Raw genomic sequence first — 115,343 nt, 5'->3', positions numbered from 1 at the left:
AACCTCAGCGATGCAGGCAATATCTACAGCAGGCTGACCAATCCCACCCTGGATGTGTTCGAGGCAAGAATGGCAGCCCTGGAAGGCGGCGTGGCGGCTCTGGCAACCGCCTCAGGCGCGGCAGCCCTGGCTTACACCTTCCAGAACCTGACAAGGGCCGGGGACCATCTTGTGGCATCCAGCCATATCTATGGGGGTACATATAATTACCTGGCCCACACCTTTCCTGAATACGGGGTCGGCACCACCTTTGTGGACCCGGCTGACTTAAAAGGGCTGGAACTTGCCATAAGGGATAACACTAAGGCCGTGTTTATAGAGACCCTGGGCAATCCCAACTCGGATATTGCAGATATAGAGGCAATCGCAGACATTGCCCACCGCCATCAGATCCCCCTTGTTATTGATAATACCTTTGCCACTCCTTACCTTGTGCGTCCCATTGAATACGGCGCGGATATCGTTGTCCACTCCGCTACCAAATTCATCGGCGGCCACGGGACCACTGTGGGCGGAGTGATCGTGGACGGAGGGAAATTTGACTGGGTCGGCTCCGGCAAATTTCCGGGACTTACGGATGCCAATGCAAGCTACCACGGAATCCGCTTTGCCCAGGACGTGGGAGCTGCTGCATTTGTAACCAGGATCAGAGCCATCCTTTTAAGGGATACGGGCGCCACCCTGTCCCCCTTCCACGGGTTCCTGTTCCTGCAGGGGCTGGAATCTCTGTCCCTGCGCGTGGAGCGCCATGTGGTAAATGCGCTGAAAGTCGTGGACTACCTGAATTCCCATCCTCAGGTGGAGGCCGTCCACCATCCTGCAGTCAGCAATGACCCGGTCCAGCAGGCGCTGTATAAAAAATATTTCCCCAATGGCGGCGGCTCTATTTTCACATTTGAAATCAGAGGCGGCGCCCAAAAAGCCAGAGAGTTTATTGATAACCTGGAGCTTTTCTCCCTTCTGGCCAATGTCGCGGATGTGAAATCCCTTGTCATCCATCCTGCATCCACCACCCACTCCCAGTTAAACGAGGAGGAACTGCTGGAACAGGGTATCTGCCCGGGAACCATTCGCCTCTCCATTGGTACGGAACACATTGATGATATTCTGGAAGACCTGGAGGAAGCCTTTCAGGCAGTGGAGCAGCATCCATAACAAATAAAAAACCGCCCCCTACCAACAGATATGTGTATGGGGCGGTTTTTATCATCTCATCTTAGGCATAGCATGTGTATGGCACCATTCGGCCAGGACATACTTGAAACTTCTAAGTTATCCACAATCGAGCCACCACCAGATATAGATAAACACATAATATATGGTGAAACATCTTGTATTCCCGGTGGATAATGTGGATAACTCTGTGTATATCTTGGGGAAACCATGTGGACAGGTCTATTCTCACAAATTCCCCTCCACCGCAATGCCCTCCGCCAGTTCCAAAGCCGCGGTGATCCAGCCTGCAAATCTGGTATAGAAGTCAAAGACCGTATCATCAAACTGTATCTTCCCCATATCCTGCTCCATGGCCTGGATCACATGATTCCACTGCTCTCTGCCAAGCCTGTTATCCCAGCACACATCAAACTCCGGCAGGACCGACTTCAGATACGGAAGAAGCAATTGGGTATAATCTGTCTTAAATACGGTCAGCGTATCCATACAGGTATCACAATGATCTCCCGGTCCCATGTCAGAACTGCATGGATAAAATGTCAGCTTAATCTTTTCGTCCGGCTGTGAGAAACATCTTAGATCCATGCTGCACCCCCTCTTATAGGGCATCCCGCTTGCACATTCTATAAATGCCCCCCTGTGTCTTTTATTATACTCCTTCTCCCACCGCCGGACAATACTTCTAGTCTATTTTCTCAGGATCCGATCTCCTGCCCATCAAAGGAAACCTCATAGCTCCCTTCTCATCTGTCTCAAGGCATACGCAGCCCTCAAACATGCTGCCGTCATCCTTCAGGCGGTAAAGTTCATTCTTCCAGATCACCCACTGGTCCCTGGCCATGGCCCCTGTTTCCTGGAGATAGTACCATTTCCCGTCAGAGCCGGTTTTCCAGTCATTGTGTATCATCATTCCCGCACCGTCAAACCAGTACCAGTTGTCGCCGTCCTTATACCAGTCATTTGCCACATACCTGCCTGTATCGCCCAGGTAGAATCTCCATCCTCCGTTCTCCTCCACCCATCCGGACTTGTTAAGGGGATCCGTGATGCCGTAATACAGGGCAATGGTATCTGCCTGTGCACTGGCAAGTCGTTCCAGATTGGCATCATTCAGCAGCCATCTGACGATCTCCTCATTTGTATGAAAGGAATTCTCCAGGATCAGGCCCGGGGTCCCCACCGCAGTGGCTCCCCTGAGCACGCCGTAATAATCCCCGTTCTGCCCTCTGCGGTGTTCGATACGGGCCGGCTGGTCCGTGTTCAGAACGGTTTCCACACACTGGGCCAGGGCCATGCCGATCCCATCTGCACTTCCGTTGATCGCGCAGTAGGTAGCAGGATAGTCCACTGAATTGTTCACCTTGTCCCCCACTGCATTAGAATGGTCTGACAAGAACAGGTCACATCCCCCGGAGGCAGCCCCCCTCTCATAGAGCCCTCTGTCCGTATCCCTTTCCTCCCTGGTTGTGATCACCTCTATGCCATAGGCTTCCAGATACTTCTTTTGAAGGAGATGAAGCTTCCATACCATTTCCGACTCATAATAACGCTTGTCTGCCGGGCTCTGATTGTATTTGCCATAGTGGCCTGCATCTAAGCATATCTTCATATTATAATCACCTCGTCTTTCTATGGTACTATAATATGCGGGACAGAACAGGTTTGTCCCGGACTGAGAACACCGCAAAAGGCGGCCATGCCCCGGACTGGTATCAATCCGGAATATGCCGCCTTTTCTCAATTCATCTCAATCCAGATGTTTTCCCGTATCACCGGGAAGGAAATCCTACGCCTTCCACAGTCCGTGGAGATTACAGTAGGCATACACAGCCTCCACCTCATCATCCGGACAGACCATAAACTCTGCCTGAGGCTTCTGGCCTGGCTTCAGTTCCTTTCTCTGATTGCCCTGCTTGGTCGCAAGAGCAATCCACTCTATGTAATGCTCGGGAAGCATGGGGTGCTCCGTGGAACCAACGGTGACCGTTACCTTCTGACCATCCACCTGGACAACCGGGACATGCTTTTCAACCGCTGCATCCGTGGTATTAGGCTCCAGTTCCTGCATCTTTTCACCGCAGCAAACAACCGGGACCCCGCTGCTCTTTACAAATGCGATTATATTGCCGCAATGGCTGCAAACATAAAATTTCATAGTGTTACCCCTTTCTCTGTTGTATTTAACTTATATTTCAAGTCTACCACAAACATTACTATTTACAAGGTAGAATTGGTATAATTAACAAATATGTAACAATTGGCGGGCATCCATATCTATTTCCCAGCAATAGGAAGGCTCCTGATATCCCTCATGCCCTGCCATCCTGCATCTCTGCCTGTTTGCTTCCATACAGTGCACCTGCTGAAAAAGCCGGGTTTCATCCACCAGCACCGGAACACTCCAAAGGCAGTCATCCATCCTGTTCAGCCCAGCCACGGAACGGCGTCCATGGGTCCTGGTAAGTTTTAACGGGCCTGCCTGCGAAAGGTATGCTTCTATCTGACAGGATCTGTATCCCTCCGCTCCCAGGACCTGCCGCAGCCCCTGGGTAAATACTAAGGGAAAATCCCTCCAGGCCGCCCCGTCCATGCCGCTCATCACCACGGCCAGGCGGTTGCTGGAATTTACTGCTACAAGGGTATCCCTGCTTTGAAGCTGGATACGGTGCAGTTCCCAGCAGAAAAACAAGTCCTTCTGTGTCCTGTCCTCCAGCTGTTTTATCTTAAGGTATGTTTGCAGTGGTATTGTAAGGCCAAGCTCCATGGCTCCTTTTCCTCCTAATGCTATTCCGAGGCTTAGAGACTTATGTTCCTGCGGATTCTTTTATTGCATTATTATTGCATTATATTTATTACATTATATACATTATAATATCATGGATCAAAGGTTCCTGCCACCCTCTCATGCGCTCCCCCACGCTCACCCTCACGCTCTTAACGTCCATTCGCAACTCACCCTTCGCGTTCATTCACAAACTTCTCACATTCTGTTCATAAATTTGTTACAGAATGATAAAACTTTACTCATATTTTTCCAATATACTAAATATTGTAAAGAGTTAATGCTAATAAAACTTTTTTTCATAATACTCGGCCGGTGAAGATAACTTCACCGGCCTCCTCCTTTTATCCCATCTTTTCCTTTTTCAGGATAACTTTTATCCCTTTCCGGCATATGATAAATAAAAAAGGATATTTTCCATGAATTACGAAAATCTCATTTCTGTTACAGGCGTCATAACCGATATCACAAATTACAACAATGACTGCTGCAGCCAGTTCATCACCATTACCGTGGACGGCCAGCAGATCAACATCATCATGACCCAGGATACGTTTGTGGTAGACACCATGCGTATCATGCCCGGAATGCGCATCGCGGCTTTCTATGACTCCACCCGCCCCGTTCCCCTGATCTATCCGCCCCAGTACCGGGCAGACATGATCGCCGTACTGAGACCTGAGGAGGATATCACCCTGGCTTACTTTGACAGCAGCCTTACGGCAATTGACAATTCCCTTCAGCTGAATCTGTACCAGTCCACCATCATCTCCACCCTGAACGGCCAGGCTTACCTTTGCCCTCCCGGAGACCATTACCTGATGGTCTATTATGCGGCAACCACCAAAAGCATTCCGCCGCAGACAGCTCCCAACCGGATCATTGTGCTGTGCCAGACCACAACCCCCTGATACTCAAAGGAGCACAATAAAATGTCGAAAACCGCGGTCACGGTTCGTCAGTTTTTCCTTCCCATGTGAAAATGCATAGATTAATTTTTCATACAGGGAAAACTTTGTGCACACTTTTTATGCGTCATATGCTATTATAATTAGCGTAAACCCCCCCAATACATTATATAGTTTTTGCTACACCCCATAAGAAACGAAATACCTTCTCCTGAAAAGACCAGTTCCCCGACTGGTCTTTTCGCTGTCCAAAAACAGGTGCACAAAGCAGGTATCCCTCCCCTGTTGCCGGTCCAAATACACTTCCCAGAAAATTCCAGAAAGAAATAAAATTTTTTCAAAAAGTACTGGACAAACTAAAAACAATATGGTATTATAAACAAGCTGTCGGTGATGAGTACAGCAAACAAGCAAAACAAACATCATAAGGCCTGATGGTCAAGCGGCTAAGACGACGCCCTCTCACGGCGTAAACCCGGGTTCGATTCCCGGTCAGGTCATACGAAAACAAGCAGATAACTGCTTGTTTTTTTGTTTTATTCCCTTCATTGTTTAGCAGGCCGCTGCTGCTCTGTTGAGCATGCACACCGGACAAGTGTCTCCCCGCAAAAAGGAATGATGCCCACGGAAGCCTCCGCCCCCAAATACCCAAATGCCTGGTCCAATGCAGCCTCAACCGTATTGCAGGCTCCTGTGCTGTGCTTCGCTGGTCTCTTCATCCATCAGCGTTCTAAGTTCCTTTAGTTTTTCATTTTCCTGAAAATATTCCATTCCATAGGAAAGATTAAACTCATAGTCAAAATCAGGCGGATTCGCGCCCTGGCTGTGTTGTATAATCGTCTCAGCCTTATCCATGGCTTTAACAAATCTGGCTTCCGGTGTCTGACCCTGGTTATATTCCTCACACAATGCCATGATCTCTTTTGCACATGGACCGGAAATGGCCTTGGTCGCCCTGGACACATCCAGCTGCTCCTGCCTGTGCTTTTCCCCTTCATCCGGCCTCAGGGCCGCTGATACATCGCCTGTGTACAGTTCTCCCAGATCATGGACAAGGCACATAAGCATCACCTTTTCCCGGTCCAGCTCAGGAAATTCACAGCAGAGGACAGCTGCCCCAAGGGCAAGACGCCAGGAGTGCTCTGCCGTACTCTCCTGGCGTCCTGTGGCTGTCCATGCGGTCCGCAAAGTGGATTTAAGCCCTTCCACTTCCTTTATAAATTCCAGATATCTTCTCATATCAACATCACATGGAACCTTCCGTTTTCCCTAATACAGGTTCTTGACCTTAAAGTCTTTTTCCAGTTCCCTTCTCTGATCCTTCTTGGCAATATCCGCCCGCTTGTCATAGTTCTTCTTACCACGCGCCAGCCCGATCTCTACCTTCACCAGGCTTCCCTTAAAGTACACCCGCAGCGGAACCAAAGTATAGCCCTTTTCCTTGATCTTGCCGCCTATTTTTAATATCTCATACTTGTGAAGCAGAAGCTTGCGCACGCGAAGCGGATCTTTATTGAAAATGTTGCCTTTTTCATAAGGGCTGACATGCATGCCGCAGATGTACATCTCACCCCGGTCCACCTTGACAAATGATTCCTTAACGCTGCATTTGCCCATACGGATCGACTTTACCTCGGTGCCAAACAGTTCAATCCCGGCTTCATATTTTTCATCTATAAAATAATCAAAATACGCCTTCTTATTGTTGGCAACCAGCTTAATACTTTCCTTCCCCATTAGTTCTATTCCCCTTTCTCGTCCATTTAATTCCCGTCCCAGTTCCTGGCCAGGACAAAATCAACGGTCCTGAGAAGCCGGTCCGTGCCGGATACCGTTACCCGCACAGGCTGTCCCAGTTTATATGTTTTCTTAGTCATCTCTCCCGTAAGTTCATAGTGCTGTTCGTCAAATATATAATAATCATCGCTCAGGTCACTCATGCGCACCAGGCCCTCCACGGTGTTTGGAAGCTCCACATAAAGCCCCCAGCTGGTAACGCCTGATATGACGCCGTCAAATTCCTGGCCGATGAACTGTGACATATATTCACATTTCTTCAGTTTATCAGTCTCCCGCTCCGCTTCGTCCGCCCTGCGCTCCAGCGCGGATGTCTGCACAGCCACCTCTGGCAGGATACGCTCATAATGGCCGGTCCGCTTATCCCCAAGCCCCCCTTTCAGGTTCTCCTTGATGATCCTGTGGATCTGCAGGTCCGGGTATCTTCTGATGGGGGAGGTAAAATGAGTGTAATACCTGGTAGCCAGTCCAAAATGGCCGGAACACAGAGTAGTGTACTTGGCCTGCTTCATGGAGCGCAGGGTCAGCCTTGAAAGCAGGGCCTCCTCCGGCGTCCCTTCTATCTTATCCAGCAGCTTCTGAAGTTCCTTAGGATGGATCTCCCCGTGCTGCATTTTTATAAAGTAACCAAAGTTATTGATAAATGTGCCCAGCTGCTTCATCTTTTCAGGATCCGGATTGTCATGGCTTCTGTAAAGGAAGGGGATGGATTGCCAGTAATGGTCCTCCGCCACTGTCTCGTTGGCCAGCAGCATAAAATCCTCGATTATCTTGGTGGCCGCGTTTCGCACATAGGGCTTAATCTCCAATGGCTTTCCCTTGGGATCCAGCAGGATCTTGCTTTCCGGGAAATCAAAGTCAATAGCCCCCCGTTTGCGCCTTTCCTCCCTGAGGATAAGGGACAATTCCTTCATACAGTCAAACATAGGGACAAACCCCTCATACTCTGCCATCACCGCCTCGTCCCGGTCAGTGACAATGGCATTGACCGCAGTATAGGTCATGCGCCGGTCCACATGGATCACGGTTTCCGCAACCTTATGGTCCGTCACAGTGCCCTGTGCATCCACCTCCATGATACAACTCAATGCCAGGCGGTCCGTACCTGCATTCAGGGAACAGATGCCGTTGGACAGCTTGTGGGGCAGCATGGGAATCACCCGGTCCACCAGATAAACACTGGTGCTTCTTTTAAGGGCCTCCTTGTCAAGAGGGCTTCCTTCCTTCACATAATGGCTTACATCCGCAATGTGGACACCCAGGATATACGTTCCCTTTCCAGTTTTACAAATGGTCACCGCATCATCCAGGTCCTTGGCATCCTCACCGTCTATGGTTACGGTCTGAAGCCCTCTCAGATCCAGACGGCCGGCCAGCTCCCCGGTCCAGTCCTCATGTGTCTTCAGATCATTGATCCCGTACTCTCCTAATACTTGCTCCTGATTTCCCGGAACCTCCAACGAATCCTCAATGTCCTGGATCTCATCCATGACCGCCTGAGGAAACTCCTCCGGCAGCCCGTATGCTCTGACAATGGACAGGATATCTGTCCCGGGATCATTGACATGGCCCAGGATCTCCGTGATACATCCCTCGGGTTTATGCTTTTCATCCCCATAGTCCTTGATCTTTGCCACTACCTTGTGCCCGGTGACAGCCCCCATATCACAGCCCTGGGGTATAAAAACATCCTTTGCCAGCTTCTGGTTATCCGGTATCACAAAACCAAAACTCTTATTCTTTTGGTAATAGCCCACCACTTCCTTGTTGGCATGCTCCAGCACCTTGATCACAGTACCCTCTGCCCTGCGCCCCGATGCCCCCATGCCGGATTTTGAATGACCGGATCTGACTGCCTCTGATTCCACCACGATCTGCACCCTGTCACCATGCATGGCTGCACCGGTGCGGTCCTCGGGTATGAATATATCCTGTTCCATGCCGTCTACTGTCACAAAGCCAAAGCCCTTGGGATGCCCGAAAAAAATGCCGTTAATGGAAAATGTCTCAGGCTTTCCGTATTTTCCCTTTTTCGACACACCGATCTTTCCTTCGGCCACCAGGGCGTCCAGCACCTCTGTCAGCTCATCCCGCTGTGATTTTGGGATATTCAGGAGAATGGCCAGTTCCTTTGCCTTCATAGGCACATAGGCCTTATCATCCATAAGTTCCGTAAGTATCTGTTTGCGCTGTTCCAATATTTCCTTTTCCATATAACCTCTCTTACCTGCCGCTTATGGCATGCCAGCCATCAAGCGCATAAAATGCTGTCAGCAATCCCAGCCTGTCCACATGTTCGATACAGCATAAAGCAATAAAACACCCTTATATGAATACAAGGGTGTTTTGGTCACGTTCGCTTCTGTTCTCTTATTATCCCTGAATCTTTAACAGGATATTCAGGATAATGGTAATTACCATAAATACAATGGCTCCGTACCTGGTAAAATGCTCCAGGGCACCTTCCATAGAACGGCCTCTGTTCTTGCTCCAGTAACTGTCAGTAGAGATACCGCCGATCGCACTTCCAAGACCATTGGACTTGCCCTCCTGCATCAGGATAACCACTGATATCGCAACACCAAGAATTACATATATGATTGATAAAATAATCTGAATAACTGACATTCGTGTGCACCTCTCCATTTTCTTATAGTCAAACAAAGATATCTTATCATACTTTGTCCAAAAACACAACCTGTTTTCCCATTTTTGTGACCATTTCCTATACGGCCTGGGATGAGATGAATGTTATCCTGCCCTTAAATTCCACGGTCCCATATCCTGCAGGTACAATAAAATGGCTTCCCTTTGCAACCGCGATGCCGTCCACCGTGCCCTCTCCCTCCAGGATGCTCACATTGGCGAAGCTGCTGCCAAAATCCTCCTCCCAGTGTCCTGTCACCTCCACCTTGTCCACTGTATAATAAGCGCAGGTGACCAGGTGATATTTCTTACCGTTGTCTGTGTCAGCCGTAAGCACAGGCTGCTGGTCCCTGTTCTCCACAAACGGGGCCCGGATCACATCAATGCTCTGCTTTACATGGAGCTGTCTGGGCTTTCCATTGGAAAGTCTGTCATAATCATAGACACGGTATGTAATATCACTGCTCTGCTGGGTCTCCAGTATCAGCGTTCCGCCCTTGATGGCATGGACGCATCCCGGATCGATCTGGAAGAAATCCCCCTTCTTAACAGGCACCTGGCGGATGAACTCATTCCATCTCCCTTCCCCGATCATCTGTGCCAGTTCCTCCCTGTCCTTTGCGTGGTGGCCTATGACAATGGTTCCATCCTCATCACAGTCCAGGATATACCAGCACTCCATCTTGCCAAGGGAGCCGTTCTCATGCTCTGCCGCATATGTATTATCCGGATGGACCTGGATGCTTAGGTCCTCCCTGGCATCTATGATCTTTACAAGAAGAGGAAATTCCTCACAGGAATCAGCTGCTTTGCCAAACAGTTCCCTTTGTTCCTTCCAAAGTGAGCTCAATGTACGTCCTGCATAGGTACCGGATGCCACTTTACAGTCACCGCTTCTGTGGGCACTGATCGCCCAGCACTCTCCCGTATGGTCGCTGGGGATATCATAGTTATACACTTCCTTAAGACGGCTTCCGCCCCAGATGGCTTCCTTAAATACCGGTTCAATGAATAACAGTTCTCTCATGCTTTATCTCCTTAACCCATGCTGTATTTTTTCTTATTTCATCATACCCCAGATTTCTCCTTTGTCAAGATTTACATGGGTAAAACAACCGGTTTTACATTATCGTGTACTCCCCTTCTGGCACTTAAATCTGCGAGATGATCTCTTGTCAGCTGTGCACAAATTTGTGAGGCACACAGGTTGTGTACATTGATCCAATCTGTGTAGGGCCGGCAAAAGATCATCTGCAAAAACATGCGCTGGTCAGACTTCGAGGGTAAGGTTTTCCTCAATGCGCAGCAGCTGGTTGTACTTGGCCACACGGTCGGAGCGGCATGGCGCTCCTGTCTTGATCTGTCCCGCATTCACTGCCACCGCGATATCTGCAATAATAGAATCCTCCGTCTCACCGGAGCGGTGGGAAATAATGGTGCCAAATCCGGCCCGTTTTGCCATCTCAATAGCCTCAAAACTCTCCGTCAGGGTACCAATCTGATTCACTTTCACCAGAATGGCATTTCCGGCTTCCATCTCTATCCCTTTAGCCAGTCGTTTTGTGTTGGTAACAAACAGATCGTCACCCACCAGCTGAATACGGTTTCCAAGCTCCCTGGTCAGCATTTTCCAGCCCTCCCAGTCCTCTTCCTCCAAGCCGTCCTCAATGGAGCAGATAGGGAAACGTTCCACAAGGCCTCTGTAGTACTCCACCATCTCACTTGCACTGCGGCGTATCTGCCTGCCTGCCATCCGGCTCTCTCCCGGGAACAGATACATTCCCGATGCCTCATCATAGAGTTCACTGGAGGCTGCGTCAATGGCGATCTTCATGTCCGTGCCCGGCTTTAACCCGTTCTTTTCCATGGCCTTGACCAGGTATTCCAGAACTTCCTCAGAGTTCTTAAGATCGGGTGCAAATCCGCCCTCATCGCCCACGCCGGTACTGTAGCCATCTTCCTTTAAGAGTTTTTTCAGGGTATGATAGACCTCTGCACACATCCTCAGTCTCTCTGAAAAGCAGCAGGCTCCATATGGCATGATCATAAATTCCTGAAGATCCACTGTATTATCGGCATGTTTTCCTCCATTCAGGATATTCATCATGGGAATAGGAAGCTGGGATGCATGTATTCCTCCCAGATAGCGGTAGAGAGGCATATGAAGGCCATTGGCAGCCGCTCTGGCCACTGCCATGGATACGCCCAGTATGGCGTTCGCCCCTAATTTTCCTTTATTCTCCGTGCCGTCTGCATCTAAAAGCATTTGGTCCAGCCTTCTCTGGTCCAGTGCACTCTCAAAAAGCACTACCTCGCTCAGCACTGAATTCACATGCTCCACTGCCTTTTTTACACCCTGGCCGTTATACCGTTCCCCGCCATCACGCAGTTCCACTGCCTCAAATTTTCCTGTAGATGCGCCGGAGGGAACTGCAGCCCGTCCTGTGGCTCCGCCCGCCAGGCATACCTCCACCTCTACTGTAGGATTCCCCCTGGAATCCAGTATCTCGCGGCCTGTAACCGCCTCTATCTCCAGCTCGTTCAACATAAAAAATGACCTCCTCATATCAATCTTATCATTGATATAAGGATAGCCATTTTTTAGCATTTTATGTATGGTTTATGGGCTTTATGGCGGAGTTTTACCTGACTGCCCTGTCAGTTGGCCCTGGCTCCGTTAGTTGGTCCCGGCTCCGTTAGTTGGCCCTGGCTCCGTCTGCACCAACCGTAAATCCGTCCGGTGTGACCGTGCTGGAGAGCATGGCTCCGTTTTCATCACAGTAATACTGCTTATCTCCCCAGGAGATCCATCCGGTCCTCATATAACCTTCCTCGTCAAAAAAGTACCATTTGGAATGGATATACTGCCAGTTGTTCTTTGTATAACTTCCGTCCGTATTTACATACCACCAGCCTCTGTCATCCCTCATCCACTGTCCATTCAGCCTTACCAGGTCCTGGTCGGTTATCTCAATATAAGATGACTCCTCCCAGTCCCCTGCATGATTCCTTGCGTCAATGGCTCTTACCTTAAAGTAATAGGTGCCTGTTCTGGGAAACTTACCCGAGAAATCAAAGCTGTTCTCCTTCACTGTGTAGACAGTTCCGATCCCATCATCAGAGCTGCTGTTCCCTCTGCGGCACAGACGTACCTTATATGTCTTTGCCAGATCCAGGTGATCCCAGTGGGCGATTCCGTTGTCCTCATCCCAGATCAGTCCGTCCACATCCAGATCCTCATCATCCTCATCCAGCTTTTCCAGGGTAACGGTGAGCACCATCTCGGATTTGTCGCTCTTAACAGAACTGGACACATACTTTACCTTATCCCCGTCAAATTTAAATGCATTCTTGCCTGATTTGGAAAAGTAGTAATCAGAATCCGCCGACAGCCATATCTCCACCTTTGGCTTGTCACCACCGATCCAGTAATCTCCTTCATTTACAATATCCACGCTTTCAATGGAGCATTCCCCACTGTCCAGCGTAACATCCACCGTTCCGCCTGATTCCCCTGCCTGTATGTCGGAAGCGAACGTAAGCCCAATGGTCCCCACTTTTGTCCGTTCTTCTTTCGCGAAACTGACCAGGGACATGGACATTGCAACCACCAGAGCCAGACCGGCGACAGCGGCCCCTTCCCATCTCCTTCTCATAAGAAATTCCTCCTTTGTCCTTGTTCTCACTCTATCATACCACAAAACACCGATGATTGAAATCTCCTTTCCGATCCTCAGTTCAGGGAATTTACTGTCCATTTTCCCATACACCAAACTTGTTCCATTTTCATATAGTATTACTAGTACTGAGTTGCGTAAATAACCGTAAATAAAGCGCCTGAACCGCCCAAGGCATATCCGAAGCCAATCCCATGTCCGTCTCACGGACCGGGCCAAAAGCCGGGGAATATCCCATCAGGGGCAATAGACGCCGCACTTCGGTTATTGATGCAGATCAGTATCGGGCCGGAAGACCATCAATCCAAGATCCACCCATATTCCAAAGCCCGGTCAGATAAACAGTTTAGTACAGGGGGATTATTTCTTGATTACCTTAAGTCTTTGTATGATTGTTAAAAATGAAGAGGCAGTGCTGGAGCGAATTCTAAAGCCCATGTCCCTGGCAGCAGACCAGATCATCATTATGGATACCGGATCCACTGACAGGACAAAAGAGATTGCACGCCGTTATACCCAGGAAGTCTATGATTTTCCCTGGAAAGATGATTTTGCCGCAGCCAGAAATGCGGCCTGCGAAAAGGCATCCATGGATTACTGGATGTGGCTGGATGCCGATGATACGGTAAGTCCGGAGACTGTAAAACAACTTATTAAGTTAAAAGAAAGTCTGGATCCGTCCACTGATGTGGTGATGATGAGATACGCCACAGGTTTTGACTCCAAAGGCAGGACTACATTTTCCTACTATAGAGAGCGGATCCTTAAGAACCACCGGGGATTTCTGTGGCAGGGAAGGGTCCATGAGGCCGTGACTCCGGGAGGTAATATCCTGTATTCCGATATAGAAATACAGCATAAAAAGGAGGGCACCGGCGACAGGGACCGCAATCTGAGGATTTACGAGACCATGCTAAAGGAAGGAGAAAAACTGGAACCCAGACACCAGTTTTATTACGCCCGGGAGCTGTATTACCATGAACGTTTTTCCGATGCCATCCAAGTACTTGAGAACTTTCTCAGGGAACCGGACGGATGGATTGAAAATAAGATCGATGCATGCCTTCACCTGTCCTATTGTTATGACAGGACGGGGCAGCGGGAACATGCCATGATGGCTCTTACTAAAAGCTTCGTCTATGACATTCCCCGGGCGGAAGCGTGCTGCGAAATGGGACGTCTTAAACTGGAAAACGGAACCTTACGGGAAGCCGTCTACTGGTACAGCCAAGCCCTGGCATGCAGTCCGGATGAACGCTCAGGAGCTTTTGTCCAAAAAGATTGTTATGGCTTTCTTCCTGCCATTCAGCTATGTGTCTGCTATGACAAGCTGGGTGATCCCAAACGGGCCTACTACTATCACAAAAAAGCCCGGAATCTAAAACCGGATCATGAGGCCGTAAAGCAGAATCAGGCATATTTTGAACGCATCTTAAAACATTGAACGGAAGCAGATGCTTCCAGATAATAAAGCAAGGAGAGGTTGTTATGTATTATGATTTTCCACAAGGAATGAACCCATATCCAGACTATCATATGGACAGCCGCAGCGATTCCATGAACATGGAACAGCGCCGTCCAGGCTGCGGCACCACTGAGGGCAGCCGTTTGGCAGGCTCAGGCTGTGGATGCGGCTGTGATTGTGACTGTTGCGACTGCTGCTGTAATGGCAGGGGTCCTACTGGACCAACCGGGCCTCAAGGCCCCAGAGGCTGCCCCGGAATCCAGGGACCCACAGGCGCTACCGGTGCCATGGGACCACAGGGTTATGTAGGGCCCACCGGACCAACCGGGCCTATGGGGCCGCGAGGATTTAACGGCGCCACTGGCCCCGCAGGACCACAGGGGCCACAGGGAATACAGGGACCGGCCGGTCTTACCGGCGCTACCGGACCAACCGGGCTTCAGGGGCCGCAGGGCATCCAGGGGCCCACAGGTGTAACAGGCATTCAGGGGATTCAGGGACCGCAGGGCATCCAGGGACCAGCCGGCGCTACGGGTGCTGCCGGTGCCACAGGTGCTACCGGAGCCACAGGTGCCACCGGCGCTCAGGGAGTTCAGGGCATACAGGGGCCTGTCGGACCCACCGGTGCAACAGGGGCTCAGGGTATCCAGGGGACCCAGGGGCCTGCCGGACCCACCGGCGCTACCGGCGCTCAGGGAGTTCAGGGCATACAGGGGCCTGCTGGGGCTACCGGACCTGCTGGGGCCACAGGCGCCACTGGGGCTACCGGGGCTCAAGGGATTCAAGGACCGGCTGGGACTACCGGGGCCACAGGTTCTCAAGGTAACCAGGGTCCGATTGGTCCTACCGGACCTACAGGGGCCACTGGGGCTACCGGCGCTACTGGGGCCACGGGGGCTGCTGGAGCTACGGGGGCCACGGGCGCTACGGGAGCCACAGGCGCCACGGGGGCTACTGGGGCCACGGGGGCTGCTGGAGCCACGGGGGCTGCTGGAGCTACGGGAGCCACGGGGGCTACGGGGGCTGCCGGCAATGCTGTAGAATGCTTCTGCGTTGAACAGATGAGAAATCTGATCCGGCAGATCATCAGCCTTTACCCCAATGATACGATTATTGTTGCCATGGAAAGCGGCAACAATGTCAGCGGACGTCCGGGTTCACTTTTACCCGCCCCCAATACCAATCCCAACGCCGGTCTGTTCCAATTGGTGAATAGCCAGGGGGTTCCCCAGGAAGCGGTGTCAATCTGCCGGATTACAGCTATACGAATCACCAGTTCAACTTACAACAACAGCATCACTTATCTTCCTGCTCCAGAACCTCTACCAATTGGATGTGGTGCAGATTGTCAAAATGCAATACGGGCATATCTGCCAGTCGGAACCAGCGGTGTAGATATCAAAGCCGGCGGTCAGACCGTTGCACAGGGGACTGTTTTAATAAATGAATTCGGTATGTTAGTTCTCGTTGGTCCCAATAACAATGATCCAACCTTTGTTTCTGCCTGCAAAGCCGAAATCATATCAAAATAAACCAAAACCATCCGAAATCGGATGAAAACAATATTATACACAGATGAAATACGGCTCTTTCTGGTTCCATTGGATCAGTTCACCAACAGAGCCGGAGGTATTCCATTTATGGATATGAAATTTAAGTGTTTAAAATACAAAAGATACATTACAATCCAGACTTTATCATGGCCCTTTTTCACACACGTGTTGCCAACAGAAATGAAATTCCGGTTCAGCAGGTTCGATTCTCCTGCAGTTCCGGAACCGTGCTGATACAGGTATTACCTGCTCATAGAAAGCAGAGGAGCCGCCACCACTTCTCCTCCCACATTATCCGAGGCCAAACCAGAGGTCTTTTAGATAAAAAACCGGTAACAAACATCACTCCATAAAAGCTTATCCATTAACTTGCCTTGCAACATTCCTATTACCCAAAAGGAGGGGGAGAAATGTATTATAATTATCCCGATAATATAAATATGCATGATAATACGAACCGTCAACCATTTGAAAATGACTTTAATACTTCATCCGGATGTATGGGAGAATCCAGGTGTCCCGGGGATTGCAAATGCTCTGGAAACTGTAAATGCCCTGATAACTGCAAATGCTCCGATAGATGCAAATGCCCCGATAACTGCAAATGCCCTGACAGATGCAAATGCCCTGACAGATGCAAATGTCCCGATAACTGTAGATGTCCTGACAGCTGTGATTGTCCTGACAACTGCAGATGTAACTGCGATTGCAGATGCTGCAATCCATGCCCGAATCCAGGATGCTGTCCAAATAGAGGACCAACAGGTCCAAGGGGACCTATGGGACCAGAGGGACCAAGAGGACCCATGGGAGCAACTGGGCCAAGAGGACCTATGGGACCCGTTGGGCCGAGAGGATGCCCCGGAATCCAGGGACCAGTAGGGCCCACAGGAGCCATGGGACCACAAGGTTATGTGGGGCCAACAGGACCGGTCGGACCAACAGGTGCACAGGGTGTAAATGGAAATACAGGTTCTACCGGAGCTACCGGACCTACCGGACCTCAGGGACCTAGAGGAATAACCGGCACAGCCGGTGCCACTGGCGCTACCGGAGCCACTGGTACCAGTGAAACTATCACCATCCGTAATACAATCACCGGAGATCCAGGTGAACCGGCCGAAGTGATCGATATAACCGGCGGACCTGACCATGTCCTGGACTTTATTATTCCTCGTGGGGCTACCGGGCCTGCCGGGCCTACCGGTAATACTGGAGCCATGGGACCTGCCGGTGCTACCGGAGCCACAGGTGCTCAGGGTATACAGGGTGTTGCCGGACCTACCGGGGCTACCGGGCCTCAGGGTATTCAGGGGGCTACCGGTTCTGCTGGTGCCACGGGCGCTACAGGTGCTACCGGCGCTACCGGTGCCACTGGCGCTCAGGGTATACAGGGTGTTGCCGGACCTACCGGGGCTACCGGGCCTCAGGGACCGCAGGGCATCCAGGGAGCTACAGGTGCTGCCGGTGCCACGGGTGCTGCCGGTGCTACGGGCGCTCAGGGTATACAGGGTGTTGCCGGACCTACCGGGGCCACCGGGCCTCAGGGACCGCAGGGCATCCAGGGAGCTACAGGTGCTGCCGGTGCCACTGGCGCTGCCGGCGCTACGGGCGCCACGGGTGCTACCGGCGCTACCGGCGCTCAGGGTATACAGGGTATCGCCGGACCTACCGGGGCTACCGGGCCTCAGGGCATCCAGGGTGTTGCCGGACCTACCGGTGCCACCGGGCCTCAGGGCATCCAGGGACCTACCGGTGCTGCCGGTGCTACTGGCGCTACGGGTGCTCAGGGTATACAGGGCGTTGCCGGACCTACCGGACCTCAGGGTATTCAGGGCGTTGCCGGGCCTACCGGTGCCACCGGGCCTCAGGGCATCCAAGGGGCTACTGGAGCCACTGGCGCTACGGGCGCTCAGGGTATACAGGGTGTTGCCGGACCTACCGGTCCCCAAGGACCTCAGGGCATCCAGGGTGCAACCGGTGCTACCGGCGCCACAGGTGCTACCGGCACCACAGGTGCTACCGGCGCCACTGGCGCTACCGGTGCCACAGGTGCTACCGGTGCCACAGGTGCTACCGGTGCGGATGCAACTCTTGACGTACTTGCAACTGTTGACCCCACTTACCAGGATTCAACACCTGGCGGTGCATTGACGTTTCATGATGCACCTCTCCTGTCCGGCGAGTCCATTAGCCAGCAGGCCGGTTCTACCGATATCATTATCAGTGAGGCTGGAGTTTATCAGGCAGCCTTCCATTCCACAGTAACAGTGGGCGCCTGCATAACCATTCCCACCACGGTAACAGTCAGGCTGGAAGCTGACGGTGTATCTGTTCCCGGAGCCATAGCAAGACATACCTTTACTTTTTCAAATGAAACAGCCACCCTTGCATTTACAGTACCATTCACGGTTACCGCACCGCCTGTAACCCTTCGCGTAGTGGTAGATGAAGCAGGATTTATTTTCAGCAATGTTTCCCTTATTGTTATGCGGTTGGGCAACGTAGCTCCGTAATCTGGATGCAATTATCTTCTATGGCTACAGTTATCTTCCATGGCTGCTGTCATCCATGAATGGTAAGTTTCTGCTGATCGGCTGATCGATCGCCATGGTGAACAACCGGGTTATCCATAAAAAGATAACCCGGCTGTATCCTGTACATCCATCGCTCTAAGATAACGCTGACAGCGTACTTCCCCCTATATCGGCCTTTCCGGCATGACAAACCCATCCAGTGCCCTGTTCAGAAAATCATTAAATGGCTTTATCAGCAGGTACATTTCCCCTGCAATCTTTACAAACCTTTCTAAATCATCAAACACGCCGTCCTTCAGGTGATATTCAACAAACCAGCTTTTATATTTTAGATATTCTGCAGCCGGACAATCAGAAGGATATCCTTTGGGTACATTTTTCAACGATGTTCCCATAATCCTGAAATGTGCAGTAAATTCCGGTGATTCCACTATGCCCAAAAACTCCTCCTCATGCCCGTGTATGTATTCCCTGATGCGGTATGTGACGTCCTTGAACATATCTGCAAACAGCCCTCCTCCCAAAAATGACTTTCTCCGGCGATATGTAAAGAAAATAACCTACCGGAACAGGCAATTTACCTGCAGCCGCAATATGGCACCGGAACACAGGATGATAAGGCTGCTTATCCGCGCTGAACCTGGTATCCCTGTTCAGTTTAAATATCAAATTTCGTGGTTCATTGTGAAGTGCGGTTCTATCCCATGTTCCGATTTCAAGTATAAGGGCCTGAATCAGATCCTCAAACTCCTTGACAGCTGCCCGTTTCTCCTCTTTGTGGCCATGATACCATTGGCGATCATTATTCTGCTCCAAATCTGAAAGATAGGAAATCATACTGTTTTTCATTGCAGCTCCCCCTAAAGTTCCTGAATCTTTTTAAATGAGGCTGACTGCAAAATCTTACAGACCACATCCTGCGCCCGCACCGGCGACTGATAGCTGGGCAGCATTTCAAAGGTAAGGGCTAATGCATCCAGTTTTTCCATCTCATCCATAAACTCTTTTGAAACTTCCTGGTCCATTGTCTGAAGCTTAAGATAATCTAATTTTTCCGGGTTGATCCGCCTCTGAGAAATGGCATAATTGACCCGCCTGCTGCAGGAACAGATACCTTTTTCCGTTAGACCACAGTGAACATCCAGAAAAGCCGCTACCTTTTTCCGTATTCTTGAAAGCTTTTTGCGGTAATTCTCCGGAGTCAGATCTAAGATTTCTCCAGCCGTATGGCTGTCAAGCTTAAACATCGTTCCAAAAATAAAAATACATCTGCTTTCCGGGTCCAGGCACTGGAGCATTACATTGGTACAGCACATTTTTAACTCTTCAGCAAGTGTTTCTCTGCTGATATCATCCACCAGGTCATCAATACTTCCCATATCCGCATAACGGATGTCATTTCCATAATACTCAAAATCCAGCGGCTGACCGGCAAACATAGACCTCTTATAATTTTTCAGATAATTGACCGCCAGCCTGTACACCCATGTACGAAAGGAACTCTCCCTGCGAAAGGAAGACAAATGGGTCATGATTCGGATCAATATCTCCTGGGCCGCATCCTCTGCATCCTGGACCGTGCCCAGCATGCGCAGCGACAAATTAAACACAATATCCTGCACACTATCCAGCAATTTCTCAAGAGATCGATTGTTTCCAGCGATTGCCTCATCAATTAATACACGAATTTCATTTTCATCTCTTCTCATATTCTTGTCCTTTCCTGCTCTCTGCTGTTTATACTGTTTTACAGCTGAATAAAATTCAACACCCACCTCTCTATTATTAGACAGCAGTTTTCCACATCTGTGACAGAAAAAGACCTCATAAATCGTTCAGATAGTATGTTCCTTCTAAAAATACAGCTTCAAGTCCTAGTTTTTGGAAATATTCCGCCATGGCAATACATGCAAATCTCTCAGTTGAATAATGGGTAGCACCAATCACACTGATCCCGTTTGTTTTTGCAATCCTGTGAAACTCCAATGTGGGTTCAAAATGCATGTCCACGGCTTTTCTTATTACCTATTATTATCATATATAATAATCGATTTCATAAAATGCCGGACTTTTCCATAGCAAAAAAGCTGCCGGCTGTTATCATTATTCAGCCGGCAGCTTTCGATCATTTAGTAAAATAACTGTGATATAGTTGGAAAAAGCTGTCTGTCACACAACCCTGTCCACCGGAAAAATCCACCACCTCACGCAGGTCATCCTTAAGCTTTACTGCATGTTCCCGTACAAACGGTTCATAGATGGCCAGAAATGCCCTGGTCTTTTTATCCTGGGCCAGCATACTCTTCCTAGCAGCAGTCGCTTCCTCATCATATGCATTGGTACACTTGAAAATATAATACTTTCCGTCCTGCTCCACAATGCCGCTGATCTCATCCTGCTCCAGAGCAAATGCTGCCTCCTGCCTGCTGTCCAGATGGTCATTCCATTCCATGGTATATAAAATCTGAGCATCCTTGGAGCTTCGTGTAGCAATGGAAAAAAAGTCCGCATTTTCCTGCCGGACCTGAGACAGGATATCCTCCGCCCTCTCCCTGGTATCCAGTTCAATCTGCTGAACCTGGATCACCTTTGCCTCCGCGTCACTGACCTCCAGATTTTCATTCCTGGTCAGTTCCCCAACCAGCTTATCTGCTCTGTAATATTCACAATATAAGTCATATATTTCACTCTCTGATACATCTATATAGTCCTTATCCTGGTCTGACAGACTGCGGTAGTATTCCTTTGACAAGGTCTTGAGGGAATCCTTTTCCTGACCTGTCAATTCCACTCCCTGTTCGTCCGCCATCATATTCGTGGTAGCCAGTTCAATGAGGAACTGCTCAATCTGATCGATCAGCTTGTCCTCAAAGGTGACACCACTGTCGTCCGCTTTTACGGACCACAGTTCACTGGTATATATGTTTTGATAACGGTTCCGCTCAGTGGCTGCTATGACCATGATCTGTCCTTTGGTATAATCCTTTTCCACGGTCTTAACACCGTTGGAAGACGCAGCCTTTTTGGAGCAGCCTGCGGCAGGCAGCATAACCGCCATACAGACTGCAATCATTACAGCAACAGCTTTTCCTCTCATCCCCCGTATTCTGTTGATCTTACTTCCGTCCAATAAAGAACTCCTTTCACAGCAGATGTCTTAAAATCTTGAGGACACCGTCATTCTCATTGCTGTCAGCCTGGAACCTGGCTGCTTTCCTCACTTCTTCCCTTGCATTTGCCACAGCAAAACTGTAATATGCCCGGCCCAGCATCTCAATATCATTCAGCTGGTCACCAAATGCCATAGTTTCCTCAGGTTTGATCCCCAAACTATCCTGGATCGTCTCAATGGCCTTTCCTTTGTTCACACCCTTAGCCATGCAGTCCATCCACATATCGCCTGCACATGCTACCTTTAACTCATCCTTAAACTCTTCGTAAATATCTTTGGTGGCTGCTTCGATTCCCTCCGGCTTATAAATAGAAACCTTCACACAGGGCTCATCCAGCTCCAGAAGGTCATCTACCCTGGTCAGGTTGAATTTATAGCTCTCGGTAAGCCACCTGAACAACTCCTCATTGGGGGATTCTATATAATCTCCATTGGCACCTGCATAAACCACTTCCAGATCCGGATACCGGCGCACCTTCCTGATAATACGGTGAACGATCTCCGGCTCTATGGAATATACATAAAGGCTTCTTCCACAGCATCCCACATATGCCCCATTATTAGCAACATAAAAAATCTTTTTTTTCACAGGTTCAAAAGCATGCTCCACACTGGCCCATGGTCTTCCGCTGGCAATGACAAACTGGATTCCCTTTTCACGCAGCTTAAGAATGGTATCAAATACCTGAGGGTTTACACTGGGCGAGCCGTCCTGTACAAGTGTTCCATCCACATCTGATACAATGAGCTTAATCATCTTCCCTATCCTCCAAAAGTCCTTTAATCTCCTGGTTAAGCCTACCAAGAGGTAGGCCCACCACATTGGCGTAGTCCCCGTCAATTCCTTTTATATAAGCTGCAAACCGGCCCTGTATGCCATATGCTCCGGCTTTGTCTAGCGGTTCCGGACATCCTGCATATTCACTGATCTCCATGGGCGTCATGGGATATACATGGACATCCGTCTTTTCCGCAAAGGTAATACCATGGGTCATCCCCCCGCCCTGGCACAGCAGCACCGTTACACCGGTATATACCTGATGGGTCCGGCCCTGGAGTTTCTCAATCATCTCATAGGCCTTCATGGGGGTCCCGGGCTTACCAAGGATCTCACTTCCCACAGCCACCACGGTATCCGCACCAATGACCATGGTTCCTGCCCCGTATTCTGCAGCTATGTCTTCTGCCTTTTGTCTGGACAGTTCCATCACCACCCGGTCCGGCTTTCGTTCACCGGTTTCCTCCGCCATATGGCTCGGCCTTATCTCAGGTTCGATCCCAATCTGGTTCAGAAGTTCTTTTCTCCTGGGAGAGGCGGACGCCAGTATAACCCGGTATCCGCCCCAGTTCTCATTTCCATTCATGTCATTCTCCTTTAAATGTCCGCCAGATATAAAATACGCAGAAAACCAAAATGCTAATAGAGCTTTAGTACTATTTAGTGCAAATATATCTTTAATACTAATATATCTTCAGGCGGCCGATCGCCCTTTCCTCTTCTTCAATACCGCCCATGCGCAGACGCAGGCAATGGATAAAATCCACCAGGTAAAACACAGTCAGGCCAACCGCTAACATACTGCCCAAATTTCCAGGTATGCTAAACACCAGGGAACGTACCCAGTGATCCAGAAAATAGAAGAAAAACAGCCCCAATAACCCCCAGGCCAGGCTGCTCTCCAGGCAAACCATGCCCCTGTAATTAAATGCCTTGTGGCTGTAATCCCACCAGAACGCACCGAACAGGCGTACCATGATATTGGCTGTCACCAATTCCATCGTGGTGGCCATGGCCATGGATGCCGTATAAAGTTCTACGGGCCTTCCTGACACAGGCTTTAACAGCATACATGCCCCAAGAGCACCAAAACCGTATATGATGCAAAAGGGGCCATGGCCAAAGCCACGGTCCACCACAGGCCGCTTATATTCAACACTGAGGACAACGCATTCCAGCAGATATCCAAGAAAACTATATAGAAAAAACCAGTTAATGAAGCTGTAAATATTCATGCTATCTTCTGTCCTTCCTGTCTAATGTGACGTCTCCCCCAACACATTAAAAGTAAGGATCCATTGCAAGTGCAAGCAGAATTCCCAATATCGCACCTGCCATAACCTGCAGCGGGGTATGTCCCACATACTCCTTAAGTTTTTCCTGAAGCACCTCCGCATTCAGCTTCAGCGGATTTTCCATCAGGATGGAATTGAGAAGTTTGGCCTGCTTACCAGTCTCCCGGCGCACCCCGATGGCGTCATACATAACAACCATAGATACCACAAATGACACGGCAAACTCAAAGGAACCAACCCCATATCTCAGCATGGCCGCGGTCGTCATACCGCAAACCGTGGCGGAATGGGAACTTGGCATACCGCCTGATCCCACCAGCCGCTCCGCATTAAAGCTTTTATTCAGCAAAAAGTCGATCAGTGTCTTAAGGAACTGGGCAACCACCCATCCCATTACTGCGCTGACAAGAATCTGGTTGCCCAGCATTTGTGTCCAAACATTCATATCGTTCTTCTCTTTCCCCTTTCGTTAACGTCTGGCCGGCTGTGCAAAAAAGCACATCATGAGCCAGCGCTTAAACCGGGCCGTTGTCTCCAGCGTACTGCATAGTTTATCCGCACAGGTAATTGCATACCCGGCCTTTGTTACCGGAGGTACCGGTGTCAGGGGCCACATATGACGGAGAATGATCGTCTCCTCCTCCCATGACAGATTAAAATATCTGTCCGCATTGCGGAGTGCTTCTCTGGGATGGGTGAATCCATGAAAATGCTTCCCCGTCTCCCTGGCATGGGTATGCCAGTCGTATAAAAACAAATCATGGAGAAGCCCTGCTCTCGCAGCGCTTCTCCAATTTCCTCCAAACCTTTTACAGAACTTATATCCAAGATATGAAACCTGTATACAATGGGTCTTGCAGGTCGTTGTCCCATGCTGTATATACTGGTCCATAGACTGGAATACAGGATGTTCCAAAATATCCTTCACACACTCCATATATTCCTGATCACTTGTGTATTCATATAACCCTGATGGCTCCATGGGCATCACACCTTTCTTCCTTTATCAGATATATTATCTGATATTCCAGGTCCTCTGTCAATATCCAATCAGCCAATCGTAAAGTTCCTGATACTTAGCGGCAGATGCCCCCCAGGAGAAATCCCTGGCCATGGCCCTGTCAATGATCTTATTCCACTCACGGCGCTTGCTGGAGTAGATATACTTCGCATAGCGCACACTGCCCAGCATCTCGTGGGCGTTATAATTAGCAAAGGAGAATCCGGTTCCCGCTCCCTCGTACTCATTGTAAGGTTCCACAGTGTCCTTTAGACCGCCTGTTTCCCTGACAATGGGCACCGTGCCATAGCGCAGCGACATAAGCTGGCTCAGACCGCATGGCTCGAACAGAGACGGCATCAGGAACGCATCGCATGCTGCATAAATCTTATGGGACAAGGGCTCTGAATAATAAATCTGGGCAGACACCCTGTCGTGATACTTCCAATCGTAATGACGGAACATATTCTCATACCGCTCATCACCCGTTCCCAGCACCACCAGCTGCAGATCCTCGCTGCACAGTTCATCCATCACGCACTGTATCAGGTCCAATCCCTTCTGATCCGTAAGACGTGATACAATACCGATCATAAACTTCTTCTCATCTACAGGCAAGCCAAGTTCATCCTGAAGCGCCTTTTTATTCTTTGCTTTTTCCTTACGGAAATTCTTGGCATTATAGTTCTGGAAAATATGCGGATCCGTCTCCGGGTTGAACTCGTCATAATCAATTCCGTTCACAATCCCCCTGAGACTGTCTGCCCTGGCTCTCATCAGGCCGTCCAGACCCTCACCGTAAAACGGCATCTTGATCTCTTCCGCATAGGTGCTGCTCACTGTAGTGATAGCATCCGCAAATACGATTCCGCCTTTCAGCAGGTTACCATCTTTGTATGCCTCCAGCTTATCCGGTGCAAAATAGTAATCCGGCAATCCTGTAAAGCGCTGAATAGTCTTCACATCCCATACTCCCTGGAACTTCAGGTTGTGGATCGTGATGACCGACTTCATATCCCGGAAAAAATCTCCCTCGTGGAATCTGTCCTTAAGAAGTACAGGAATCAGACCAGTCTGCCAGTCATGGCAATGCACCACATCCGGCTGAAAACCAATGACCGGCAAGGCCGACAGGGCCGCCCGGCAGAAGAAGCAGAACTTTTCCAGATCCCAGTACCAGTCACCGTAAGGTTTAGGTCCGTTGAAATAGCTCTCATTGTCAATAAAATAGAAAGTGACGCCTTCATGCTCATATTTAAGAATCCCTACATAGCGGCTCTGTCCCAGATAGTCCATATAGAAGTGATTCACATATTCCATACGGTCACGCCACTCCTGCTTGATACACAGGTACTTGGGGATTATAACCCTTACATCAAAAAACTCTTTGTCAAAGCACTTAGGCAGAGAGCCAACTACATCTGCCAGTCCTCCTGTCTTGATAAACGGCACTGCTTCTGAAGCTGCAAATAATATTTTCTTCATCCAAACCTCCCTCTCCTGACGAACAGGTTCCTTATGCCTTTCCATATAGTATACCGTATTTTACCGAAATTAGGAAGTTCTTTCTGATTAAATTACTTTAAATTTTTTTGTATTCCAGAAGTATTTTATCTGATATCAGCGCAATAAATTCAGAGTTAGTGGGTTTGCCTTTTCCTGTGCTGATCGTATATCCGAATACTTCATCAATGGTTTCCATCTTTCCCCTTCCCCAGGCAACTTCAATCGCATGACGAATGGCCCTCTCCACGCGGCTGGCCGTTGTCTGGTTCCGTTTTGCAATGGCCGGATAAAGGATCTTCGTGACAGAGCTCATCATTTCCTGGTCCTCCACAGACATTGCGATTGCGTCCCTTAAATACTGATAACCCTTGATATGAGCAGGAATCCCTAACTCGTGAAGCATTTTCGTGATATCTGTCTCCAAATGCTCCTTCATGTATTCCTCTCTTGTGATATGTGACTCCTCTCCCGGTTCAAAGGGAGCTGTCACCACCTTACCCATGGTCTGCTTTTCCGGCAGCTTTCCAATGTGGCGGATCTTATTGACCAGAATCTCTTTGTCGAACGGCTTCATCAAATAGTAGTTCGCTCCCGCTTTGAACGCGTCTTCTGTCATCTGCTCTCCACCTACTGCACTTAAAATGATAAACGCAGGATTTTTCATAAATGTATGTTCGCTCTTTACCTTTTCCACCACGGATATCCCGTCAATTTTCGGCATTACCAGATCCAACAGCACGATATCCGGCGTTGTATCCACAATCATGTCAATGGCATCAGCGCCATTATCTGCCTTACCAATTACGGATAATCCATCCTCAGCATTGATCAGCTCATCCAGAGTATTCAGAATCAGCGGATTGTCATCAACAATCGCAACATTCAGCTTTTCCACTTCCTTTTACCTCCTAAAATTGTTTGCCTGTGCTAAACTACCTGCTAAAATATGTGTTAGTTGATTTTCGACCTTCTGGTTTACAAAAATCCATATCATTCGTCCTGAGCTCCTCGCGAATCTTATTATATATGTTCCCCATAACATATATCAACGATTCGTGGTCGCAATTTTAGACACATGTCGAATTATAATTGTATCATTGAGGGTTATATTTTGCAAGTTATTGTTTTGCAAGTTAACGAATCCGTAACAAATAACCACTATATTTTTAGCATATTTTCACATTTCGACACACATTTTGTCATAAATCGCCAGTAATCGACTAATTAACCCATATTTCATCATGCACTATTATAGAACGCATCCAACGCACATTTTCTCCTTGTCTTTTTCTGCTGGATTCCTCAAATTCATGCATCAGCAAGATACCCATGGGCTGTATTTTCTTTGTGAATTACGCGTAAAAACCATGTAATTTTGTAACCCTTTTATACTTTGTCCCTCATGTGTCGCAGCGGGAAGTGACATGAATCTGGATATTTTAGCAAAATATTTCACTGTGGTAAATCATTAAATTGGTAGTTTGTACGTGAAGCCCGCGCGTAGGAGGGGGAGTTATATTTATTTCAATGATTGGATATAAGGTGACAATTAGGGTTATTAAGTTAGATTGGTTCGTGTTTGTGCGAAGGGATGTTCTGAGTTTTTTTGGTGTAGAGGTGGATGGACGATCTGATGTGGCATGTTCTTCTTTTTGGGGGATTCAATCTAGCTTATATCGGCGGATTGATGATTGATATAAACTCCTGCCATTTCTGTTTGACATAATTTCACTAGGATATTCCTCACATCCGCTGGCCGCTGGAGGATATGATATTCTGAGGCAGGCTGCGCCACTTCTGAATAAAAATTTCTTTTGTTCCATTGCCACATAGGTGAAGGATCCGTATATGATCGTTGAATGCTTTTTAGTGTGATGGATAATTGAGGCATATGATGTTTGAACGTGTGATTACTTTTGGGTTATTGGAATGGGAGTGTGTTTGGTTTTCTTTATTGTAGAAGTGATGTTTTTGTTTTTTTGGGAAAAATTGGAGATGTTATTTTGGGAAGATGGGTGTATTGGAATAATTAATGGAGGGAGGCTATGTGGTCTTTGTATTGGGGTGATTTGATTTCTTTGATTTCTTTTGCATGTCGATCACTTATTCGGTACGCTGGAAGAACAGGATAGTCGGGTTTATCAGAATAGTGCTTTCATCTGATGTTTTAATATTTTTTATATTATATGACTTAATTTATTCGGATTGAATTAACCTATGCTGGGGCTGACCGTTTAGGGAGCAGCGATATCAATATTACAATGGATTTCTATCACCACAGCTTCCTTGCGGAAGCTGACGCTCCTAATCTTGGTATGCAGTCGCTTCCCTCTGTATTTCAATCCACAGCCCCCTCGCGGAAGCTGACGGATTGCTGGCTGCCAGACCGCTGATGAGGTTCGGATTTCAATCCACAGCCCCCTCGCGGAAGCTGACTGCAAACATGTCTGATTTTCTTTTTTATACAAGACATATTCTATACAAATCATACAACTCTCTTAATCATTTTACAACCCATGATATCTAAATTATTCTCTTTTTTCAAATTTTTCTTAAAAACCAAGTGCGAATCTCCTATGCTTTTCATGTGCACTTGGCATTCGCACCAATATAGTAACTTACATTATCAAGTATTTGTATACCAAAATTATGGTTCAAAATCTTGCTCTCCTTACATCTCTTCCTCTATCCGCTCACTACTTCGTCTAAGCGCCAAAAATTTTTACTCCATAAGATAGAGTGGACAAAGGCTTATAAGAGCCAAGAACGCAGGATTACAGCACCTATATGCCCACTCTATCCTCCCTCACCCTCAATGCTCCAACATATTCTCAATCAAAATCCCATACCCCCGGCTGGCATCCTGCACAAACACATGGGTCACTGCCCCGGCCAGCTTCCCATTCTGTATGATCGGGCTTCCGTTCACGAGTGAGTCAAGTAATGGACAACAATTTTTATTTTTCTTAATCACTTTCTTGTTCATTTCTTGTTCACTATGTTCAAGAAACTGACGAATAATACCTTTGATTCCTGTTTCTAGGCTGTTTGGGGATTGTCATCTTTAACGTCCCTTCTTCCAACATTTGATCCATATAATGCCGCTTTAAGTAAGACCGACTAGGCATATCAAATTTGGCCATGATTTCTTTTACCGTTTTCGGTTCTTTACAAAAAAGCAAGATTTTATATACAGTATCTTGCTCATTTTCTTGTCTATGTTCTTGTTCACTCCGTCCAAGACCTCCATTTAACAGTTGTAAATAAGAATTACAAGCTTTACACAAAACCATGATACCACTTTTTGATATCTCATATTTCGGCAATGGACCACCATAGGATTCGCACGCTTCCCGTATCTTATCAAAACCACGCCCCCATGCCTCTATCATACCACTCTTAAAGAATACATTTGCCAATTTAGGATTGTATGGTTTTGATGAGTGTTTCTGAAATAGCCTCTCAGTTGAATTAAATTCTTCTGGCATTTCACCATCATTCCAGATATACATTCGATCTTCATAGACACTGATCTGAATTGGATTACAGCTGCTGTAGTCCTTATGAACAACAGCATTCAACAAAATCTCCCTTGTAGCGTTTCGATGGAACATAAATTGCTCTATCCGCTGAATATCACGGTAAGTAATGAGAGCCTTCATATATTTGGTATAAATCAAGTCTAAAGCCCTATCTACCTGTTCAATCAGAGCTCCATGTACTTCATCCTGATATTGCAAATCCGAATCAGAATTCCCGAAGAAACCAATTTTAATATAGGAACCAGTCACCCATTTTTCAGGGTCGTCATAGAAAGCAAGCATAGCTGCTCTGGTGAGATAATCGTCATCGTCAAAAAGGTGCAGATTTTCTAACAGCACTTTGTCTGTAACTTTGGTTTCTTCTTCTGTCAGCCTCCCTCTCTCAATTGCCTTTTTCTTAAAAAGCTTGATAGCCGTTTGGCTCAAATCCTCAATTTTAAGTTTCGGTATCGGCATACCATCCCATGTTCTTCCCTGAGACTTCAGTATAGCCCGATCTAATTCTTTTCCCGTAATAGTACGCATTGTACTTCCTGAGCGGTAAAAATACTTTCCATGATAGCTAATGAGAGACGGGTATTTATCTACAATAATCTCTAAATACTCCAACTCTCCTTCAAAACAAAGATTTACATCTACAACAATACCCATTGTATCAGTCACTTGGCTTGGAATCTTCTCCAACAATTTTTTAGAGTCCTCAATGCCTTTTACTCTACCATGATCATCCATACCAATGTACAAAATCCCTCCATTGGCATTTGCATAACCGCAAATCCATTCCAAATATTCGTTATGCCATGATTCTTTCCATTCAATTGTTTGATGTTCAGGCATATTCTCCCTCCCCCGATTTATTTAACAACCATTTCGACCCCCCCCCCCCCACCAACTGCATGATATTTTTAATGATGCTTTCATACATAAAAGCTTATACATTTGTGTTGTACAATTCATCTTGCACGTTATACATAATAACATCTTTTCCGGCTTTGTCATTTTTGTATTTAATGTAACTAGCAATTTTATCCTCATGGGTGGATAAAATAACCTGCGTCTCGGTAAATTCATTTTTGATGATTTCTACAAAAGAAGCTACATTCAGTTCATCCAGAGATTGACAGGGATCATCAATCATAAAAATATCCAGGCTGGTTGTCGCTATCTTTTTTAATGCCAACATCAATGCAATATTGGTCACATTCTTCTGACCTGTACTGAATTTATTGCTTACATCCAGTTTTTGACTTATAGCCACTTTATTTGTTGACAATTTAAATTCTGTGAGAGCATCTTCTTTGGAACCGGTAAAGCAAAATACGCCAAGGCCATTTTGATGTGTTTGTATCAGTTTTCCACTATAAATATACATCGGAATCTCTAAATACTTCATGATATCATTTAAGTACTCTTTTTTCGCTGCTTTTTTGCAACTCATTACCTTCTGTAATTTCATTTGTTTAACGTATAGGTTCTCTATTTCCTCTAGCTTTTTTTCGTAGGCTGTCATGTCCGTAATGTAATTCGAGGCAAGTTTTTCCCGTCTCTTCCAGGCCAAATAGCTAACTTTTTCTTTCAGCATATCCACCCGCATGTCCATTTGGAATAAAGAGACAATGATATTCTTATTCTCATCATAAGCCAACATGTCCAATTCTTTTTTCTGGCCGCCATCCGAAACCGATTCTCTTTCCACTGCTTTAGAGAATATTTCCATCGCCGCTTTCAAATCACTTTCAGCCTTTTGATATTCGCTTATCTGCACATACGTTTTACGAAAGACATCTTTATCTAAAAAGGGAGAAAGCATCGACATCTCTTCCAATTGGTACAACTCACTCAGTATTTTGCCCAATTCCAATGCCTGTTGTCGAAAATTGTTCATATAGTATATATCATCACATAGCGCCTTTTCGCCTTCTTCAGCTGCAACTGCACTCGCAATCTGCGCCTTGACTTCTGAAAGTTCTGTTCGCCAAGTGTCTGCTTGTTCTTCTAGCGTTGTATCTAGAATTTTACTTGCTTCTTCTATAATGACCTGAGATTGCTGAATAGCCTGAGTCAGAGAAATATCCCTGCCGGTAAAATTGGTTCCACATAACGGACAATGTTCATCAAAAATAGTTTCAAGAATTTCTACTTTTCCGTAAAGATGGTTTCTAAACTCTGTTACTTTTTTGTATAAAGCCTGCCTTTCATTCAGATTGTTACAATATTTCTTATATTTTTGTCTTATTTGCTGTATCTTTTCAGTGAGAGTCTCTCCCAAATATTCTGTGTTTAAAACTTTTTCCAGCAATTCTTTCTCATCAGACAAAAGCTGCTGAAAGTACTTCTTTTTAGCAAAAGACTGCGTATATTTGTTTTTACATTCCTCATTATAGAGTCTCAAGATAAAATATTTGCAATAAGGCTGCTGCGTTTTCCATCTTGTCAGCAATTCCATTTTTCTCTTATACCTGTATTCCGGCAAATTTTCTATTACACTCAGCATCCTCTTGGCATGTTCTTCATACTCTGAAAACGGCTCGTCCTTTCCATAAGTACTTTTATCCCAAACCAAATCTATTTCAGGATAGACTCTTTGGCAAGCAGGTTCTTCCCCCTGGACTTCTTTTATCTCTTGCTTTACTTTCCGCTGCAAGTCCAAGATGTCTAACTTTAAAGTTTCTATCTTTTCATCAATTTCCTTCTTCATCTCCTCAACATTTCTGAAAAATTCGTCATTTCCAGTATCGATCAGGAGATTCAGGAAATCAAGCCTGTCTTTATCAGATTTAAGAATAATATCGCTATTATGCTCCTGTTGAATATAATTTCTTTTCACCCATTCCTGGATGTTTTTTTCTCCAAACCGTTCCGCTATTTCTTCCATACTTTTACTTTTTAATTCCATTGGAGCAAATTCTTTATATACGAACTTTCCCTCCACAATATAAGCATGAAAGCCATTGTTCACTACCATGTCTTTTAACTTACCTGATTTTCCTCTTTCTGCATAGCGAATCAGGGTAACATAACGTTTCTCGTTATCTACAAACTCCACTGCCGTAAAACAGCATTTGGAAATATCATTCAGGATAATATGTTCGTCAAAAGTCTTTCTTCCATCTGCATATTCTCCTACTTCTACTGTCCCCGTCAATGTAAAATAAATCGCTTGAAAAATTGAGGTTTTTCCATATCCATTTGGTCCGGATAATATCATGGAACGAATATTCCCACCGCCGCTGGTGAAGTCGATTGTTACATAGGGTTTTTCTAAGTTATCTCCATAAGCAAATGGTTTGAAGTTACATATGTATAATCTATGAATATGGTATTTTTCTCCCATTTACTTCGTCTCCGCTTTCAAATTATTTAGGATTTTCTGAATCTCTCTTTCTTCTTTTTCAGACAAATTTACATAATCCTCGATTGATTCCACATCTCCATTTTGCAGCTTGTAGAATAATTCTGGATGAAATTCGTCCAACTTCTTCTTTACTACTTCTAAAACAGTTTGATCCGTGGTTTCCAAATCAGAGAGATTCATAAAGGGCAGCTTAATATAGATTCTACTTAAGCATTCGTATCCCTTATGGCCGGAATTTTTAAATTGACTAAAAAAATCATAGTTTTCCACTATACTATTTAGATTCTTACTGGAATAATTCCCCTGGCAAAGCTCCTCCAGACTTTCTTTTTCCCCATCAGAATACCAAAGAACATATTTTCGGCAAAAATATTTATTTTCCTCTATCTGCATTACTCTTTTTTGCTGTTCCCAAGTTAAGGTTTTATCTACTGGAGTGAGATATAACAATCCCCAATTCGACCTATAGCTTTTCCGGATTTCTCTACTTACTTCAGCTTCTGCACAGATAGCTATCACTTCATTTAACGTATTTTCATTTAGCTTTCCTCCTAAAAGAAAATACATTTCATCCTGTTCATTGACATAAATACGCCTCAAAACAGTCTTACCATCTTTCGACAGATTATCCATGAATTTTTCTTCATTGGTGCCATGCTCTTTTTCTGTAAATTTTTTCATTGCCTTTGTCAACAATGCAAAGGAATTCTGTTCAAATATTTTATCTATTATTTTTATCATATTGTCACACCCTCGTAATGTACAAATCTTGTATTCCTTATCTCATTAAACAAAGGAAATCCCTCCCGTTCACCCTCCTCTTTCAAAATACTGAGTTGGGATTCATCCAAAGAATAGTCAAATCCGTTTGTGAGAACATTGTCATAGTCTCTGTAAATCTTTGAATGCGCCCAATAATTGTCCATTATTCCCCGTATATTGTTCTTCCTCTGTGTATTTCCTGTCTGTAGCATAGATGACAGAACGTACTGATGATTCATTTCTGCAATATCATTTTCCCGCAGTCTTAACTGCATTTTATGATAATTCAATATATCCATCAGCACATCATGCTTCGTATCTGACAGTTTATTATTACGTGATTCTTCTTCTCTCTCTGCGGAAAAGAGCGGGAGTTCTAAATTAATATTGTCGTAAAAATTCCTCATATCCCATTCTTTAACGGTATTTATGATACAGGCCGAACAGCTTTTCGTAGCACAAATGCTGCATATGTCTCTTTTCAGGTCTGTCCATAATTTTTCCTTTCTGCGATATAACGCTGCTTCCCACCGGAAAGTGGCTTGTTCCTCATCTAGCAATATTCTCAGGATATCCTCCTCTTCATATTTAAAATTTTTTAAGTCCTCATCCTTTTCCAAACGCTGCATCTTTCTATACATATCTGCAAATAATTTTGCCAGAATATCCCCTTCTGTCAAAAGAAGATTTCTTTTTATGCCTAAACCAAATAATTCTCTTATCCGCTGAATACAGTTATTATCCACTTCATTTAGCCCAACTTGCCGGAACTCCAGACATTTTTTGAAATCTGAGTAGTCGCTGTGCCCACGGACCAACCTATTCTTTAAAGGTATCAGTATATTATTGCAAATAGATTCTCTCTGCACTTCCGTATCATATTTTTCCTTACCAAATTTATTTCTCAGATAAGAGCGGATATCTTTACATAAGGAAGATTTTTCGTTCAAATTCAGATTTTTTTTCCAAAAACAGATATCCTTATAGTTTGCCACCAACAGCCCTATCTGTTTTATCCATCTATCCCTTATAAATTCATTATAGAATTGTTCAAATTCTAAGCAGCTCAATTCCAAAGTTTTGAGCGCTGTATCACCGTATCCTAAGCACCATTTCATATCCTTATCAGCTAAAATCTTAAACTGTAAAATAAAATTAGATAAAACTTCTGCTCGGTTTAACGAAGTTAGGGTTTTCTTTATCTGATGTATTTCTGTCACTCTGCCATCCTCTAGCAACACAAAGTCTTCCACCCACTCAATCTTAAGCTTCAAATCCAACGCTGCAGGTCCACCCGGCCTTTTTCTATATTCCGAAACCAATTTTTCCAGGAAACGCAATAATCCCATCATTCCCTGGTATTCATATCCCTGCCAACTTGTTATTGCATTTCTTCTCCCACTATATAATTCTTCTACGAGCTGTTCCATAATTCCTCCGTCTACATAATATATACCCATATTACCATTTTAAGGCTTCTATTTCTACAAAAATATAGATGTTTCGACCAGAAAATAATGAGCCTTTTCAATAACAACAAATTATGGATTCATTTATGTGATACCCCTCGCCTGATGAGGGGTTCGATAATCATTAAACTATGGGATAAACATAATTGTATGTTACATATACGAATTCTTCCACAGTCTCGTAAATCTTTTTCTTGCAACGTATAAGTCCGCAGTACCTTAATTGTCCACCGTCTGAATTACGTGGCTCGGATAGAGTTTACGCGGTATCCAACAGAAATAATTGACATCAATCCATTGCCCTTATTTCTTTTTTACAACCACATCCCATTTTTCATATACACCTCAATCCCTCCCTCTTGATTAACAATTATCCTTTCAACTTTTTCAACCAGCTCCAAACGTTCCATGTCTTCAATACCTAGTTCTTTTAATTGACTTTCCAAAAACTCTTCTTTCACGCAAACAGATGGACATCCTTTTATTTTTTTACCATTTTCCATTCTATCTGTACATCTATAATAAACATACTTTTTCTTATCACCAGTCGCGCATCGCCTTTTCATTTTGCCTCCACAAATTTCACACGTCATAAACTGGTATATGTTTGTTCCTTTCCGACTCCGGAGTATGTATCTAATATCATCTGTACTTGCATAAATTCATCCATTGTAACAATTGGATTATGAAATTTTCTATCTGAGTCACCCTGAATTATACTTATTTTTCTCTGCTTTCGCCCTCCCTCTTCGTAATAGCTTTCCCGGTACCCCCACTCAAGCGTCCCAGTATACATTTTATTTCTGAGGATTCTTCTAACCATTCTGGAATCCCCCAAAGATTGTCCACTGCATTCTTCATCCCACATAATCATGTTATTACATCTGGTATATTCAGACGGTGTAAGGTAACTCTGCTGGTTTAAATATTCTGCAATTTCATCTATATTTTTACCATCCAATGTCCACAAGAACATCTGCCTTACCATCACTGCTGCCGAGTCATCAATTACAAAATGTGGGTCTAATATAGTTGAAGTCTTATATCCATAGATATTTCTGTATCCCCTATATTCCATCATATACACTCCCCTCTTTATATTGTTAATACTCTCACCCATACAAAAGCAAAAAATTATGTATGCGTCTTTTATCTTGCAATTTTTTACCAGTTACATAAGAAAAGCAACTTGAATGTCACAAGCTGCTTCCCTAAATTCTATTCTATCTCATCTTAAAAATCCATACTTCTCAGCCTCTATTCCGTCCGGACGGCAACCGCTGTCACGCTGCGCACACCATCGGTTGCGCGGCTTTCGCCGCATAGGTCACTCGCAAAAAGGATGTTCAAGCAAGCTTGCTTCGCATCCTTTTTACTCCTATCCTCCCTCACCCTCAATGCTCCAACATATTCTCAATCAAAATCCCATACCCCCGGCTCGCATCCTGCACAAACACATGGGTCACCGCCCCGGCCAGCTTCCCATCCTGTATGATCGGGCTTCCGCTCATTCCCTGCACGATTCCCCCGGTCAGATCCAAGAGCCTCTGATCCGTTACCTTAATAACCATACTTTTATTCTTATGGCTGGCATTGTAATCTACCTTCTGTATCTCTATCTCATAATCCTCAAGCTGGCCTGAGACGTCACTTCTGATATATGCGATCCCGGGTTTTACGTCCTGGCGGCAGGCAATCTCCATGGGTTCGCCTGTGAGCTGCTTTTTGTACTGCTGGTTCACGGTTCCAAAAATACCTTCATTTGTATTTAAGGTTATATCTCCCATGTGAGACTGGGGACCGTAGTAGATCACACCGGACAAAAGGCCCGGTTTCCCAATAGTACCCTTTTCTATCCCCATGATCTCCGTTGAGTAAAGAGCTCCCTGAGACGTCTCTACCAGATCACCTGTATCGCTGTCGCTGATCCCATGCCCCAGTGCCCCGAAATTTCCATTCATGTCCACATAAGTAATGGTTCCGATCCCCTGCGTATCGTCCCTGACCCATGCTCCCAGTTTGTAGTGGCCGTCCGAACTCTCCACCGGCTTTACACTCACATCCACCGGCTCTCCCTCTCTCCGGATAGACACAACTGAATCCTGTCCTCCCGACTCGTTAACAGCATTGATGAGATCCTCTTTTGTCTTCATTGGTTTTCCGTTAAATGCTTCTATATAATCCCCTGATTTTAAAACCCCGTAGGCAGGCTCCACTTCCATTCCGTCCGTTCCGGTGATACGCCCCGTTCCGATCACCATGACACCGTCTGATTTCAGATAGATCCCTATGGGCTTTCCACATGGTATGGCATACCTTGTATCCACCACATCCACCTGAATATCCTTCAGCTTAATAACTCCAAACAGCTTCAGGCCCACCTGGTAGCTTCCCTGCTCCTGGGCAAACATGGAGAAGTGCTGCTTGCCGCTGATTGTAATCTGGTCCGCCGGGATATTACTCTCATTTCCCAGGGACACTTCCTTACTATCGCTTGATATTGTTGCTTTTAAAGGCAGACCAAAGGAAAATTCCTCCTCCTGGTTTTGAATGATGCTCACCCGGTCCGGCACCGCCTGGTCCATGTAATACCACGTGTATCCCGTAACAGCTACAACGGAAAGCCAGAAAACACGCCCCAGCCACCGGTAAAATTTTGATTTTCCTGTCATCGCCCTGCCTCCTTATATAGTCTTGTATTAGATTTCGGCAAAGGCATGTTCTGTCTTTTAAAGCTGTTTTCGGCCAAAAAAAGAAAGACGCATGCTCACTGCCTCTTTCTTAGTATTATCCGTACCGCGGATTTCAATCTGTTTTATTTTGTTCTGTCTGCCAATTCCTTCATCTCCAACGCATTTTTGCGCACTGTTTCCGTAATCCGTGCGCCGCCTAAGAGTCTGGCAAGTTCCTCCACCGATGCTTTCCGGTCCAAAAGCCGTATGGTTGTGAGAGTGCTTCCATCTTTGGCAGATTTTGATATCTCAAAATGAGCGTCTGCCATGGCTGCGATCTGGGGAAGATGGGTGATACAGATGACCTGGTGGTTCCCTGCAATATAGGAAAGCTTCTCAGATACCTTCTGTGCCGTCCTTCCACTGATACCAGTATCGATCTCATCAAAGATCAGGGTTGGAATATCATCTGAATCAGCAAGCACGGTCTTAATCGCCAGCATGATCCTGGACAGTTCTCCGCCGGAAGCCACGTCTTTTAGCGGCCGCATAGGCTGCCCGGGATTGGTGGAAATGATAAACTGCGCCTCATCCCATCCAGAAGGGCCGAAATGCTCCATCTGCCGGAACTCCATATCAAAATCCACATCCAGAAAATTCAGGTCAACCAGTCCCTGTTTGATTTTTTTTACAAGATCCCTGGATGCCTTTTTACGTATCTCAGTTAATTGTGCACAGAATCCCTCCAGATGATTCACACACACTTCAAGCTCTTTCCTGGTCTGTTCCCTGTGAAAGTCATAATCCTCCAGTTCATCCAGACGCTTCCTTTTTTCTTCCAATTTTTTATGGATCAGAGGCACCGTTGCGCCATATTTTGCCTGAAGGTTGTGTATCAGGTCCAGACGCTCCTCTGTCTGGCGGAATGTTTCCTCGTCAAATTCCATGGAATCCATGTAGGAAGATATCTCCCGTTTGGCGTCCTCCAAAATGGAATCCGCATCATAGAGCTGGTCCCGTATCCCTCCCAGTGCTCCATCATACTCTGCCACCCGCTCAACCTCCCTCAGGGCACGTGAAATCCATTCCCCCTCCACTGCCTCATAGGCTGCGCCCAGGCTCTCGGCTATTTTCTGGGAGTGGGCAAACCTGCGGTAGACCGCGGTCAACGCTTCCTCCTCATCTTCCTTTAAGGCGGCATCCTCAATCTCCTGTATCTCAAAACGCAGGAAATCAGTCTCCCTGATACGGCTTTCGCTGTCCATGTCAAATCCCTCCAACCGCTCCTTCAGGGTGCGGTAGGTCTGGTATTCCCTGTATATATTCTGTTTTACCGGCTGGGAATTGGCCTTTATATAGGCATCCAGGATTTCAAGATGTTTGGATTTGTACAAAAGTGACTGATGCTCATGCTGGCCATGGATATCCAGCAGCAGGCCTGTGATCTGGCGCAGTCTGGCCGTGGTAACTGTCTCGTCATTGATACGGCTCACACTCCTGGAAGCCATGATCTTGCGCGAGACAATTACAAGCCCATCTTCTGTGGGTTCTACCTCCAGCGCTTTTAGGGCTTCTGTTTTTTCCTGTCCTGAAACGGAAAACACAAGTTCAATATAGGCATAATCCGCTCCATGGCGTATGCTTTCCCGGGAAGCCTTGCCCCCCAGCGCCATGGTCACGGAACCGATGATAATGGATTTACCGGCTCCTGTCTCTCCGGTGAGTATGTTGAGCCCTTCGCCGAACTCCACGTCCGCCTTCTCGATCAGGGCCAGGTTTTTTACATGCAGCTCCAGTAACATAATGCACCTCTTTCATTGACGCTAAAACGTATCTGAACACCGGTTAACGCTAAAGCATGTCCCCTGCACCCCCTGGGACATGTCTTAATCCTCCACCATCTTCTTGATCTTCTCCATCACAATAATCGTATCATCCACGCTGCGGATGGCGCACATAATGGTGTCATCCCCTGCAATGCATCCCACTATCTCAGTAAACTGAATGGCATCCAGGGCAGCTGCCACCGCCATGGCCATGCCTGAAACAGTTTTGATCACCAGGATATTCTGCGCCATGTCCATGGACATGAAACCGTCCTTTAATATCCGGATAAACTTGATAGCCGAGGTACCCCTGGGGCTTTCCAGGACCATGTACCGCTGCCTGCCGTTTTCGGACTGCATCTTGGTCAGCTTCAGCTCCCGGATGTCCCGGGAAACAGTTGCCTGAGTCACATTAAAGCCTGACTCATTCAGTTTTTCAGCCAACTCCTCCTGAGTCTCTATGTCATATTTACCGATTAATTCTACGATTTTACTGTGCCTCTCTACTTTCATGTCATATTCTCCCCAAATGATTGCTGAGATTTTGCATAAATGATACCTGTTTTAATTTCACCATAACCGTCTCCAGATGGGAACACTCAATACAAATGCTGTCCCCTGCGGACAGCTCCATGGAACTGTCCCCGTCAAAGGACACCACCTGGCCGCTGTTTAACAGCCTGATCTCTATCCTGTCCTCGGGCGCCAGAACAATGCTCCTGGCATTAAGTGAATGGGAACAGATGGGCGTCAGCACCATCATCCGGGCCGAGGGGGCAATGACCGGGCCTCCCGCGGAGAGATTGTATGCCGTAGAACCCGTGGGTGTTGCCACCAACACCCCGTCCGCCGCGTATTCATTGAGATATTCGTCATTGACGTAAACGGAATAACGCAGGACCTTCAGAGGATCCTGCCTGGTAACTGCAATCTCATTCAGCGCAATGTCCGACAATACAGGCTCCTTATCGTGAAATGCCGTTCCCTGTATCATCATCCGTTTTTCCAGCTGATAACGGTCCTCCAAAAGCGCATCCATAACAGGGGCAATATCTTCCTGCCTGCTGATCTGGTTCAGGTAACCCAAATGGCCACGGTTGACGCCAACCATAGGGATCCCCCTTCCGGCCAGATCCCTGGCTGCCTGGATCAAGGTCCCATCCCCGCCGATGGTGATAACACACTCCGTATTCTCCGGTACCATCCCGGAATTTGTATGGGTGCTCTCCCTGTCCCGCAAAGATGCGCTGTTCAACCTGCACACAGCGCCCTTTGCTTCAAGGTATGTTTTGATAAACACCTGAGCGTCTTTTACATATTCCTTGCTCAGATTGGCAATAATATAGAAATATTTCATTGTTAGGCTCCTGTTATTTATCCAGTGAAGTATGTGCTTCCTCCACAACCATCTTGGGATCCACCGGCACGTGACTGTAGATTACGGTTTCCTCATCTGCAACTGCATCATGGTCCCCGGCATGATTCCCATCATGATCCCCAATCTGGTTTCCGCCATGGTTCTGAAGATAAAGAAGGTACTCAATATTTCCTTCCGGTCCCTTAATAGGGGAATATTCCAGGTTCAACACCTCAAACCCTATGCTGAGCGCATACTGGATCACCATCCGGATCACTTCCAGGTGCACACTCTTTTCCCTGACAACCCCTTTCTTGCCCACCTTTTCACGTCCCGCCTCAAACTGCGGCTTGATCAGGCACACAATCTGTCCATCCTCTGTAAGCAGCGCCTTCACCGGTCCCAGAACCTTGGTAAGGGAGATAAAGGACACGTCAATACTTGCAAACCGGATCCTGTCCCCAATATCCTCCGGGGTCACGTAGCGAATATTTGTTTTTTCCATACACACCACACGGTCATCATTCCGCAGTTTCCATGCCAGCTGTCCGTGCCCCACGTCCACGCTGTACACCTTCACCGCCCCGTTCTGGAGCATACAGTCTGTAAATCCTCCTGTGGAAGCCCCCACATCCATGCAGACCTTTCCCTCAAGCTCCACGCCAAAATGACTCATGGCTTTTTCCAGCTTCAGGCCTCCGCGGCTCACATACTTAAGAGTGCTTCCCCTGACTTCGATCTGAGCCGTATCGTCAAAGGAGGTTCCCGCCTTATCCTCCTTTTGTCCATTTACATAGACAATTCCTGACATGATCAGGGCCTTGGCCTTTTCTCTGGACTCAGCCAGACTTCTCTGCACCATAAGCACATCCAAACGCTCTTTCATCTTTTCCTCCCTAGTTCAGCCCATTCATCCATCCTCCGGCCTTCATGGTCCTTATGATGGAATCACTGTCTATTCCAAGTCCTTCCCTCAATATGGAAACATTACCATGTTCCACATAATCATCAGGCAGGGCCACATTTAACACCTTGATATGTGGGTAATTCTGATGGATATACGCAGTCACCGCCAGCCCATATCCTCCCTGAAGGACATTCTCCTCCAATGTTACGATCAGGCCGTGATTCCCGGCCAGACGATTTACCAATTCTATGTCAATGGGCTTTACAAAGCGGCCATTGGCAAGGGAACATGCATAGCCTTCCTTTTTCAGCTTCTCCCTCACATGCTCTCCTGTGCTCACCATACTGCCCACTGCCAGCAGCGCAATATCCTTTTCCTCGTAAAGCATCTCGCCTTTTCCGTAGGCCACCGGCTGCCTGAAATCCCTCAGTCCCCGGTATGCTTCTCCCCTTGGATAGCGCACGGCCAGGGGACGGTCATACTCCATGGCAAATTCCAGCATGGCCCTCAGCTCCCACATGTTTTTGGGAGCCATGACGCTCATGTTGGGGATGGACGTAAGAAAGGAATAATCAAATATTCCCTGATGGGTTTCCCCATCGCTGCCCACAAGGCCTGCCCGGTCCACCGCAAACAGTACGGGAAGGTTCTGGATGCATACATCATGAAGGATCTGGTCATATGCCCTCTGCAAAAAGGAGGAATAGACCGCAACCACCGGTTTTAATCCGGCTGCCGCCATGCCTGCCGCAGAGGTCACCGCATGCGCCTCCGCAATACCCACGTCAAAGAAACGGTGGGGATACTTTTTTCCAAAGGCAGTCAGCCCCGTACCATCGGGCATGGCTGCGGTCACAGCCACCAGATTGGGATACTGCTCCCCCAGCTGACAGATCTTCCTGGAAAATACATCCGTATAAGATGGATTCTTCTGCTCCGACAACGGCTTGCCCGTGTCCACGTCAAACGGACCTACCCCGTGGAAGTGGGAAGGATTCTTCTCAGCCGGCCTGTAGCCTTTTCCTTTTTTTGTGATCACATGGACCAGGACAGCGTGGTCCAACTTCTGTGCTTCCCTTAGCACTTTGCACAGGGCGGGGATATTATGTCCGTCCACCGGCCCCAGATAGGTAATGCCCATATTTTCAAAAAGCATGCCTGGTATGAACAGCTGTTTGATGCTGTTCTTGGTGCGCTTGATCTTATCTATCATCACAGATCCCACCACCGGTATCCGGTCCAGGGCATCTGCCACATTCTTCTTCAGGTCATTGTAACCGCTGCCTGTGCGCAGGCCATTTAAGTAGCGGGACATGCCCCCTACATTTTCCGAAATAGACATATTGTTGTCGTTCAGCACAATAATGAAATTCCGCTTCATTCTGGCGGCATTATTAAGGGCCTCGTAGGCCATGCCGCCTGTCAGGGCCCCGTCTCCGATCACTGATACCACCTTGTAATCCAGTCCCTTCAGATCACGGCCAAGAGCGATCCCAAGGCCTGCTGAGATGGAAGTGGAACTGTGCCCTGTGTCAAAGGAATCATAGGGACTCTCCTTGCGCTTTGGAAATCCGCTGAGTCCTCCGTATTGGCGCAGCTCATCAAACTCAGCCATACGCCCGGTCAGGATCTTGTGGGTATAAGACTGGTGCCCTACATCCCATATCACCTTATCCTCCGGGAGGTTGAATGTGAGATGCAGGGCAATGGTCAGCTCCACCACACCCAGGTTGGAGGCCAGATGGCCGCCGGTATGGCTGATCTTTTCGATCAGGAATTCACGGATCTCCTGGGACAGTTTTTTTAATTCCTCGGGGGGAAGAGACTTTAACTCCTCCGACCCCTTAATATGCTCCAATATCATATTGATGTTTCTCCAAATGGTTATACCGGCTTATTTCTGCCTGTGGATCAGCAGATGGATCAACTGTTCCAGGAAATCATTGTTCCCGGGCAGTTTATTCAGTTCCTCTATGGCTTCAGCAGATATCTTCTCCACATCCTGCTTTGCCTTTTCCAGACCTTCCAGTGTCACGTAGGTGGTCTTTTTATTCTTTTCATCGCTGTTTACCGGCTTGCCGATGATCTCTTCGCTGCCGGTCACATCCAGGATATCATCCTGGATCTGGAATGCCATACCGATCTTGGACGCCAGGGATTCCACGATCTTGCAGTCCTCATCCGCAGCCCCGCCCAGCACGGCGCCGATGAGCATGGACGCCTCAATCAGGGCGCCTGTCTTCAAATGATAGATAAAATCCAGCTTGTCCGCCGGAATCGGTCCGCCTGCCAGTTCAACATCCACCGTCTGGCCGCCGATCATACCATACACCCCGGTCTTTCGTGCAAGGATCCCTATGGCCTTTCCAATCCTGGAGAGTTCATCCGGATCCACACTGGTCTCAAATGCGCAGGAGGCCGTCTCAAATGCATACATCATAAGCGCATCTCCTGCCAGAACGCCGATATCCTCCCCGAATTCAGCCCATGTGCTGGCCTTACCCCTGCGCATCATATCATCATCCATACAGGGAAGGTCATCATGCACAAGTGAGGAGGTGTGGATCATCTCAACCGCTGCCATGAATGGTATCACAGATTCCAGAAGGCAGCCTGTAAACAGGCGGCACATCTCCTGCATCAGCATGGGGCGCAGGCGCTTGCCGCCGGCCCTTATGCTGTAATTCATAGCTTCCAGGATGGTCTTCTGATGGCCGGTTTCTTCCGGAAGATAGGTTTCAATTAACTTTTCGATCTCTGCTGTACGTTCGTTCAGTTCCTTCTTAAATGTTTCCTTATCACTCATTTTCATCACCCTCGCTCAATATCTGAATTTTCTTTTCTACTTTATCTATCTGGCTGTTCAGAGACTTCACCAGCTTCATACCTGCCTCATAACAGGCAAATGATTCTTCCAGCGTACTGTCCCCTGCCTCCAGTTTTTTTATGATCTCCTCCAGCTGTACAAAGTTTTCCTCAATGCCAGCCTGCTGCTCTTCCTTTTCCTGTGTGTCTGCTTTCCTGCGCGGCATGCCTTATCCCTCACTTTCAAACACGTGTTCAACCTGGGCCTCGATCCGGCCGTCCCTCACGCTGATTCCTATTATGTCCCCGGGCTTTGTCTGGGCAATGGTCCTGACGGCATTTCCCCGTGTATCCGTCACAAACCCATATCCGGCGCTGAGCTTCTTAAGAGGGGACAGTGCCTCCAAACGCCCGGCGCCAAGGGCCAGGCGGTGCTTTCCTGCTTTCAGGCTTCCCTCTATTAAAAAACTCAAACGCTTTTCAATGTCTGTCAGGCGCCTTTTGTCTGACCCAAGCCGTTCCTTCATGATCCGCTCCATCTGGCTCTCAATATCAGCCAGCCTCTGTCTGCGGTCCACCAACTGCCGCTCTGGACTGTGAAGCGTCAGCCGCATCTTTCCCTGTTCCAGGCGGAACGCAAGCTTCTCCACCTTCCGCTCCATGGAACGGTTTAAGACCTGGCTGTACAGCTTTACCTGTTCTTCAAACTGGCTGAGGTCAAACACAGCCAGCTCTGCTGCCGCGGACGGAGTCGGCGCCCTCAGGTCGGCCACGTAATCCGCAATGGTCACATCGGTTTCATGGCCAACGGCTGAGATGATGGGAGTGGTACTGTTAAATATGGCTCTGGCCACCATCTCCTCATTAAATGCCCAAAGATCCTCAATGGAGCCTCCGCCCCGGCCCACAATGATCACATCAAGTCCCATGCGGTCCAGGGTTTCGATCCCTTTTACAATGCTGAACTTTGCCCTCTCTCCCTGGACCAGGGCAGGGTACAGGATCAGCTGCACATAGGGATTCCTTCTGGCGGAAATATTCATGATATCCCGGATGGCAGCCCCGGTACTGGCCGTGACGATCCCTACCTTTAATGCATATTTGGGTATGGGCTGCTTATAACAGCCGTCAAACATGCCCATGTCCTCCAATTCATTGCGCAGCTTCTCAAAACGGGCAAACAGATCGCCTCGGCCTTCCCTGGTTATCTCCTTTGCATAGAGCTGGTACCTGCCGTCCCGCTCATACACGTCCACATTACCGGTGACAGTAACTTCCTGGCCTTCCTCCAGTTCAAAGGTCAGCCCCTTTCTCTGCCCTGCAAACATGACGGCGGCAATCTGTGAGCCGCCGTCCTTCAGGGTGAAATATATATGACCGGATGTGTGATATTTACAATTAGAGACCTCGCCCTTGATAGAAATACGGTTCAGTGCGAAGTCCTGTGTAAACATGTTCCTTATATATGCTGTTACCTGTGTTACGGTATAAACGCTTGCCATGTGTTATGCCTGCTCTTTGCTTTCCTTACCTATGAATCTTGCAAGGATCCCATTGACAAATGCCGGTGAATCGTTGCCGCCAAACTTCTTGGCCAGCTCCACGGCCTCGTTGATGGACACCTTTTCCGGAATGGTATCATCATACGCCATCTCGAAGAGCGCCAGACGCAGAATCGTAAGTTCCACCTTACCCATGCGCTTTGTCTTCCATCCGGCCGCCACCTCGTTCAGCTTTGCATCAATCTCAGGAATCTTATCTATTATGTTTGCTGTTCTTGCCTGAAGATATTCACTGTCCTCGGTTTTTAATTCTACTTTATGCAATACCTGAAGAACACCCTCTGTGTCTACGTCTTCTTCTTCCGGCGACTGGAAATACTGATCCAGCTGGGCGATGGCCTCTTCCTGGGTGGGATAGAAGTCTGCCGAGAACAACATTTTAAAACAGTGCTCCCGCAATTCTCTTCTGGTCATTTTCTCTTCTTGTACGTAAAAGCCGATCCATGTAATGTTCACATCCTCAGCCTTTGGTACATTTTCCTTTCTTCAATGTTGGTTGGTTCTCCCCCTGAAAAAGGAAGTTCCGTTGTAGACATTATAGCAAAACCACTGCATAAAAACAATAAAAAATGTATAAAACACTCCCTGAACAACGCTCCAGGGAGTGTCTTATCCATCTTATATACGCTGCTACTTGCCTTCGTCCATGTTGACACCGGCAATCTTTATGTTCACATCCAGCACGGTCAGCCCTGTCATATTCTCGATGGCTGCGCTCACCTTGTCCTGTACCTGCTCGCTTACGGCCGGTATATTATACCCATACCGGATGTTCAGGGAAAGATCCACGGACACATGCTCCTCCGTCACATCCACCTTCACTCCCTTGCTCAGGTTCTTCATTCCCAGCTTGCCTACCAGTTCGTTGGTAATGTTGCCCGCCATGGAGTCCACACCCTCCACCTCAGTGGCAGCCAGTCCGGCTATGATCGCCACCACCTCATCCGCTATCTGTACTTCGCCGATCTTATCTTTCTCGTATAATTTATGGGTACTGCGATTTTCCTCTGCCATCACAATTTGCCTCCTGTTATGACTTGTAAACTATTATTTTACTATTATAACAAAAAGGGCGAAATATGTATAGGTTAATTTTTCCGACAGTTTTAGTCTGAAATATTCTCCTCATCAAGTCCCAGGCTCTTTCGGCCCAGGTTGTAAACCAGTTTATAGTAAGTGGGAAGCATGATCAGGGTCAGTGCCGTGGCCGCGATCAGACCGCCCACATTTACAAGGGCCAGCCCCTGCATCATGGCTCCCGCCTTTCCGTAAGCCAGCGCATTGGGCACCATGGATATGACCGTGGTCAGGGTGGTCATGAAAATGGGTCTCATACGGATGGCGCCTGCTTCCACCAGCGCCTGGTCCAGAGGCATTTCCGCCAGCAGCTGGTTCACGGTTTCCACATAGAGGATCCCGTTATTGACCACGGTTCCTATGAGCATCAGAAATCCCAGCATGGAAACCATACTGATGGGACTGTCCGCCGCGAACAAGAGCCCAAATGAACCGATCAGGCTGAAGGGAATGGTGGTCATGACCATCAGGGAAAACTTGGGTGATTCAAACTGGATCGCCATGACAATAAATATCAGGAACACGCCGGTTCCCAGCGCACCTCCCAGCGCGCCCAGCTCTTCTCCCATCATTTCATCCATGGAATTGGCAGCCGGCTCCACCTCCGCCGGAAGTTCCCATGAATCCACAAACTTTTTTACATTTTTTTCAGCCGTCTTTTTATAGTCTGCCTGTGGTTCCATGGTGATGGCTACCTGGTACTGCTTATCCTTCCGTTCAATCTGCTGGGGACTGTCCTCATAATAAATATCCCCCAGGTCTTCCAGAGGAAGAGTTGTACCCGTGGCCGTGGTGATCATCATTCCCTGAAGTTTATCAATGGTATCGTACCGGTCCGGCGCATACTCCACCCGGATATCCACGTCCTCACCATTGATGCGCACGGTGGAAACATCCATTCCGCTCAGGCTGCTGTATATGACCGAGCCGATGCCCGCAGGTGTCAGCCCCTCGGCCTGTGCCTTCACAGGATCGATCTTTACCTTGATGACCGGAGCCGCGTTTTCAATGGAGGAGTGGACCTGCATCACATCCTCCCTCTCCCGAAGGGCGTCAGCCAGCTCATCTGCCGCCATTTTCAGCGCGTCATAGTCCGTGCTCTGCAGGTCGATCTCGATCTGGTCGCTGCTGCTCATGGCTGAGGAGCTGGTGGTGCTTCCCTGCTCCATCGTAATGGAGACATCCTTATACCGTTCCGTCTCCCGCCTCCATTGGTCGATCACTTCATCGGTGGACAGTTTGCGGTCATCCTTCAGATATGCGTTCAGGGTAGCGCCACCCCCGCCCGTACTCAGCCCGCTGGAGCCATATGTTAAAAGGTAATGGTCCACGGACTCGTCATTTATGATCATGTCCTCCACCTGTGCCAGAGTCTCATTGACCGATTCAATGGACAGTCCGGGTTTTGTCTTGACAGTCACCTGTACGATCCCCTCATCCACGGATGACATGAGATCCACATTCAGCCTGGAGGCTAAAAGAAAGGCCGCTGCCAGCAGCAGGACACTGGTACCCATGATCAGCCTGGTCCTGGGTATGATGGAGGGCATGTTTTTGCGGTACCATGCCTGTAGGGATTTCATCAGGCGGTTTACCGGGGCATTTTCTTTTTCCATGGGATGCCACTGGTAATAACACAAAGGCACAATGCTCACTGCCGAGAACAGGGAGGCGATCATACAGAAGACAATGGTATACCCCAGCTGCTTAAACAGCTGTCCCGACATTCCGCTCAGCATTGCCAGGGGAAGGAACACCACGCAGGTGGTGATCGTGCCGCCTGTAATGGAGCCGATCATGGTACGGCTGCCCTCAATGGCCGCGTCATAAAAATTATGTTTTTCCTTTGCCCTGAAACAGCCGTCCAGCACATTGATGGAATTATCCACCATCATGCCCACGCCCAGAACCAGGGATGTGAGGGAAATAACGTTTAAGGAAAATCCCATGGCGCTCATGGAGATCAGAGCCAGCATAATGGAAATGGGAATGGAGGTTCCAACGATCACAGATGCCCGCAGGTCGCCGTAGAACAGCCACAGAACGATCATGGAAAGGATCACCGCCATGATCATGGTTTGAAATACGTTTGAAATGGATTCCGTGATCATCTCGCTGGAATCATTTACAACTGTGATCCGGATTCCCGGGTTGACGGCCTCAATCTCCTGGATCTCCTTCATAACGTCCCTGGATACATCAATAGCCGTGGAACTTTGCTGTTTTTTTATGCCCAAGGAAATGATATCACTTCCATTGTAGCGGCCAATGGAATCCGCATCCTCCAGGGCATCATACACCTCTGCAATATCGGACAGATGGATGACATCCCCGTTTGCCAGCGGAATAGCCACGGACTTCAGGCTTTCCGCATTGTCATAGTCATTGCCCACACTGACATCCAGGTTCTGTTTTCCGACCTTTACCTCACCTGCCGGAATGGTAAAATCCGCTGCTCCCACGATCTGGCCCACTGCAGACATGGTAAGATGATACTGCTCCAGTTTTTCCGGTATCAATTCCACCCTGATATAGCTTTTCTGGCCGCCGGACAGGGACACCTCGCCCACGGACCCCAGTTTTTCAAACAGTGGGACCACATTGTTGTCCACATATGTATAAAGGTTTCCGTCCACCTGCCCGCTGACCGCCAGGGTCACCACCGGCTGGGCGTTCAGGTCCAGTTCCATAATGGTGGGTTCATTGGCATCATCCGGCAGATCGCTGCGGATGCCGTCCATGGCCTTTTTCAGATTGATATAGGCTGTATCAATATTGGTTCCGTATTCATACTGGACCATGATCACCGATACATTTTCCTGGGAGTAGGACTGTATTGTGTCCACACCGTCCAGGGATGTGATGGCATCCTCCTGCTTCATGGTGATCAGTTCATTGATATCATCCGGGCTTGCCCCTGCATACACGGTACTGATGACCAGCATGGGCAGCTCCATCTCCGGGGTCAGCTCAACCTTGGTTCCTAAAAGGGACTGGATCCCGAAAAAGAAAATAGTGATAAGGCACAGGATAATGGTAGTGGGCCTTTTTACTGCGAATTTAGTGATATTAACCATCCCTATTCACCTGCTTCCCGGGTATCCAGTATCACCTGCGCGCCGTCCAGGAGTTCATTGCTCCAGCTGGTGATCACCAGACTGCTGCTGTCAAGACCTGATATTACCTCCATGCGTCCGGAGTCATAGATACCGCTTACAATCTTTGTTTTACGGGCGCTGCCGTCCTGGTAGCAGTAAACAAATGCTTCACCGTTGTCATAGTTCACCGCGTCCACCGGCACGGTCATCACAGACCTGGCCTGATCCATCACCACGGTCAGTTTCACCTTTGTTCCGCTGGTCAGACCTCCTGTCTGGCTGATCTCGGCTTTGACGTCATAAAGGCCGGTGGAAGGATTGGCCATGGTGCCCACCTCGGTCACCTGCCCCTCATAACTGGTTCCGTTCTTTTCCACGGAAACAGTGTCTCCTGCTTTCATATGTTTTAATATTTTTTCCGTGATGCCGAACTTTACCTGGAGCTGTTCACCTGCGGAGATAACACAGATCTCCGCTGATGTGTCCACATGGTCATGTGGTTCCACATTCCTTGTCTCCACCACTCCGCTGATGGGCGCCTTTACCGTGGTATAATCAAGCTGCAGCTCATACTGGTGCTTTGCTGATTCATAGGCGATCTGCGCACTTTTGGCAGAATCGCGCGCCTGTTCAATCAGCTGCTGTGACACATAGCCGGCAGCGTAAAGGGGCTCCTGCCTGGCCAGCTCCCTGGCCGCTTCATTGGATGATACGCTTGCCGCATCCATCTGCAGTTTTAAGGATGTGAGCACATCCGAGTCGATCCTGCACAGTTCCTGCCCGGCCTGCACATGGTCCCCGGCCTGAAAATACACCTCCAGAATCTCCCCTCCTATTTTGGGCTGGACCGATGCCCTGGACCGGGGCTCCACCGTACCTGTCAGGTCCGTATACAAAATAATGTCCCCTGTCTCAGGATGTTCCGCCGATATGGTAGGACGGTTTTCGTACTGTGCCGGCTGTTCCATTGACTTTATTACATTCCATCCGATCCCCGCTGCTGCCACAAGTACAAGTCCTCCCGCCAGCAGCCTTTTTGTTGTTTTCCTCATGTTCACGCCTTCCTTTCTGTTTGGGGAAATTAAGCCCCGATTCCTTTTTCCAGTATATCCAGCTGTATCTCAGCAACTTTATTCAACTCATCCCCCTGGCTTGTGTTCCCGCAATATTGAAATAATGTCTTGAAAATGATCATGATACCAATATCGATGGCACAGGTCAGATATTCCTCATCCAGCCCCGGATACGCGGACGGATCTATGGTCTGATAACACTGTTTCCCCCTGTGCCTGCGGCGCTCCTCGCTGTAGATCTGCATCTCAGCCATGGTAAAGATCCGTTCCACTTCCCGGTCCTCTGCGGATTGCTTGCGGATCCTGTTAAGGAGCGCGCCTGTGTCGTCCCGGGTAAACATATGAAACACCCGTTTCATGCTGTTGCCAAAGCAGCCGTCTTCCTCCTGAAATGCAAGGATCAGCAATGATTCCATATGATCCAGAACCTGGCACAGCATATAGGAAAACAAATCTTCCTTTCCGTCAAAATACGTATAAAAGCTGGCGCGGCTGATTCCCGCTGTCTTGGCAACACGGCTTACGGTTATCTCCGAATACGGGACCCGGAGTATCTCCTGCTTCATTGCATTTACGATCAACTGCTTTTTGTAAATGCACAGGTTTAAAAATTTCTGTGTTGGCATGTACGCTCATCTCCTGTATCCTTCTTCTGCTCCCTTTATGGCTGCCGGTGCTGCTTTTACTGTGCAGCACCAGCATATAATACAATCCACACGGTCTGTTCTTCAATGGTCAAATAAGGGCCGGGTGCACAATTTTTGTGCACCCGGCCCCTATTTGTACTAAAACCAGACAAATTTTTAATTGATAGATACGTTGATCCTCTTATTCCGGATTGCGGGCGCTTCTCTCAAGGGCCATAACAATATCCCCCTCGAACAGCACATCCATCCTGTTCATTCTTTCCTCCAGGTCATCCTTCATTCCTTTTTCCAGCCACTCCGCCATCATCCCTGCGTGGGCATATTGGTAAAATGAAATGATCAGGTCCTTATCCCGCTCCGACACATTCATCCCCTCTGAAAGCCGGTCGATCAGGTAGTGCCCCAGAACGGAGGAGGATTTATCCAGATACATCTTGACCTCCTGCACGCCCGCAGACTGGTACAGGTTAAAAAACAACTCCCTGTTGTCCAAAATATACCTCATGCCTGCCCTTCTGGTACCCTGCACGCTGTTTCCGCTCTGCATATTAAGTTCAAGGGTCTCGATCATCTGCTCTACTCTCTGGTTCAGCATTTCTTCCAGTACATCGTATATGTCTTTAAAATGATAGTAAAAGGTATTCCTGGATATCTGGCACTTATCCGTGATCTCCTTTACGGTGATCCTGTCCACATTTTTAACCCTTGCCAGTTCCTCAAACGCTTTTACAATCGCCATTTTAGTAAGTGCCGCCATATGTATCCCCTTTTTTATCTTTTCGATCTGCAAAAAATTATACTACAGGGCCTCCCATCACACAAGCAAAAAAATACACTCTTCCATAATAAACAGTGTATATGCAAAACAGGGGCACGGATATCCATGTCCCTGTTCAAATCCATTTTCATATAAGCGCTTAACTCTCCGTTATTCCGCCATATTGAGCAGTGTGATAATAATCTGGTCAGCCCCAACCTCTGCCTTGCGCTTTACGATATCCTCGATCTGTGCGCGCTGGGGATCGGTTATGGACGGGGCATTGATCACAACATCTACCTTATCCTGGGTGATGCTCACCACCGGGTCTGAGAAGCCTTTTGCCATCAGGAGGGTTTCTGCGGCATTTTCCTTCTCGGAAACCTCGGTCAGTTTGATCATATCCTGGATTGCCTGCTGCTTGGCAGCCTCATCAATGCTGGTGCTGTTGATCAGGGTCATCAGGGTCTCCTTATTCTTTGCACGGATCTGTTCCCTGCTGAGCTGCACATTTGCTATGTAATCAGCCACGCTCATCCCGCTGGTCAGGACCGCTTCCCCCGGGTTCTCAAGGCCGGTTTGGGCTGAACCGTCTGTTCCTGCCTGAGCCATCTGTCCCGCGTCCGCTGTCTGTCCTGCGTCTGCGGCCTGGGTTGCTTCCTCAACCGCTGCATTATTCCCGGCCTGAGCCAAAGCTCCTGCATCCGTTCCAGGATCAGCTGCCGCCTGGGCACCGTCCGCATCGCTGACCGCATCCAGATCCGATGGATCCTGGTCAAGACTGGGTATTTCCTGAAGTCCTGACTGTCCGGTCAGGGAAGCTGCCTGATTCTCCGCCAGGATATCCTCATCTGATATGTCCATGGCCCCTGCCTCGTACACCGTGTTTCCGTTTGCCAGATCCTTTTTCCCCGCATAGTTCAGATATCCTGCCGCTGCGATCATGACAGCCAGCGTGGTGATGATGATCTGGTTCCTGCGGAACAAACGTTTCATGTTCATGTCCTTCATATGCTCTTTGACCTGTTTCATATTCTTGATTTTCATATCCTGCACTCCTTTATTTATTCCACCCTCTTTAATACTTTTATTTTATGTGGGGGAAGGCCAAATAATGCTTCCATTGCCTCAGAAATTTCAGCTTTTATCGTTGGACTGCCTCCGCCCTCCGCGCTGATGATGATTCCGGAGATCTCCGGACTCAGTTCTTTCTCTATGATAGGCACGTTCCCGCTTCCGTTGGAACCTGAGCCGGACAACACCGTGCTCTCATCCGACTGGCTGTTTGCAACTTCCCTGGTGCCCCCGCCCGAATCCTTTTCCTGGGTTGTGCTGGAACTGGTGGATCGGTCTACCCTTACCACCTTTTCACTGGAGGATTTTAAGACCACCATAACATCCACCTTTCCCACCCCGTCCACGGACTTAAGAAGGTTCTTGATCCGGTTTTCCATCTGGGTCTCATAGGAACCTTCCCCGCCAGGGGACGCTGATGCGGGATATGCAGGATCCCCCTCACTGTTTTCAGAGGAACCGCCGCCCATGTGATCCTGGCCCAATGACCCGAACATGGAGGACTCTCCGGTCTGTGCCGGATCCTGTGCGTCTCCGGTCCAAAGGGGCACCGCCCCCGGACCCTGGCTGTCTGCAGCAGTCTGGTTCTCCTTCCCTTTATCCTTTTTCTGGCTGCCCGGCAAAGGAAATGACAGGATCATCAAAAGAACCCCTATGAGCAATAACAGCAGCCACTTTTCCTTAGTCATTTTTCCACTGAATTTGGATATGCGATTCTTCAATCCCATAATACCCCGCCACCTTTCCCGTTAAACGGTGAATGATTTGATTCCTGCCCCCGGCAGCTTCCCCTCCCCCAGATGATCCGTTTTCCCCATCATCTTCCCTGCCACCTCTGCGGCCGTCACCCCGGCCATCCGCCCGGTCACCTGCCTGACTCTCTTCCCCAAGCTCCACCGGTTCCACCATGATACTGTCCACCTGGTTGGCCTCCACGTTCACAGGGCGGCTGCCCATATAGTCTTCCTTTCCCTTTTCTTCCCCTTCACTGCGCCGGATCTGCATCTGAATGTCCGTCACCTGCCCATATGTGCTGCTGTTCCTGTCACTGTCGATCTGCACCCTGGCATTGACACAGGCAAAGCCGTCAGCAGCGGCCATGGCTACCACATCCTGTTCCACAGCCTCCTCATACTTTCCCATAATACGGTCCAGCCTCTTGTCATCCATCTCCCACAGCTGGCTTTTTAGATCCGCCGTATCATTATACAGGGAAATGGACCGGAACATGGAGGATATCTGTTCATCCAGGCGCAGCTTACCGGTCAGAGGGCTTACCACCAGGAGGATCAGCACCATTCCGGCAAAAAAGCGGATATATTTCTCATATTTAGAGTCTGCCAGAAGGTTGCTCACCACGGACAGGAAGATCATATAATATATGATGTTTTTTACCCAGCTGTAGACAGACTCCATACAAACCTCCATTTAAATAATTTCAGAAATCATCCGGCGCTCTGTTCACTCAAACTCTAGGATGCGAAATAATTCACATTCGTGGATGCACAGGTAATGGCAATGGATATCATAAACAGGAACATGGAGTACAGCACGATCTGGATCAAAAGCTTGTGCCCCTTGGACACCCCCGACACGCAGGACACCACCCGCTTGTCGCACACCGGCTGCATGACGGCAGCCACGCACTGGTAAAGTACCATGAGCACCATGAGTTTTATAATGGGAATCACGGTGATCACTGCCAGCACCACCACGGCCGCCGCTCCCATGGTATTCTTGATCAATACACCTGAGCCCAGAACCATCTGGGCCATGGCTCCGGCCCCCTGGCCCAGACCCGGTATAATCTCCAGCAGCCGCTTCATTCCCGCTTGACCGGCCGCATCCGCATAGGGTAAAATCATGGACTGAATCAGATGGAACCCCACCACCAGGCCGGTAAGTGTCTTAAGGCCCCATCCCACTGCCTGTTCCAAAAGTTCCGTAAGCTTGGTTAGAAGGGCTTCCTTCACCACATGACTGCCCAGGACCATCAGCACGTAGATCTTCACCATGGAAAGCAGGACCGTACTGCAGATCCACTGGACCAGGGTCACTGCCCCCAGCATTCCTTCATATAGCGCCAGGGCGCTCATGCTTCCCCCGGAAAATGCCACCGACATAAAGTATGCGGGCATCATCAGCTTCATAAATTCCAGGATCTGATCCAGCACCTGGGCCGCCACCTGAAGGCTGGCCGCAAAACTGGCTGCCAGACATGTAAAGAGAAGGATGTAGGTTACAAAGAATCCCGTATCTGAAATCTGTCCGCCCTTAAACACGGATGATACATTTGAAAACACAGCCCCTATGATCCCAATGGCCGCCACCTGAAACAGCATGTGCCCGCCCCTTCTCACCTCGGAAAACAGCGTGTTCTGAATCCCTGCTCCCGCCTGTCCCAAAATCCCTTTCAGATTTCCCTTGACCAGCTCCTTCATCAGTTCCCAGAAGGAAAAATTTCCCTGGATCCCATCCTGCTGTCCCATGACTTCGTTTAAAAACTGCTGAAGCCCTTCCATCTCATCCTGGATGCCCAGTTCCTGGGCCGCATGGTCCATGTCCGTTCCTGAATCTTCCGAAACGCTCCCATCCGAAACGCTCCCATCCAAAACGGACGGCAATCCGTCCATATTATAAGCAGAGGTATCCGCGGTAACGGCCCAGGCCATTGCACTGCCGGCTCCAAAGGCAGAAAGCAGAATGACCAGGCCCGTGACAACAGCTGCCTTTGTAAACCATTTTTCCGTCCCTCTCATGACAAAAATGTCTCCAGGGTGCCAAACAGGGCCAGCAGGATGGGCATGCTGATGCCCAGTATGGACAGCTTTCCAAAGATCTCAATCTGGTTTCCCAGGGAGCCATATCCCGCATCCTTGCATATGCCTGAGGCAAACTCCGCCACATATGTAATGCCGATCATCTTGAGAAGGGTCACAAGATACACGCTGTTTACCTTTATGTATCCCTGGATCTGTTCCAGCGCATCCAGGATCGCCCTCAGCTTGCCAGTGCCGTAAAAAAAGATAAAAAAGCCTGCCGCCATGACCATATAGGCCGCATACTCCCCTTTGATCCCCTTTAACTGCACTGCCAGCAATACGGTGGCAATCCCGGCTGCCGCGATCGTGATGATTGTCATACAGCCACCGCCTTTCCCTATAACGCAAACAGGTTCTTCATGGTTTCAAACAGATCATATATGTATGGTATCATCCAGAACAGCACCAGGACCAGCCCTGCCAGGCTTGTCAGGAATGCCTGTTCATCCCTGCCGCTGTGTTTTAACACCTGGCAGATTACGGAAACCAGGATTCCAACTGCCGCTATTCTAAATATCAGATTTACACCCATTTGCCGTCTCCTCAACTTTTAATATTCCATTTCAACACGCGCCGGAGCGTGATCCGGCATTCGTACATCATGATCCGGTATTAATACATCATAATGACAAGGAACATACCCCCCATAATGCCAAGGCTGGTATAAAGCCTGCATTTTTCCCTCTGGTTAGTCCTCAGATAATCAATGGACAGATCCAGCTGTTCTAAATACAGCTTCAGGGTACGCTCCTGCATGTCCACATCCAGATACCCCAGATGTTCCCCCAGGCCGGTCAGCTGTTCCAGATCCTCATCTGTGAGGGGAAGCCTTACCTTAGGAGAGGAAAGCAGCCCTACCTCCCTGCTCCATATCTCCTGAAGGGATTCCCCTTCCTGGCGGCAGATTCCCTCCGCCGCTGAGGTAAAAAGCGTTCCCAGCGGACCGGGGTCCCGCTTTCCCACACGCTCCAGCCCTTCGGCCAGAGGCGCATGGCTGTATGTGATCTCACCTTTTAAAAAATAGATCATCTGCCGCAGCTTCTCAAGCAGGCGGAGCCGTTCCCGCCACTGCATGGCTGACCATACGCCAAATCCGCCTGCCGCAAACAGTACCAGCAGGCTTCCCAACCACTTAAATGCCATGGCTACCTCCTCTCCCTTCAGCTGCCCGGATCTTTTTCCCCATAAAGGACATTTCCGCCCCTGTCCCATATGGATCTCACATGCCCCGGCCCTCCCCGGCTGTCTAACAGGATCAGCCGCTCAAAGGTGCCCTGGGCCAGAAGTTCTCCCATGCAGGGCTTCTGCCTGATGTCCTCCAGGGAATTGCCGTGAATGGTTGCCGCCAGGGAACAGCCGCAGTTCCTTACATATTCAATGGCTTCCATATCCTGGCGGCTTCCGATCTCATCCACTGCGATCACCCCCGGCGCCATGGTGCGCACCAGCATCATCATGCCCTGGCTTTTGGGACAGCAGTCCAGCACATCCGTGCGCACTCCAAGGTCATTCTGGGGAATGCCCTGATAGCAGGCCGCCAGCTCCGACCGCTCATCCACCACGCCCACGCTCATGCCCGGAATCCACCGGTCCCTGCTTCTTCCGTTGGAGACCTGGCGTATGATATCCCGGAGCAGTGTGGTCTTACCGCATCTTGGAGGTGAAATGATCAGGGTGTTCAGGAAACGGTCCATGTACAGGTAATCCATAACCGGATCCGCACAGCCCAAAATCTCGTGGGCCACCCGTATATTGATAAAGGAAATGAATTTCATCAGCCGGATATCCTGCCCCTGGACCAGTGTCTTTCCCGCCACTCCGATGCGGTGCCCTCCCTGTATGGTCAGGAATCCCTGCCTCAGCTCCTCCTCCGCCGCGTAAAGGGAAAAACTGCTCATATACTCCACGGTTTCTTTCATCTGGGATTGGGTGACGGTAAGAAATCCATTCATGTCCAGACCGCCCTGATCCTGCCGAAGCCTGCCCTCCCTGGTCACCAGGTATTCCCTGTTCTCGCAGATCATCATCATCGGCTTCCCTGATCTCAGGCGTATTTCCTGCACTTCCTTAAAGTCCACAGGGACCTGTCCCAATATGGTCCTCAGTTCCCTGGGAAATATTTTTAATATCTCTTCCTTCTTTGCCATGAGCTTCACCCCTTTTACCTCAATATATGAGACATGCCTGAAAATATGACTGGAGCCCATCTGAAAAAATACAAAAAAATAAGAAAATGCAGAATCACATTTTCTTATCCCTTTTATTTTTCGTTTTTTGTTCTGTTTGTCCTCTTGACCTTCCTTACCACACGACCTTCCGGCTTTCTGTCGATCCGGAACACGATCTGCATAAACCTGGCCACTTCATCCCAGGCCTCCCGGCTTTCGGGTATCAGATCCATGCTCATCTGGAACACATGGAACATTCCCTCGTAAACAGACACGCGGCGGCGCACCCCCGCTTCCCTGGCCTTTTCAGCAACCGACAGCGTATCGCTGAGAAGCATCTCAAAGCTTCCTGCCTGAAGCAGCATGGCCGGAAGTCCCCGAAAATCCCCAAAAATCGGGGAAAGATATGGGTCCTTCGGATCCGCATCCCCCACGTAGGAGGAATTGTACAGCATACTCTCCCTGGTATTTCCAAATAATGGGTCTTTTTGGAAATTAAATTCATAACTGTCACCGCTGCATGTGACATCGGCCCACGGGGACATAAGCACCAGGCCGGCCGGCTGGGGAAGCCCCCTGTCTCTGAGGTAGAGGCACAGGGCAAGGGCAAGACCTCCCCCCGCTGAATCCCCGGCCACCACGATCTGCCCCGGCCTGTAATGCTTTTCTTTGACCAGCCACTGGTAGGCATGGATGGCGTCCTCCAGGGCCGCAGGGTAGGGATCCTCCGGAGCCACCCGGTAATCGATGGTCAGCACATCCCCCCCAAAGCTTAGGCGGGAATAGCGCACCGCAAATTTGCGGTAAATATTTTTCATGGGACCAATATAACCTCCCCCGTGCAGCTGCAGCACCACCCTTCCGGTGACCACACCCTCGGGCTTTAGGTATTCCATTTTAAAGGGGTCATTTTCAATGATCTCATATTCGTAACCGGACGGGCAGACCCAGGCCGGCTCTACCGGATTTTTCCGGAATTCTCCTGTCTTTATCGGCTTTCCCAGGGAGGTTTCCATAATATCGTGGATCATATCGCGCATCAGGCCTCCCCGGATGCTTACTTTTTTACTCCGCATACTGTCTGTTTCCTCTCTGTCTGTTTCCTCTCTGTCTGTTTCCTCTCTGTTTGCTCCGCCCCGGCATCTCATTACAGGTGGAACCGCCGGATCAGCTCGTTCTTTACGCCCCTGTCTCCCAGGAAAATGGTCATGGCCAGGATAAACACGGTCAGAACCACGGTTATCACAGCCATAAGAGGCCGGGTTACAAGTCCCGCCGCCCACAGGATCAGCGGGATAAAGCTGAAAATAGTAATGGCCAGCTGATACATAAAATAACTCTGCCAATTCAGCCTGTTAACAAGGATCAGGAACACAACCGCCACATCCGCGAACAGGATGGTTGCGGGAACGGCATAATTTACAGACCATCCCTCATATCCCAGCACCCAGTCGATCATCACCAGAAGCACCTGCATTCCAATGGTTTCTATCATCACTGTCTTGCCCAGATTGGCATGGCGCAAAATGGAATAGCGCATGGTAAGGCCAGCATAGGCAATGCCCGGAATGGCGATACCCGACCACCACAGATGGTCATAGGTGGCTATATTCACAAGTCCCAGGACAATGGCCATGGCGGCCAGCACCCCATAAAACAGATAGACCAGTTTTTTCCATTTATTTTTATCATACTCGATCACTGGATAATTCCCCTTCCAGCACAGGGGCTTTACAAGACCGTTGCTTTCCAGCTCCGCTGGAACCCCATCCTCTTTAAGGCGCTGAAAAAAGCAGTCCTCCAGGCGGTCATCATCAAACACCTTGGTAAAGGTAATGGTGACCGTGTCACCGTAGGCGCAGATCCCGCATTTGGCCGGCTGGCGTTTGGATACGCCGATGAGCAGAAGGAAGTTCTCAATCTCCTCCTGATATTTCTCATCCATGGATATGGGGCCGATATTGGACAGGGTAATGGTATGGGCCCTGTCATTGCGTTTAAAGATAAACCCAAGGGCCAGCCATTTGACACAAAGGGGCAGTATACGCACATACCACTTCTTTTCATTGGATACATTATAGGAAATGGTCTGCTCCAGCTTTTCCTTGACGATCTTTTCATCCATCTGGGTACATACAGAGGCAAGGATGGAGTCAAAATCCCCGTTTCCCTGGGGCTGACCATAGTAAATGCCTGTTACCGCAAAAAAATTGGAGGATGTGTCAGACCCGAAAAAAGCCCTGAGGTTAATGGGAAGGTTGACTTCAATCCGCTGGGGGCCGGGCTTACCGTCCATGTAGACCTGGCAGATGGACCAGATCAGAGAGGCGGTCAGGTATTTTGTGACACTCACCTTCCGGGCGCGGCATGCCTGCTTCAGATCCCGTATATTGACACGGCCGTGTATGACGCTCTCCCCTCCCAGGGGAAGATAGTTTCCCTCCAGATGGTAGGCCGGCTTGGAGCTGTACCGGGTCCGCGGCATTTCCCTGTAATTTTTCAGATAGCTGTCCTCGATCTTATCAGCCGGCCCCTGCTCCTCCTCCCTGAGTTCCTGCTGCCGGCCGCTTCTCAAATCAAGATACCGGGCAGTGAGCTCACGGATAAAGTTCGTGGCCCCCATCCCGTCCGTAACAGCATGAAACACTTCCAGGTTGATACGGCATTGGTAATAGCTTACCCGGAACAGGTACAGCTGATTACTTTTTGGATCAATATAACGGCAGGGCCAGGTGTTTTCCTTCTCTATATAAGGGGTCCGTTTATTTCCCTCAAAATAGTACCAGAAAAAACCCCGCTTTAACTTGACTTTAAATCCTTTAAAGCGCGGCAGGGTATCTTCCAGGGCCTGCTGAAGAAGTACCGGATCGATTTCATGTTTTAATACGACTGATATGCGGAATACGTTGCTCAGGTTTTCGTTGGCGATCATGGGGAAGATCTTTCCCGTATTGTCCAGCCTGTGCCAGCGTTTTCCCTGGGGATTCTTTTTCATGAACCTGCCCCCTTCCTTTTCTAAATGACCGTCCTCCGGCACGTTTTGCCAAAGTCTCAGGTTTCGCTGCTCTCCCGGCTCACCGTCTACGTGGATATTATACCCCACACGCTTATCATCCTGCAATCAGATTCTGTTTATACTTGATACACGCTTTGTGGAACCGGTATTTTATGGTATACTATGGTCATCGGTCACATAGGTATACATGATCAAAAGGACGGAGGAATAAAATATGGACCATTTAAAAGAAACATGCGCTGCTGCGAGAAACCTTCTAAAACAAATGCCCAAGGCAGACCTGGGGTTTTTCCCTACTCCTCTTTACAAGCTGGACCACCTGTCAGAGGAATTGGGCGTGAATCTGTATATTAAAAGGGATGACTTTACAGGGATGAACCTGTTTGGCGGAAACAAGATCCGCAAACTCCAGTATCTCATCGGGGATGCTGCCGCAAAGGGATGTGAATATGTGTTTACCTTTGGAGCGACCCAGTCCAACCACGCCATGCAGACCGTTTCCGCCTGCCGCCGCTGCGGACTAAAGCCCGTGCTGTACCTGGTAGCGATCGTGGAACCGGACGAGGAGGATCTGCGCTCCAACCTGCTCCTGGATAGGATCATGGGGGCGGAGATCCACGTGGTAAGGATGAATCCGGGCGAGGAGGAAGCGGAAGCGGAGGAACGCTCCGTCCAGATGGCAAGGGAACATATGAAACAGCTGGAAACCCAGGGACACAAATGCTACGAGGTGCCCATGGGAGGAGCCAGCCCGGTGGGTTCTGTGGGCTTTATTGAAGGTTTTGTGGAATTTGCTGAACAGGTGGCTGACATGGGTATCCACCCTGACTATATCTTCCACGGAACCGGAACCGGCGGGACCATGGCAGGGCTGGCCGCCGGCAAGGTGCTGACCGGCCTGGATACAGAGATCATCTCCATCAATGTTAGCTGGAAGGATGAAGGCTATCCCAAACGCACCCAGGACCTGGCCAATGAAAGCCTGGCGCTTCTAGGAGCGCCTGTATCAGTGGAAGCTTCCAGAGATATCCATACGGACTTAAATTACTACCTGCCCGGCTATGAGATCCCCAGCGAAAGCGCCACCGAAGCCATCCGGCTGCTGGCCCAAACGGAGGGTCTGTTCATTGACCCGGTGTATACTGGGAAGGCATTTGCCGGAATGCTGGATCATATACGAATAGGCAGGGTTCCCCAGGGCAGCACCGTGGTGTTCTGGCATACAGGAGGGGCCACCGCATTGTTTGCGGAAAAGGAGATTTTGGGGGAGATCCTGTAGCCGCCGGCAAAAAACAGCAGGAAATATCATGATTAATATTCTTTCTCCTGTACAATTAAGGCATACATATGTACCGCACAAGGAGGAAGAATCATATGAAAACCATAACCACACACACCATTGAACTTACAGGCACCCACTATGAGGCAGGTTATCACCTGGGAACCTGGATGTCAGTTCATTCACCACACAAACATATCTGTACGGCCGGATTCCCGGGACTGGGGGCAAAGGAGACGGCAATGGCAGCCGACCTGTTCTCCAGCTGCTGCCCCGGCCTCAATGAGGAGCTGGCCGGATTCGCCGATGGACTTAAGACTCGGCCGGAAAACCTGGTTTATTACGCCATGACCTGGCTTCATCCCGGTTGCAGCCACATGGCCCTCCTTCCGTCCATGACGTCAAACAGCCATCCCCTGGTGGCCCGCAATTACGAATTCAATGATGAGATGGAAGACTTTACTCTGATCAGGACCTGCATCAAGGACACCTATACCCACATTGGCACCAGTGTGCTGGGGATCGGACGGGATGACGGACTCAATGAACACGGACTATCCGTAACCATGAGTTCCTGCGGTTTTCCTGTGGGAGCCAATCCAGGCATGCGCCGCCCTGCCGTTACCGGGCTTCAGTTCTGGGCCGTGATCCGCACCCTTCTTGACACCTGCCGGGATGTAAAAGAATCCCTGGAGCGCCTGGAGGATATGCCCATTGCCTATAACATGAATCTGATCCTGGTGGACAGGGGCAAAAATGCGGCCCTTTATGAAACCCTTGACGGACACAAGGCGTATAAGTCCATTGACCCCTCATCCCGGGATCAATACCTGTTTGCTGCCAACCATCCCCTTCTCAATGAAATGATCCTTCGGGAATCCCAGGCCATGGAGCACTCCCTGGTGCGCTGCCAAACCATGGAACATTTTTTAACCAAGAAAAAGGGCGGGTACGGGCAGGAAGAACTGAAGCAGTTTCTTCTCACCCCCTATCCCTGCGGACTTTCCTGCCCCTTTTACAAAGACTTTTTTGGAACCACCAAAAGCATGGTCATAGACCCGGAAGAACTTACCATGGATCTGTGCTGGGGCGGACGGGAAGAAAACGGATGGCGGCATTTCTCCATCCATGAACCGTTTTGTGAGGAAAGCAGGAGCATCACCATCTGCAACAAGCCTGCCCCTCCATCCATCTTTCAGAACAGGAGCAGTATATGAATTACGAAAAAGCGCTGGAACAGGCCATCCTGTATATAGAGAACCATCTGGGTGACCCGTTGACAGTGGAGGAGGTAGCCTGCCATACAGGCTACTCCTATTATCATCTGACAAGGCTGTTTTACGCCCTGCTGGGTGAAAATGTGGGCGGATATATCAAAAAGCGCCGCCTTTCCAATGCTGCCGGCCAGCTTCTCTACACAGACAAACGGATCATTGACATTGCGCTGGACAATGGATTTGAGTCCAGCGAAGCATTCAGCCGGGCCTTTAAGTCTGTTTATCAGGCAAGCCCTGTCCAGTACCGGAAAAACCGCCTGGACCTTTTCATCAGCGCCAAGCCGAAGGTGGATCAGCAGCTGATGACCCATCTGACTAAAAACCTTACGGTACATCCCCGGATCGTCCAGCTTCCTGATATTAAGGCCGCCGGACTGAGGGGACAGACCAGCCTCAGCAACAATGTGCTGCCCGACCTTTGGAAACAGTTCACGGGCATGATCCCCATGATCCCCCATGCGGTTCCGGACGGCCGCGGCTTTGGCATCTGTGAAGCCTGCCGGGACGGCAACAACCTGTATACCATGAACGATGATGTCCTGTTTTCAGAAGTAGCTGCCCTGGAGGTTTCCTCATTTGAGGGCCTTCCCCGGCCCTTTGTGCCAAAAATCCTTCAAGGCGGCCGGTATGCGGTTTTTACCCATACCGGCGGCTTACGGAACCTGAACCTGTCCTTCCAATATATCTGGGGCACCTGGTTTCTGAAGGCGGAGCAGGAACTTGACAACCGGGAAGACTTTGAACTGTATGATGAGCGTTTTCTTGGATCTGACCATCCTGAGAGCCAGATCGACCTGTATATTCCTATCCGATGATCTTTTATTTCATTTTTGTCAAATGCTGCAACTTTTCGACCCTCCCATCCATCTAATCTATGGAATACTAAAAGATGGGATGATCGAAACATGGTTTTTAGCAGTCTAAACTTTATATTTATATTTCTTCCAATATTTTTTACCCTGTATACCGTATGCCCGGGCAGATGGAAAAACCTCTGCCTGTTTACCGGCAGCCTGGCTTTTTACTTTTATGGGATCAGGGAACACCCCTTTTATCTGGCCCTGCTGGTTTTGTCCATACTGGTCAATTACAGGCTGGGGATCAAACTGGGCCAGAAAAGGCAGAAGATCAACAAAGGCAGGTGGCTGGCTGCGGGGATCATCTATAACCTCTCCTGGCTTTTTCTGTTCAAATACTCCGGCTTTTTTGCCGGGAACATAAATCAGCTCTTTTCATGGGCCGGGATCAGCCTGTCTGTTCCTGTTTTTAACATGATCCTTCCTGTGGGCATCAGCTTTTATACCTTTCAGGCCATATCCTATCTGGTGGACGTTTACCGGAAGGATGCGCCATACGAAACCTCGTTTATCAACTTTGGAATGTATATCTGTATGTTTCCCCAGCTGATCGCTGGCCCGATCGTCACATACTCCTCCATCCGCAGGCAGATCAGCAGGCGAAGGCACACCGTAATCAATATTGAAGACGGGCTGCGGGAATTTACCATCGGCCTGGGTCTAAAGGTTCTGCTGGCCAATCAGATCGGCGGCCTGTGGAGCCAGGTGGGCGCCATTGGCTATGACAGCATTTCCACCCCCCTGGCCTGGCTGGGGCTGACTGCCTTCAGCCTTCAGATCTATTTTGATTTCTATGGTTACTCCCTGATGGCAAAGGGGCTGGGCAGACTCATGGGGTTTTCGCTGCCGGACAACTTTTCCCATCCCTATACAGCAGTTTCCATGACCGAATTCTGGAGAAGGTGGCACATGACCCTGGGAAGCTGGTTCCGGGAATATGTCTACATTCCCCTTGGTGGAAACCGCAAGGGCAGCCTGCGCTCCATCCTCAACCTGTCCGCAGTATGGCTTCTCACCGGTTTCTGGCACGGCGCCAGCTGAAACTTTATATTATGGGGCGCTGTCCTGTTTGTTCTCATAACAGTGGAAAAGCTGGGAATGAGCCGCATCCTGTCACGGATCCCCCCGTTGGGCCACGCCTATATGATGCTTGCCATTGCGCTCACCTGGCTGGTATTTGCTGTTACGGACCTGTCACAGACGGCAGTCTACTTCCAGCGCCTGTTTCCTATCTTGGCGCCGGACAGGCATTTCACCTACTACTCCGGTGATGTGTTTAAATACGGGAAACTCTATTTTATCTCCATTGCCGCCGGATTTCTCTTCATGACAGATCTGCCCGCAAGGATCTATCACAGGGTTAAATACCGATTGATCTCGGCAGCGGCACTGTTAGCCATATTCTGGCTGTGTATTTACTGTATGAAAATGGGAGCTGACGACCCATTTCTATATTTCAGATTTTAAGGGGGATGTCATTATGAGAAAATGCTGGTATACCTTTATTCTCACCATCAGTCTGGCAGGAGCTGCCGTGACTCATGTCTTTCCCGGCTGGATGGACCACGCCGTACTCAGGTCAGGGTCTTATCTGCAGGGAAAAAGTATTGCATACGCAAAGGCCTCCGTGCCGGTCCATGGAAGATGGACGCGGCAAAAAGCACAGAAAACAGATAAGGCTTCGGATCCGGAGAAGATCTCCCGGAAAATGCCTGCAAAACTTTCTTCAGAAGCAGAGGCGCCATCCGATGCGGATGCTTCCGCAAAAGGCCAGGCGCCATCCGATGCGGATGCTTCTGCAAACTCCCAGGCAGCGCCCATACCGGACGAAAATTTCTCCGGTGTTCTGTTTATTGGAGATTCCAGAACCGTGGGGCTGTGGGAATATGGAAATCTGGGCAATGCCCAGGTGTTTGCCAATTCAGGCATGAGTGTCTACAACCTGTTTGATGCCAAGGTAACGCTCAGGGACGGGAGCAAAAAGACATTGGAGCAGGTACTTTCCCAGGACCGTTATCTCACCATTTATGTAATGCTGGGAATCAATGAACTGGGCTATGACCGCCAGCGCACCGTGGCTCAATACCGATCCATTGTAAACAGGATACAGGAAATGCAGCCAGAAGCCCAGCTGATCCTGGAAGCCAACCTGCACGTAACCCAGAAGAAATCATCTAAAAGCCCCATCTACAACAATGAAAACATCAATGCACTGAATGGGGAAATCAAAAAAATAGCAGACGCTGAACGCTGCTATTATATAAACGTAAACGAACTGTTTGATGATGAAAATGGGAACCTGAAGGCCGCATACACCTCAGACGGTTCCCATGTATTAGGTAAATACTATTCCATATGGGTGGATTGGATCCGGGGCGCCGGCTCATAACCTGATTTCAGGCCCTAGTTGTGGGGGATCTCCAGTTTTTGTACCCGGTACCCCTCCCTCCCCTCCTCTACCTCCACCACGGCCATGGTGATGGGCTGGCTAAACCTTCTCGGGCCGCAGCTGCCCGGATTCAGCCAGGTCCTGCCGCCCTCCTGTTTTTCCTCATACCGGTGGGAATGCCCATAGATGATCAGGTTCCTGTCGCCCAGGTCCTTCGGCAGGTGCTGCTTATTATGGATCATAAGGATTGAAAGTCCCATAATCTCAAGGCATAATGTCTCCGGAATATGCTCTGCCCACTCTTTGTCATTATTGCCCCTCACCGCATGGACCGGAGCGATCTGAGCCAGTTCATCCAATACCGCCTGGCGGTTGATATCGCCACCATGCAGGATCACCTGGCAGGTTGTAAGTATCTCCTTTACCTCATCCCTGATCAGTCCATGTGTGTCTGAGATCACTCCGATCCTGTAAATTCCCATGCCCATTCTTACCCTTTCCTTATTTTACCCTCGGTGAACCAGGGTTTCTTTCGTTTACATCCTTCCAAACGCTTTCAGGAAACGCAGTTTTTCAATGGCCTTGTTGGCCATCCACCAGTTCTCGCTGACAGCAAACTCCTTTGGATACTTCTCCCCCTGCCGGAACCATGTCCATGTAATATTCCACACACCGCCCGGGTTTCTGGTATCAATCAGGTAATCCAGCTCAGTATCCACTATTTCCTCATTTCCTTTATAAAAAACGCTTTCAGGCGACCAGATAAACTCAGAAGGCCGCGGCGTATAGAAAGCCCACTTTTCCGGGTTGCGCTCCATCCGGCTGTTGATCAGATCCGGCATCACACCGGCGATAGCTGAGCAGTCAAAGCGGGCGGATAAGCCTGACTCTGCGATATCCCATAACAGGATTCCCAGGCCGCCGGCTCCCATTTCCCCCAAATCCTCCGCTGTCTTTACCTTTTTTAATATTTTATCCACATATCCCGCCGCCCTGGCATATAACCCGGACCGGCTGCCCCCGTAGCGCAGGACAAATGCACAAAGCCCTGCGGTCAATCCCATGTCCTGTTCCCTGTTGGTTTCCTCACTGTACACGGCCCATGGCGCCTGTGCCGGGTCATCTCCGGAGGGGACGGTGAAATGCCATCCATCCTCGGAGCAGTGTGCTCCGCTGTCCAAAAACCTTATGATCCCCTGTACAATGGGATGCTCCTTATCTGTAAGGCCGCAGGTGCGGAGGATGCTGACCGCAATCATAGTTGTATAGGGTGAGGATTCCCTGCTCCAGTTATCAGGATCCAGCGTGTTTGCAAAGCCTCCGTCCTCATTCTGGTATAAGCCAAGAATCTCCATCACCGTTTCCCGGTTTCCGCCCTCAAATTCAAACTGCCATAACGCCAGGTCCAGTGGTCTGGCATTGCGGTAGATCCATTTCCGTATCTCATCATATGCGGCTGCGCCTAACTGTTTCATCTTCGTACCTCCAGGTTGTGTCATAGTAGAAAAAATATACCACAACCGGAGGAAACTGTATTGAAAAAAAGCGACATGTCCGGATCCCGGCCCCCGGCTTTCCCCTATCGGCTGGCCATTGCGATCTGCTTTGCCTGGACCGGCCATACGCTGTGAAACCGTTTAAAATCGTTGAGCAGATGTGCCTGATCCGCATAGCCGAATTGACCGACTGCTTCCTGGATCTCAAACCGCTCCCGGCATACGATCTCCCTCCACACATTCTGATACCGCACCAGACTGGCGGTGCGCTTGATGGAAATACCGATTTCCTGCCTGAACAGGCGTTCCATCTGCCGCTGGCTTACACTGGCGCAGCCGCAGATGTCCTTGACCGCGGCACATCCCCTGGATCTTAGCATATGGTCAACGGAATTAAAAAAATTGGCATTTAATCTGCCGGTATCCAGTTTTTTAAGAAGATATTCTTCCATCCATTCTATTTTATCCCTCAGGGACTGCTGATAAAACAGTTCCTGAAATGCATCCCTGCTTCCGGGCACCAGCAGTTCAAAGTCCAGCACCCCATTATAAATATCCCTCATATCCAGATCCAGGAACAAGCGAACGGCCCAAAAATAAAACCTGACCGCAAAGGTAGTCATCTTCCTCTTTCCTGTTCCCGGTCCCACGGTGACGGAATAATCTTGGATCCCGCAAAGGCGGCTTTTGACGGTCTGCGGTCCATGGTTCAATTCTATAATGACATCCACACAGGTATCCGGGATAACCAGAACCCCGGATAAGGGTTCCCGCTCCCCGGCAACGGAAACAGCAGCTTTCTCTTCCCCGTCTTCCATTTCCCCCATGGATGTCCAAAAACAGGCAACATACGGTTTTAGCGCCCGACAGGGCGTATGTTCCGTATAAGTGCTGTTTTGCAGATAGGGGCGGGATGTTAAGGGATGGTAATGTGTGTGAAATGATGGTGTCATACTATATCAACCTTATCTTTCTGTCCTGTGATTCCTTCAGTATATAGCATGTCCGTCATAAAAACAACCTGCATCCCCAACTGCCAGCAATTTCCTCCCGGCCCGGCATTCCCTGCTGATATAAAAGACCTGTCCGTTCTTCACCCTTGCCCCGGCATCCGCCTTCCCTTCCATCACACAAACCAGGCCTGATCCGCACAGGCCTTTGATCTGGCTTCTGGAAACTCCCAGCTGCCTTGCAAACAGGGCGTCCATCCTCGGCTTCAGGTATCCCCCAAGCCATACCTCCACCTCGCTCCACTGCTCCTGTCTGCAGGGGACCGTGGTATCTGTCTCCCGCACCGTGTACTTATCCCAGTGCTCCACCATCTGAGCCCTGTTTTTTGCAAACAGGCTTCGGCTGCTTCCATAGGCAGCGGCCAGGGTCCTGTCATTGTTTAAAAAGCCCTTATATTCCCCCTGCTCCAGCGTATCCGCTTCCACGCGTTCATATACGGTCATGTTAAGGCTTGTCTCACACACCGTGCAGCGGTAAACCAGCCACACGTCCAGCAGCCGTCCATTTGCATTGACCCTGAATGTTCCGCTGTTTTCAAACTCTGCTTTCCGTCCGCATTTCGGACACCTTCTTAAAACCCCGGGCAGCGTCTGGGGCAGGACGATCCATTTCTTTCTATATTCCTGTTTCATTTTTAAGTTCCTCCATCAGCTACTCTATCATGGAGCCTGCCTGCCATAAACCTTAAACACTGCCCAGAAACAAGAAAAAGGCAGTGTATCCCGTCAATCCGGTACACTGCCCTGGTCCTCTGTTTCCTGAAGTATCTTTTTTTCCTGAAATGTTTTCTTTTCCTGAAGCACAATCCTCTGTATGCTTTTTTCAGACAGGAAATACTGCTCAGCCAAGGACTTTACCCCCATCCCCTGTCTGTATTTTGTAAATATCTCTTTATTCCGTCTCCGGAGTTCTTCCTTTGCCCTGGAAGACTCTCCCCAATTTTTTCTGTTTTCCTGCTTCCTGGGAATATATACATATCCCCCGTCAATATACTTTTGAATTAATTCAACCAGATTCTCCGGAAGAATTTCATTCGCCTTCTGATAGCGCATCGCCGCCTCCCAAACATATTCTTCTGTCCGGAATAGCAAAGGCTATACAATTACTTTCATTCACTGCATCAGCCTATGCTATGCAGCCATAATATATTTCCTCATAGAGAGCGACCCTCCTGACCCTGATATGGTAACCGGCCGTTCCCAGAGCGAGTCCTTAGATTGTTCTGGCAAAAAAGATCCGGCTTTTTCATTATATCACAGATACCCTGATAAAAAACCTTACATTTTGTACAGAGCCATGTTTGATCCATCCTCTACTTAAATCGCCTGTAAACAGCTTCAAATTCCTCCGCCGTGGCGCGGATCCCATTGACCGAGTACTCCGTCCCCCCTGATGTCCGGCTTACGCAGTAAAACGAGCATACCTGACGCACCGCTTTGCCGCTGTATTCATAAACCGCACCGCCATAAGCCCGCCCGCCAAATCCGCCCCAGCTTCCCTGGGTTCCGACCATGGTCTTTTTTGTCTCTTTGTCATACCACAGGCGCGCTCGGTCCCCCCGCAGTGATCCGCCGCACTCAGACCCGGTCACCAGCTCCTTTACTTCATTATCCCCCATGGCATAAAAGCCGCTGCAGGACCAGGGAAATGCAGGCTGGTCATAGGGCTCCGCACAGGCATATAAAGCAGGCTCTCCTGATCCGTCTATGCCACACAGCCTGTATGTCCTGCCATAGCCCAAAAATCCATCCTCTGCGCCCATGGTCCTATGCTGCACAAATGCATAAAACAGCGCCATTTTGGGCGTGATCATATTCTTGAGAAGTATCTGTGACAAATCCCCATCCACGTTCTCCCCCGTCTTGATCACATGGCTGCGGATATCGGACTGATACAGGGATGCCACGCACACGCCAGGGGACAGCCGGTTGTCATAGGACACATAATCATATACCGGGGCGATCACCATCCTGCCTGTCTCATCCAGGAATCCGGTCTTGCGCCCCTTCTCCACCTTATAGCACGTTCCCCGCCAAGACACATAATCATAGATCCCCACATGAATCAGCTTCCCACTGCCGTCAACCAGGCGGGTGATTCCCCTGCCTGTCAGAGCCATACTGCCATTGTCAAACAGACGTATCTCATCATACAGGACAGGTATCTTAAGATTCCCCTTCTTATCCGCCACACCGTACTTTCCGCCCATCCGCACAACTGCCTGGTCATTAATAAATCCATAAATCTGGTCATACTTGACCGGTATCAGCTCTGAACAGTCCTCCGCGCTCAGGCATCCCGTTTTTCCATTAAGTGAAAGGATCAGCACCTCATTGTCCTGCCCGCCGCTTCCGATCCACTGATAGATCAAAGGCACCTTGACCGTGCCCTCACAATCCACCACGCCCCACTGTCCGTTGCTTTCCACAATAGCCAGATTCCTTCCAGAAATTGGAAGAACATGATGATAGGAGCCCTCCATGATCACCCGGCCCTCTCTGTCCGCAAACCCGGCCCTGCCATTTGTACGAAAACAGATCAGGTCATTCTCAATGAAGATCAGGTCATAGGCAGCCGGAAGCAGCATGGAACCCTTTCTGTCAAAACACCCGTACAGACCGTCTGACTGAACCACCACAAACCCGTCATTTCTCTCAATACGATCATATTCCGGGGAAATGATCTCATTTCCCTTTTGGTCAATCATACCATGTGCGCCGTTTTTTACGATCTCCGCCAGGCCATCCTGGAAATAATCCGCATCATCATAAATTGGTTCAATCACGGTTTTTCCTTCCAAATCAATATACCCGTATGTTCCGCCCATACTGAAATAAGCCATCCCCTCCTGAAAGGAACTGACACTGTCGCAATCCAGGTAAAACACAGGATTTCCTTCCCTGTCCATAAAACCATATTTGTCACCTATGGCAAAATACCCAAGCCCCTCCGCAAAGGGGGCGGCACTGTCATAAATAAAAGGCAGGGCCGTCTCTCCCTTCTTATTGATAAACCCGTATTTCCCCTCATAGGACACACAGGCCAGCCCCTGGCTGAAGGGATATGCCTCATCATAGACAAAAGGGGTTATCTCCTCCCCCTCCACGTCCATAAATCCATATGCCTCACCGCTGTGGACCCAATAGATTCCCTCTGATTCCACTGCAAGATCGATGCGGCCCGTTGATTCAGGCACGGCCTGGTACGGATACCCGGAGTTCTCCTCCCCTTTCTGCCCTGTCCGAGGAGACTTGGCATCCGGGCGGACAGCGTTAAAACAGTTAACCCAGGCGGTATCATCAGACCTTACACCGCATCCGGCCGCTGCCGCGGCCAACAGAAAAACCATTAAAAACAACGAACGCCTCACTCTGATCTCCTCCTTCAGCCCATTCTGTTTATTTGTTTATGACTGTTATTGTAAGGCACCCTTGCATCCGATTTCCATCATTTTTGCATCATAATTGCATCATCAGCTTGGCGGCTCCTGCTCTGTCCCCCAATCAAACGCACCGCAATGTCCTGCTTGCCAATATAAAAAGATCCCACCAAAGCATATTTCGCTTCCATGGGATCCCACCCTGATCTATCCTCTGCCCTGCATCAGTGAAACCACCCAGTCCGTATATCCATCCCCCGTATCCAGATCCATGTTTGTCTCTATCCGGTTCCGGATACTGACTGCTTTCTGCTGTTTGATCGGATCATACCCTGTCTTTTCATAGGAGGAATAGTACAGCCCTATCCCCCGCTTCTGCCAGCCCGGAAGGTCATTGTAATTGATATTCCTGGAAAAGAGGAGTTCGTTTTTAAAGGAAACCGATTTTCCCTCAATCTCTTTGGTTGCCTCCTGGGCGGACTTCCCTTCCTGCCGCAGCAGCCAATAACAGTGGGCATTCAGTGAATTCCTGTGTGCATCCTCCTGCCTCCATGCAAAATAGTCCTTCACACATTCCAGGTTAGGAAGGGGGACCACACGGCAGTCAAAACAAGCCAGCACTCCCAGCTTTAAGGAGAAAAAGGCGCTGGCCTCCCCTGCCAGAACCGAATTTATCTTCCTTGTCTTCCTGCCAAATGTCCTGTCGTCCGGATGGAACAGAAGGGAGATCTCATCGCTCTGTGTATACCCGTATACGATCCTGAACCCGCATTCCATCAAATGCTTTACCGTATCTGTCATGGCATCCCTGAACCGTGTATCAAAGGGCGCCTCAAACTCACAGATCTCCTTGGTCAGCCTTGTAAAATTCCTGCCGTCAATGCGTACCACCAAATAAAGGTCAGGCAGGATCACCTGATCCAGTGAGGTCTCAAATCTGCGCATATTAATATCTAATGTTTCAAAATTCATCTTTCCCTCCCATTAAAACACTGATTTTTCCACTCGTCCACCTTAAATTCCCCGTTCCGGATGCATACAAAATACAACCGGTCAAATCCCTCATCATGAGCCGGCATCTCCAGCCGGTTGGAGGTATATGCGATCGCCCTGTCGGGGACGCAGGCTTTTCCCAAACGCCGGGAATTCCGCTGGATGCAGTCCTTTACCAGGGATTGGAAGAAATATCCTTCTATCTCATAGCCATTTTCCCTGGCCGCCTGTATGTACCGCTTCCTGTCCCCGGCCGTGGGGTTTGTGTTGTCCACCACAAAACTGGCCCTTTGCTTCAGACATTCCTCCAGCAGTTTTGCCTCCTTAGTTCTGGTATGCAGGGAATCCAAATTGATATGTACAAAATCCCGGGCAAAATTCTGCTGAAAAAATGTAGATTTGCCGCTTGCCTGTATTCCCATAAAAATGATGGCTTTGGGTACCTTGTCTGACTGACTCATCTCAACACCTCCGTCTGACAACATTATACCTGATTGACCGCTGATCTTTCAATCCTATTTTATTCCCCTGTGGGATGAGCGCCTCCTTCCCGGCCTTTTGTCAAACCCATATGGAAACGTTCTTCCTCACAGGCCGGTATGATTTATGTTTCAACCGGACATATCATCCCTGTCTTTAAATCATTTCAAATTAGAAACATTTCTAACACTCATAAAAACGGAATAAAAATGTAAGAAAACTTTATTTGACTGAAATGCTCATTTATATTAGATTGAGAACATATGGAATCGAAACTGTACAACATAGCAAATAAAAAAGAAGGGCAAGGGAAAGCAATGACAAAACGTGTGATTTGCGCTTTATTGAGCGGTATCCTGGTTGTTGGCAATATGGGGCTGGGCAGCACGGGACCGTGGGACGCGGGACAGAGGGCCGTGGGGCTGGGCAGCTTTGTCAGTTACGGGGCAGAGCCCTCCTATGCGGAGGCCAATGCTGTGGGACCTGGAATCCGGGCAGCGGTTGGGATCAGTGATTTTTTGGATCAGGAGGTGGCGGATCCCATTGTCAAACCAGTGGACCGGTACTCCTATGAACAGATGGAGGCCGATATCCAGTCCCTTCAGAATACATATGGAGATAAAATCTCCGTTCAGGTCATCGGAACCTCCCTGGACGGAAGAAATATCTATGATATCATTCTGGGAAACCCAGATGCCAAGGCACAGATCCTCATCCAGGGGGCTATCCATGCAAGAGAGTATATGACCCCGCTGGTAATGATGGGTCAGCTGGAATATGCCCTGGCATTTTATGAAACAGGGCACTACAATTACAAATCTATATCTGATATGCTTCAGAAGATGGCCATTCATTTTGTTCCCATGACAAATCCGGACGGCGTAACCTTAAGCCAGTTCGGCATTGATGCCATACGCGACCAGGGACTGAAACAGGGCATCATGGACTGCTATGCCCGGGATGTGAGCCTTGGCCGTACATCCGATTCCTTTGAAGTATATCTGACAAAATGGAAGGCAAATGCAGCCGGTGTGGATCTGAATTATAATTTCCCATATGGCTGGGAAGATCTGTCCACCACACTGGCGGCTCCTTCCTACGCTGCCTACAAAGGCACCGCCCCTTTTTCGGAACCGGAGAGCAGAGCCCTTTTTTCACTGGCGGAACAGTACCCGTGGGCCATTACCATCAGCTACCACTCCCAGGGTGAGGTCATCTACTGGACCACAAGCAGCAACGGCGCTGAGATGGCATCCAATACCCTGGCGGAAGCCATCTCGGTCATGACCGGTTATTCCATGGATTCCAGCGATGGAAAAGGCGGCTTTAAAGACTGGATGCAGTCCAGAAGCGGGGCCGTTCCCGGGGTAACCCTGGAAGTGGGTAAAACCCCATGCCCTGTGCCATTCTCAGAATATCCTGTGGTCTGGCAGCAGAACAAGGGCGTCTGGATCCAAGCTCTGGATTATGTGGACCGGCGCATCTAAGGATGGCTGGGTCTTCCCTTTTTTAACAAACCAGCCGGCTCTTATCCAATTGAAATAAGAGCCGGCCTTTGTTTTACTGCTGTGTCAACCGCTTTCCCTCATACAGATCGCAAAAGGCTTTATACTCAGGGTTTTCCCATGTCTTGTCTTCAAAGGTAGTGTACGATACAACCATTGCTTTAAATGACTCAATAGCGCAATTTTCATCGATCGCATATCCCTGAGAATCACCATAAGAACTTCCCGGGACCAAATTAATATCCTCAAGCAATACTTCTGTCACATAGGTGGGGTCATTAAAACTCATCTGCCCCTTGATCTTTACAGGAAGGCCGTTGGAATCCCAGGCCACAAATGCCAAGACCGCATCACGGATATCCTCCTCTGAATTGTTTTGGATAATGGCCTGGAGCAGATCCGGATATATTGACTTATACCGGTCATTCTGGACCGCATAGTTTGTGTTGCTCACAAACACGGGCTGACTGGCCAGGGATGCCTCTAATTCCTCAGCGGAAGCATTTTCCACCCTTGTTCCTGACGGGGTATCGGATTTCACAAAATCAGCATCCTGCATCTCAACTTGAATTTTTATGTCATCGGTGTATTTCTTTCCCTCATATGCCTGGCGGAAACTGTCCTCATATGGGTTCTTCCATTTATCACCGTCAAATGTCTCAAAGGACAATATGATCGTTTTAAAAGAATCCACTTTGCAGGATTCATCAACGGAAAATCCGGAATCTTCCCCAAATGTACCCCCGCCCACTAAGTTAATGTCCCTGTAATTTACCTTTTTGAAATACTCGCCTCCCTGAAAATCCATATTGCCCACCAGCTTGACGGGAAGCTTATTGCTGTCCCAAGCCACAATGGCGAGAACAGCATCTTTAATGTCCTCATCCGTATGGTTCTGGATGACCGTGCTCAGCAGGTCCGGGTAAAGGGACTTGTACTGATCATCCTGTACAACGTACTCTGTGTTTACAACAGAAACCGGAAGACCTGCCAATAACTCATCAAACTCTCCTGCCGACAGTTCCTTTACCTCCTTTGGAGGCGCCGCAGTCTCCGCCTGGGTAGTCTCCTTTTGTGTGGTCTCCTCTGCTGGCCCGGACGCGGTCTCCTGCGCCTTTCCTGTGTCCGTTGCAGGAGTTGTCCCCCCTCCGCCGCAGCCGCCTAATACCAGTACTGCTGATAAAATTACCAGAAACGATCTTTTCATATGTACTCCCCCTTTTTTGTTTCATCTTAGCACTTTTCATAAAAATAGTCCATAACATTGTAACCATATGGATAAAATTGGATAAAAAATTGGGCATTAAAATAGAGGACATGCCCTTTGGGGGTACATCCTCCTTCTCTGACAAGAAATTAATAAAATCATCATTTATATGGATTCGGATGGACTCTTAACCCCAAAAACCATTATGGTCTTTGAGGTTCAATACGGATTCTTTCAATCATACGATTCTGTTTTCTATTTGCTGTCGCTTTCATTGATTTTAAAGTTCTTCCTCACCTGGAACATTCTGGACAGCATTGTTTCTTTGCCTATATTGCAGACTGTAGTAAAATCCGGTATGCCATGTTACCCTTTTATTTCACTTACCTCATTCAGCAGGACTTGTCTGTTCTGATAAATGAAGCCAGACAGCATATGCAGATTATTTAACTGATAAAGCCGGTCAGACACGGAATAGAACTCCGATTTTCTAATTCCCATATTAGAATAATAGTTCAGAAAGTCCTTATCATCCTCCATCATAAGGAAACGCAGATTTTCAATGAATTCCCTCTGTTCCTCTGCTGTATTCAGTTTGATAAATTCTTCTGTCATGTACATTTTTAAATCCTTTTCCATGTTGGTATCCTCCTTTCCACAAAAAATCCCAGGCCAACTATAATCGTCAACCTGGGATTCCCTTATTATGTTTATAATATCGGCTTATTCTTAGTTCTATTCCATTATTTTATGACTTATAACCCAATTTAATATTTCATCATAACCAATACTGCCATCTGCCACGCCTAATCCAAAAGCAATCCTAGCGGCTTTTTCTTCCACCGTAGGATAAACTTCTATCTCCCCAAATCACTGGATATACTGAAAATAGCCGATTCCAACAGCCCCCTGTCTCTTTATCCATCCAGTCCGCCTGTTTTTTCTATAAGCCTTCCATGAATTTTTATTACTTCATCTACTGTTAAAATTATCATTTAGCCAACTCCAGAAATGCTTCCATATTTTCTTCAATCAAAGCGTCTGCTGTCATTTCTAACTTTTTTTCTCTTGCCTCTCTGATTCCTTTTATCGCTTCGTATTCCTCAAAATCTACCACAATGTATCTGGGCTTATTATTTTTGAGAATTACAGCAAGACCATTTTCGTCTACAATATGCGTTACTTTAGAAAAATTCTGATTTGCTTCTGTCATTGCTACTAACGCTTCTGTGTTTACCATCATATTCATCACCTCAACTTTAGTATATGCTAAAACTAGGATAAATACAACCTATTTTTAACAATCATCCTTTTCCCCGCTACTTGTGATACGGTTCCCCCCCAATGATCCTGTAACTCCTATAAATCTGCTCCAACAGGACCACCCGCATCAGCTGGTGGGGAAATGTCATTTTGGAAAAGCTCAGGGCATAGTCCGCCCGCTTCATAACCGCTTCAGACAGCCCCAGGGAGCCGCCGATCACAAACACGATCTGGCTTGTGCCGTCAACACCCATCTTTTGAAGCCTAAGAGCCAGTTCCTCGCTGGACAGCATCCTGCCTTCAATCGCCAGGGCGATCACATAAGCCCCGTCCTTTATATTGGAGAGGATCCTCTGACCCTCCTTTTCCTTTATCTGCTTTTCAAGGGCTTCGCCCGCCCCATCCGGTGTCTTCTCATCCGCCACCTGGATGATCTCCAGCTTGCAGTAACGGCTCAAACGCTTGGAGTACTCCTTAATGGCATCCTCAAAGTACCGTTCCTTTATCTTTCCAACTGTAACAAGGGTAATCTTCATGTATTAAACTCCAATATCATATCGTACCAGACCGCACCGCCGTGAACCGACCGTGACACTCCCATGTTCACGTATCCAAATTTCTCATAATAATGGATCAGACGGTCCTTGCAGGTAAGGATCAGGCCCTTTCGGCCCTGTTCTTTAGCTCTCTTGATCATTGCCTCCATCAGGGCTGCCGCCACACCCTGACAGCGGTATTCCTTCACCACATCCAAGCCGAAAATGCTCTGATATGCTCCTTTGGGATCGTGAAGGGAGCTGTCCTCAAACATCTCATCCTCAATGGTCCTATGGTCTGTAACCGCTCCGTTGACCAATCCAATGATCCCATCCTTTGTCTCTGCCACCAAGAAACTTTCTCCAAACAGTTCCAGCCGTTCCTTTAAACGTTCCCTGTCCGCAGCTTCTGCAGCAGGAAAACAAGCCAGTTCCACCTGAACCACGGCATCCAGATCCTGCGGCTCAGCTGTTCTGATTCTATAATCGTACATACGTGAACTCCTTAAACACATTCTATCGTCAATCTCATGCTCATCCTTTGACACGGAAATAATATCCAACCCCCCACTTTGTATGTACATACTTGGGGTCGCTTGGACTTGGCTCAATCTTCTCCCTCAGTCTTCTCACATGGACGTCCACAGTCCTCACGTCACCGCTGTCCATGGCCTTATTGCCCCACACATAGGTGAGCAGCGCCTCCCTGCTGTATACCTTGTTGGGATTGCGCACCAAAAGTTCCAGCAGGTCAAACTCCTTGGCAGTCAGGTTAATTTCCCGCTCACCAATGAACACCCTGCGGCTTTCCGTATCCATCTTAAGGTCGCCGGAGCCGATCACACTGACATTGGCCTCCTCTTTTTTCATACGTTTGTTCTTGGAACTGCGGCGTATAATGGCCTTGATCCTGGCCTTGACTTCCAGAATGTTAAAAGGCTTGCTGATATAATCATCTGCCCCGTATTCCAATCCCAGGATCTTATCCATATCGCCGCCCTTGGCCGTCAGCATGATAATGGGCATGTCGGAAAACTCGCGGATCGCCTGGCAGACCTCATAACCATCATACTTTGGAAGCATAACATCCAAAAGCACCACATCATACTCTGTCTTCTTGGCCAGTTCCAGCGCTTCCTCGCCGTCATATGCACAATCCACTTCCATGCCGTCCTGTTCCAGGCTGAAGCGGATACCCTTTACAATCAATTTCTCATCATCTACAACTAATACTTTTGCCATGTTCTTTCCCCTTATCTATTAATGGCGGCCTGAAATAAACTCAGGCCGCCCAACCGGATTATACTGTGATACTGTCCTTAATCTTCTCAAACGCTGCGTCCTTAATTCCGGACACATTCATGATATCCTCTATAGATCGAAAACCGCCGTAAGTCTCCCTGTAGCGGATAATATCCTCTGCCCTGGATTCACCTATGCCCCGAAGGCTCATAAGTTCCTCCCTGGTGGCCGTATTCAGGTTCACCCTGGATGACGTTCCGGAGGATCCCCCGGATGACGTTCCAGAAAATGCTCCGGAAGATCCCCCGGATAACGCCCCTGGATCCGCTCCCAAATTCCATCCGCCAACAAGTCCCTGGGCCTTCCATTCCTCGGCCTGGCTCTCACTGGGAACATCCAGTTTCATACCGTCCTGTACCATCTCAGCCAGGTTCAGGTATTCTTTGGCGCCGTCATCCTCAAAACCTCCGGCCGCTTCAATGGCATCCCAGACCCTGCTTCCCTGGGGAAGTTCATAGACTCCGGGACTTTGGACCTTTCCGCATACATGAACAAACACACCGTCCAACGGCATTCTATCATCCAGCGCTGTCTCTGGCCGCGCCGGATCCACAGCAGGCGTTCCCTGCAAAATACGTTCCTGTTCATTTGACGTTTCCTGCAGAACGCGTTCCTGTTCCTCTAAATCAAGGATTACCTCCTCTTTTCCGGAGATGTCCTGATGATCACTACAGCTATAGCATATGCCTGCAGCCAACATGCATATGACCATGGCTGGCAGTTTTAATGTTTTAAAAGATATAAGTCTCATCTGAATGGTATCCCTCCTTATCAACGGGTACCATCCCAGCCTGATATTACTATTCTATCTAAAACACCCTTTAAATACAAGCGTTATTTCCAATTTTTATCTTTCAAAGACCACAATACCTCCAATGGCAATGGCTGCCCCTATGAGCTTGTGCCAGGCAAAGGGGGTCTTATCCACTCCAAACAATCCAAACAGTTCAATCCCATATGCCACAATGATCTGTGATATGACGATCAACAGAGCTGTCTGTGCCGGTCCCAGGCTGGCCATGCTGCGGATCACCGTGTACGTGATCAGGGCTCCCATGATTCCGCCCAGCAGCACATATTTAGGTGTAACCTGCATCAGGCCCATAACCGGCTCCCTGCCAGTAAAAAGCCATATGACCACGCAGGTAATAAAGGCGGTCAGCTGCACCCATCCGGCCGCCACCCACACACTGGTCTGCTTTGTCACCTCCGTATTAAATACACCCTGTAAACTCATTAATGCACCTGACAGCAATGCAATTATTATTCCCATGTCTTCTCTTTCCTGCCTTTCCATTCTTTTTCCTGTTTCCTTATCTTTCCCTTTGAAATTATTTTTATTCTCAGGTAAGGAGTTGTCAGGCATCTGCATATGATGTATAATCGTTCACACAGGAGGCTCCGTTTATGGGTAACATCGCAACATCAATCTTTCAGATGTCATCATGGTCCATGAAGACACCTGCTCCATATTCTGCCTTCCACATTCTATTTGGAGGCGCAGGAATCCTTACAGCCATTTATCTGGCCTGGAACATGTCAAAAAAGCAGCCCTTTCATGTGCTGTTTTTCTGTGGGCTGATACTGGCTGCCAGTGAACTGTATAAGCAGGGATTCCTATATTACATTGTCAATGGACAGCAGTATGACTGGTGGTATTTTCCATTTCAGCTGTGCAGTGTCCCCATGTATCTGTGTCTGCTTCTTCCTGTTATCCATTCACTGGCTCCAGCCCGTTTTTTAAGGGCAGTATGTACATTTATGCAGGATTTTGCCCTGTTGGGCGGGATCATGGCCCTGTCTGAGCCCAGCGGCCTGATGCATCCTTTTATTGTACTGACCCTGCACGGATTCCTTTGGCATTTTATACTGATCTTCATTGGCCTTTACAGCCGCCTTGCCGGCCTGGGAGGAACAAAAGCCAAGGAGTTTCCAGGCACGATCCCGATTTTCCTGGTTTGTGCCGCCATTGCAACGATCATCAACATCGTATCCCACCCTTACGGAAATGCCGACATGTTCTACATCAGTCCCTATTATCCCAATGGGCAGATCGTATTTCATGAGATCGCACTGACCATCGGAACGGCCGCCGGAAATGTTCTGTACCTGCTGTCTGTGATATTAGGCGGTTTTCTGATCCATATGGGCCTGGGAAAGATGCGGATGAAATCTTCAATACGAATGCGGTCTTCACAGTAAAAAGAACAAACTTAATCTTTACAGCAAAGGAGAAATAAACCATGTCAAAAGAAAAAACAGAAATCGATAAAGCAAAACAGGCAAATGCATTCCATGACAGAGGCTTTAACTGCGCCCAGTCAGTTGCATGTGTATTTGCAGATAAAACAGATCTGGACGAGAAGACCTTGTTTCGCGTAACAGAGGGCCTTGGCCTGGGTATGGGCTGCATGGACGGAACCTGCGGCGCCATCTCCGCTGCCGCCGTACTGGCGGGCCTGAAATGCAGCACCGGACACACGGACGGCCCGGATTCCAAAGCCATCTCATACGAGGCTGCTGCTTCCTGCATCCGCGCATTCAAGGAAAAGAACGGCAGCCTTGTCTGTCGTGAGCTGAGGGGCGAAGATACAGGCACGCCGCTGCGCTCATGTCCGGGGTGCATTGAGGATGGGGTGAGGATCATCCAGGAGCATTTGTTTAAAGAAGACTAAGACCCATATACGCAAAAAAGAACCGCGGCAGCATGGCACACGTTCCATCCATGATGCTGCGGTTTTCCCCGCCGATCTTCATCGGTCTGATATGTTCCTTGATCTAATACGTTCCTTGATCTAATACGTTCTTTGATCTAATACGTTCCCTTTTTCAACAGTTTCCTTAAATAGGCAAAGGTATGGTCCTCTCCCTTTTCTTTCAGCATAATAAGCAGCTTTTCCAACAGCGCTCTTGTCTCCGGATGGATGGTGATGTATCTTTTTGTATATTCATAATATTCCAGAGGAGCCGCACTTGTATAGTTCTTTCCCTTATAAACCTCACAGGCGGCAATCCGGTCACAAATCATCTCTGCCACATACCGCAGCGGCATCTTGTTTCCTACCAGTCCGTCTTCCTTGTGGTTGGAAATGTCGATCCAGTACTCGTAATGGTGTTTGTTCCTGCCCTTGTGGTGAAGCCAGGCCCTGGAATAACCCACAAGCTCACGTTCCGCCGCATTGGGGCTGCGGTTTCCCTGGTAATAGCGGACACCGGTCCAGAATTCCTCCGGGCTGTATTTGGAAAGGTCATGCGTCAGCCCCTGCCAGTACAGGCCAATCTTAAAACAATGCCTGCGTACCAGGTGCCTGTGCTTTGTAATCGTACAGTAATGCCTCCATATATTTTGAACTTTCATTCATAAATCCCTTCTTTTCACCCTTTATTCCAGTTAGTATATCATAAAATTCACCTTTTTGCCCCTGTTTCTTTCGATTTTAACCTTTGAACAATAGAATCTTAAGTTTGCATAATTTGTTTATGCTTTATGACCAAAAACGTTTGACACTTTTCAACATTTGTGATATTCTAAGGTCAGTTGCGAAATAACTTGCAACAGAACAATTTTTTATATTTTTTGGAGGTATCGTAATGAAAGGTACAGTTAAGTGGTTCAACAACCAGAAGGGTTACGGTTTTATTTCTGACGAGCAGGGCAACGATGTATTCGTACACTACTCTGGTCTGAACATGGAAGGCTTCAAGTCCTTAGATGAGGGCGCAGAGGTTGAGTTCGACGTAGTTAACGGGGCTAAGGGTCCTCAGGCTACCAACGTAACCAGAATTTAATCAATGAACAACAGTGTACCTTTTTCAAACATATATCATTACTGATAGAGTTGAAGTAAGTTATATCTGATTTCAAATGATTACAAGTAGGAGCCAGTCGTCTGACTGGCTCTTTTTGTTCCGTTTATGATCCCTACCTGGCTTTATCCAGGATATCCTTTAACTCATCCACGGTAAATCCATAGTTCTTTCCACAGAAATGACAGTTCACCTCAATGGTCTTTCCATCATCGATCATTTCCTGTATATCCTTTTTTCCCACACTGATCAATGCCTTTTCCACACGGTCCTTTGTACAATTGCAGTAAAACCGTACCGGCTCCCTGTCATTGATCTCCAGTCCAAACTCTCCCAGGATATATTCCAGTATCATCTCCGGCGTATTGCCCACATCCAGCAGGGTGGTAATGGAAGAAATCTCTTTCAGTTTTTCCTCCAGCCTTCCAATAATGGATTCAGATGCCCCGGGAAGCAGCTGAATGATAAATCCTCCTGCCTGGCGAACCGTGTTGTCCTTATTCATCAGCACACCCAATGCTACGGAGGAGGGGGTCTGTTCTGAGGTGGCATAATAGTAAGTCAGGTCCTCTGCAATCTCTCCTGATACCAGGATAGTCTGTCCCACATAGGGTTCCTTCAAGCCGATATCCTTGATCACACTCAGCACTCCCACGCCCAGGGCACCGCCCACGTCCAGCTTTCCCTTTGCATTGGGAGGCAGCATGACCACGGGGTTAAAGGCGTATCCCTTTACATTTCCGTGGGAGTCAGCGGTAACGGTCAGTCCTTCAATAGGTCCGTCCCCCTGGATCTTAAGGGTAAGGAGGTCATTATCCCCTTTCATGTCGCAGCCCATCATGGCTCCGGCTGTCATAAGGCGGCCCAATGCCGCGGTTGCTACCGGGCTGGTATTATGGGCCTTTCTGGCTTCCTCCACCATATCCCTGGTTGTGGCGGCAAATGCACGGATTTCTCCCGCAGCCGCAGTTGCTCTAACTACATAATCTGACATTGTATCACACCAATCCTTTCACTGTGCCTTCTGTTTCAGGTCACTTTCCCATTTCCCTGGCAACCACATAAATCCGTTCACTGTCATCCCTGGCCGGATGATGGGTGCATGCATCGTATGCTGCCACAAACTCCATGCCCGCTTCCCCAATGGCCTGCTTTATCTCCTCCAGGCTATAGGCCCGCTGATAATGGGTTTCCTCAAATTTCCGGTAAAGCTCCCCTTCTTTTACAAAAAGGGTCAGGTCATATTCATTGACCTTGTCTTCCTCATCATAAAAATTATTCCAGATAAAGCTGGATTCCTCCCTGTCCTCTGCAAATGTATAATCCGCCAGCATTTCCCTGTATTTATATTCTGTGTTGAGATCAAAGATAAATACACCCTTGGGATCCAAATAATTATTGACCAGCCTGAACACCTGTACCAAATCCCCGTATTCCATAATGTAGTTCATGGAATCACAAATGCTGACCACTGCCCTCACCGTACCGTACAGTTCAAATTCCCGCATATCCTGCTGCAGATAAAGGATATCCAGTCCGGAATCACGGCTCTTGTTCATGGCGATCTGAAGCATTTCCCCGGAATTATCGATTCCGATCATATCATATCCGGCTTTTGCCAAAAGCTCTGTCAGGCTTCCGGTGCCGCATCCCATGTCCAGTATCAGGCCGTCAGAAACTCCGTATTCCGCCAAAAGACCTGTCACATAAGCGCACCATTCCTCATAGGGCACATTGTCCTGGAACACATCATAAACTTCCGCAAATCCCGTATAGGCTTCCATGTCTCACCCTCCTGTCTTTCACTGCAAAAGCGCCTGTCCGGATCATCTCCGGGCAGGCGGCTTACAATCAGATATCATTATGCGTTCTTACCGCAGCACTTCTTATACTTCTTGCCGCTTCCGCATGGACAGGGATCGTTGGGGAAAATCTTCTTATCCTTGCGGACCGTGCCGGAAGCTTTCTGATTCTTGTAAAGTTCCTTGCGCTTATCCTGGGTAAGGATGCTGTCCCACTGAGGAAGCTCATACAGCCAGTTAGCTTTTGCCTCCACCATATTGTAATACAGCTTTTCCGGGTCGATCTCAATTTTGACCTCTGTGTCCTCTTCCATGGTCTCAATGGGATTCTCATAGCCCTTCAGGCTCTCATTGATTCCATCCAGGAAACCTGTCATGATCAGTATCTCAGTTTCGTACTTCTCAGCCAGTTCCTTTACAGTTCCTGTCACAACCTCTGCCGGGTTGGAAAGGATCTGCTCATAAATTCCCTTTTCAATCTGGAAATATCCCGCCCACAATTCTTCTCTCTTTTTATCATCCAGGCCATCGCCATATGCCAGATTTCTCCATGTCTCTAACAGTGCCATAGTAAAACCATCCTTTTTGTATTTTTATGTGCTAGACCATAGTATATAACAAAAGTCAGGATTTTTCAAATATATTTTGTCTTCTGGATATAAATACATGGCATATGGCAGCATATACGATACCGCCGTATAAATCCAAGGGTATTTTTTTCGATTTTCTGCAGATAATAAGCAGGTAATCAAATAATTTTTTAAAGGAGGTTTTTCCATGAAGGTCAATGGCAAGAACGAAAGCATTCAATGTTCCATCAAGAACTGCACCCATCACGCGCAGGATGAGAATTACTGTACACTGAACGTAATCAAGGTAGGCACACACGAGGCTAACCCAACCGTAAAGGAATGTACAGACTGTGAGTCTTTTGTAAACAAGGCTTAGTAAATCAGGAAAAGGGACAGGACCTTGGCTTATGGCCGCAAGGTTCTGTCCTTTTTTTGTACAAATGTGGATAAACTAATATTTTTTCAGATAATAACATTTTATCCACAATCTTTTCCACATTATTGTGGATAAGTGGATTATTCGTGCAATTACAACTGTTTAATGGGATTGAAGATTAAAAACGCGGGGATGAATCCGGACTTACTGTTCAGACACGCGTTTTTTGGGGTAAGACTTGGTAATTGGGAAGATTAAGTTGCAGGGGCTTAGGTTGCAGGGGCTAGGGATGCAGGGGCTAGGGATGCAGGGGGCTCAACTAGGCTTCCGCTTTGTGTTCGGTCCCATGCCTTCCCTACGGGAATTGTGGGTCTGATTCTGATTCTCCGGCTTTTGTTTTTCCGTTATACTGTTAAACATTTCATTGGATTTTTTTTGTGCCAGTTTTTCTTCTCTCTCTTGGTCCATATTATTACGTATAATCCAATTATCTCAGACAATAATTGGATTTTTCCTTTCTCCAGATTCTACTGGGTATTTCATCTCACTGATAGTATGATTCAAAATTTTAGGTTCCAGTCCATCATGGGATTGTAATTTTTTCCATTTGTGCTATAATGTGATTTATGGGGACATAGCTCAGCTGGGAGAGCGCTGCGTTCGCAACGCAGAGACCGCGGGTTCGAATCCCGTTGTCTCCATTTGTTCAAAACCCACGTGATTGCGAAAAGCAACGTAATAGCGTGGGTTTTTTAATATCCAGAAATGTTACATTATCCTTTTATCGGTATGAAAATATGCATTTATATCACACGAAGTATCACACGAAAACGAAACTCCGGCCACTGATATCTGATTGATCTCATCATTTAGTACCCTTGTCCGCTTGGGGGGGATGCATCTTGCATACTATAAGCTGTATGTATTATTAATAGTATCTTTTATAAAACGTATATACAAAATATAATATACAAGTTATAGAGCATACTAATAAATGGGAGGCGAGACATGATAAGCTACGAGCCGTTATTTCGGACAATGAAAGAAAAAGGCATAACATCATACAAATTGGGGAAGATGGGTTTTCCAATGTCCACATATCATTCGATCAGACACGGAAACAGCATGAATATCAATACACTTAACACGCTGTGCAGGCTTCTGGATTGTTCTGTAAGTGATGTATTGGAATATATAAAAGATGAAGATGACACTAACGGCAGGGAATGATCCCTGCCGCTTTTCTATTCCAATTTCTTTTCCCGGTAAAACTCCATATAACCGCACTCATCACATACATAGGCGATCGTGGGCCCTAACTGCTTTTCCTCATCCGGTATTTGATGGATCGCATCAATCCAAAGCATATGCGTCCGTATACGATTTTCTTCCATCTTACCATTACATTTAGGACAAATCATATATTTTCATCCTCCTTTTTGTTATTTCCTTTATGTATTATAGTAAAAAGAATGTAAAAAGGAAATATTATTTTGTATTTTTTTGATCAGTAATACAGCCAGCCTATGACTTAGCAAACACCAAACAATTGTTTGATGTTCTTCAAAGCAAAAAGAGGGCTGATCATAAAACCAGAAACGCCAGCACTCAACGCTGCTCCCATATTTATTTTCCCTCCCTGGTCCATTGACATAGATATGGATGGGTGATATAGTTGTTCTGACAGAACATATGTTTTCAGGGATTTCGATCTTTTCAAACAATTCTTCCAAATATTCTGGATTAACCAAATCTGCTCGTTAAAGGTAGGGACTGGAAAAGTCGGGGGACACATTGGATACATTAAGTAAAAAGAGAACGCGGAGCCGTCCTATAAAGATATACAAAGCCTGATTTCCAAAAGTAGTTTAAACCTAAGTTTTTATAAAAAATACCAGGAGGATTTATCATGAGGAAAGTACTATTATTTATTGCATCTGCTCTTCTGTCAGCATCTATGGGAATGACAGCCTTCGCCGGAGAATGGAAACAAGATGATACTGGATGGTGGTATCAAAATGATGATGGAGGATATCCAACCAGTACCTGGCAGAACATTGACGGAAAGAACTATCTTTTCAACGATAACGGATATATGCGAACCGGATGGATAAAAACCGTCAACGGTAACTGGTATTATCTTAACCCTACCGGCGAAATTAGATATGAGGACTTGACGGAAAATAATACCACATATTATTTTGATTCAAATGGCTTCTGCACAAACCCTGACAATGAAAGCAGCATTGAAAGTGACTATCAGTCCATATTGGATCAGGAACGGCTTGAAGCTCAAAAGCGCCTTCTGGATCAAGGTTCGTCAAACGGGAATGCTTATGAGGAAAACATAGTATATGAACGGGATGCATCACCACAGCCTTTAAAAAACAGGTTTCCTTTAGCTGATACGCAGCTTTAAAAATAATTATAAAAATCATTGCGGTTAAACTGTTTGGAAACTGGATGAATATCGCACTAAAGAAATGGAAAACCAAGCATACTGAATCTGCCGCTTAAACAAAACATCCCCTCTGATGCCAGTACAAGGCTCAGAGGGGAAAATTAAGAAAACATATAATACTTCTCTGGTGCTTAAGACAGGCCTATGCGCGCCTTCCCATAAGGACTTGGAATGATTTCTGAATTTTCTTGGAAAATGAATCCTGTTGTCCCCCATCTGCACCAATTCCCCCACAGGACATATATTAATACCAAATACACCCAGGGAGGTATCCCAATGCCCGGAGGATGGGAATACCAGCCATACATTACCACCTATGACTCTTTTATTTTTTATAATGCCATTGGAACCCATGATGACTACTTTTATCATCCCATTGCGGTGGCAAAACAGATTGTCAATGGAACCAATTATCGATTCATGACCATTGCTGAGCCAAAAGAAACAGGTCTTACGCCGCATTTTGCCATTGTGGAGATTTATCAGCCGCTAAACGGTAAGGCATATGCCACCAGTATCACACCGTTGTAATAAAAGCCCCGTCCTGGAACGGGGTTTTCTTTTATTTTGCACGCTTCTCTTCCTCTGCAGCTTTTTGATCCGTCACCATGCTTTTAAAAGTCTCAACTTGAAAGGGATTGAAATCGCAAAAATCACACATGCTAAGACAAAAACACACCGGATAGGTAAGCATTTGCAAACAACCTGTAATCGGGCCTTTGCGATTGCCCCCGTAAGCCGGGCCTGTGTTATTCTTATTGTGTTATGTGCAGTAAAATGATAAAGTAGAAATATACATGAGAGCAGACAAAAATCATTACCATGGAGGAGGGATCAAGTGTGAAATTTATTGCCAAATGTCTGATTGTTGTTTTAGCCATTGTTCTGGCACTTGCTGTTTATGATACGGTTTTTAACGGCCTCCTCAAAGGAGACGGCTACCGCCCGGTTACTGAGCAGATGAGAGAAATCAGCAAGGACTAGGAATTTCCTCTTATTTCCTTCACAAACTTCTTACAAACCGTTCATATTTTGTCTATGGATTGCTCATATTTGCCGGATATACTATGTCTTGTAAACAAATATTGCTTATAAGATTTTTTTCATAATACTCAGCCGGCAGAAGAGATTCTGACCGGCTCCTCCCTTTTTATAGGGATTGTCTTGCCAATTCACTGCGATCTGTGTTATAATCGCCCTATGGAGACATAGCTCAGCTGGGAGAGCATCTGCTTGACGTGTAGAGGGTCGCAGGTTCGAGTCCTGTTGTCTCCACTGGTTAAAGTGTGCTGGAACCCTTGATATTACAAGGTTTTTAGCACTTTTTTTATTTTATACCACCTAGATTTTTGAAGACAATTGAAGACAATTTTTATTTGTCGTCAATATAGGCTTCTGAATCTGGCTTAACATAATCCACCACATTTCCAGTACTATCTTCTATTCAGGCGAAAATCTGACAATTGTGCCACCCAATGATTTATATATTTGTTTTATATCTGACCGCAGCCACATTCTCTCCGTCCGGTGTTTTGTAACCCAGATTAAAGCCGCTAAAAGACAGGCTGCTTTTATCGTCCACGCTGGACACCTTTGCATTGACCCATACTCTTACTTTTGTTTTGCTGCCAAGATCCGTATTCAGCACAATGCAGTTGTCATCCCTGTCTGTATTTGTAAACAGCAGATCAAACTTAAATTTTGCATCATAGCCTCTGAACACAAGGCTCCCCTCTCCTTTTTCAAAGCGCAGGCTGGTATCAATACTTATGTTTCCGCCCTGTTCCCCGATGTTGTTGGAGATTATGAGTTCTTCATGTTCTGAGTTAATATATACAATCTGTACATCCCCCTTACAGACTTAAGTTCTCCGCTCAGATTCACCCATGTATCTTCTGAGGTGACAGACGGACTGCTGCAAGCCGAAATTGATATTATGAGTATGGATACCCCCAACATCACACCAATACGCTTCATATCTAAATTCCTCCCCATTCATATGAATCATTTCAAATCCCATACCGTTCAGGTACTCTTATATAAGGATACATCTGCTAACTAGAATACAGGTTCATAAAGGATGGAATTTTTAAATATCGTTGAATGGGTACGATTTCTCCTTTAGAAAAAAGCCGGCCCGCAGCACATCTGCTGCAGGCCGGCTTAAAAAGGGGAGGATAAGTATTAAGAAAATTCTTAACACTCTCATTATTGCCTTTTTTTTCTTTGATATACATTCATGGGACAAATTTTAAAAAAATTATTGTAATGGCCCATTTTCCAGTGCAACCAAAATTAAGGCTATATCCAGATTAACAGCCGCGGTCTCGTTATCTATGAACTCCACTTGTCTGAATCTCACGCGGTCAGGAATCATTTCCATTGCCGCAAACATATCTTCAGCAGCTTTTATGGATTGATAGACAACATACGGTTCTCTCATCTCAAGTCCCTCTTACTAAACATCACTGATCTACCAGGCTCAATTTCAATTGTGATTTCTTTTTATCTGTACTCTAAAAGATAAAGACAATACCCTTCTATTTTAGTTTATCACCCTCCGAAAATCAATCCACTTTTTGTGTACGTTAGCATATAGTATCTGTATGATTACCTATTTCTTACAAACACAAAGTCACACACCTCAGTATTGAAAATCCGGCCACATGACTCCATCTCCGCTGTTTCGTTTCTGCGCTCCTTCCACTGTACTGAAAGATGCAATGGGATGATCCGGTGTCACGTACAGGATTCCCTCCTTCGTTAAAAGCGTAAGATAGACTTCATAGCGTATTCCGTCTTTTCTGTTGGTATACTCTGACAGATCCGCCGTATATCCGATGGAAGACTGCCCTCCTTCAGCCAGCTTCCTGGCGGGGAGGGTATCCCCCTGGGGGATCTTTATAATGGGCCCCGCGGTCCTGCCCGAAACGCTTCCTCCCCCTTCTACGCTGTAACTTGAACTGGAGCTAAAGCTGCCCGAGCGATTGCCCGAACCGCGGTCGGAAGGCGACAGTTCTACGGTCCCGGTGTCCCGGATGATCAACTCCACTCTCTCAATATCATCCTCATCCAGGGGCATGGATTCATTTGCCGGAGAAATCCAGGCATAAAGCAGATTACGGTCCCCGGAAGATTCTGAGTCCAAGCTCCAGTTCGTTTCCACCCTGCGGGTAAACAATTCACCTGTATACATCTCGTCCAGTGATTCCTGTCTGATCCCCTCTGAAGATTTTAGAACAAAAGCGGGTTTAATGGATTCAGCCATATCAACAAGCAGCACCGCCCGATCATAATCATCTGCTTCCTGCTGATAGACCTGTCCTCCAACAATTATACTGGCCACCAGAGTCTCTCCGCTTTTTCTTTCCTTAGGCACTGCCATCATGGTCACTGCCATCTTTTTATCCTGCAGTTTTACATCTATCGATGTCTCAGAAAACAAACTCTGCCCTTCTCTTATCAAAGTCTCCAGTTTATTACTGCTCTCATAAAGAGATGTCCTTACGTTTTCCAGATCATTATGTATATTGACTTCCCGATTGTTATATTCCTGTCTCAGAGACTCTAATTCTCTCTTTATCCCTCTGACCTGAACATGATTCACTGCCAGCATAACAGCACAAAAAATAATAACGGCATTCTTTAATTTATTTTGGTTCATAGCATCCCCCTTTTCTGATCGATTTTTAACATTGGTACTTAATTCTCTCTTTCAGGATATCACATGTCAGAAAAGAAGTCATCCTTCCCGATGGCCGATTGGACCACCTCGCGCCAGGATATGCTCTTAGCCCTGCCAAGGCAGCGGCAGCATACATCCTGAAAACCTGCCCCTGAAAAGATCTGTGCCGTCTCACTGGTCGCTTTGACATAACCTGCCGGTGTCTCTCCCCCACATATGTCACAATAATGTTTTTCCATGATAATCTCCTTTCTGATATTGACACCAGGATCCGTAGGTGGTATAGTTTTTATGTCGAACGTGTGTTCTATCTTTATCCTTTATATGGTGTCACATTTCGTGTCTGCTTATGTTATATCATTATTCACATTTCGTGTCAATATGCAGAAGTGTTTTTTCACATTACGTGTCATTATTTCTTTACAAAGGACACGCGCCGTGATAATATGCACTTATAGAAACGAGGTGTGAACATGGGCGAATTTTATAAGGTTTTTAAGTCACTCAGACAGGAACGTGGATATTCCCAAGCATATTTGTCAGATGTGCTGGATATCTCCCGAAGCGCAATCAGTATGTATGAAAACGGCAACCGGGAGCCTGATTTTGAGACCCTGGAGAAAATCGCTGATTTCTTCCAGGTAGATGCGGACTATCTTCTGGGGCATACAAAGGTTTCCGCTATACCGGCGGAAAAACAGACTTATGAGCCAACCTACGAAGATATACAAAGCCTGATTGCACGCAATGGAAAGAAACTCACGGTCGAACAAAAGCAGGACATCATACGGATTTTGTTGTCTGATGATTAAGGAGTGAACCGTTTTGGATCGTGGTGGGATATTGTGCAAGATTTTAGAGGTATACAAAACCTGCGGGATTGACAGCTTTCCCGTCAACAGCATTGAGGTGATCCAAACATTAGGGATTCCCTTATTTAAGTACTCAGAACTTCCATCCAGGAAGGAGCTGGAATGTCACCGGGTCAGCGATGATGCATTTAAACTCAAGGGAAGCATTTACTACAATGATACCTTCCCCCACCTTTGCCGCCAGCGTTTTACATTAATGCACGAGGTTGGCCACATACTGCTGGACCACGCCGGAGACACCATGGAGAATGATCTGGAAGCGGACTTCTTTGCAAGTAACATCCTGGCCCCCCGCATTCTGATCCACCGGCTAAAGTGTTATGATGCCGCCTTGATTCACGGAACCTTTGGCTTATCATATGCCGCCTCAAACCGTGCGTTACTGTCCTATAGGGAGTGGTTCCGTAAGATATCCTACAGCGCGGCCAGACGGCCTTCCGACACAGAACTGCAGCTGGAACATATGGTTTTCCCCAATCCATCATGCCTCAGTACCAATTCCATGAAGCCATCCGCAACCAGGTCCCGCCTTTCCCGGGATACAGAGGAATGCATTGATTTTTTTGATGAACTGCAACGCAACCGAGGGAACACTTATTGGATGGAGCGGGCTAAATCACAGTGGCTGTATGCCAATGATCTGTAACAGCCCTATCTTATTTATCGATGGCTGCAGGGTACATTTTCCATAATACGGGCATATACTAAGAAAAAACAAGGTTATAACCATGAACCAGCATTATAAATTTGTCAACACGCCGCTTCCATATTCTTACAATGCTATGGAACCCTATATTGATGAAAAGACAATGTACCTGCATCATGATAAACATCTTCAAACCTATATTGACAATTTAAACAATGCCCTGAGTCAATACCCGGAATTTCAAACCTGGACCCTGGAACAGCTGCTAGTCAATGTCCCAAGCCTTCCAACAGCTCTTCAGACTGCTGTCACAAACAATGGAGGCGGTGTATTCAACCACCAATTTTACTTTTCTAACCTTACAAATCCTGCGCCTTCTCAACCCGTGGGTTTGCTTGCTGAATCCATCAACATGGAATTCGGGAGTTTTCAGGACTTTCAAAATCAGTTCAAAACCGCCGCCCTCTCTGTATTTGGTTCAGGCTACGCCTGGCTGGTTGTAAATGCGGTTGGACAGCTTGCTATCATAACAACAAAAAACCAAGACACCCCTCTGCCCTTGGGGATGTGCCCTGTGCTTAATCTGGATGTCTGGGAACACGCCTACTATTTAAAACATTATAATTTGCGTGGGGATTATATTGATGATTGGTTCCACGTAGTAAATTGGAAGAATGCAAACAGCAGCTACAGAAGATGCTTTGGCATGGAGCCTTAACCTTGTCCATGTATCATTAACACTGTTATGTATTATTGACACTATATATGTATCATTAATCCCTGTATAAGATCCAGCCCCGTCACTGCAGAGGCGCGGGCGCCAAGCGCGGCTGGACCGGTTTTCCGGTCCTCCCTTTATTTTTTTCTTTTTGTTTGCCTGAACATCCTTTCCCACAGCATATTTGAATACGCCTTCTTCTGTTTTTTGTTCAGCATATTTGAACGCGCCTTTTTTCGTTCTTCCCTGATTTGTCGTCTTGTCCTGTCCCCTGATACGCAGGCATTTTTTTACATATACCAATTCCCCGCCTAATCGCTCGACATTTTTCGTCATAATATATCGATTTTTGTTGTCGTCTCTCCGCTTGATAATCCCCCTCCCAGCGTATAACTTTACAGTGGTAACAATACATTAGGAGGATTAGAATATGAAGTACGAAAGAGAAACCTGTAATTTACTGCGGCGTCTGGGTGTCAATAATTCTTACAAGGGATTCCGCTATACCGCCTACGGCGTTGGACGGGCCATCCATGATCCTGAACTGCTCACTTACATCTCAAAAGGATTATATGTAGATATCGCCAGCCGATTCCAAACATCTATTGGGTGTGTTGAAAGGGATATCCGGACCATAGTGAAAACGATATGGGAACATGGCGACAAAATGCTTTTATATGAAGTTTTTGGCTTTGAGACAGAACAGAAACCACGAAACGGTGCTTTTATTGATGCAGTAGCTCATTATGTAGTAGAACATTATTACGATTAACCATGAAGGGCGCATTAGCAGCGCCCTTGGGTTCAATCATCTGACTTACTTGGCTCTTTCTTCATTTGTTTCTTGCATTTTCGCAAATCACATCTGGCTGCCTCTGTCCTATTTTTTCTATACCCCCTGTACTTTAGGTATCATGTCAGGAGGGAAATAACTATTCTCCGGGTAAGTATGATCATACAGAGGGCTGTCAAAATAACCCATGGCCTGTCTGTAAAAAATCCAGGCCCACCGCAACCTTGCGATGGGCCTGACTGGACGATTGAGATTGTATCCCCCAGCAGCAATCCTATGACTATTACACTAACGCTTCTGCTCAAGAGTAAATCACAAATAAGCCGCAGCCTCCCAGGTTGATGGACCGACAAAAAAACAGAAACCAGCATAGCACCAAACCCACAAAAAATCAGCCCCGGCACGTCACTCGCGCCGAAGCTGATTTAAAAAGGGGAGGATAAGTATTAATTACTTTATCTTTCAGGTATACTCATATTATCACCCGATCCAATTAGAATATACACTCCCCATAAAATTTTTTGCAAACAATAAAAAACAGCTATAATATCATCAGCAGCGTTCCGGTGATCAAAACCACACTGATAATGATGGAGAGTGAATTCACCGCACTGGACAGGCCTATATCCCCCTTTAGTTCTGCTGTGTAGGCGGGAGAAGAGGAGGCAATGGGGCTTAATGCCAAGATGGTCAGCGCCTGCCTGTATTCCAGCGCAAAAGGCAGCAGAAAATAAAATGCCAATGCCAGGGCTATGGATATGGAATACCGTATTCCCAATATCTTCACGATCCGCCCCAGCTGGCTTCTGTCCCCTGTCATCTTAAATCCCACACCCAGCATCAACATTGCCATAAAGGCATTTGCATTGGCAATGATCCCGGTAAAAGACACCACCGGGGACGGCAGTGAAAGGTGGAGCAGTGAAAGAATTGTCATCAGCAGATACGCGTCAAAGGGAACGGATGTGAGAAGGGATTTTATGACCGGCCTGATACTGAATCCGCTTTTGCCTCCCTTTGCCATGGATGCAATGCTGTAGGAACCGCCCAGGCAAACCAGGGCATTACCGGAATCAAACAGACTGGTTGCCACCACTCCCAATGGCCCCAGGAATCCCTGCGCAAAAGGCAGAGTGAAATTCCCTATATTGTATCCGGACATATTTATTATATGAAACGCTCTTTCCTCTCCGCTTTTCCCAATGCTTATGAGAAACGCCATGGTCACAAAGATCACGCCGCCGCCCAGTCCCAGCAGGCTTAGAAGAAGCATGGAGGGCTTCATATCAATCCCTGAAAAATTTGAAATGATCGCAGCGGGAAGCGTGATCTTTAATACAATTTTTGACAATACATAAAAATCTTCTTCCTTAAAAAAACCCCTGCGCCTCAGCACATAACCCACCACGATTATGGCCACAAAAGACGCTGCCTTTATCAGTATTTCCGTCATTTTCCTATCCTCATCTGTCTGAATATTGAAACATACGTTATGTACTATAACAGAATTCAGCCCGGACTACAACCTGTTTTCCCTAACATTTTCACCTGGGCTCTAATCCTTCCCTCACTTATGAGAGGCGGGGTGGATATGTTACAAGAAAACTGCCGCTGCCGCTGCACACAATGTATGCATAAACCGCGGCAGCGGCACTCTCCATTCCCTCATCTATAAGATCTTTCCATCTATAAAGATTCTGTCATCTGCACAATTTCTACCTCTTGCATATTACACCGGCTCACCCATTACACGTATCCCAGCAGCCCCGGAAGCCACATGGACAGGATAGGTACATAGGATACAAGTAACAGCACCACAAAGATGGCTGCAAAATAAAGGAGCAGCGGCTTTATTACATTCTCAATCTTTGTCTTTCCAACCTTAACGCCTACAAACAGCGTGGTCCCCACCGGAGGTGTGATTGTACCGATACAAAGGTTAAATATCATCATAATACCAAAGTGTACGGTGTTCATCCCCAATGCCTGACAGATGGGCAGGAAGATGGGCGTGAAGATCAGGCAGGCAGGAGTCATGTCCATGAAAGTGCCGATGATCAACAGCAGGATATTGATGATAAACAGGATCACATACCTGTTATCACTGATCCCAAGCATGGCCTCGGACACAGCGCTTGGTATGCCGGTAAATGCCATAACCCAGCTCATGATGCTGGACACACCGATCAGGAAAATGATAATACCTGTCATCTCCGCACTGTCCAGAAAAATCTTTGGCAGTTCAGACAGCTTGATGGATTTATAAAAAAACAGGGACAGGATCAGGCTGTACACAACTGCCACCACGCTTCCCTCGGTTGCGGTAAAGATACCGCTGATAATACCGCCTATCACGATCACGATCATCAAAAGGCAGGGAATAGCCTGGAAAAATACCTTTACCTTTTCACTGGAACTGTATTTAATAGTGCTGCGGTACCCTTTTTTCTTTGCAAAATAAAAGATAACCGCCATACATGCCAATCCCCAAAGGATTCCCGGAATATATCCCGCCATAAACAGAGCCGCCACAGAGGTACCTCCGCTGACCAGTGAATACGTGATCATTACATTGCTGGGAGGGATCAGAAGACCGGTGGGCGCCGTGGCTATATTGGCCGCCGCGGAGAAGTCCCTGTCATATCCCTCCTCCTCCTCGATAGGCCCGATAATGGAGCCCATGGCAGATGCCGCCGCTGTACCGGAACCGGAAATAGCTCCAAAAAGCATATTGGCAACCGCATTGGTATGTGCCAGTGCGCCGGGGATACTGCCGGTGAAAAGTTTTGCAAAATTAATGAGACGGATGGCGATCCCGCCCTTGTTCATGATATTTCCGGCCAGGATAAAAAATGGAATGGCTAAAAGGCTGAACACGGAAATACCGGAAAATATCCTCTGTGCGCCCGTAAGCACGGCCGCCCCTGTATTCAGGACAGGGAGGATCGCACAAATGGATGACACTGCCAGGGCAACCGCAATGGGAACGCCGGCTAAAAGCATTACAACTAAAAGTACCAGAATGATCAGTCCGCAGACTACTGCTATATTCATCTCTTACGCCTCCTCCTTTCCGCTAAAGTCCCTGTGCATCATATCCGCCGCGTTCATCAGGCTGAACAGCATGATAAGCAGGCCGGTCACAGGCACGATCACATAGATGTAACCCATGGGTACACGAAGAGACGCCGTGGTCTGGATCATGGTCAGCTTTGTAATGGAAATACCTCCATACACCATTACAACACCGGCAAATGCAAATGTGAGCAGATCAATGGCAATCTCAAGACATTTCCTTGCCGGACCAGTGATCTTATCTGCCAGGAATCCCATGCGCATATGGTCCCTTTTTCCAAATACATAAGCGGAGGCAAGCAAAGCCATCCAGGTAAAGGAATAAGTTAAAAGCTCCTCTGAAACAGTGCTGGGGCGGTTAAAGAAATATCTGGTTACGATCTGATAGGTGCCGATCACGGTCATCATGGCAAACAGGCATATGATTACAATACCCAGGATCCGCATAATACCGGCTCTTACTTTATGCATGCCTTCCATCCTACTGTCCTCCCTTTGCTTTTTCATTTGCTTCCTGAATGTGCTGATACAGGTCTACGATCTTTGGATTTTCCTTTTGCATGGTCTCATGGAGAGGAAGGACCTTCTGCTTAAACGCATCCACATCCACGTCTATGAACTCCACTCCCATGTCGTTTACGGCAATGTTCTTTGCCTCCTCAATGCTCTTATCCCACTCGTCCATTTCCACCTGGGTGGACAGGGCTGCCGCATCCTTGAATATCTCATATTCCTCAGGGCTTAAGCTTTCCAGGAATTTAAGGTTGGCTACCAGCATGTCCGGAACCATCTGATGCTTATTGTAGGCATAATACTTTGCAACCTCACCGTGCTTGTTGTTGGTAAGGGCCAGCTCATTGTTCTCAGCCCCATCGATCACTCCCTGCTGGATGGCGGTGTATACCTCACCAAATCCCATGGGAGCAGCGGCTGCGCCAAATGCATTTACCATGGCAACGCTGGCAGGGCTCTGCTGAACCCTGATCTTTTTGCCCTTTAGGTCATCCGGCGTATGGATGGGCGTTTTTGCATAAAAATTTCTGGTGCCTGCATTATACCATGTCACCACCCTGAATCCCGCCTCGTCCGTGGACTCATACACCTGTTCCATATAATCCGTATCCTGCATCACCGACTTATACACTTCCTCTGAATCAAACAGGTACGGCATACTGAAAATTTCATACACACTTGCAAATGTCTCCAGATTGGCTGTTCCAGCCACCACAAAATCAATGGCACCTGTCTGAGTCAGCTCTATGGCCTTCTGAGCAGATCCAAGGATCTCGTTGGGGAAGATCTGAACCTCATACTTATCTCCCAGGCGTTCTTCCACATATTCCTTAAATGCCAGCAGCCCCAGATGCTCCGGATGTGTTTCCGACTGTGCATGGGAGATACGGATGATCCGCTTCCCGGATGTCACAGAGCCACAGCCCGTAAGGCCGGCAGCTACCACAGCTGCCAGCATACCTGCTGCCAGTTTCTTCATGAATTTCCTCACCATTTCCCATTCCTTTCCCTTTATACGGTAAAAATCCTTTGTTATTATTCTGGACTGAAATCCTCCATCTCATACTGCATAAAAATAACCCCTGCAGCTGTACAATCCAGAACACATTAAGGTGTTGGCGCCTTCCTTAACACTTTCTTAATTATATAGCCCGGGGCATTTTATTTGTACCGTAAAAGTTTGTCATTGGGGGAGAAGATTTTGTCATTTTCTTAACACAAGGATAAACCCTTATTCCCCGGACGGCCCGGATGACAGGCTGTCCCTGTACTCTGAGGGAATGACCCCTGTGATCCGCTTAAACACCTTTGCAAAATAATTGGAATCATAATATCCCACCTGAAGACTTACATCCTTGACACTTGCATTCCTGTTCCTTAAAAGTTTCTTTGCCTCGCTGATACGGAAATTTGTAAGATAGGAAGTAAAATTCTGGTCAAAACACTGTTTAAACAGCTTACAGAAATAGGCATCCGAATAATTCATGACTCTGGCCGCATCCTGCATGGATATTTCCTTCATATAATTGTTCCGTATATATTCCCGCATGGTTTCCGCGGTCTGAGCCATACGACCGGCTCCGCCTTCTTCCTCCCCATGGTCCATGGGAAGATTCTGCCCGCCGGCATGATCACCAGGCACCCCTCCGGACGACCCGACAGCGGCTCCGCCGGACGACCTGCCAACTGACGCACCTGCTGCTCCGCCTGCCACCCCGCCAGCTGACTCACCTGCTGCTCCCCCACCAGCCCTGCCAGCCTCCATCGTCTGCTTCTGTCCCTCCCTGCGGTCAGTCAGCCGCATGGCTTCTTCCATAACAGAGACCAGTTCCTCCTCATCGCAGGGTTTTAACAGGTAGTCCAGGGCGCGGATGACAATGGCCCTCTTAGCATAGGCAAAATCATCATAGGCGGTGAGGAATATGATGATACAGTCCTCATCCATGGACCGGATCCGCTCCGCGGCCTCCACCCCATTCATCTCCGGCATGGAAATATCCATAATCACGATCTGGCTCTGTTCCCTTCCAAATACCTCCAGCGCCTCTGCTCCATTGACTGCCTCACTGATATCCAGGCTGTCCCCAAAATGCCGGTTCAGCCGTTTGGCAAGGGCCATCCGCTCAATCTGCTCATCATCAGCCAATAATATACGATACCTGCTCATGCTCTCATCCTTTCCATTCACTTAAGCGCCTCTCCCGTAAAAGCCATCTGCACCACAGTACCGCAGCCCTTCCTGCTGTACAGGAACACCTCCCCGTCCTGGTACATTCCATGGACCCTTCGGTAAATATTCCCAAGTCCTACTCCGGTGGCCTTCTCATCCCCCTGCTTCAATGCTTCCTGGATCTCCACAAGGCGTTCTTCATCGATTCCAATGCCTGTATCCGCCACCGAGATCCACAGCCTCCTTCCCCTCATCCAGGAGCGTATATGGATCCTCCCGCCCTGGCTTCCAGGTGATATACCGTGTATGATGGCATTTTCCACCAGGGGCTGAAGGGCAAAGGATGGCACCAGCACTTCCAAGGTATCGGGCCGGCAGTCATAGCTGCAGCTAAGCCTCTGCCCAAACCGCATCCTCTGCAGATACATGTAATCCTGCACCACCTTCAGCTCACGCTCCAGAGGCATCACCGAGTCGGTGGATTTAAGATTGTAGCGGAACAAACGGCTGAGGGCGGTTATCATCTTTTCCGTGGCGCCTGCGTCCTCAATCTGGGCCGTACTGGCGATCATGTTCAGCGTGTTAAAAAGGAAGTGGGGATTGATCTGGTTTTTCAGCATCTGGAGCCGCACGGCGTCCAGCTGTTTCTCCGCCTCATGCTTTTCTGTCAGGGCAGCGATATATCCTTTGGTGGATGCTTTCATGGTACAGAAGGCCCTGACCAGACTTGCTATCTCGTCATCCCCCTCTGCCTGTATATCCGGCCCTGAGAAATCATTTTCCCCTATACGCCGTGAATCCTCGGCCAGTTCCACCACAGGACGCACAATACTGCGGCTGACCGATTGTTTTAACCACCTCAGCATCAAAAGAGCTGCCGCCCCCCAGAGAATACTGATTATGGGAACCATCACCAGCAAAGGCTGCTGCCTCTGATAACTCTCATTCCCCATCTCCACGGTCATCTGCTCCAGTCTGGCCGCGTGGGTGCCCAGATATCCCTGAACACGGTAAATGGTGTAAAGACGTTCCAGATAATCCTGATCGTCCTCATCCATCTTAAGGAACTCATCCCTTGCCCTGGCATAGTTCTCATATAGATTGGAAATGGACCAGGTTCCCGCATACCGCTCGGCCCCGATCTTACCATAATCAAACGGCAGGGACCGAAGAGCCGACACAGCCCCATTCCTAGCCGTCTCAAATTTCATCCTGTTTTCTTCATTCCCGTCATTCACCAGGGACACAAAGGCATTGCTCTCCTCCGACATAGCGGACCAGAATGACAGGGTCTGGGAATTATTCCTAAGAACCGAACTGAATTCCCGCATTCCAAATCCCGCCACCAGAATATTGGCTGCTATGGACAGAATCACCACTGCGGCTGCAGAACGTGAAATATAGCGCACCTTCTGCTCCAGGGAGCAGGATAGCCACATCCTGCCAAAGTATCCCGGACTTTTTCCTTTTCCATGCCCTGTATCCATGCCCTGCCTCCTGTCCTTACATTTTATTCAATTCCTGAAAATATTTTATACTAGTTTTCTCCTTTTTGGAAGACGCAATCCCAAAATAAACATATTATTATAAAACCGGGAACAGAAAAAATCCCCTGCATCCGCAAGTCACACGACCTGCCTGCCGGGGATAGCTATATCCATCCAACCATATCCAGTTTCAGACACCCTTCTACAGCTTCTGGTCCTGATCAGAAGCCACATATACCGCAATATCCTCTATATCACAATTCAATATCCTGCACAGGTCGTTCACTGTCTTCATGGATACGTCCTTGTTATGCTTCAGTCTGTGTAGGGTACTGTCAGACACATGGTGGCGTTTTGTCAGGGTATACCAGTTTTCTTCTGAACGTTCCAGTGTCTTCCAAAATGGCGTATAATCTATCATTCCAAACTCCTGTATTCGCGTAAGTCCCGGCGTCTTGCTGCGGCACCAGCTGACAATCCGCTTGATAGATTAAGCATAAAATAGATTTAGGATATTGAATATCTTCGCAATTACGAATATACTATAGGAGATAGGATGTATAAACTGACAAAATCAGACATTGAAAGGCAGAATCAATCATGAACTACTTTACCAAAGAACGCATTGAAAAACTGGCAGAGGATCAGGAGGTGGCCAGACGGCTTCTGGAATTTGCATCCATGGACGGAGCAGCCTTCTTTGAGGAAGTCCGCTCCCATCTCTCCCCTGAAGATCTGGAGGATTATCTAAAGGAAAATCCGGATGAAAGAAAATATTATAACAGTTCTGAACAGCGGAAAAATGGGGGCAAAAGCGGGCGTTAAGCTTGCTTATAGGTCTGTTTGCACCCATTTTCACATCGGATGGACATCTGATGCTTCTTGACCGGCTTTTCCGGTCAAGAAGATAAGCCGTCCTGAACCGTTACAAAATATTCATAAAATAAAACGGCCTGTCATATGACAAACCGTCCTTCTTCTGGTTCTTCTTCAAAATAATCTTTGTAATCCACTTCTATGGAATGGCGCATGCGCTTCATACTGTAATACAGGTGTTCCTTGAGGGATTCCTCCAACCCCTTTTCATCTCCCTGGGAGATCAGCTGAAACAATTCCTCATGTTCCCCTATGATGCGTTCAAAATCCGTTTCCGTTATAAAATCCAGCATACGGAACCTGGTGTAATGGAGCTGCTGGGCCTGAAGCATTTCCCAAAGCTTCTGGCGCTTCACTGCCCAGAACCAGATGGAGTGCATCTGCGCATCCATATGATAAAACTGTTCAGGTTCAAATCCGGGTTCCTGGGTCAAAGCCTTCTGCTGGGCAATGGCATGCCGGATGTCCTCCATGACCATGGGTGTGCGGACCTGGGTAAAATCCCTGAGTACCATGGTTTCCACCGCTACCCGCATATAGATCATCTGCTTGATATTATCCAGGCTTAAAAGAGTGACATAAGTCCCCCTGTAGGGAACGGTCTCCACAAAGCCCTGTTCCTGCAAAAGCCTGAGGGCATCCCTCACAGGAGTCCTGGACACGCCAAAGCGGTCACATATATCATTTTCACTGATCATCTGTCCAGGCTTAAGCCTCAGATCCAGGATTTCCCGCTTCAGGGTCTCAAATACAAGCTCTCCGCGGTTCTTAAAATTCTCTTCTCCCATGGTGTCACCCCCATACAGTTATCCGTCACTGATCCGATGCCTCCAGGAAATCCTGACCTGGAGGCACCTCTTTGGGGATACTTCCCCAATTTTCTGTTATTTAGGCTGCTTTCCGATATATGCCAGAATACCGCCGTCCACGTATAATACCAGACCGTTCACAAAATTAGATGCCTCGGAAGCCAGGAATACAGCTGGTCCGCCCAGGTCCTCTGCCTCGCCCCAGCGGCCGGCTGGAGTCTTGGCAATAATGAACTGGTCAAATGGATGTCTGGACCCGTCAGGCTGGATCTCACGAAGAGGCGCGGTCTGAGGAGTGGCAATATAGCCGGGTCCAATGCCGTTGCACTGGATATTGTACTCGCCGTATTCGGAAGCAATGTTCTTAGTAAGCATCTTTAATCCGCCCTTGGCTGCCGCATAAGCGGAAACAGTCTCACGGCCCAGCTCACTCATCATGGAACAGATATTGATGATCTTGCCATGGCCCTTCTTGATCATGCCGGGGATAACTGCCTTTGATACAATAAATGGAGCATTGAGATCCACATCGATCACCTGTCTGAATTCGGCAGCCGACATGTCACACATGGGGATCCTCTTAATGATCCCTGCGTTATTGACCAGGATATCGATCACGCCCACTTCCTTCTCAATTACGGATACCAGTTCATTCACAGCATCTTCGTTGGTGACATCACACACATAGCCGTGTGCTTCGATTCCCTCTTCCTTGTATGCTGCCACGCCCTTGTCCACCAGCTCCTGCTTGATATCGTTAAAAACAATGGTTGCACCGGCTCCTGCCATGGCCTTTGCAATGGCAAAACCGATTCCGTAGGATGCGCCTGTAATCAGGGCAATCTTACCTTCCAGTGAAAAATTCTGTAAATATTCGTTCATTTCCTTATCCTCCTAAAACCTGTGATATGTTCTGCATCTACTCGTTCTGCATCTGCCTGATTCTTATCTGTCTGCCCCTACATCATCTGATTCGGCATCATGGTATCCATGTCATCGAACTCCATGTTCTCTCCGCCCATGGCCCAGATAAATGTATAGTTGGATGTACCGGCTCCGCTGTGGATGCTCCAGGACGGGCTGATGACAGCTTCCTCATTCTTCATGATGATATGCCTTGTCTGGGTGGGCTCTCCCATCATATGGAATACCACGTTGTCTCCCGGAACCTCAAAGTACATATAGATCTCCATACGGCGCTCATGGGTATGGGCCGGCATAGTATTCCATACACTGCCCTCTTCCAGAACCGTCATGCCCATGGACAGCTGGCAGGTCTGAAGCACATCCGGGTGGATGAACTGGTTGATCACGCGCTTATTGGCAGTCTCGGCAGCGCCGCATGGCCTCTTGGCAGCCTTCTCAATGGGGATATAGGTGGTGGTAAAAGAAGTATGGGCCGGTGCACTTACCATGTAGAACTTGGCCGGAGCAGAGGCATCCTGGCTGGAGAAGTAAACCTCCTTGGTTCCCTTGGTAATATACAGACAGTCCTTATATCCCATGTTGAATTCCTGGCCGTCAGCTACGATCTTTCCAGCGCCTCCAATATTAAAAATACCCACCTCACGGCGCTCCAGGAAGAAATGAGTGCCGAAATTCTTCCAGCAGTCAATTCCCTTATCAATGGAAACAGTCTCGGTTGTGGGCATACATCCCAATGTCACCATACGGTCCACGTGTGAATACACGGCAACCACTTCATTCTCCACATACAGGTTCCGGATCAGGAATTCATCCCTTAATTCCTCTGTGGTATAGCGCTTCACATCTCTCTGGTTTGCAGAATAACGAATATCCATTACTTAAATCCTCCTTTGGCTGCGAGGTTGTATTCCAACCTATCAACTTGTATACAACTTTTTAAATCTGTATACAGGTTAGCACATAGTCATTTCAATTTCAATTGGCATAATATACAAAATTGGATTACATTTCTATGCATGTTTACAAGAGTGGATTGCATTGTCTTTACATTTATTATATACTCATATGCGTACTTGCCTAACATCAAAGAGAATATCAAGGAGAAGCATCATGAGAAAAAACATTCTGGTTGGCCAGTCCGGAGGGCCCACTGCTGTCATTAACGCCAGTTTATACGGAGTCATCACCGAGGGAAAAGCCCATCCTGAACACATAGACACGGTTTACGGCATGGTAAACGGAATCGAGGGTTTCCTCTCAGGCCGCTGCATGGATCTTTCACAAGAGCTGACCGCGGAGGACCTTTTGCTGTTAAAGCAGACCCCGGCGGCATATCTTGGCTCCTGCCGCTATAAGCTTCCCGAGAATCTGGACGCCCCTGTTTACGGGCTTTTATTTGAAAAATTCACCTCACTGGGCATTGGCGCCTGCCTTTATATCGGCGGCAATGACTCCATGGATACAGTGGACAAGCTGTCCCGCTGTGCCCGTCTGCGCCATGAAAACGTATCATTCATTGGGGTACCTAAAACCATAGACAACGACCTTCCTGTCACGGACCACACACCGGGTTACGGCAGCGCTGCCAAATATGTGGCATCCACGGTCAGGGAAATATGCCTGGACGCCTCGGTATACCAGCAGCCCGCAGTCACTATTGTGGAGCTTATGGGCCGCCATGCCGGCTGGGTCACTGCGGCCAGCGTTCTGGCAAGAAAGCACCCTGGAGACAACCCTCTCCTTATCTATATGCCGGAAGTTCCCTTTGACATGGAACAGTTTTTGGAAAATGTAAAAAATGCCCTGGATCAGCAGCCCAATGTGGTGGTCTGCGTATCCGAAGGCATCAGGGATAAACATGGAAGATTTATTTGTGAATATGCCAATGAGGCCAGCCTGGACACCTTTGGCCACAAAATGCTCACTGGAAGCGCCAAGCTTCTTGAAAGCTATGTGCGCAATCGCTTCCATGTAAAAGTCCGTTCCGTGGAACTGAATGTAAATCAGCGGTGCAGCAGCCTGCTGGCATCTGCCGCGGATGTGCACGAAGCAGTCCTGTCCGGACGAACCGCTGTTCAACAGATGCTGGGCGGCGCCACCGGGTGCATGGTCACCTGTTCCCGCCGCCATACCCCTTCCTATGAATTGGAATACGGGCTGACGGATGTCTGCAATGTCTGCAACAAGGAAAAGGGCTTTCCGGTGGATTGGATCACCCAAAAGGGTACGGATATCGGTCCCCAATTCCTGGAGTACGCACTGCCTCTCATTGCAGGGGAACCGGAGCGGATCATGGAGCTGGGCCTTCCCAAATATCTCAGCCGTTCCAGGAAAACACCTGCCTGATGAACCTTATGTTGGGGTATTGCGGACATTTAGGAGCAGCTTAGGCGAGGGGGATCAAAGGACATTCAAGGGATGTATGACAGAACATACGTAACGGAACATGCATGTTAAACCCCTGCATTTGCCCCGAATCCCCCGTCCACAGGCAGAACCACCCCGGTGATAAAACCGGCAGCCTCGTTATTGAGAAGGAAAAGCAGGGCCCCATTGAGTTCTTCCGGCTTTCCGAACCGGCCCATAGGGGTTGCGGCCAGTACCTTGGCCGCCCTGGCTGCCGGGGCGCCGTCCTCCTCATACAAAAGCCTCTCATTCTGCCGTGTCACAAAAAACCCCGGCGCAATGGCATTGACCCGGATGCCTGCCCTGGCAAAATGCACGGCCAGCCACTGGGTAAAATTGCTGAGAGCCGCCACGGCCCCGCTGAATACCGGTATCCTGGTCAGGGGCCGCTTCGCACTGGCAGAGGAAATATTCAGGATATTGCACCCGTCCCTTCCCACCATATCCTTTGCAAACACCTGACAGGTAAGGAATGCCCCCAGGAAATTCAGATCCAGCACCTTCTGTATGCCCCCATATTCCAGATCGAAAAATGTGACCACATCCCCTTCAATGTCGCCCATCTCAAAATACTCCTTGGATGTATTGGCGCAGGCCTGGTTGCCTCCTGCTCCGTTTACCAGGATATCACAGGGGCCCAGTTCCGCCAGGACCCTGGCATGGACGCTTTCCAGCATATCCTTGTCCATTACATCCACCTCATAGGCCGAGGCGGTGCCGCCCATGTCCCGTATCTCGCCTGCAATTTTCTCAGCCGCCTCCAGATTGATATCCAACAGGGCCACTGATGCCCCTGCCCCTGCCAGAGTCCTGGCAAACATACCGCACAAAATCCCGCCCGCTCCTGTGACCACAGCCATCTTTCCGGTCAGATCCGTTCCGAATACCATACCTTTAACCTCCCTCCATTTGGTTTTGTACATGGTTTCTATGTAAAAAAAGGGACCAGCGCACTCTACCCTGATCCCTTTATTCGATCTATCCATGAAAGTCTATTACTTGCTCATCTTCTCCACTGCCTCAAACAGACCGTTGAGATATGTTGCGCCCAGAGCCCTGTCGTACAGACCATATCCTGCGCGTCCTGTCTCACCCCAGATCATACGTCCGTGGTCAGGTCTCACATAGCCGTCAAAGCCGTTATCCACCAGTGCCTTTACAATTCCGAACATATCCAGGGAACCGCAGGAAGACAGATGTGCTCTCTCCTCAAATCCATTGTCCAGAACAGCCACATTTCTGATGTGTGCAAAATGGATCCTGCCCATGGCAGCATACTTTCCGGCCATTCTCACCACATCGTTTTTAGCGGAGCAGCCCAGGGAACCGGTACACAGCGTGATACCGTTGTGCTTGTCATCCACCAGCTTTAAGAAGCGGTCCAGGTTCTCCTCGCAGGTAATGATTCTCGGCAGACCGAAAATGCTCCAGCATGGGTCATCCTCATGGATTGCCATGTTCACATCACACTCTGCCGCAACCGGGATCACTCTTTCCAGGAAATATTTTACATTATCCCACAGCATATCCTCGGTCAGGTTATTGTACTCCTCAACAACTGCCTTTAATCCTTCTCTTGTGTAGCTGGAATCCCATCCCGGAAGAGTCAGATCGCTGTCGCTGTTCAGAGGATTCACTGCGTCCACCTGCTCCTGATAATATACCAGTGAAGTGGATCCATCACCCAGCTCATGGTCCAACTGGGTTCTTGTCCAGTCAAATACAGGCATGAAATTATAGCATACACACTTGATACCGGCTTCAGCCACACGGCGGATGTTCTCACAGTAGTTCTCAATATATTTATCCCTGGTTGGCTTACCCAGCTTGATATCCTCATGAACCGGAATACTCTCGATCACATCGAATCCAAGGCCCGCATCCTCAACCTGCTTTTTTAACTTGGCAATGCTTTCACGGCTCCATACCTCACCTACCGGCACATCATAAACAGCTGTTACAATAGACTGCATTCCCGGGATCTGGCGGATGTTCTCCAAGGTTACCTTGTCATCTTCTCCGTACCATCTGAATGATAATTTCATGTATAAACTCCTCCTTAAAATTGTTGGTTAATGGATGTCCCTTTATTTAATTTTATTATATCAGATACAGCATTCCCGTCCATAGTGATACTTGCCCAACATATTGCAAATGTTGTTGTTTCATGCTAAGATTGGGTAAAATAATACCTCACCACACGGTTTATACCTGCTCCTGCGCCCGCGCACAAACTGCCCCAGAAAGGAAACTCCCTGTGAAAAAACAGATATCCTCGGACTTTAATACAAGACAATACATGCAGCCCGTTGACTTTGAGCTGTTTTATTACAATGACACTACCTTAAAATCCGTGGCTGCCCATGAACACGATTATTATGAATTCTATTTTTTCCTGGAAGGCGATGTACAATACCATGTGGGAAACAAAAGTTATCATCTGGAGTACGGTGACTGTCTGCTGGTCCCACCCTCCACTCCCCACTATCCGGAATTTCTTTCCCATGACAAACCATACCGCCGCTTTGTATTCTGGCTGGGAGCGGATTACTTCAAAACACTGCGCCAGGCAGATGAGGAGCTGGCTTATGGTTTTGACTATGCCCAGAGCCATCAGACCTACCGTTTTCATACCGACACCATCACCACCCAGGAGATACAGGGTAAGCTTACGGACCTGATCGAGGAGTCGGCCAGCGGCCGCGCCTTCCATCGCCTGACGGCAGAACTTATGGCCGTGTCATTTTTGGTATATATCAACCGGCTGCTTTATGACAGCCTTCACCAAAAGTCAGTGGTCTATGAAAATGTGCTCTACCTGAACATCTGCGACTACATTAACCGGCATTTGGAGGGTGATCTGAGCCTGGACAGCCTGTCCTCCTTTTTTTATGTGAGTAAATATCACATATCCCACATATTTAAGGACAATATGGGGATCCCCCTTCACCAGTATATCCTGAAAAAGCGCCTTCATGCCAGCAAGAACGCCATCCTGTCCGACCAGCCCATCAGCCATGTTTACCATCAGTACGGTTTTAAGGACTACACCAGCTTTTTCAGGGCCTTTAAAAAGGAGTACGGTGTCTCCCCCAAGGAATACAGGGAACATCACCGCCTGCCGGAACAGCAGGACTATACCATTTAGGAGAACCATGAGCCATGAATCAGAGAATCCCCATACCATTTGACAGATATACCGCCTGTACCCTATGCCCCAGGGCCTGCAGTGTCAACCGCCTGGAAACCACCGGCTACTGCGGCTGCGGCCATGAGCTGAAAGCTGCCAGGGCTGCCCTCCACCACTGGGAGGAACCGTGTATCAGCGGTCCTGAACAGGAAAGAGGCGGAAGCGGGACCGTGTTCTTTTCCGGCTGCACCCTAAGATGCTGCTTTTGCCAAAACTGGGAACTGAGCAGTGACAATTTCGGCAAAGTACTGACCGCAGAAGAACTGGCGCAGATTTTCCTGAATCTTGAATCCCAGGGGGCCTACAACATCAACCTGGTCACTCCCACCCAATACCTGCCCCACATCACATCTGCCCTGGATATGGTGCGGGACAGACTTACCATACCCGTTGTCTACAACTGCGGCGGATACGAAACCACAGAGATGATTCTGGCCCTAAAGGACTATGTGGATATATGGCTTCCTGACTTCAAGTATTATGATAACCGGCTTGCCCTTAAGTATTCCAGGGCATCTGATTACTTTGAGCAGTCCTCTGCCGCCATCCGGCAGATGATCCGTCAGACCGGCGCCCCTGTATGGCAGGATCACAACCCGGACCAGGATCACAACCCGGACCAGGATCACCTCCCAGGCCAGGAAAGCGTCTCCTCCTTTCCCCTGCTGAAAAAGGGCGTTATCATACGCCATATGGTCCTTCCCGGACACAAGGATGATTCCATTGCCCTGCTTCACTGGATGAAAGATCATCTGCCTGAAGGCCGGTATCTGATCAGCCTTATGAGCCAGTATACCCCCTTTCACCACAGCAGCGAATATCCCGGCCTGAACCGCCGCATCACCACCTACGAGTACAACCGTGTGGTGGACACAGCGATTGAACTGGGTCTGACTCAGGGGTTTATGCAGCAAAAGAGCAGCGCCAGGGAAGAGTATACCCCTCCCTTTGATCTGGAGGGACTGTAAATTAGGAAAACAGCGTAACTCCAACAAAAAAGCGCCTACCTGCCAGCATTTCCTTTTCCCTGGCCTGTAAAACGCCTGATTCCACTCATTCCATATACATATCTTCAGAGCATGTCTCAACTGTGTGTGTTTCAAACGTGCTCTAAACAACAAGGAAGACGAGTATCGAATCTTTGACTAACCACGTTCTCGATTACGATACTCGTCTCCAGACTATCTCGTCCATTGGACCAAGCCTCACTTTTCTGAAACAATTGTTTCTTTTTATTTCTATATTAAGTTGTTACACCATTCTACTATCTGCTACTTCGCTCTTACTACTTCATCTAACTACTTATGTCTGATCCATTTTCCTTACTTCTTTGTACCCTACTATCCGGTATTAATTGAATTCGTTCTAATGATACTTTCTCGTCATATCACTAAACCGATATCTGATCTTTTGATTAATACTCTTGAGATAGTTTCATGAAAATGTTATCATCCATTGTTTTATAAATGTTTCACTTTTTAACAGCTTGTATCTTTAAATTATTTCTTTAAATACTGCAATTGCTTTTTAAACTTTCCAATTTGTTAACTTATTTCTTTATATTAAATGGTTTTCCTTTGTAAACTTACTCATTTACATTAAAACTTCTTTAATCTTTGAAACTCTGTTACTCTTTGAATCGTTTCCCAATCGACTGGATTCTTTTGTTTCTTTAAATCAATTACTTAAAATTACTTTACTGCCTGAGCGTTTCACTTTTTAGTAGATTGGCTTTTCCTGGTCTAATATATAATAAAATTTCTTTTACTATATATTAAACTAAAATTAAGTCTTTGGTGGTCCGTACCTCCTTTGCTTGGATTTTATTACTTGTGAACTGATTGTCTACAGTTCCTTGAATTCTTTTTTGTTCTCTGTTCTTTTGTTGTCTTCATTATAGTAAATGGCATTCTATTTGTCAACACTTTTTTAATTTTTTTATTATCTTTTTAGTTTATTTATATTTAAATCCAATTAATTACAATTGTTTCCGTTTTAATACAATTTCACCCTTGATTATTGTACTAATTGTTTAAATATTCTGATAATTTTAGAATAATCAAACGATTGCTCCCCCTTCCTGTGGCGGATTTCCGGTTTTTCGTAGACAGTGACTCCCTACGGCTTTTCTTAATGATCTTATTTCCGTTCTCAACAACACAAAAATAAAATGAAAGCCGCCATTCCATTGTTTGGCAAAACAAAAACATGGAATGACGGCTTTTTAGATCACCTGTTTTCTTAATGTATTCTTCTGTGTACCCTTTGATCAGAACCCGTCTACCTCATCCCTGGAAGGAATGGATGGAGCTGCCCCCTGGCGTGAGACAGCGATCGCCGCTGCCTTTGCAGCCCATTCAAGAGCTGCAGCGGCATCCATGCCCTGCACCAGGCCTCCGATAAAAAATCCGGTAAAGGTATCCCCGGCAGCGGTGGTATCCGCCACCTCCACCTTATAGATCCCCTGCTTTAACAGGCGTTCCCCGTCCCAGTAAAGGGAACCGTCACCTCCCAGGGTCAGGACGATCCTGGCTCCCGGAAACTTGGCGGACAGCTTTCTAAGGAGCGCTTCTCCCTCTCCCTGCTCATTGCATATATCCCCTGCCTCGATTTCATTTAACAGGAAATAATCCACATATTCCAGTGGATATTCCCCTATCCTGTGATCCATGGGCGAGGGGTTTAATACGATCTTCATCTGTTTCTCATGGGCCTTTTCCATGATATAACCGATCTCGCTGATCTCATTCTGCAAAACCAGGTAATCCCCTGCCTCAAAGTGTTCCATGACTTCATCCACCATGGATTTTGTGATCTCCTGATTGGCGCCGCCGTAGAGAAGGATACAATTCCCTCCGTCTTTTGCCTTCTGGATAATGGCATGTCCGGTCTTACCTTCCAGC

General features: G+C 47.9%; 118 protein-coding genes, 3 tRNA genes and 3 pseudogenes (2 of these 124 running past the window's edge). 31 read left to right on the top strand and 93 right to left on the bottom strand.

Features of this window, described 5'->3' with window-relative positions:
- A protein-coding gene (locus ABID13_RS03665; RefSeq protein ID WP_048929785.1) for an O-acetylhomoserine aminocarboxypropyltransferase/cysteine synthase family protein crosses the window boundary here: on the top strand, positions 1–1,155 show its 3' portion. It extends 165 nt beyond the left edge of the window; the window shows 1,155 of its 1,320 coding nt (coding positions 166–1,320); the start codon falls outside the window, past its left edge; the stop codon is at positions 1,153–1,155.
- A 246-nt stretch (positions 1,156–1,401) separates the two neighbouring features.
- On the opposite strand, the gene ABID13_RS03660 is transcribed toward ABID13_RS03665, so the two are convergent.
- The 4 genes from ABID13_RS03660 to ABID13_RS03645 all read right to left on the bottom strand — a co-directional run bounded on the left by ABID13_RS03660 (position 1,402) and on the right by ABID13_RS03645 (position 3,940).
- Entirely contained in the window at positions 1,402–1,761 is a 360-nt protein-coding gene (locus ABID13_RS03660) for a hypothetical protein (RefSeq protein WP_007860384.1), read from the bottom strand.
- A 97-nt stretch (positions 1,762–1,858) separates the two neighbouring features.
- Positions 1,859–2,785: an N-acetylmuramoyl-L-alanine amidase family protein gene (locus tag ABID13_RS03655; RefSeq protein ID WP_048929786.1), complete on the bottom strand. Its 927-nt coding sequence runs from the start codon at positions 2,783–2,785 to the stop codon at positions 1,859–1,861.
- Positions 2,786–2,962: 177 nt separating this feature from the next.
- Entirely contained in the window at positions 2,963–3,331 is a 369-nt protein-coding gene (locus ABID13_RS03650) for a desulfoferrodoxin family protein (RefSeq protein ID WP_007860386.1), read from the bottom strand.
- Between the two features lie 84 nt (positions 3,332–3,415).
- Positions 3,416–3,940, bottom strand: a complete 525-nt coding sequence (locus ABID13_RS03645; protein WP_045094170.1) for a DUF6933 domain-containing protein — start codon at positions 3,938–3,940, stop codon at positions 3,416–3,418.
- Positions 3,941–4,377: 437 nt separating this feature from the next.
- Here ABID13_RS03645 and ABID13_RS03640 point away from each other — a divergent pair, with 437 nt between their 5' ends.
- The gene (locus ABID13_RS03640) at positions 4,378–4,869 is read left to right on the top strand and encodes a hypothetical protein (protein WP_007860389.1); all 492 of its coding nucleotides are present in this window, start codon (positions 4,378–4,380) and stop codon (positions 4,867–4,869) included.
- Positions 4,870–5,294: 425 nt separating this feature from the next.
- Positions 5,295–5,366, top strand: a tRNA-Glu gene (locus tag ABID13_RS03635).
- Positions 5,367–5,538: 172 nt separating this feature from the next.
- Here the strand turns inward: ABID13_RS03635 and ABID13_RS03630 are convergent.
- The 7 genes from ABID13_RS03630 to ABID13_RS03600 form a co-directional block, all read right to left on the bottom strand.
- Positions 5,539–6,105: an HD domain-containing protein gene (locus ABID13_RS03630; protein ID WP_048929787.1), complete on the bottom strand. Its 567-nt coding sequence runs from the start codon at positions 6,103–6,105 to the stop codon at positions 5,539–5,541.
- Positions 6,106–6,135: 30 nt separating this feature from the next.
- The gene (gene smpB, locus ABID13_RS03625) at positions 6,136–6,603 is read right to left on the bottom strand and encodes an SsrA-binding protein SmpB (RefSeq protein ID WP_007860391.1); all 468 of its coding nucleotides are present in this window, start codon (positions 6,601–6,603) and stop codon (positions 6,136–6,138) included.
- A gap of 26 nt (positions 6,604–6,629) precedes the next feature.
- On the bottom strand, positions 6,630–8,843 hold the full coding sequence (rnr, locus tag ABID13_RS03620; protein WP_048929904.1) for a ribonuclease R: 2,214 nt from the start codon (positions 8,841–8,843) through the stop codon (positions 6,630–6,632).
- 193 nt (positions 8,844–9,036) lie between these two features.
- Complete coding sequence (gene secG, locus ABID13_RS03615; RefSeq protein ID WP_007860395.1) at positions 9,037–9,291, bottom strand: preprotein translocase subunit SecG; 255 nt, start codon at positions 9,289–9,291, stop codon at positions 9,037–9,039.
- Positions 9,292–9,388: 97 nt separating this feature from the next.
- Positions 9,389–10,336 (bottom strand): type I phosphomannose isomerase catalytic subunit, encoded by a 948-nt coding sequence (locus ABID13_RS03610; RefSeq protein WP_045094182.1) that lies wholly within the window; start codon positions 10,334–10,336, stop codon positions 9,389–9,391.
- Positions 10,337–10,579: 243 nt separating this feature from the next.
- Positions 10,580–11,857, bottom strand: coding sequence for a phosphopyruvate hydratase (eno, locus tag ABID13_RS03605; protein ID WP_048929788.1), 1,278 nt, complete (start codon positions 11,855–11,857; stop codon positions 10,580–10,582).
- 148 nt (positions 11,858–12,005) lie between these two features.
- Positions 12,006–12,965 (bottom strand): hypothetical protein, encoded by a 960-nt coding sequence (locus ABID13_RS03600; RefSeq protein ID WP_007860400.1) that lies wholly within the window; start codon positions 12,963–12,965, stop codon positions 12,006–12,008.
- A 388-nt stretch (positions 12,966–13,353) separates the two neighbouring features.
- On the opposite strand from ABID13_RS03600, the gene ABID13_RS03595 reads away from it, so the two are divergent.
- The 4 genes from ABID13_RS03595 (at position 13,354) to ABID13_RS03580 (ending at position 18,520) form a co-directional block, all read left to right on the top strand.
- On the top strand, positions 13,354–14,430 hold the full coding sequence (locus tag ABID13_RS03595) for a tetratricopeptide repeat-containing glycosyltransferase family 2 protein (protein ID WP_007860401.1): 1,077 nt from the start codon (positions 13,354–13,356) through the stop codon (positions 14,428–14,430).
- A 44-nt stretch (positions 14,431–14,474) separates the two neighbouring features.
- Positions 14,475–15,983 carry a collagen-like domain-containing protein gene (locus ABID13_RS03590; RefSeq protein WP_053095347.1) on the top strand — a complete coding sequence of 503 codons (1,509 nt, stop codon included), beginning with the start codon at positions 14,475–14,477 and terminating at the stop codon, positions 15,981–15,983.
- A 489-nt stretch (positions 15,984–16,472) separates the two neighbouring features.
- The gene (locus ABID13_RS03585; protein WP_242856934.1) at positions 16,473–16,886 is read left to right on the top strand and encodes a hypothetical protein; all 414 of its coding nucleotides are present in this window, start codon (positions 16,473–16,475) and stop codon (positions 16,884–16,886) included.
- Positions 16,838–18,520, top strand: coding sequence for a collagen-like domain-containing protein (locus ABID13_RS03580; protein ID WP_276325538.1), 1,683 nt, complete (start codon positions 16,838–16,840; stop codon positions 18,518–18,520). The genes ABID13_RS03585 and ABID13_RS03580 overlap by 49 nt, the downstream gene beginning before the upstream one ends.
- A gap of 185 nt (positions 18,521–18,705) precedes the next feature.
- On the opposite strand, the gene ABID13_RS03575 is transcribed toward ABID13_RS03580, so the two are convergent.
- The 43 genes and pseudogenes from ABID13_RS03575 to ABID13_RS03365 all read right to left on the bottom strand — a co-directional run bounded on the left by ABID13_RS03575 (position 18,706) and on the right by ABID13_RS03365 (position 62,260).
- A complete protein-coding gene (locus ABID13_RS03575; protein WP_007860405.1) occupies positions 18,706–19,041 on the bottom strand; it encodes a DUF2461 family protein in 336 nt (111 codons plus the stop codon).
- Complete coding sequence (locus ABID13_RS03570) at positions 18,992–19,390, bottom strand: DUF2461 family protein (RefSeq protein ID WP_330376670.1); 399 nt, start codon at positions 19,388–19,390, stop codon at positions 18,992–18,994. Before ABID13_RS03570 ends, ABID13_RS03575 begins: the two co-directional genes overlap by 50 nt.
- A gap of 11 nt (positions 19,391–19,401) precedes the next feature.
- Entirely contained in the window at positions 19,402–20,250 is an 849-nt protein-coding gene (locus tag ABID13_RS03565) for an RNA polymerase sigma factor (RefSeq protein ID WP_048929907.1), read from the bottom strand.
- 416 nt (positions 20,251–20,666) lie between these two features.
- Complete coding sequence (locus tag ABID13_RS03560; protein ID WP_007860410.1) at positions 20,667–21,671, bottom strand: peptidylprolyl isomerase; 1,005 nt, start codon at positions 21,669–21,671, stop codon at positions 20,667–20,669.
- Between the two features lie 13 nt (positions 21,672–21,684).
- The gene (locus ABID13_RS03555; protein ID WP_007860412.1) at positions 21,685–22,470 is read right to left on the bottom strand and encodes a Cof-type HAD-IIB family hydrolase; all 786 of its coding nucleotides are present in this window, start codon (positions 22,468–22,470) and stop codon (positions 21,685–21,687) included.
- Entirely contained in the window at positions 22,463–23,077 is a 615-nt protein-coding gene (locus ABID13_RS03550) for a Maf family protein (RefSeq protein WP_007860414.1), read from the bottom strand. Before ABID13_RS03550 ends, ABID13_RS03555 begins: the two co-directional genes overlap by 8 nt.
- 97 nt (positions 23,078–23,174) lie before the next feature.
- Positions 23,175–23,726 (bottom strand): putative ABC transporter permease, encoded by a 552-nt coding sequence (locus ABID13_RS03545; RefSeq protein WP_048929790.1) that lies wholly within the window; start codon positions 23,724–23,726, stop codon positions 23,175–23,177.
- Between the two features lie 46 nt (positions 23,727–23,772).
- A complete protein-coding gene (locus tag ABID13_RS03540; RefSeq protein WP_007860418.1) occupies positions 23,773–24,213 on the bottom strand; it encodes a divergent PAP2 family protein in 441 nt (146 codons plus the stop codon).
- A gap of 42 nt (positions 24,214–24,255) precedes the next feature.
- Positions 24,256–24,768, bottom strand: coding sequence for an HD domain-containing protein (locus ABID13_RS03535; protein ID WP_040415687.1), 513 nt, complete (start codon positions 24,766–24,768; stop codon positions 24,256–24,258).
- Between the two features lie 57 nt (positions 24,769–24,825).
- Positions 24,826–26,271 carry a glycogen synthase GlgA gene (gene glgA / locus ABID13_RS03530; RefSeq protein ID WP_007860421.1) on the bottom strand — a complete coding sequence of 482 codons (1,446 nt, stop codon included), beginning with the start codon at positions 26,269–26,271 and terminating at the stop codon, positions 24,826–24,828.
- A gap of 97 nt (positions 26,272–26,368) precedes the next feature.
- The gene (gene spo0A / locus ABID13_RS03525) at positions 26,369–27,187 is read right to left on the bottom strand and encodes a sporulation transcription factor Spo0A (RefSeq protein ID WP_007860423.1); all 819 of its coding nucleotides are present in this window, start codon (positions 27,185–27,187) and stop codon (positions 26,369–26,371) included.
- Between the two features lie 1,917 nt (positions 27,188–29,104).
- Positions 29,105–29,218, bottom strand: a pseudogene (locus ABID13_RS03520) (SpoIVB peptidase S55 domain-containing protein); the annotation flags it as partial.
- Between the two features lie 76 nt (positions 29,219–29,294).
- Positions 29,295–30,671, bottom strand: coding sequence for an ATP-binding protein (locus ABID13_RS03515; RefSeq protein WP_048929792.1), 1,377 nt, complete (start codon positions 30,669–30,671; stop codon positions 29,295–29,297).
- A 94-nt stretch (positions 30,672–30,765) separates the two neighbouring features.
- Positions 30,766–33,168, bottom strand: a complete 2,403-nt coding sequence (locus tag ABID13_RS03510; protein WP_048929793.1) for an AAA family ATPase — start codon at positions 33,166–33,168, stop codon at positions 30,766–30,768.
- Positions 33,169–33,930, bottom strand: a complete 762-nt coding sequence (locus ABID13_RS03505; RefSeq protein WP_048929794.1) for an ABC-three component system middle component 1 — start codon at positions 33,928–33,930, stop codon at positions 33,169–33,171.
- Positions 33,927–35,381, bottom strand: coding sequence for a hypothetical protein (locus ABID13_RS03500; RefSeq protein WP_048929795.1), 1,455 nt, complete (start codon positions 35,379–35,381; stop codon positions 33,927–33,929). Before ABID13_RS03500 ends, ABID13_RS03505 begins: the two co-directional genes overlap by 4 nt.
- A gap of 353 nt (positions 35,382–35,734) precedes the next feature.
- Complete coding sequence (locus ABID13_RS03495; RefSeq protein ID WP_048929796.1) at positions 35,735–35,986, bottom strand: hypothetical protein; 252 nt, start codon at positions 35,984–35,986, stop codon at positions 35,735–35,737.
- Positions 35,987–36,009: 23 nt separating this feature from the next.
- Positions 36,010–36,501: a recombinase family protein gene (locus tag ABID13_RS03490; protein ID WP_048929797.1), complete on the bottom strand. Its 492-nt coding sequence runs from the start codon at positions 36,499–36,501 to the stop codon at positions 36,010–36,012.
- Positions 36,502–36,814: 313 nt separating this feature from the next.
- Positions 36,815–38,092, bottom strand: coding sequence for a SpoIVB peptidase (spoIVB, locus tag ABID13_RS03485; protein WP_007860438.1), 1,278 nt, complete (start codon positions 38,090–38,092; stop codon positions 36,815–36,817).
- Between the two features lie 143 nt (positions 38,093–38,235).
- A complete protein-coding gene (gene recN, locus ABID13_RS03480) occupies positions 38,236–39,894 on the bottom strand; it encodes a DNA repair protein RecN (RefSeq protein ID WP_048929798.1) in 1,659 nt (552 codons plus the stop codon).
- Positions 39,895–39,978: 84 nt separating this feature from the next.
- Positions 39,979–40,431, bottom strand: coding sequence for an arginine repressor (argR, locus tag ABID13_RS03475; RefSeq protein WP_007860440.1), 453 nt, complete (start codon positions 40,429–40,431; stop codon positions 39,979–39,981).
- 1 nt (position 40,432) lies between these two features.
- Positions 40,433–41,275: an NAD(+)/NADH kinase gene (locus ABID13_RS03470; protein ID WP_007860441.1), complete on the bottom strand. Its 843-nt coding sequence runs from the start codon at positions 41,273–41,275 to the stop codon at positions 40,433–40,435.
- A gap of 13 nt (positions 41,276–41,288) precedes the next feature.
- Positions 41,289–42,161, bottom strand: coding sequence for a TlyA family RNA methyltransferase (locus ABID13_RS03465; protein WP_048929799.1), 873 nt, complete (start codon positions 42,159–42,161; stop codon positions 41,289–41,291).
- Between the two features lie 10 nt (positions 42,162–42,171).
- Entirely contained in the window at positions 42,172–44,046 is a 1,875-nt protein-coding gene (dxs, locus tag ABID13_RS03460) for a 1-deoxy-D-xylulose-5-phosphate synthase (protein ID WP_048929800.1), read from the bottom strand.
- A gap of 30 nt (positions 44,047–44,076) precedes the next feature.
- Positions 44,077–44,988, bottom strand: a complete 912-nt coding sequence (locus tag ABID13_RS03455) for a polyprenyl synthetase family protein (protein WP_007860444.1) — start codon at positions 44,986–44,988, stop codon at positions 44,077–44,079.
- Positions 44,981–45,214: an exodeoxyribonuclease VII small subunit gene (gene xseB, locus ABID13_RS03450; protein ID WP_007860446.1), complete on the bottom strand. Its 234-nt coding sequence runs from the start codon at positions 45,212–45,214 to the stop codon at positions 44,981–44,983. The genes ABID13_RS03455 and xseB overlap by 8 nt, the downstream gene beginning before the upstream one ends.
- A gap of 3 nt (positions 45,215–45,217) precedes the next feature.
- Positions 45,218–46,489, bottom strand: coding sequence for an exodeoxyribonuclease VII large subunit (gene xseA, locus ABID13_RS03445; RefSeq protein ID WP_045094194.1), 1,272 nt, complete (start codon positions 46,487–46,489; stop codon positions 45,218–45,220).
- 15 nt (positions 46,490–46,504) lie between these two features.
- Positions 46,505–46,963 (bottom strand): annotated as a pseudogene (gene nusB / locus ABID13_RS03440) (transcription antitermination factor NusB); the annotation flags it as partial.
- 216 nt (positions 46,964–47,179) lie between these two features.
- Positions 47,180–47,563 carry an Asp23/Gls24 family envelope stress response protein gene (locus ABID13_RS03435; protein ID WP_007860452.1) on the bottom strand — a complete coding sequence of 128 codons (384 nt, stop codon included), beginning with the start codon at positions 47,561–47,563 and terminating at the stop codon, positions 47,180–47,182.
- A gap of 92 nt (positions 47,564–47,655) precedes the next feature.
- A complete protein-coding gene (locus ABID13_RS03430) occupies positions 47,656–50,703 on the bottom strand; it encodes an efflux RND transporter permease subunit (RefSeq protein ID WP_007860454.1) in 3,048 nt (1,015 codons plus the stop codon).
- Positions 50,704–50,705: 2 nt separating this feature from the next.
- Positions 50,706–51,776, bottom strand: coding sequence for an efflux RND transporter periplasmic adaptor subunit (locus ABID13_RS03425; RefSeq protein WP_007860456.1), 1,071 nt, complete (start codon positions 51,774–51,776; stop codon positions 50,706–50,708).
- A 29-nt stretch (positions 51,777–51,805) separates the two neighbouring features.
- Positions 51,806–52,423, bottom strand: coding sequence for a TetR/AcrR family transcriptional regulator (locus ABID13_RS03420; protein WP_048929801.1), 618 nt, complete (start codon positions 52,421–52,423; stop codon positions 51,806–51,808).
- 202 nt (positions 52,424–52,625) lie between these two features.
- Positions 52,626–53,201 carry a TetR/AcrR family transcriptional regulator C-terminal domain-containing protein gene (locus ABID13_RS03415; protein WP_156200070.1) on the bottom strand — a complete coding sequence of 192 codons (576 nt, stop codon included), beginning with the start codon at positions 53,199–53,201 and terminating at the stop codon, positions 52,626–52,628.
- A 171-nt stretch (positions 53,202–53,372) separates the two neighbouring features.
- Positions 53,373–54,248: a SpoIIIAH-like family protein gene (locus ABID13_RS03410; protein WP_007860462.1), complete on the bottom strand. Its 876-nt coding sequence runs from the start codon at positions 54,246–54,248 to the stop codon at positions 53,373–53,375.
- Between the two features lie 17 nt (positions 54,249–54,265).
- The gene (locus ABID13_RS03405; protein ID WP_007860464.1) at positions 54,266–55,003 is read right to left on the bottom strand and encodes a SpoIIIAG-related protein; all 738 of its coding nucleotides are present in this window, start codon (positions 55,001–55,003) and stop codon (positions 54,266–54,268) included.
- Positions 54,957–55,691 (bottom strand): stage III sporulation protein AF, encoded by a 735-nt coding sequence (locus tag ABID13_RS03400; RefSeq protein ID WP_048929803.1) that lies wholly within the window; start codon positions 55,689–55,691, stop codon positions 54,957–54,959. Before ABID13_RS03400 ends, ABID13_RS03405 begins: the two co-directional genes overlap by 47 nt.
- Before the next feature lie 56 nt (positions 55,692–55,747).
- Positions 55,748–57,034, bottom strand: coding sequence for a stage III sporulation protein AE (locus ABID13_RS03395; RefSeq protein ID WP_048929804.1), 1,287 nt, complete (start codon positions 57,032–57,034; stop codon positions 55,748–55,750).
- Positions 57,031–57,417, bottom strand: a complete 387-nt coding sequence (locus ABID13_RS03390; RefSeq protein WP_007860470.1) for a SpoIIIAC/SpoIIIAD family protein — start codon at positions 57,415–57,417, stop codon at positions 57,031–57,033. The genes ABID13_RS03395 and ABID13_RS03390 overlap by 4 nt, the downstream gene beginning before the upstream one ends.
- Before the next feature lie 17 nt (positions 57,418–57,434).
- On the bottom strand, positions 57,435–57,629 hold the full coding sequence (gene spoIIIAC, locus ABID13_RS03385) for a stage III sporulation protein AC (protein ID WP_002569682.1): 195 nt from the start codon (positions 57,627–57,629) through the stop codon (positions 57,435–57,437).
- Between the two features lie 80 nt (positions 57,630–57,709).
- Positions 57,710–58,240 carry a stage III sporulation protein AB gene (locus ABID13_RS03380; RefSeq protein ID WP_007860498.1) on the bottom strand — a complete coding sequence of 177 codons (531 nt, stop codon included), beginning with the start codon at positions 58,238–58,240 and terminating at the stop codon, positions 57,710–57,712.
- Positions 58,241–58,257: 17 nt separating this feature from the next.
- Positions 58,258–59,244 carry a stage III sporulation protein AA gene (gene spoIIIAA, locus ABID13_RS03375; protein WP_007860499.1) on the bottom strand — a complete coding sequence of 329 codons (987 nt, stop codon included), beginning with the start codon at positions 59,242–59,244 and terminating at the stop codon, positions 58,258–58,260.
- Between the two features lie 113 nt (positions 59,245–59,357).
- Positions 59,358–60,341, bottom strand: coding sequence for an alpha/beta hydrolase (locus ABID13_RS03370; protein ID WP_045094225.1), 984 nt, complete (start codon positions 60,339–60,341; stop codon positions 59,358–59,360).
- 71 nt (positions 60,342–60,412) lie between these two features.
- On the bottom strand, positions 60,413–62,260 hold the full coding sequence (locus tag ABID13_RS03365) for a DUF6320 domain-containing protein (protein ID WP_045094199.1): 1,848 nt from the start codon (positions 62,258–62,260) through the stop codon (positions 60,413–60,415).
- Between the two features lie 235 nt (positions 62,261–62,495).
- Between ABID13_RS03365 and ABID13_RS03360 the strand changes: the two genes are divergently transcribed.
- The 5 genes and pseudogenes from ABID13_RS03360 to ABID13_RS03340 all read left to right on the top strand — a co-directional run bounded on the left by ABID13_RS03360 (position 62,496) and on the right by ABID13_RS03340 (position 68,083).
- Complete coding sequence (locus ABID13_RS03360) at positions 62,496–63,560, top strand: D-cysteine desulfhydrase family protein (RefSeq protein WP_007860505.1); 1,065 nt, start codon at positions 62,496–62,498, stop codon at positions 63,558–63,560.
- Positions 63,561–63,655: 95 nt separating this feature from the next.
- The gene (locus ABID13_RS03355) at positions 63,656–64,777 is read left to right on the top strand and encodes a C45 family autoproteolytic acyltransferase/hydrolase (RefSeq protein ID WP_048929805.1); all 1,122 of its coding nucleotides are present in this window, start codon (positions 63,656–63,658) and stop codon (positions 64,775–64,777) included.
- Positions 64,774–65,652, top strand: coding sequence for an AraC family transcriptional regulator (locus tag ABID13_RS03350; RefSeq protein WP_048929806.1), 879 nt, complete (start codon positions 64,774–64,776; stop codon positions 65,650–65,652). Before ABID13_RS03355 ends, ABID13_RS03350 begins: the two co-directional genes overlap by 4 nt.
- Positions 65,653–65,742: 90 nt before the next feature.
- A pseudogene (locus tag ABID13_RS03345) lies at positions 65,743–67,161 on the top strand (MBOAT family O-acyltransferase).
- Positions 67,162–67,174: 13 nt separating this feature from the next.
- Positions 67,175–68,083, top strand: coding sequence for a GDSL-type esterase/lipase family protein (locus tag ABID13_RS03340; RefSeq protein ID WP_045094202.1), 909 nt, complete (start codon positions 67,175–67,177; stop codon positions 68,081–68,083).
- 14 nt (positions 68,084–68,097) lie between these two features.
- Here ABID13_RS03340 and ABID13_RS03335 read toward each other — a convergent pair whose 3' ends face one another.
- The 9 genes from ABID13_RS03335 to ABID13_RS03295 form a co-directional block, all read right to left on the bottom strand.
- On the bottom strand, positions 68,098–68,571 hold the full coding sequence (locus tag ABID13_RS03335) for a metallophosphoesterase family protein (RefSeq protein WP_007860511.1): 474 nt from the start codon (positions 68,569–68,571) through the stop codon (positions 68,098–68,100).
- 48 nt (positions 68,572–68,619) lie between these two features.
- On the bottom strand, positions 68,620–69,558 hold the full coding sequence (locus tag ABID13_RS03330) for a hypothetical protein (RefSeq protein WP_048929807.1): 939 nt from the start codon (positions 69,556–69,558) through the stop codon (positions 68,620–68,622).
- Positions 69,559–69,662: 104 nt separating this feature from the next.
- A complete protein-coding gene (locus ABID13_RS03325; RefSeq protein ID WP_045094204.1) occupies positions 69,663–70,532 on the bottom strand; it encodes a helix-turn-helix domain-containing protein in 870 nt (289 codons plus the stop codon).
- Positions 70,533–70,568: 36 nt separating this feature from the next.
- Positions 70,569–71,222 (bottom strand): DUF1062 domain-containing protein, encoded by a 654-nt coding sequence (locus ABID13_RS03320; RefSeq protein WP_045094205.1) that lies wholly within the window; start codon positions 71,220–71,222, stop codon positions 70,569–70,571.
- A gap of 93 nt (positions 71,223–71,315) precedes the next feature.
- On the bottom strand, positions 71,316–71,642 hold the full coding sequence (locus tag ABID13_RS03315) for a CD3324 family protein (RefSeq protein ID WP_007860515.1): 327 nt from the start codon (positions 71,640–71,642) through the stop codon (positions 71,316–71,318).
- A 260-nt stretch (positions 71,643–71,902) separates the two neighbouring features.
- Positions 71,903–73,960: a WG repeat-containing protein gene (locus ABID13_RS03310; RefSeq protein ID WP_156200072.1), complete on the bottom strand. Its 2,058-nt coding sequence runs from the start codon at positions 73,958–73,960 to the stop codon at positions 71,903–71,905.
- Between the two features lie 77 nt (positions 73,961–74,037).
- Positions 74,038–74,160, bottom strand: a complete 123-nt coding sequence (locus ABID13_RS03305) for a hypothetical protein (RefSeq protein ID WP_007860517.1) — start codon at positions 74,158–74,160, stop codon at positions 74,038–74,040.
- Between the two features lie 16 nt (positions 74,161–74,176).
- Entirely contained in the window at positions 74,177–74,941 is a 765-nt protein-coding gene (locus tag ABID13_RS03300; protein ID WP_007860518.1) for a tRNA(His) guanylyltransferase Thg1 family protein, read from the bottom strand.
- Positions 74,938–75,423, bottom strand: a complete 486-nt coding sequence (locus ABID13_RS03295) for an AAA family ATPase (RefSeq protein ID WP_007860519.1) — start codon at positions 75,421–75,423, stop codon at positions 74,938–74,940. Before ABID13_RS03295 ends, ABID13_RS03300 begins: the two co-directional genes overlap by 4 nt.
- Positions 75,424–75,759: 336 nt before the next feature.
- Here ABID13_RS03295 and ABID13_RS03290 point away from each other — a divergent pair, with 336 nt between their 5' ends.
- On the top strand, positions 75,760–76,929 hold the full coding sequence (locus ABID13_RS03290) for a M14 family zinc carboxypeptidase (protein ID WP_048929809.1): 1,170 nt from the start codon (positions 75,760–75,762) through the stop codon (positions 76,927–76,929).
- Positions 76,930–77,002: 73 nt separating this feature from the next.
- Here the strand turns inward: ABID13_RS03290 and ABID13_RS03285 are convergent, their stop codons facing one another.
- The 8 genes from ABID13_RS03285 to ABID13_RS03250 all read right to left on the bottom strand — a co-directional run bounded on the left by ABID13_RS03285 (position 77,003) and on the right by ABID13_RS03250 (position 82,528).
- Positions 77,003–78,154: a DUF5780 domain-containing protein gene (locus tag ABID13_RS03285; RefSeq protein WP_007860523.1), complete on the bottom strand. Its 1,152-nt coding sequence runs from the start codon at positions 78,152–78,154 to the stop codon at positions 77,003–77,005.
- 366 nt (positions 78,155–78,520) lie between these two features.
- The gene (locus ABID13_RS03280) at positions 78,521–78,793 is read right to left on the bottom strand and encodes a hypothetical protein (RefSeq protein ID WP_053095348.1); all 273 of its coding nucleotides are present in this window, start codon (positions 78,791–78,793) and stop codon (positions 78,521–78,523) included.
- Positions 78,794–79,145: 352 nt separating this feature from the next.
- Complete coding sequence (locus ABID13_RS03275) at positions 79,146–79,397, bottom strand: type II toxin-antitoxin system Phd/YefM family antitoxin (RefSeq protein WP_007860526.1); 252 nt, start codon at positions 79,395–79,397, stop codon at positions 79,146–79,148.
- Between the two features lie 76 nt (positions 79,398–79,473).
- Positions 79,474–79,953 (bottom strand): 23S rRNA (pseudouridine(1915)-N(3))-methyltransferase RlmH, encoded by a 480-nt coding sequence (gene rlmH, locus ABID13_RS03270; RefSeq protein WP_048929810.1) that lies wholly within the window; start codon positions 79,951–79,953, stop codon positions 79,474–79,476.
- Entirely contained in the window at positions 79,950–80,447 is a 498-nt protein-coding gene (locus ABID13_RS03265; RefSeq protein ID WP_007860532.1) for a GNAT family N-acetyltransferase, read from the bottom strand. The genes rlmH and ABID13_RS03265 overlap by 4 nt, the downstream gene beginning before the upstream one ends.
- Positions 80,448–80,487: 40 nt before the next feature.
- Entirely contained in the window at positions 80,488–81,195 is a 708-nt protein-coding gene (locus ABID13_RS03260) for a response regulator transcription factor (RefSeq protein ID WP_007860534.1), read from the bottom strand.
- Between the two features lie 58 nt (positions 81,196–81,253).
- Positions 81,254–82,006 carry a helix-hairpin-helix domain-containing protein gene (locus tag ABID13_RS03255; RefSeq protein WP_007860536.1) on the bottom strand — a complete coding sequence of 251 codons (753 nt, stop codon included), beginning with the start codon at positions 82,004–82,006 and terminating at the stop codon, positions 81,254–81,256.
- A gap of 96 nt (positions 82,007–82,102) precedes the next feature.
- A complete protein-coding gene (locus ABID13_RS03250) occupies positions 82,103–82,528 on the bottom strand; it encodes a DMT family transporter (protein WP_040415696.1) in 426 nt (141 codons plus the stop codon).
- 134 nt (positions 82,529–82,662) lie between these two features.
- Here ABID13_RS03250 and ABID13_RS03245 point away from each other — a divergent pair, with 134 nt between their 5' ends.
- Together ABID13_RS03245 and ABID13_RS03240 are read left to right on the top strand one after the other, a co-directional pair.
- Positions 82,663–83,457: a TMEM164 family acyltransferase gene (locus tag ABID13_RS03245; protein WP_007860539.1), complete on the top strand. Its 795-nt coding sequence runs from the start codon at positions 82,663–82,665 to the stop codon at positions 83,455–83,457.
- Positions 83,458–83,498: 41 nt separating this feature from the next.
- Positions 83,499–83,930, top strand: coding sequence for a C-GCAxxG-C-C family protein (locus tag ABID13_RS03240; protein ID WP_007860541.1), 432 nt, complete (start codon positions 83,499–83,501; stop codon positions 83,928–83,930).
- 137 nt (positions 83,931–84,067) lie between these two features.
- On the opposite strand, the gene ABID13_RS03235 is transcribed toward ABID13_RS03240, so the two are convergent.
- A complete protein-coding gene (locus ABID13_RS03235; RefSeq protein WP_007860543.1) occupies positions 84,068–84,613 on the bottom strand; it encodes a DUF5662 family protein in 546 nt (181 codons plus the stop codon).
- A 233-nt stretch (positions 84,614–84,846) separates the two neighbouring features.
- Here ABID13_RS03235 and ABID13_RS03230 point away from each other — a divergent pair, with 233 nt between their 5' ends.
- Positions 84,847–85,044, top strand: coding sequence for a cold shock domain-containing protein (locus ABID13_RS03230; protein WP_007860545.1), 198 nt, complete (start codon positions 84,847–84,849; stop codon positions 85,042–85,044).
- A 133-nt stretch (positions 85,045–85,177) separates the two neighbouring features.
- On the opposite strand, the gene hslO is transcribed toward ABID13_RS03230, so the two are convergent.
- The 3 genes from hslO to ABID13_RS03215 form a co-directional block, all read right to left on the bottom strand.
- Entirely contained in the window at positions 85,178–86,056 is an 879-nt protein-coding gene (hslO, locus tag ABID13_RS03225; RefSeq protein WP_007860546.1) for an Hsp33 family molecular chaperone HslO, read from the bottom strand.
- Positions 86,057–86,096: 40 nt separating this feature from the next.
- Positions 86,097–86,846, bottom strand: a complete 750-nt coding sequence (locus ABID13_RS03220) for a class I SAM-dependent DNA methyltransferase (protein WP_007860547.1) — start codon at positions 86,844–86,846, stop codon at positions 86,097–86,099.
- A gap of 77 nt (positions 86,847–86,923) precedes the next feature.
- Positions 86,924–87,433 (bottom strand): SEC-C metal-binding domain-containing protein, encoded by a 510-nt coding sequence (locus ABID13_RS03215; RefSeq protein WP_007860548.1) that lies wholly within the window; start codon positions 87,431–87,433, stop codon positions 86,924–86,926.
- Between the two features lie 208 nt (positions 87,434–87,641).
- Here ABID13_RS03215 and ABID13_RS03210 point away from each other — a divergent pair, with 208 nt between their 5' ends.
- The 3 genes from ABID13_RS03210 (at position 87,642) to ABID13_RS03200 (ending at position 89,042) form a co-directional block, all read left to right on the top strand.
- On the top strand, positions 87,642–87,812 hold the full coding sequence (locus tag ABID13_RS03210; RefSeq protein ID WP_007860549.1) for a DUF1540 domain-containing protein: 171 nt from the start codon (positions 87,642–87,644) through the stop codon (positions 87,810–87,812).
- A 628-nt stretch (positions 87,813–88,440) separates the two neighbouring features.
- Positions 88,441–88,513: transfer RNA gene (locus ABID13_RS03205), tRNA-Ala, on the top strand.
- 307 nt (positions 88,514–88,820) lie between these two features.
- Entirely contained in the window at positions 88,821–89,042 is a 222-nt protein-coding gene (locus ABID13_RS03200; RefSeq protein ID WP_007860550.1) for a helix-turn-helix domain-containing protein, read from the top strand.
- 14 nt (positions 89,043–89,056) lie between these two features.
- On the opposite strand, the gene ABID13_RS03195 is transcribed toward ABID13_RS03200, so the two are convergent.
- The gene (locus ABID13_RS03195) at positions 89,057–89,233 is read right to left on the bottom strand and encodes a hypothetical protein (protein WP_007860551.1); all 177 of its coding nucleotides are present in this window, start codon (positions 89,231–89,233) and stop codon (positions 89,057–89,059) included.
- A gap of 488 nt (positions 89,234–89,721) precedes the next feature.
- On the opposite strand from ABID13_RS03195, the gene ABID13_RS03190 reads away from it, so the two are divergent.
- The 4 genes from ABID13_RS03190 to ABID13_RS03175 all read left to right on the top strand — a co-directional run bounded on the left by ABID13_RS03190 (position 89,722) and on the right by ABID13_RS03175 (position 91,548).
- Positions 89,722–90,231, top strand: coding sequence for an N-acetylmuramoyl-L-alanine amidase family protein (locus ABID13_RS03190; protein ID WP_007860552.1), 510 nt, complete (start codon positions 89,722–89,724; stop codon positions 90,229–90,231).
- A gap of 318 nt (positions 90,232–90,549) precedes the next feature.
- The gene (locus ABID13_RS03185; RefSeq protein ID WP_007860554.1) at positions 90,550–90,804 is read left to right on the top strand and encodes a hypothetical protein; all 255 of its coding nucleotides are present in this window, start codon (positions 90,550–90,552) and stop codon (positions 90,802–90,804) included.
- Positions 90,805–91,113: 309 nt separating this feature from the next.
- On the top strand, positions 91,114–91,257 hold the full coding sequence (locus ABID13_RS03180; protein ID WP_166459898.1) for a hypothetical protein: 144 nt from the start codon (positions 91,114–91,116) through the stop codon (positions 91,255–91,257).
- A 218-nt stretch (positions 91,258–91,475) separates the two neighbouring features.
- Positions 91,476–91,548 (top strand) — tRNA-Val (locus tag ABID13_RS03175).
- A gap of 205 nt (positions 91,549–91,753) precedes the next feature.
- Here the strand turns inward: ABID13_RS03175 and ABID13_RS03170 are convergent.
- The 4 genes from ABID13_RS03170 to ABID13_RS03155 form a co-directional block, all read right to left on the bottom strand.
- Positions 91,754–91,996 carry a hypothetical protein gene (locus ABID13_RS03170; protein ID WP_048929811.1) on the bottom strand — a complete coding sequence of 81 codons (243 nt, stop codon included), beginning with the start codon at positions 91,994–91,996 and terminating at the stop codon, positions 91,754–91,756.
- A gap of 537 nt (positions 91,997–92,533) precedes the next feature.
- Positions 92,534–92,716: a hypothetical protein gene (locus ABID13_RS03165; protein ID WP_007860566.1), complete on the bottom strand. Its 183-nt coding sequence runs from the start codon at positions 92,714–92,716 to the stop codon at positions 92,534–92,536.
- 201 nt (positions 92,717–92,917) lie between these two features.
- Complete coding sequence (locus ABID13_RS03160; protein WP_007860569.1) at positions 92,918–93,937, bottom strand: hypothetical protein; 1,020 nt, start codon at positions 93,935–93,937, stop codon at positions 92,918–92,920.
- 59 nt (positions 93,938–93,996) lie between these two features.
- A complete protein-coding gene (locus ABID13_RS03155; protein ID WP_007860571.1) occupies positions 93,997–94,197 on the bottom strand; it encodes a hypothetical protein in 201 nt (66 codons plus the stop codon).
- Between the two features lie 234 nt (positions 94,198–94,431).
- Here ABID13_RS03155 and ABID13_RS03150 point away from each other — a divergent pair, with 234 nt between their 5' ends.
- The 4 genes from ABID13_RS03150 (at position 94,432) to ABID13_RS03135 (ending at position 96,966) form a co-directional block, all read left to right on the top strand.
- The gene (locus ABID13_RS03150; RefSeq protein ID WP_007860573.1) at positions 94,432–94,770 is read left to right on the top strand and encodes a helix-turn-helix domain-containing protein; all 339 of its coding nucleotides are present in this window, start codon (positions 94,432–94,434) and stop codon (positions 94,768–94,770) included.
- A 13-nt stretch (positions 94,771–94,783) separates the two neighbouring features.
- Positions 94,784–95,476 carry an ImmA/IrrE family metallo-endopeptidase gene (locus ABID13_RS03145; protein ID WP_007860575.1) on the top strand — a complete coding sequence of 231 codons (693 nt, stop codon included), beginning with the start codon at positions 94,784–94,786 and terminating at the stop codon, positions 95,474–95,476.
- Between the two features lie 82 nt (positions 95,477–95,558).
- Positions 95,559–96,194, top strand: coding sequence for a superoxide dismutase (locus tag ABID13_RS03140; protein ID WP_048929812.1), 636 nt, complete (start codon positions 95,559–95,561; stop codon positions 96,192–96,194).
- Positions 96,195–96,624: 430 nt separating this feature from the next.
- Positions 96,625–96,966 carry a sporulation initiation factor Spo0A C-terminal domain-containing protein gene (locus tag ABID13_RS03135; protein WP_007860583.1) on the top strand — a complete coding sequence of 114 codons (342 nt, stop codon included), beginning with the start codon at positions 96,625–96,627 and terminating at the stop codon, positions 96,964–96,966.
- Between the two features lie 562 nt (positions 96,967–97,528).
- On the opposite strand, the gene ABID13_RS03130 is transcribed toward ABID13_RS03135, so the two are convergent.
- The 7 genes from ABID13_RS03130 to ABID13_RS03100 all read right to left on the bottom strand — a co-directional run bounded on the left by ABID13_RS03130 (position 97,529) and on the right by ABID13_RS03100 (position 104,653).
- A complete protein-coding gene (locus ABID13_RS03130; protein WP_007860584.1) occupies positions 97,529–98,440 on the bottom strand; it encodes an AEC family transporter in 912 nt (303 codons plus the stop codon).
- A 293-nt stretch (positions 98,441–98,733) separates the two neighbouring features.
- A complete protein-coding gene (locus ABID13_RS03125; RefSeq protein WP_007860585.1) occupies positions 98,734–100,041 on the bottom strand; it encodes a TRAP transporter large permease in 1,308 nt (435 codons plus the stop codon).
- Positions 100,042–100,044: 3 nt separating this feature from the next.
- Positions 100,045–100,542, bottom strand: coding sequence for a TRAP transporter small permease (locus ABID13_RS03120; protein ID WP_007860586.1), 498 nt, complete (start codon positions 100,540–100,542; stop codon positions 100,045–100,047).
- A 1-nt stretch (position 100,543) separates the two neighbouring features.
- A complete protein-coding gene (locus tag ABID13_RS03115) occupies positions 100,544–101,569 on the bottom strand; it encodes a TRAP transporter substrate-binding protein (protein WP_040415145.1) in 1,026 nt (341 codons plus the stop codon).
- Positions 101,570–101,806: 237 nt separating this feature from the next.
- On the bottom strand, positions 101,807–102,742 hold the full coding sequence (locus ABID13_RS03110; protein ID WP_048929909.1) for a response regulator transcription factor: 936 nt from the start codon (positions 102,740–102,742) through the stop codon (positions 101,807–101,809).
- Positions 102,743–102,759: 17 nt separating this feature from the next.
- Positions 102,760–104,232 carry a sensor histidine kinase gene (locus ABID13_RS03105; protein ID WP_048929813.1) on the bottom strand — a complete coding sequence of 491 codons (1,473 nt, stop codon included), beginning with the start codon at positions 104,230–104,232 and terminating at the stop codon, positions 102,760–102,762.
- A gap of 202 nt (positions 104,233–104,434) precedes the next feature.
- Positions 104,435–104,653, bottom strand: a complete 219-nt coding sequence (locus ABID13_RS03100) for a helix-turn-helix domain-containing protein (RefSeq protein WP_007860593.1) — start codon at positions 104,651–104,653, stop codon at positions 104,435–104,437.
- Positions 104,654–104,832: 179 nt separating this feature from the next.
- Between ABID13_RS03100 and ABID13_RS03095 the strand changes: the two genes are divergently transcribed.
- Entirely contained in the window at positions 104,833–105,057 is a 225-nt protein-coding gene (locus ABID13_RS03095) for a hypothetical protein (protein WP_007860594.1), read from the top strand.
- Between the two features lie 131 nt (positions 105,058–105,188).
- Here ABID13_RS03095 and ABID13_RS03090 read toward each other — a convergent pair whose 3' ends face one another.
- The 3 genes from ABID13_RS03090 to kduI form a co-directional block, all read right to left on the bottom strand.
- On the bottom strand, positions 105,189–105,896 hold the full coding sequence (locus ABID13_RS03090; protein ID WP_045093224.1) for a GntR family transcriptional regulator: 708 nt from the start codon (positions 105,894–105,896) through the stop codon (positions 105,189–105,191).
- A gap of 96 nt (positions 105,897–105,992) precedes the next feature.
- The gene (locus ABID13_RS03085) at positions 105,993–106,799 is read right to left on the bottom strand and encodes a gluconate 5-dehydrogenase (RefSeq protein WP_048929814.1); all 807 of its coding nucleotides are present in this window, start codon (positions 106,797–106,799) and stop codon (positions 105,993–105,995) included.
- Positions 106,800–106,876: 77 nt separating this feature from the next.
- Positions 106,877–107,719: a 5-dehydro-4-deoxy-D-glucuronate isomerase gene (gene kduI, locus ABID13_RS03080; protein WP_007860601.1), complete on the bottom strand. Its 843-nt coding sequence runs from the start codon at positions 107,717–107,719 to the stop codon at positions 106,877–106,879.
- Between the two features lie 235 nt (positions 107,720–107,954).
- Between kduI and ABID13_RS03075 the strand changes: the two genes are divergently transcribed.
- Positions 107,955–109,190, top strand: a complete 1,236-nt coding sequence (locus ABID13_RS03075) for a 6-phosphofructokinase (protein WP_007860602.1) — start codon at positions 107,955–107,957, stop codon at positions 109,188–109,190.
- A 107-nt stretch (positions 109,191–109,297) separates the two neighbouring features.
- Here ABID13_RS03075 and ABID13_RS03070 read toward each other — a convergent pair whose 3' ends face one another.
- Both ABID13_RS03070 and ABID13_RS03065 read right to left on the bottom strand, forming a co-directional pair.
- Positions 109,298–110,140 carry an SDR family oxidoreductase gene (locus tag ABID13_RS03070; RefSeq protein ID WP_007860604.1) on the bottom strand — a complete coding sequence of 281 codons (843 nt, stop codon included), beginning with the start codon at positions 110,138–110,140 and terminating at the stop codon, positions 109,298–109,300.
- Positions 110,141–110,245: 105 nt separating this feature from the next.
- A complete protein-coding gene (locus ABID13_RS03065) occupies positions 110,246–111,295 on the bottom strand; it encodes a mannonate dehydratase (RefSeq protein WP_007860606.1) in 1,050 nt (349 codons plus the stop codon).
- Between the two features lie 212 nt (positions 111,296–111,507).
- Here ABID13_RS03065 and ABID13_RS03060 point away from each other — a divergent pair, with 212 nt between their 5' ends.
- The gene (locus tag ABID13_RS03060) at positions 111,508–112,398 is read left to right on the top strand and encodes an AraC family transcriptional regulator (RefSeq protein WP_007860608.1); all 891 of its coding nucleotides are present in this window, start codon (positions 111,508–111,510) and stop codon (positions 112,396–112,398) included.
- 14 nt (positions 112,399–112,412) lie between these two features.
- A complete protein-coding gene (locus ABID13_RS03055; RefSeq protein ID WP_048929815.1) occupies positions 112,413–113,408 on the top strand; it encodes a radical SAM protein in 996 nt (331 codons plus the stop codon).
- 1,301 nt (positions 113,409–114,709) lie between these two features.
- Here the strand turns inward: ABID13_RS03055 and ABID13_RS03050 are convergent.
- On the bottom strand, positions 114,710–115,343 hold the 3' portion of the coding sequence (locus tag ABID13_RS03050) for a ribokinase (protein ID WP_007860612.1). It continues 251 nt past the right edge of the window; only the last 634 of its 885 coding nucleotides appear in the window; the start codon falls outside the window, past its right edge; its stop codon occupies positions 114,710–114,712.

The organism is Enterocloster citroniae, from assembly GCF_040545455.1.
Classification (GTDB): domain Bacteria; phylum Bacillota; class Clostridia; order Lachnospirales; family Lachnospiraceae; genus Enterocloster; species Enterocloster citroniae.
Note: the sequence above shows the minus strand (reverse complement) of the source record. Positions and strands in the feature narration are given on the sequence as shown.

Bases quoted from the DNA above. Each gene is read 5' to 3' on its own strand.
- ABID13_RS03660 (WP_007860384.1), bottom strand. From the start codon at position 1,761: ATGGATCTAAGATGTTTCTCACAGCCGGACGAAAAGATTAAGCTGACA.
- ABID13_RS03655 (WP_048929786.1), bottom strand. From the start codon at position 2,785: ATGAAGATATGCTTAGATGCAGGCCACTATGGCAAATACAATCAGAGC.
- ABID13_RS03650 (WP_007860386.1), bottom strand. From the start codon at position 3,331: ATGAAATTTTATGTTTGCAGCCATTGCGGCAATATAATCGCATTTGTA.
- ABID13_RS03645 (WP_045094170.1), bottom strand. From the start codon at position 3,940: ATGGAGCTTGGCCTTACAATACCACTGCAAACATACCTTAAGATAAAA.
- ABID13_RS03640 (WP_007860389.1), top strand. From the start codon at position 4,378: ATGAATTACGAAAATCTCATTTCTGTTACAGGCGTCATAACCGATATC.
- ABID13_RS03630 (WP_048929787.1), bottom strand. From the start codon at position 6,105: ATGAGAAGATATCTGGAATTTATAAAGGAAGTGGAAGGGCTTAAATCC.
- smpB (WP_007860391.1), bottom strand. From the start codon at position 6,603: ATGGGGAAGGAAAGTATTAAGCTGGTTGCCAACAATAAGAAGGCGTAT.
- secG (WP_007860395.1), bottom strand. From the start codon at position 9,291: ATGTCAGTTATTCAGATTATTTTATCAATCATATATGTAATTCTTGGT.
- ABID13_RS03610 (WP_045094182.1), bottom strand. From the start codon at position 10,336: ATGAGAGAACTGTTATTCATTGAACCGGTATTTAAGGAAGCCATCTGG.
- eno (WP_048929788.1), bottom strand. From the start codon at position 11,857: ATGTTGAACGAGCTGGAGATAGAGGCGGTTACAGGCCGCGAGATACTG.
- ABID13_RS03600 (WP_007860400.1), bottom strand. From the start codon at position 12,965: ATGAGAAGGAGATGGGAAGGGGCCGCTGTCGCCGGTCTGGCTCTGGTG.
- ABID13_RS03590 (WP_053095347.1), top strand. From the start codon at position 14,475: ATGTATTATGATTTTCCACAAGGAATGAACCCATATCCAGACTATCAT.
- ABID13_RS03580 (WP_276325538.1), top strand. From the start codon at position 16,838: ATGGGACCCGTTGGGCCGAGAGGATGCCCCGGAATCCAGGGACCAGTA.
- ABID13_RS03575 (WP_007860405.1), bottom strand. From the start codon at position 19,041: ATGTTCAAGGACGTCACATACCGCATCAGGGAATACATACACGGGCAT.
- ABID13_RS03570 (WP_330376670.1), bottom strand. From the start codon at position 19,390: ATGAAAAACAGTATGATTTCCTATCTTTCAGATTTGGAGCAGAATAAT.
- ABID13_RS03565 (WP_048929907.1), bottom strand. From the start codon at position 20,250: ATGAGAAGAGATGAAAATGAAATTCGTGTATTAATTGATGAGGCAATC.
- ABID13_RS03555 (WP_007860412.1), bottom strand. From the start codon at position 22,470: ATGATTAAGCTCATTGTATCAGATGTGGATGGAACACTTGTACAGGAC.
- ABID13_RS03550 (WP_007860414.1), bottom strand. From the start codon at position 23,077: ATGAATGGAAATGAGAACTGGGGCGGATACCGGGTTATACTGGCGTCC.
- ABID13_RS03545 (WP_048929790.1), bottom strand. From the start codon at position 23,726: ATGAATATTTACAGCTTCATTAACTGGTTTTTTCTATATAGTTTTCTT.
- ABID13_RS03540 (WP_007860418.1), bottom strand. From the start codon at position 24,213: ATGCTGGGCAACCAGATTCTTGTCAGCGCAGTAATGGGATGGGTGGTT.
- ABID13_RS03535 (WP_040415687.1), bottom strand. From the start codon at position 24,768: ATGGAGCCATCAGGGTTATATGAATACACAAGTGATCAGGAATATATG.
- glgA (WP_007860421.1), bottom strand. From the start codon at position 26,271: ATGAAGAAAATATTATTTGCAGCTTCAGAAGCAGTGCCGTTTATCAAG.
- ABID13_RS03515 (WP_048929792.1), bottom strand. From the start codon at position 30,671: ATGCCTGAACATCAAACAATTGAATGGAAAGAATCATGGCATAACGAA.
- ABID13_RS03510 (WP_048929793.1), bottom strand. From the start codon at position 33,168: ATGGGAGAAAAATACCATATTCATAGATTATACATATGTAACTTCAAA.
- ABID13_RS03505 (WP_048929794.1), bottom strand. From the start codon at position 33,930: ATGATAAAAATAATAGATAAAATATTTGAACAGAATTCCTTTGCATTG.
- ABID13_RS03500 (WP_048929795.1), bottom strand. From the start codon at position 35,381: ATGGAACAGCTCGTAGAAGAATTATATAGTGGGAGAAGAAATGCAATA.
- ABID13_RS03495 (WP_048929796.1), bottom strand. From the start codon at position 35,986: ATGAAAAGGCGATGCGCGACTGGTGATAAGAAAAAGTATGTTTATTAT.
- ABID13_RS03490 (WP_048929797.1), bottom strand. From the start codon at position 36,501: ATGATGGAATATAGGGGATACAGAAATATCTATGGATATAAGACTTCA.
- spoIVB (WP_007860438.1), bottom strand. From the start codon at position 38,092: ATGACAGGAAAATCAAAATTTTACCGGTGGCTGGGGCGTGTTTTCTGG.
- recN (WP_048929798.1), bottom strand. From the start codon at position 39,894: ATGTTACTGGAGCTGCATGTAAAAAACCTGGCCCTGATCGAGAAGGCG.
- argR (WP_007860440.1), bottom strand. From the start codon at position 40,431: ATGAAAGTAGAGAGGCACAGTAAAATCGTAGAATTAATCGGTAAATAT.
- ABID13_RS03470 (WP_007860441.1), bottom strand. From the start codon at position 41,275: ATGAAATATTTCTATATTATTGCCAATCTGAGCAAGGAATATGTAAAA.
- ABID13_RS03465 (WP_048929799.1), bottom strand. From the start codon at position 42,161: ATGAAAGAGCGTTTGGATGTGCTTATGGTGCAGAGAAGTCTGGCTGAG.
- dxs (WP_048929800.1), bottom strand. From the start codon at position 44,046: ATGATATTGGAGCATATTAAGGGGTCGGAGGAGTTAAAGTCTCTTCCC.
- ABID13_RS03455 (WP_007860444.1), bottom strand. From the start codon at position 44,988: ATGAGTGATAAGGAAACATTTAAGAAGGAACTGAACGAACGTACAGCA.
- xseB (WP_007860446.1), bottom strand. From the start codon at position 45,214: ATGCCGCGCAGGAAAGCAGACACACAGGAAAAGGAAGAGCAGCAGGCT.
- xseA (WP_045094194.1), bottom strand. From the start codon at position 46,489: ATGGCAAGCGTTTATACCGTAACACAGGTAACAGCATATATAAGGAAC.
- ABID13_RS03435 (WP_007860452.1), bottom strand. From the start codon at position 47,563: ATGGCAGAGGAAAATCGCAGTACCCATAAATTATACGAGAAAGATAAG.
- ABID13_RS03430 (WP_007860454.1), bottom strand. From the start codon at position 50,703: ATGGTTAATATCACTAAATTCGCAGTAAAAAGGCCCACTACCATTATC.
- ABID13_RS03425 (WP_007860456.1), bottom strand. From the start codon at position 51,776: ATGAGGAAAACAACAAAAAGGCTGCTGGCGGGAGGACTTGTACTTGTG.
- ABID13_RS03420 (WP_048929801.1), bottom strand. From the start codon at position 52,423: ATGCCAACACAGAAATTTTTAAACCTGTGCATTTACAAAAAGCAGTTG.
- ABID13_RS03415 (WP_156200070.1), bottom strand. From the start codon at position 53,201: ATGGCGGCACTTACTAAAATGGCGATTGTAAAAGCGTTTGAGGAACTG.
- ABID13_RS03410 (WP_007860462.1), bottom strand. From the start codon at position 54,248: ATGAAAATCAAGAATATGAAACAGGTCAAAGAGCATATGAAGGACATG.
- ABID13_RS03405 (WP_007860464.1), bottom strand. From the start codon at position 55,003: ATGGGATTGAAGAATCGCATATCCAAATTCAGTGGAAAAATGACTAAG.
- ABID13_RS03400 (WP_048929803.1), bottom strand. From the start codon at position 55,691: ATGGAGTCTGTCTACAGCTGGGTAAAAAACATCATATATTATATGATC.
- ABID13_RS03395 (WP_048929804.1), bottom strand. From the start codon at position 57,034: ATGAGAGGGACGGAAAAATGGTTTACAAAGGCAGCTGTTGTCACGGGC.
- ABID13_RS03390 (WP_007860470.1), bottom strand. From the start codon at position 57,417: ATGACAATCATCACGATCGCGGCAGCCGGGATTGCCACCGTATTGCTG.
- spoIIIAC (WP_002569682.1), bottom strand. From the start codon at position 57,629: ATGGGTGTAAATCTGATATTTAGAATAGCGGCAGTTGGAATCCTGGTT.
- ABID13_RS03380 (WP_007860498.1), bottom strand. From the start codon at position 58,240: ATGGCATTTAAGTGGTTGGGAAGCCTGCTGGTACTGTTTGCGGCAGGC.
- spoIIIAA (WP_007860499.1), bottom strand. From the start codon at position 59,244: ATGGCAAAGAAGGAAGAGATATTAAAAATATTTCCCAGGGAACTGAGG.
- ABID13_RS03370 (WP_045094225.1), bottom strand. From the start codon at position 60,341: ATGCGGAGTAAAAAAGTAAGCATCCGGGGAGGCCTGATGCGCGATATG.
- ABID13_RS03365 (WP_045094199.1), bottom strand. From the start codon at position 62,260: ATGAAAAAGAATCCCCAGGGAAAACGCTGGCACAGGCTGGACAATACG.
- ABID13_RS03360 (WP_007860505.1), top strand. From the start codon at position 62,496: ATGGACCATTTAAAAGAAACATGCGCTGCTGCGAGAAACCTTCTAAAA.
- ABID13_RS03355 (WP_048929805.1), top strand. From the start codon at position 63,656: ATGAAAACCATAACCACACACACCATTGAACTTACAGGCACCCACTAT.
- ABID13_RS03350 (WP_048929806.1), top strand. From the start codon at position 64,774: ATGAATTACGAAAAAGCGCTGGAACAGGCCATCCTGTATATAGAGAAC.
- ABID13_RS03340 (WP_045094202.1), top strand. From the start codon at position 67,175: ATGAGAAAATGCTGGTATACCTTTATTCTCACCATCAGTCTGGCAGGA.
- ABID13_RS03335 (WP_007860511.1), bottom strand. From the start codon at position 68,571: ATGGGCATGGGAATTTACAGGATCGGAGTGATCTCAGACACACATGGA.
- ABID13_RS03330 (WP_048929807.1), bottom strand. From the start codon at position 69,558: ATGAAACAGTTAGGCGCAGCCGCATATGATGAGATACGGAAATGGATC.
- ABID13_RS03325 (WP_045094204.1), bottom strand. From the start codon at position 70,532: ATGACACCATCATTTCACACACATTACCATCCCTTAACATCCCGCCCC.
- ABID13_RS03320 (WP_045094205.1), bottom strand. From the start codon at position 71,222: ATGAAACAGGAATATAGAAAGAAATGGATCGTCCTGCCCCAGACGCTG.
- ABID13_RS03315 (WP_007860515.1), bottom strand. From the start codon at position 71,642: ATGCGCTATCAGAAGGCGAATGAAATTCTTCCGGAGAATCTGGTTGAA.
- ABID13_RS03305 (WP_007860517.1), bottom strand. From the start codon at position 74,160: ATGGAAGCGAAATATGCTTTGGTGGGATCTTTTTATATTGGCAAGCAG.
- ABID13_RS03300 (WP_007860518.1), bottom strand. From the start codon at position 74,941: ATGAATTTTGAAACATTAGATATTAATATGCGCAGATTTGAGACCTCA.
- ABID13_RS03295 (WP_007860519.1), bottom strand. From the start codon at position 75,423: ATGAGTCAGTCAGACAAGGTACCCAAAGCCATCATTTTTATGGGAATA.
- ABID13_RS03290 (WP_048929809.1), top strand. From the start codon at position 75,760: ATGACAAAACGTGTGATTTGCGCTTTATTGAGCGGTATCCTGGTTGTT.
- ABID13_RS03285 (WP_007860523.1), bottom strand. From the start codon at position 78,154: ATGAAAAGATCGTTTCTGGTAATTTTATCAGCAGTACTGGTATTAGGC.
- ABID13_RS03280 (WP_053095348.1), bottom strand. From the start codon at position 78,793: ATGGAAAAGGATTTAAAAATGTACATGACAGAAGAATTTATCAAACTG.
- ABID13_RS03275 (WP_007860526.1), bottom strand. From the start codon at position 79,397: ATGATGGTAAACACAGAAGCGTTAGTAGCAATGACAGAAGCAAATCAG.
- rlmH (WP_048929810.1), bottom strand. From the start codon at position 79,953: ATGAAGATTACCCTTGTTACAGTTGGAAAGATAAAGGAACGGTACTTT.
- ABID13_RS03265 (WP_007860532.1), bottom strand. From the start codon at position 80,447: ATGTACGATTATAGAATCAGAACAGCTGAGCCGCAGGATCTGGATGCC.
- ABID13_RS03260 (WP_007860534.1), bottom strand. From the start codon at position 81,195: ATGGCAAAAGTATTAGTTGTAGATGATGAGAAATTGATTGTAAAGGGT.
- ABID13_RS03255 (WP_007860536.1), bottom strand. From the start codon at position 82,006: ATGAGACTTATATCTTTTAAAACATTAAAACTGCCAGCCATGGTCATA.
- ABID13_RS03250 (WP_040415696.1), bottom strand. From the start codon at position 82,528: ATGGGAATAATAATTGCATTGCTGTCAGGTGCATTAATGAGTTTACAG.
- ABID13_RS03245 (WP_007860539.1), top strand. From the start codon at position 82,663: ATGGGTAACATCGCAACATCAATCTTTCAGATGTCATCATGGTCCATG.
- ABID13_RS03240 (WP_007860541.1), top strand. From the start codon at position 83,499: ATGTCAAAAGAAAAAACAGAAATCGATAAAGCAAAACAGGCAAATGCA.
- ABID13_RS03235 (WP_007860543.1), bottom strand. From the start codon at position 84,613: ATGAAAGTTCAAAATATATGGAGGCATTACTGTACGATTACAAAGCAC.
- ABID13_RS03230 (WP_007860545.1), top strand. From the start codon at position 84,847: ATGAAAGGTACAGTTAAGTGGTTCAACAACCAGAAGGGTTACGGTTTT.
- hslO (WP_007860546.1), bottom strand. From the start codon at position 86,056: ATGTCAGATTATGTAGTTAGAGCAACTGCGGCTGCGGGAGAAATCCGT.
- ABID13_RS03220 (WP_007860547.1), bottom strand. From the start codon at position 86,846: ATGGAAGCCTATACGGGATTTGCGGAAGTTTATGATGTGTTCCAGGAC.
- ABID13_RS03215 (WP_007860548.1), bottom strand. From the start codon at position 87,433: ATGGCACTGTTAGAGACATGGAGAAATCTGGCATATGGCGATGGCCTG.
- ABID13_RS03210 (WP_007860549.1), top strand. From the start codon at position 87,642: ATGAAGGTCAATGGCAAGAACGAAAGCATTCAATGTTCCATCAAGAAC.
- ABID13_RS03200 (WP_007860550.1), top strand. From the start codon at position 88,821: ATGATAAGCTACGAGCCGTTATTTCGGACAATGAAAGAAAAAGGCATA.
- ABID13_RS03195 (WP_007860551.1), bottom strand. From the start codon at position 89,233: ATGATTTGTCCTAAATGTAATGGTAAGATGGAAGAAAATCGTATACGG.
- ABID13_RS03190 (WP_007860552.1), top strand. From the start codon at position 89,722: ATGAGGAAAGTACTATTATTTATTGCATCTGCTCTTCTGTCAGCATCT.
- ABID13_RS03185 (WP_007860554.1), top strand. From the start codon at position 90,550: ATGCCCGGAGGATGGGAATACCAGCCATACATTACCACCTATGACTCT.
- ABID13_RS03165 (WP_007860566.1), bottom strand. From the start codon at position 92,716: ATGAGAGAACCGTATGTTGTCTATCAATCCATAAAAGCTGCTGAAGAT.
- ABID13_RS03160 (WP_007860569.1), bottom strand. From the start codon at position 93,937: ATGAACCAAAATAAATTAAAGAATGCCGTTATTATTTTTTGTGCTGTT.
- ABID13_RS03155 (WP_007860571.1), bottom strand. From the start codon at position 94,197: ATGGAAAAACATTATTGTGACATATGTGGGGGAGAGACACCGGCAGGT.
- ABID13_RS03150 (WP_007860573.1), top strand. From the start codon at position 94,432: ATGGGCGAATTTTATAAGGTTTTTAAGTCACTCAGACAGGAACGTGGA.
- ABID13_RS03140 (WP_048929812.1), top strand. From the start codon at position 95,559: ATGAACCAGCATTATAAATTTGTCAACACGCCGCTTCCATATTCTTAC.
- ABID13_RS03135 (WP_007860583.1), top strand. From the start codon at position 96,625: ATGAAGTACGAAAGAGAAACCTGTAATTTACTGCGGCGTCTGGGTGTC.
- ABID13_RS03130 (WP_007860584.1), bottom strand. From the start codon at position 98,440: ATGACGGAAATACTGATAAAGGCAGCGTCTTTTGTGGCCATAATCGTG.
- ABID13_RS03125 (WP_007860585.1), bottom strand. From the start codon at position 100,041: ATGAATATAGCAGTAGTCTGCGGACTGATCATTCTGGTACTTTTAGTT.
- ABID13_RS03120 (WP_007860586.1), bottom strand. From the start codon at position 100,542: ATGGAAGGCATGCATAAAGTAAGAGCCGGTATTATGCGGATCCTGGGT.
- ABID13_RS03115 (WP_040415145.1), bottom strand. From the start codon at position 101,569: ATGGTGAGGAAATTCATGAAGAAACTGGCAGCAGGTATGCTGGCAGCT.
- ABID13_RS03110 (WP_048929909.1), bottom strand. From the start codon at position 102,742: ATGAGCAGGTATCGTATATTATTGGCTGATGATGAGCAGATTGAGCGG.
- ABID13_RS03105 (WP_048929813.1), bottom strand. From the start codon at position 104,232: ATGGATACAGGGCATGGAAAAGGAAAAAGTCCGGGATACTTTGGCAGG.
- ABID13_RS03100 (WP_007860593.1), bottom strand. From the start codon at position 104,653: ATGATAGATTATACGCCATTTTGGAAGACACTGGAACGTTCAGAAGAA.
- ABID13_RS03095 (WP_007860594.1), top strand. From the start codon at position 104,833: ATGAACTACTTTACCAAAGAACGCATTGAAAAACTGGCAGAGGATCAG.
- ABID13_RS03090 (WP_045093224.1), bottom strand. From the start codon at position 105,896: ATGGGAGAAGAGAATTTTAAGAACCGCGGAGAGCTTGTATTTGAGACC.
- ABID13_RS03085 (WP_048929814.1), bottom strand. From the start codon at position 106,799: ATGAACGAATATTTACAGAATTTTTCACTGGAAGGTAAGATTGCCCTG.
- kduI (WP_007860601.1), bottom strand. From the start codon at position 107,719: ATGGATATTCGTTATTCTGCAAACCAGAGAGATGTGAAGCGCTATACC.
- ABID13_RS03075 (WP_007860602.1), top strand. From the start codon at position 107,955: ATGAGAAAAAACATTCTGGTTGGCCAGTCCGGAGGGCCCACTGCTGTC.
- ABID13_RS03070 (WP_007860604.1), bottom strand. From the start codon at position 110,140: ATGGTATTCGGAACGGATCTGACCGGAAAGATGGCTGTGGTCACAGGA.
- ABID13_RS03065 (WP_007860606.1), bottom strand. From the start codon at position 111,295: ATGAAATTATCATTCAGATGGTACGGAGAAGATGACAAGGTAACCTTG.
- ABID13_RS03055 (WP_048929815.1), top strand. From the start codon at position 112,413: ATGAATCAGAGAATCCCCATACCATTTGACAGATATACCGCCTGTACC.